At 65.5% G+C, this 111,127-nt stretch carries 108 protein-coding genes and 2 tRNA genes (2 of these 110 cut by a window edge); 63 read left to right on the top strand and 47 right to left on the bottom strand.

Annotation, left to right across the window (positions count from 1 at the left end; translation table 11 throughout):
* Positions 1 to 236, bottom strand: partial view of a DUF5778 family protein gene (locus tag ACSR87_RS04335; protein ID WP_498529639.1) — the 5' portion only. It extends 163 nt beyond the left edge of the window; the window shows 236 of its 399 coding nt (coding positions 1-236); its start codon is at positions 234 to 236; its stop codon lies off the left edge, out of view.
* A gap of 108 nt (positions 237 to 344) precedes the next feature.
* On the opposite strand from ACSR87_RS04335, the gene uppS reads away from it, so the two are divergent.
* Positions 345 to 1,274 carry a polyprenyl diphosphate synthase gene (gene uppS, locus ACSR87_RS04330; RefSeq protein ID WP_498529638.1) on the top strand — a complete coding sequence of 310 codons (930 nt, stop codon included), beginning with the start codon at positions 345 to 347 and terminating at the stop codon, positions 1,272 to 1,274.
* Positions 1,275 to 1,301: 27 nt separating this feature from the next.
* Here the strand turns inward: uppS and ACSR87_RS04325 are convergent, their stop codons facing one another.
* The 3 genes from ACSR87_RS04325 to ACSR87_RS04315 all read right to left on the bottom strand — a co-directional run bounded on the left by ACSR87_RS04325 (position 1,302) and on the right by ACSR87_RS04315 (position 3,817).
* The gene (locus ACSR87_RS04325; RefSeq protein WP_498529637.1) at positions 1,302 to 2,663 is read right to left on the bottom strand and encodes a serpin family protein; all 1,362 of its coding nucleotides are present in this window, start codon (positions 2,661 to 2,663) and stop codon (positions 1,302 to 1,304) included.
* Between the two features lie 70 nt (positions 2,664 to 2,733).
* Entirely contained in the window at positions 2,734 to 3,102 is a 369-nt protein-coding gene (locus ACSR87_RS04320) for an Rz1 protein precursor-related protein (protein ID WP_498529636.1), read from the bottom strand.
* Between the two features lie 106 nt (positions 3,103 to 3,208).
* Positions 3,209 to 3,817, bottom strand: coding sequence for an undecaprenyl diphosphate synthase family protein (locus ACSR87_RS04315; RefSeq protein WP_498529635.1), 609 nt, complete (start codon positions 3,815 to 3,817; stop codon positions 3,209 to 3,211).
* 148 nt (positions 3,818 to 3,965) lie between these two features.
* On the opposite strand from ACSR87_RS04315, the gene ACSR87_RS04310 reads away from it, so the two are divergent.
* Together ACSR87_RS04310 and ACSR87_RS04305 are read left to right on the top strand one after the other, a co-directional pair.
* The gene (locus ACSR87_RS04310) at positions 3,966 to 5,279 is read left to right on the top strand and encodes a DUF92 domain-containing protein (protein ID WP_498529634.1); all 1,314 of its coding nucleotides are present in this window, start codon (positions 3,966 to 3,968) and stop codon (positions 5,277 to 5,279) included.
* 35 nt (positions 5,280 to 5,314) lie between these two features.
* On the top strand, positions 5,315 to 5,731 hold the full coding sequence (locus tag ACSR87_RS04305) for a GNAT family N-acetyltransferase (protein ID WP_008575440.1): 417 nt from the start codon (positions 5,315 to 5,317) through the stop codon (positions 5,729 to 5,731).
* A 62-nt stretch (positions 5,732 to 5,793) separates the two neighbouring features.
* On the opposite strand, the gene dnaG is transcribed toward ACSR87_RS04305, so the two are convergent.
* Both dnaG and ACSR87_RS04295 read right to left on the bottom strand, forming a co-directional pair.
* The gene (gene dnaG, locus ACSR87_RS04300; protein WP_498529633.1) at positions 5,794 to 7,212 is read right to left on the bottom strand and encodes a DNA primase DnaG; all 1,419 of its coding nucleotides are present in this window, start codon (positions 7,210 to 7,212) and stop codon (positions 5,794 to 5,796) included.
* A gap of 213 nt (positions 7,213 to 7,425) precedes the next feature.
* Positions 7,426 to 8,175 (bottom strand): sugar phosphate isomerase/epimerase family protein, encoded by a 750-nt coding sequence (locus ACSR87_RS04295; protein ID WP_498531029.1) that lies wholly within the window; start codon positions 8,173 to 8,175, stop codon positions 7,426 to 7,428.
* 217 nt (positions 8,176 to 8,392) lie between these two features.
* Here ACSR87_RS04295 and ACSR87_RS04290 point away from each other — a divergent pair, with 217 nt between their 5' ends.
* From ACSR87_RS04290 to ACSR87_RS04245, 10 genes are all read left to right on the top strand, one after another.
* Complete coding sequence (locus ACSR87_RS04290; RefSeq protein WP_498529632.1) at positions 8,393 to 8,608, top strand: DUF3311 domain-containing protein; 216 nt, start codon at positions 8,393 to 8,395, stop codon at positions 8,606 to 8,608.
* Entirely contained in the window at positions 8,608 to 10,107 is a 1,500-nt protein-coding gene (locus ACSR87_RS04285; RefSeq protein WP_498529631.1) for a sodium:solute symporter family protein, read from the top strand. The genes ACSR87_RS04290 and ACSR87_RS04285 overlap by 1 nt, the downstream gene beginning before the upstream one ends.
* 70 nt (positions 10,108 to 10,177) lie before the next feature.
* Positions 10,178 to 10,462, top strand: a complete 285-nt coding sequence (locus ACSR87_RS04280) for an amphi-Trp domain-containing protein (protein WP_008575447.1) — start codon at positions 10,178 to 10,180, stop codon at positions 10,460 to 10,462.
* Positions 10,463 to 10,537: 75 nt separating this feature from the next.
* Positions 10,538 to 11,035, top strand: a complete 498-nt coding sequence (locus ACSR87_RS04275; RefSeq protein ID WP_498529630.1) for a GNAT family N-acetyltransferase — start codon at positions 10,538 to 10,540, stop codon at positions 11,033 to 11,035.
* 116 nt (positions 11,036 to 11,151) lie between these two features.
* Positions 11,152 to 11,949 carry a YqcI/YcgG family protein gene (locus tag ACSR87_RS04270; RefSeq protein WP_498529629.1) on the top strand — a complete coding sequence of 266 codons (798 nt, stop codon included), beginning with the start codon at positions 11,152 to 11,154 and terminating at the stop codon, positions 11,947 to 11,949.
* A 28-nt stretch (positions 11,950 to 11,977) separates the two neighbouring features.
* Positions 11,978 to 12,544: a cysteine hydrolase family protein gene (locus tag ACSR87_RS04265; protein ID WP_498529628.1), complete on the top strand. Its 567-nt coding sequence runs from the start codon at positions 11,978 to 11,980 to the stop codon at positions 12,542 to 12,544.
* An 84-nt stretch (positions 12,545 to 12,628) separates the two neighbouring features.
* On the top strand, positions 12,629 to 13,012 hold the full coding sequence (locus ACSR87_RS04260) for a DUF7994 family protein (protein WP_498529627.1): 384 nt from the start codon (positions 12,629 to 12,631) through the stop codon (positions 13,010 to 13,012).
* A gap of 114 nt (positions 13,013 to 13,126) precedes the next feature.
* Positions 13,127 to 14,251 (top strand): putative sulfate/molybdate transporter, encoded by a 1,125-nt coding sequence (locus tag ACSR87_RS04255; protein WP_498529626.1) that lies wholly within the window; start codon positions 13,127 to 13,129, stop codon positions 14,249 to 14,251.
* 51 nt (positions 14,252 to 14,302) lie between these two features.
* The gene (locus ACSR87_RS04250) at positions 14,303 to 15,247 is read left to right on the top strand and encodes an HFX_2341 family transcriptional regulator (RefSeq protein WP_498529625.1); all 945 of its coding nucleotides are present in this window, start codon (positions 14,303 to 14,305) and stop codon (positions 15,245 to 15,247) included.
* Positions 15,248 to 15,425: 178 nt separating this feature from the next.
* Positions 15,426 to 15,662: a DUF4242 domain-containing protein gene (locus tag ACSR87_RS04245; RefSeq protein WP_498529624.1), complete on the top strand. Its 237-nt coding sequence runs from the start codon at positions 15,426 to 15,428 to the stop codon at positions 15,660 to 15,662.
* A gap of 54 nt (positions 15,663 to 15,716) precedes the next feature.
* Here the strand turns inward: ACSR87_RS04245 and ACSR87_RS04240 are convergent, their stop codons facing one another.
* Both ACSR87_RS04240 and ACSR87_RS04235 read right to left on the bottom strand, forming a co-directional pair.
* On the bottom strand, positions 15,717 to 16,772 hold the full coding sequence (locus tag ACSR87_RS04240; RefSeq protein WP_498529623.1) for a hypothetical protein: 1,056 nt from the start codon (positions 16,770 to 16,772) through the stop codon (positions 15,717 to 15,719).
* A 69-nt stretch (positions 16,773 to 16,841) separates the two neighbouring features.
* A complete protein-coding gene (locus ACSR87_RS04235) occupies positions 16,842 to 17,561 on the bottom strand; it encodes a DUF1405 domain-containing protein (protein ID WP_498529622.1) in 720 nt (239 codons plus the stop codon).
* A 583-nt stretch (positions 17,562 to 18,144) separates the two neighbouring features.
* On the opposite strand from ACSR87_RS04235, the gene pdxS reads away from it, so the two are divergent.
* Positions 18,145 to 19,053, top strand: coding sequence for a pyridoxal 5'-phosphate synthase lyase subunit PdxS (gene pdxS, locus ACSR87_RS04230; protein WP_498529621.1), 909 nt, complete (start codon positions 18,145 to 18,147; stop codon positions 19,051 to 19,053).
* Between the two features lie 78 nt (positions 19,054 to 19,131).
* On the opposite strand, the gene ACSR87_RS04225 is transcribed toward pdxS, so the two are convergent.
* The 3 genes from ACSR87_RS04225 to ACSR87_RS04215 form a co-directional block, all read right to left on the bottom strand.
* On the bottom strand, positions 19,132 to 19,635 hold the full coding sequence (locus tag ACSR87_RS04225; protein ID WP_498529620.1) for a universal stress protein: 504 nt from the start codon (positions 19,633 to 19,635) through the stop codon (positions 19,132 to 19,134).
* Positions 19,636 to 19,768: 133 nt separating this feature from the next.
* The gene (locus tag ACSR87_RS04220; protein ID WP_498529619.1) at positions 19,769 to 20,650 is read right to left on the bottom strand and encodes a homoserine kinase; all 882 of its coding nucleotides are present in this window, start codon (positions 20,648 to 20,650) and stop codon (positions 19,769 to 19,771) included.
* 55 nt (positions 20,651 to 20,705) lie between these two features.
* Positions 20,706 to 22,571 carry a histidine kinase N-terminal 7TM domain-containing protein gene (locus ACSR87_RS04215; RefSeq protein ID WP_498529618.1) on the bottom strand — a complete coding sequence of 622 codons (1,866 nt, stop codon included), beginning with the start codon at positions 22,569 to 22,571 and terminating at the stop codon, positions 20,706 to 20,708.
* Between the two features lie 96 nt (positions 22,572 to 22,667).
* On the opposite strand from ACSR87_RS04215, the gene ACSR87_RS04210 reads away from it, so the two are divergent.
* The 3 genes from ACSR87_RS04210 to ACSR87_RS04200 all read left to right on the top strand — a co-directional run bounded on the left by ACSR87_RS04210 (position 22,668) and on the right by ACSR87_RS04200 (position 26,269).
* Positions 22,668 to 23,981, top strand: coding sequence for an NAD(P)/FAD-dependent oxidoreductase (locus ACSR87_RS04210; RefSeq protein WP_498529617.1), 1,314 nt, complete (start codon positions 22,668 to 22,670; stop codon positions 23,979 to 23,981).
* Positions 23,982 to 24,128: 147 nt separating this feature from the next.
* Positions 24,129 to 24,788, top strand: coding sequence for a TetR/AcrR family transcriptional regulator (locus ACSR87_RS04205; protein WP_498529616.1), 660 nt, complete (start codon positions 24,129 to 24,131; stop codon positions 24,786 to 24,788).
* Positions 24,785 to 26,269 carry an MATE family efflux transporter gene (locus ACSR87_RS04200; RefSeq protein WP_004062618.1) on the top strand — a complete coding sequence of 495 codons (1,485 nt, stop codon included), beginning with the start codon at positions 24,785 to 24,787 and terminating at the stop codon, positions 26,267 to 26,269. Before ACSR87_RS04205 ends, ACSR87_RS04200 begins: the two co-directional genes overlap by 4 nt.
* 27 nt (positions 26,270 to 26,296) lie before the next feature.
* On the opposite strand, the gene ACSR87_RS04195 is transcribed toward ACSR87_RS04200, so the two are convergent.
* Positions 26,297 to 26,938: a DUF6149 family protein gene (locus tag ACSR87_RS04195; protein ID WP_498529615.1), complete on the bottom strand. Its 642-nt coding sequence runs from the start codon at positions 26,936 to 26,938 to the stop codon at positions 26,297 to 26,299.
* 121 nt (positions 26,939 to 27,059) lie between these two features.
* Here ACSR87_RS04195 and ACSR87_RS04190 point away from each other — a divergent pair, with 121 nt between their 5' ends.
* The 6 genes from ACSR87_RS04190 to mptA all read left to right on the top strand — a co-directional run bounded on the left by ACSR87_RS04190 (position 27,060) and on the right by mptA (position 31,842).
* A complete protein-coding gene (locus tag ACSR87_RS04190; RefSeq protein ID WP_498529614.1) occupies positions 27,060 to 27,968 on the top strand; it encodes a DUF7351 domain-containing protein in 909 nt (302 codons plus the stop codon).
* An 88-nt stretch (positions 27,969 to 28,056) separates the two neighbouring features.
* On the top strand, positions 28,057 to 28,422 hold the full coding sequence (locus tag ACSR87_RS04185; protein ID WP_498529613.1) for a hypothetical protein: 366 nt from the start codon (positions 28,057 to 28,059) through the stop codon (positions 28,420 to 28,422).
* Between the two features lie 125 nt (positions 28,423 to 28,547).
* On the top strand, positions 28,548 to 29,789 hold the full coding sequence (locus tag ACSR87_RS04180; protein WP_498529612.1) for an NAD(P)/FAD-dependent oxidoreductase: 1,242 nt from the start codon (positions 28,548 to 28,550) through the stop codon (positions 29,787 to 29,789).
* Between the two features lie 256 nt (positions 29,790 to 30,045).
* Positions 30,046 to 30,285 carry a DUF7979 domain-containing protein gene (locus tag ACSR87_RS04175; protein WP_498529611.1) on the top strand — a complete coding sequence of 80 codons (240 nt, stop codon included), beginning with the start codon at positions 30,046 to 30,048 and terminating at the stop codon, positions 30,283 to 30,285.
* Between the two features lie 153 nt (positions 30,286 to 30,438).
* The gene (locus ACSR87_RS04170; protein ID WP_498531028.1) at positions 30,439 to 30,834 is read left to right on the top strand and encodes a DUF7124 domain-containing protein; all 396 of its coding nucleotides are present in this window, start codon (positions 30,439 to 30,441) and stop codon (positions 30,832 to 30,834) included.
* An 81-nt stretch (positions 30,835 to 30,915) separates the two neighbouring features.
* A complete protein-coding gene (gene mptA / locus ACSR87_RS04165; RefSeq protein WP_008575490.1) occupies positions 30,916 to 31,842 on the top strand; it encodes a GTP cyclohydrolase MptA in 927 nt (308 codons plus the stop codon).
* A gap of 60 nt (positions 31,843 to 31,902) precedes the next feature.
* On the opposite strand, the gene ACSR87_RS04160 is transcribed toward mptA, so the two are convergent.
* Positions 31,903 to 32,706: a TrmB family transcriptional regulator gene (locus ACSR87_RS04160; RefSeq protein ID WP_004062611.1), complete on the bottom strand. Its 804-nt coding sequence runs from the start codon at positions 32,704 to 32,706 to the stop codon at positions 31,903 to 31,905.
* A gap of 74 nt (positions 32,707 to 32,780) precedes the next feature.
* Entirely contained in the window at positions 32,781 to 34,439 is a 1,659-nt protein-coding gene (locus ACSR87_RS04155; RefSeq protein WP_498529610.1) for a DUF255 domain-containing protein, read from the bottom strand.
* Positions 34,440 to 34,610: 171 nt separating this feature from the next.
* On the opposite strand from ACSR87_RS04155, the gene ACSR87_RS04150 reads away from it, so the two are divergent.
* From ACSR87_RS04150 to ACSR87_RS04135, 4 genes are all read left to right on the top strand, one after another.
* Positions 34,611 to 35,183 carry an FxsA family protein gene (locus tag ACSR87_RS04150; protein ID WP_498529609.1) on the top strand — a complete coding sequence of 191 codons (573 nt, stop codon included), beginning with the start codon at positions 34,611 to 34,613 and terminating at the stop codon, positions 35,181 to 35,183.
* Between the two features lie 182 nt (positions 35,184 to 35,365).
* Positions 35,366 to 35,439: transfer RNA gene (locus tag ACSR87_RS04145), tRNA-Ile, on the top strand.
* A 323-nt stretch (positions 35,440 to 35,762) separates the two neighbouring features.
* Positions 35,763 to 35,951: a DUF1059 domain-containing protein gene (locus ACSR87_RS04140; RefSeq protein ID WP_498529608.1), complete on the top strand. Its 189-nt coding sequence runs from the start codon at positions 35,763 to 35,765 to the stop codon at positions 35,949 to 35,951.
* Between the two features lie 181 nt (positions 35,952 to 36,132).
* The gene (locus tag ACSR87_RS04135; protein WP_004042243.1) at positions 36,133 to 36,261 is read left to right on the top strand and encodes a DUF8556 family small protein; all 129 of its coding nucleotides are present in this window, start codon (positions 36,133 to 36,135) and stop codon (positions 36,259 to 36,261) included.
* A 126-nt stretch (positions 36,262 to 36,387) separates the two neighbouring features.
* Here ACSR87_RS04135 and ACSR87_RS04130 read toward each other — a convergent pair whose 3' ends face one another.
* Together ACSR87_RS04130 and ACSR87_RS04125 are read right to left on the bottom strand one after the other, a co-directional pair.
* On the bottom strand, positions 36,388 to 37,410 hold the full coding sequence (locus ACSR87_RS04130) for a sodium:calcium antiporter (RefSeq protein WP_008575496.1): 1,023 nt from the start codon (positions 37,408 to 37,410) through the stop codon (positions 36,388 to 36,390).
* Positions 37,411 to 37,479: 69 nt separating this feature from the next.
* Positions 37,480 to 38,703, bottom strand: a complete 1,224-nt coding sequence (locus tag ACSR87_RS04125; RefSeq protein WP_498529607.1) for a GNAT family N-acetyltransferase — start codon at positions 38,701 to 38,703, stop codon at positions 37,480 to 37,482.
* A gap of 139 nt (positions 38,704 to 38,842) precedes the next feature.
* Here ACSR87_RS04125 and ACSR87_RS04120 point away from each other — a divergent pair, with 139 nt between their 5' ends.
* The 3 genes from ACSR87_RS04120 (at position 38,843) to ACSR87_RS04110 (ending at position 40,168) form a co-directional block, all read left to right on the top strand.
* Entirely contained in the window at positions 38,843 to 39,064 is a 222-nt protein-coding gene (locus tag ACSR87_RS04120) for a DUF7996 family protein (RefSeq protein WP_004042246.1), read from the top strand.
* 165 nt (positions 39,065 to 39,229) lie between these two features.
* Positions 39,230 to 39,481 (top strand): DUF8006 family protein, encoded by a 252-nt coding sequence (locus ACSR87_RS04115; protein WP_008575502.1) that lies wholly within the window; start codon positions 39,230 to 39,232, stop codon positions 39,479 to 39,481.
* 156 nt (positions 39,482 to 39,637) lie between these two features.
* Positions 39,638 to 40,168: a DUF5815 family protein gene (locus ACSR87_RS04110; RefSeq protein ID WP_498529606.1), complete on the top strand. Its 531-nt coding sequence runs from the start codon at positions 39,638 to 39,640 to the stop codon at positions 40,166 to 40,168.
* A gap of 25 nt (positions 40,169 to 40,193) precedes the next feature.
* Here the strand turns inward: ACSR87_RS04110 and ACSR87_RS04105 are convergent, their stop codons facing one another.
* Positions 40,194 to 41,216 carry a S66 family peptidase gene (locus ACSR87_RS04105; protein ID WP_498529605.1) on the bottom strand — a complete coding sequence of 341 codons (1,023 nt, stop codon included), beginning with the start codon at positions 41,214 to 41,216 and terminating at the stop codon, positions 40,194 to 40,196.
* 144 nt (positions 41,217 to 41,360) lie between these two features.
* On the opposite strand from ACSR87_RS04105, the gene carB reads away from it, so the two are divergent.
* Both carB and ACSR87_RS04095 read left to right on the top strand, forming a co-directional pair.
* Positions 41,361 to 44,609: a carbamoyl-phosphate synthase large subunit gene (carB, locus tag ACSR87_RS04100; RefSeq protein WP_498529604.1), complete on the top strand. Its 3,249-nt coding sequence runs from the start codon at positions 41,361 to 41,363 to the stop codon at positions 44,607 to 44,609.
* Positions 44,610 to 44,761: 152 nt separating this feature from the next.
* Positions 44,762 to 45,526 carry an SDR family oxidoreductase gene (locus ACSR87_RS04095; RefSeq protein WP_282348136.1) on the top strand — a complete coding sequence of 255 codons (765 nt, stop codon included), beginning with the start codon at positions 44,762 to 44,764 and terminating at the stop codon, positions 45,524 to 45,526.
* A 15-nt stretch (positions 45,527 to 45,541) separates the two neighbouring features.
* Here ACSR87_RS04095 and ACSR87_RS04090 read toward each other — a convergent pair whose 3' ends face one another.
* Complete coding sequence (locus tag ACSR87_RS04090; protein WP_498529603.1) at positions 45,542 to 46,363, bottom strand: NAD(+)/NADH kinase; 822 nt, start codon at positions 46,361 to 46,363, stop codon at positions 45,542 to 45,544.
* A 210-nt stretch (positions 46,364 to 46,573) separates the two neighbouring features.
* On the opposite strand from ACSR87_RS04090, the gene ACSR87_RS04085 reads away from it, so the two are divergent.
* The gene (locus ACSR87_RS04085) at positions 46,574 to 47,776 is read left to right on the top strand and encodes a KaiC domain-containing protein (protein ID WP_498529602.1); all 1,203 of its coding nucleotides are present in this window, start codon (positions 46,574 to 46,576) and stop codon (positions 47,774 to 47,776) included.
* Between the two features lie 93 nt (positions 47,777 to 47,869).
* Here the strand turns inward: ACSR87_RS04085 and ACSR87_RS04080 are convergent, their stop codons facing one another.
* The 3 genes from ACSR87_RS04080 to ACSR87_RS04070 all read right to left on the bottom strand — a co-directional run bounded on the left by ACSR87_RS04080 (position 47,870) and on the right by ACSR87_RS04070 (position 51,169).
* Positions 47,870 to 48,541, bottom strand: a complete 672-nt coding sequence (locus ACSR87_RS04080) for a nitroreductase family protein (protein ID WP_498529601.1) — start codon at positions 48,539 to 48,541, stop codon at positions 47,870 to 47,872.
* 162 nt (positions 48,542 to 48,703) lie between these two features.
* On the bottom strand, positions 48,704 to 49,135 hold the full coding sequence (locus tag ACSR87_RS04075; protein WP_498529600.1) for a universal stress protein: 432 nt from the start codon (positions 49,133 to 49,135) through the stop codon (positions 48,704 to 48,706).
* Between the two features lie 57 nt (positions 49,136 to 49,192).
* Positions 49,193 to 51,169, bottom strand: a complete 1,977-nt coding sequence (locus ACSR87_RS04070; protein ID WP_498529599.1) for an ATP-binding protein — start codon at positions 51,167 to 51,169, stop codon at positions 49,193 to 49,195.
* A gap of 134 nt (positions 51,170 to 51,303) precedes the next feature.
* On the opposite strand from ACSR87_RS04070, the gene ACSR87_RS04065 reads away from it, so the two are divergent.
* On the top strand, positions 51,304 to 51,732 hold the full coding sequence (locus ACSR87_RS04065) for a DUF7113 family protein (RefSeq protein ID WP_498529598.1): 429 nt from the start codon (positions 51,304 to 51,306) through the stop codon (positions 51,730 to 51,732).
* Positions 51,733 to 51,760: 28 nt separating this feature from the next.
* Here ACSR87_RS04065 and ACSR87_RS04060 read toward each other — a convergent pair whose 3' ends face one another.
* Positions 51,761 to 53,035 (bottom strand): DNA double-strand break repair nuclease NurA, encoded by a 1,275-nt coding sequence (locus ACSR87_RS04060; RefSeq protein ID WP_498529597.1) that lies wholly within the window; start codon positions 53,033 to 53,035, stop codon positions 51,761 to 51,763.
* Positions 53,036 to 53,183: 148 nt separating this feature from the next.
* On the opposite strand from ACSR87_RS04060, the gene ACSR87_RS04055 reads away from it, so the two are divergent.
* Positions 53,184 to 53,843, top strand: a complete 660-nt coding sequence (locus tag ACSR87_RS04055; protein ID WP_498529596.1) for an HAD family hydrolase — start codon at positions 53,184 to 53,186, stop codon at positions 53,841 to 53,843.
* A gap of 19 nt (positions 53,844 to 53,862) precedes the next feature.
* On the opposite strand, the gene ACSR87_RS04050 is transcribed toward ACSR87_RS04055, so the two are convergent.
* A complete protein-coding gene (locus ACSR87_RS04050; RefSeq protein WP_498529595.1) occupies positions 53,863 to 54,267 on the bottom strand; it encodes a DUF7993 family protein in 405 nt (134 codons plus the stop codon).
* Between the two features lie 75 nt (positions 54,268 to 54,342).
* Positions 54,343 to 54,789: a DUF2240 family protein gene (locus tag ACSR87_RS04045; RefSeq protein ID WP_498529594.1), complete on the bottom strand. Its 447-nt coding sequence runs from the start codon at positions 54,787 to 54,789 to the stop codon at positions 54,343 to 54,345.
* A 129-nt stretch (positions 54,790 to 54,918) separates the two neighbouring features.
* Between ACSR87_RS04045 and ACSR87_RS04040 the strand changes: the two genes are divergently transcribed.
* Positions 54,919 to 55,296, top strand: coding sequence for a 30S ribosomal protein S8e (locus ACSR87_RS04040; RefSeq protein ID WP_004042262.1), 378 nt, complete (start codon positions 54,919 to 54,921; stop codon positions 55,294 to 55,296).
* A 154-nt stretch (positions 55,297 to 55,450) separates the two neighbouring features.
* On the opposite strand, the gene ACSR87_RS04035 is transcribed toward ACSR87_RS04040, so the two are convergent.
* Positions 55,451 to 56,452, bottom strand: coding sequence for a phosphate uptake regulator PhoU (locus tag ACSR87_RS04035; RefSeq protein WP_008575534.1), 1,002 nt, complete (start codon positions 56,450 to 56,452; stop codon positions 55,451 to 55,453).
* A 346-nt stretch (positions 56,453 to 56,798) separates the two neighbouring features.
* Between ACSR87_RS04035 and ACSR87_RS04030 the strand changes: the two genes are divergently transcribed.
* The 5 genes from ACSR87_RS04030 to phoU all read left to right on the top strand — a co-directional run bounded on the left by ACSR87_RS04030 (position 56,799) and on the right by phoU (position 62,265).
* A complete protein-coding gene (locus ACSR87_RS04030) occupies positions 56,799 to 57,842 on the top strand; it encodes a PstS family phosphate ABC transporter substrate-binding protein (protein ID WP_498529593.1) in 1,044 nt (347 codons plus the stop codon).
* Between the two features lie 63 nt (positions 57,843 to 57,905).
* Positions 57,906 to 58,865, top strand: a complete 960-nt coding sequence (gene pstC, locus ACSR87_RS04025) for a phosphate ABC transporter permease subunit PstC (RefSeq protein ID WP_498529592.1) — start codon at positions 57,906 to 57,908, stop codon at positions 58,863 to 58,865.
* Between the two features lies 1 nt (position 58,866).
* Positions 58,867 to 60,495: a phosphate ABC transporter permease PstA gene (gene pstA / locus ACSR87_RS04020; protein ID WP_498529591.1), complete on the top strand. Its 1,629-nt coding sequence runs from the start codon at positions 58,867 to 58,869 to the stop codon at positions 60,493 to 60,495.
* A gap of 51 nt (positions 60,496 to 60,546) precedes the next feature.
* Positions 60,547 to 61,395: a phosphate ABC transporter ATP-binding protein PstB gene (pstB, locus tag ACSR87_RS04015; protein ID WP_498529590.1), complete on the top strand. Its 849-nt coding sequence runs from the start codon at positions 60,547 to 60,549 to the stop codon at positions 61,393 to 61,395.
* Positions 61,396 to 61,584: 189 nt separating this feature from the next.
* Positions 61,585 to 62,265, top strand: coding sequence for a phosphate signaling complex protein PhoU (gene phoU, locus ACSR87_RS04010; RefSeq protein WP_004062587.1), 681 nt, complete (start codon positions 61,585 to 61,587; stop codon positions 62,263 to 62,265).
* Between the two features lie 91 nt (positions 62,266 to 62,356).
* Here the strand turns inward: phoU and ACSR87_RS04005 are convergent, their stop codons facing one another.
* The gene (locus tag ACSR87_RS04005) at positions 62,357 to 64,588 is read right to left on the bottom strand and encodes a CDC48 family AAA ATPase (RefSeq protein WP_004042269.1); all 2,232 of its coding nucleotides are present in this window, start codon (positions 64,586 to 64,588) and stop codon (positions 62,357 to 62,359) included.
* Between the two features lie 193 nt (positions 64,589 to 64,781).
* Between ACSR87_RS04005 and larC the strand changes: the two genes are divergently transcribed.
* Positions 64,782 to 66,398, top strand: a complete 1,617-nt coding sequence (gene larC, locus ACSR87_RS04000) for a nickel pincer cofactor biosynthesis protein LarC (RefSeq protein ID WP_498529589.1) — start codon at positions 64,782 to 64,784, stop codon at positions 66,396 to 66,398.
* 66 nt (positions 66,399 to 66,464) lie between these two features.
* On the opposite strand, the gene ACSR87_RS03995 is transcribed toward larC, so the two are convergent.
* Positions 66,465 to 67,004 (bottom strand): hypothetical protein, encoded by a 540-nt coding sequence (locus ACSR87_RS03995; RefSeq protein ID WP_498529588.1) that lies wholly within the window; start codon positions 67,002 to 67,004, stop codon positions 66,465 to 66,467.
* 185 nt (positions 67,005 to 67,189) lie between these two features.
* Positions 67,190 to 67,936, bottom strand: a complete 747-nt coding sequence (locus ACSR87_RS03990) for a hypothetical protein (RefSeq protein ID WP_498529587.1) — start codon at positions 67,934 to 67,936, stop codon at positions 67,190 to 67,192.
* 170 nt (positions 67,937 to 68,106) lie between these two features.
* Here ACSR87_RS03990 and radB point away from each other — a divergent pair, with 170 nt between their 5' ends.
* Complete coding sequence (gene radB, locus ACSR87_RS03985; protein WP_008575550.1) at positions 68,107 to 68,796, top strand: DNA repair and recombination protein RadB; 690 nt, start codon at positions 68,107 to 68,109, stop codon at positions 68,794 to 68,796.
* Between the two features lie 117 nt (positions 68,797 to 68,913).
* Here radB and ACSR87_RS03980 read toward each other — a convergent pair whose 3' ends face one another.
* Positions 68,914 to 70,056 carry a CBS domain-containing protein gene (locus ACSR87_RS03980; RefSeq protein ID WP_498529586.1) on the bottom strand — a complete coding sequence of 381 codons (1,143 nt, stop codon included), beginning with the start codon at positions 70,054 to 70,056 and terminating at the stop codon, positions 68,914 to 68,916.
* Between the two features lie 390 nt (positions 70,057 to 70,446).
* Between ACSR87_RS03980 and ACSR87_RS03975 the strand changes: the two genes are divergently transcribed.
* The 6 genes from ACSR87_RS03975 to ACSR87_RS03950 all read left to right on the top strand — a co-directional run bounded on the left by ACSR87_RS03975 (position 70,447) and on the right by ACSR87_RS03950 (position 80,097).
* The gene (locus ACSR87_RS03975) at positions 70,447 to 72,792 is read left to right on the top strand and encodes a type II/IV secretion system ATPase subunit (protein ID WP_498529585.1); all 2,346 of its coding nucleotides are present in this window, start codon (positions 70,447 to 70,449) and stop codon (positions 72,790 to 72,792) included.
* Positions 72,782 to 74,908: a type II secretion system F family protein gene (locus ACSR87_RS03970; protein WP_498529584.1), complete on the top strand. Its 2,127-nt coding sequence runs from the start codon at positions 72,782 to 72,784 to the stop codon at positions 74,906 to 74,908. The genes ACSR87_RS03975 and ACSR87_RS03970 overlap by 11 nt, the downstream gene beginning before the upstream one ends.
* A 4-nt stretch (positions 74,909 to 74,912) precedes the next feature.
* Positions 74,913 to 77,084 (top strand): hypothetical protein, encoded by a 2,172-nt coding sequence (locus ACSR87_RS03965; RefSeq protein WP_498529583.1) that lies wholly within the window; start codon positions 74,913 to 74,915, stop codon positions 77,082 to 77,084.
* 3 nt (positions 77,085 to 77,087) lie between these two features.
* The gene (locus tag ACSR87_RS03960; protein WP_498529582.1) at positions 77,088 to 78,818 is read left to right on the top strand and encodes an Ig-like domain-containing protein; all 1,731 of its coding nucleotides are present in this window, start codon (positions 77,088 to 77,090) and stop codon (positions 78,816 to 78,818) included.
* A gap of 121 nt (positions 78,819 to 78,939) precedes the next feature.
* The gene (locus ACSR87_RS03955) at positions 78,940 to 79,644 is read left to right on the top strand and encodes a haloacid dehalogenase type II (RefSeq protein WP_498529581.1); all 705 of its coding nucleotides are present in this window, start codon (positions 78,940 to 78,942) and stop codon (positions 79,642 to 79,644) included.
* Between the two features lie 81 nt (positions 79,645 to 79,725).
* Positions 79,726 to 80,097, top strand: coding sequence for a DUF7980 family protein (locus ACSR87_RS03950; RefSeq protein ID WP_008575563.1), 372 nt, complete (start codon positions 79,726 to 79,728; stop codon positions 80,095 to 80,097).
* A 92-nt stretch (positions 80,098 to 80,189) separates the two neighbouring features.
* On the opposite strand, the gene ACSR87_RS03945 is transcribed toward ACSR87_RS03950, so the two are convergent.
* Entirely contained in the window at positions 80,190 to 81,644 is a 1,455-nt protein-coding gene (locus tag ACSR87_RS03945) for a DUF7282 domain-containing protein (protein WP_498529580.1), read from the bottom strand.
* Positions 81,645 to 82,140: 496 nt separating this feature from the next.
* Between ACSR87_RS03945 and ACSR87_RS03940 the strand changes: the two genes are divergently transcribed.
* The 3 genes from ACSR87_RS03940 to ACSR87_RS03930 all read left to right on the top strand — a co-directional run bounded on the left by ACSR87_RS03940 (position 82,141) and on the right by ACSR87_RS03930 (position 84,776).
* Complete coding sequence (locus ACSR87_RS03940) at positions 82,141 to 82,290, top strand: hypothetical protein (RefSeq protein WP_171810347.1); 150 nt, start codon at positions 82,141 to 82,143, stop codon at positions 82,288 to 82,290.
* A complete protein-coding gene (locus tag ACSR87_RS03935; protein ID WP_049896763.1) occupies positions 82,290 to 82,478 on the top strand; it encodes a DUF7511 domain-containing protein in 189 nt (62 codons plus the stop codon). Before ACSR87_RS03940 ends, ACSR87_RS03935 begins: the two co-directional genes overlap by 1 nt.
* 390 nt (positions 82,479 to 82,868) lie before the next feature.
* Positions 82,869 to 84,776 (top strand): Eco57I restriction-modification methylase domain-containing protein, encoded by a 1,908-nt coding sequence (locus tag ACSR87_RS03930; RefSeq protein ID WP_498529579.1) that lies wholly within the window; start codon positions 82,869 to 82,871, stop codon positions 84,774 to 84,776.
* Here the strand turns inward: ACSR87_RS03930 and ACSR87_RS03925 are convergent.
* A complete protein-coding gene (locus tag ACSR87_RS03925; RefSeq protein ID WP_498529578.1) occupies positions 84,759 to 85,580 on the bottom strand; it encodes a hypothetical protein in 822 nt (273 codons plus the stop codon). The two genes, ACSR87_RS03930 and ACSR87_RS03925, sit on opposite strands and share 18 nt — an antisense overlap.
* 110 nt (positions 85,581 to 85,690) lie before the next feature.
* Between ACSR87_RS03925 and ACSR87_RS03920 the strand changes: the two genes are divergently transcribed.
* Both ACSR87_RS03920 and ACSR87_RS03915 read left to right on the top strand, forming a co-directional pair.
* A complete protein-coding gene (locus ACSR87_RS03920) occupies positions 85,691 to 85,978 on the top strand; it encodes a winged helix-turn-helix domain-containing protein (protein ID WP_498529577.1) in 288 nt (95 codons plus the stop codon).
* Positions 85,979 to 86,986: 1,008 nt separating this feature from the next.
* Positions 86,987 to 87,994, top strand: a complete 1,008-nt coding sequence (locus ACSR87_RS03915) for a tyrosine-type recombinase/integrase (protein WP_498529576.1) — start codon at positions 86,987 to 86,989, stop codon at positions 87,992 to 87,994.
* A 511-nt stretch (positions 87,995 to 88,505) separates the two neighbouring features.
* On the opposite strand, the gene ACSR87_RS03910 is transcribed toward ACSR87_RS03915, so the two are convergent.
* Positions 88,506 to 89,309 (bottom strand): hypothetical protein, encoded by an 804-nt coding sequence (locus ACSR87_RS03910; RefSeq protein WP_498529575.1) that lies wholly within the window; start codon positions 89,307 to 89,309, stop codon positions 88,506 to 88,508.
* Positions 89,310 to 89,708: 399 nt separating this feature from the next.
* On the bottom strand, positions 89,709 to 91,712 hold the full coding sequence (locus ACSR87_RS03905; protein ID WP_498529574.1) for a hypothetical protein: 2,004 nt from the start codon (positions 91,710 to 91,712) through the stop codon (positions 89,709 to 89,711).
* Positions 91,713 to 92,255: 543 nt separating this feature from the next.
* Between ACSR87_RS03905 and ACSR87_RS03900 the strand changes: the two genes are divergently transcribed.
* From ACSR87_RS03900 to ACSR87_RS03885, 4 genes are all read left to right on the top strand, one after another.
* Positions 92,256 to 92,522, top strand: a complete 267-nt coding sequence (locus ACSR87_RS03900) for a hypothetical protein (RefSeq protein ID WP_498529573.1) — start codon at positions 92,256 to 92,258, stop codon at positions 92,520 to 92,522.
* A gap of 307 nt (positions 92,523 to 92,829) precedes the next feature.
* Complete coding sequence (locus ACSR87_RS03895; RefSeq protein WP_498529572.1) at positions 92,830 to 93,159, top strand: hypothetical protein; 330 nt, start codon at positions 92,830 to 92,832, stop codon at positions 93,157 to 93,159.
* A gap of 139 nt (positions 93,160 to 93,298) precedes the next feature.
* Positions 93,299 to 93,679: a helix-turn-helix domain-containing protein gene (locus tag ACSR87_RS03890; RefSeq protein ID WP_498529571.1), complete on the top strand. Its 381-nt coding sequence runs from the start codon at positions 93,299 to 93,301 to the stop codon at positions 93,677 to 93,679.
* Positions 93,680 to 93,854: 175 nt separating this feature from the next.
* Positions 93,855 to 94,625 (top strand): hypothetical protein, encoded by a 771-nt coding sequence (locus tag ACSR87_RS03885; RefSeq protein WP_498529570.1) that lies wholly within the window; start codon positions 93,855 to 93,857, stop codon positions 94,623 to 94,625.
* 184 nt (positions 94,626 to 94,809) lie between these two features.
* On the opposite strand, the gene ACSR87_RS03880 is transcribed toward ACSR87_RS03885, so the two are convergent.
* The 4 genes from ACSR87_RS03880 to ACSR87_RS03865 all read right to left on the bottom strand — a co-directional run bounded on the left by ACSR87_RS03880 (position 94,810) and on the right by ACSR87_RS03865 (position 96,245).
* Positions 94,810 to 94,884, bottom strand: a tRNA-Val gene (locus ACSR87_RS03880).
* A 71-nt stretch (positions 94,885 to 94,955) separates the two neighbouring features.
* Complete coding sequence (locus tag ACSR87_RS03875; protein ID WP_498529569.1) at positions 94,956 to 95,207, bottom strand: hypothetical protein; 252 nt, start codon at positions 95,205 to 95,207, stop codon at positions 94,956 to 94,958.
* A gap of 268 nt (positions 95,208 to 95,475) precedes the next feature.
* Positions 95,476 to 96,009: a cob(I)yrinic acid a,c-diamide adenosyltransferase gene (locus ACSR87_RS03870; RefSeq protein ID WP_004062575.1), complete on the bottom strand. Its 534-nt coding sequence runs from the start codon at positions 96,007 to 96,009 to the stop codon at positions 95,476 to 95,478.
* The gene (locus tag ACSR87_RS03865) at positions 96,006 to 96,245 is read right to left on the bottom strand and encodes a glutaredoxin family protein (RefSeq protein ID WP_004969721.1); all 240 of its coding nucleotides are present in this window, start codon (positions 96,243 to 96,245) and stop codon (positions 96,006 to 96,008) included. Before ACSR87_RS03865 ends, ACSR87_RS03870 begins: the two co-directional genes overlap by 4 nt.
* A 188-nt stretch (positions 96,246 to 96,433) precedes the next feature.
* Between ACSR87_RS03865 and ACSR87_RS03860 the strand changes: the two genes are divergently transcribed.
* The 4 genes from ACSR87_RS03860 to ACSR87_RS03845 all read left to right on the top strand — a co-directional run bounded on the left by ACSR87_RS03860 (position 96,434) and on the right by ACSR87_RS03845 (position 99,717).
* Positions 96,434 to 97,540, top strand: a complete 1,107-nt coding sequence (locus ACSR87_RS03860; RefSeq protein ID WP_498529568.1) for a metal ABC transporter substrate-binding protein — start codon at positions 96,434 to 96,436, stop codon at positions 97,538 to 97,540.
* Complete coding sequence (locus ACSR87_RS03855; RefSeq protein ID WP_498529567.1) at positions 97,537 to 98,370, top strand: metal ABC transporter ATP-binding protein; 834 nt, start codon at positions 97,537 to 97,539, stop codon at positions 98,368 to 98,370. Before ACSR87_RS03860 ends, ACSR87_RS03855 begins: the two co-directional genes overlap by 4 nt.
* Positions 98,367 to 99,365 carry a metal ABC transporter permease gene (locus tag ACSR87_RS03850; protein ID WP_498529566.1) on the top strand — a complete coding sequence of 333 codons (999 nt, stop codon included), beginning with the start codon at positions 98,367 to 98,369 and terminating at the stop codon, positions 99,363 to 99,365. The genes ACSR87_RS03855 and ACSR87_RS03850 overlap by 4 nt, the downstream gene beginning before the upstream one ends.
* A gap of 175 nt (positions 99,366 to 99,540) precedes the next feature.
* Positions 99,541 to 99,717 carry a DUF7838 family putative zinc beta-ribbon protein gene (locus ACSR87_RS03845; RefSeq protein WP_004042289.1) on the top strand — a complete coding sequence of 59 codons (177 nt, stop codon included), beginning with the start codon at positions 99,541 to 99,543 and terminating at the stop codon, positions 99,715 to 99,717.
* A 21-nt stretch (positions 99,718 to 99,738) separates the two neighbouring features.
* On the opposite strand, the gene gcvPB is transcribed toward ACSR87_RS03845, so the two are convergent.
* From gcvPB to ACSR87_RS03805, 8 genes are all read right to left on the bottom strand, one after another.
* Positions 99,739 to 101,160, bottom strand: a complete 1,422-nt coding sequence (gene gcvPB, locus ACSR87_RS03840) for an aminomethyl-transferring glycine dehydrogenase subunit GcvPB (RefSeq protein ID WP_498529565.1) — start codon at positions 101,158 to 101,160, stop codon at positions 99,739 to 99,741.
* Complete coding sequence (gene gcvPA, locus ACSR87_RS03835; RefSeq protein ID WP_498529564.1) at positions 101,160 to 102,503, bottom strand: aminomethyl-transferring glycine dehydrogenase subunit GcvPA; 1,344 nt, start codon at positions 102,501 to 102,503, stop codon at positions 101,160 to 101,162. Before gcvPA ends, gcvPB begins: the two co-directional genes overlap by 1 nt.
* 1 nt (position 102,504) lies before the next feature.
* The gene (gene gcvH / locus ACSR87_RS03830) at positions 102,505 to 102,885 is read right to left on the bottom strand and encodes a glycine cleavage system protein GcvH (RefSeq protein ID WP_498529563.1); all 381 of its coding nucleotides are present in this window, start codon (positions 102,883 to 102,885) and stop codon (positions 102,505 to 102,507) included.
* Positions 102,886 to 102,887: 2 nt separating this feature from the next.
* The gene (gcvT, locus tag ACSR87_RS03825; protein ID WP_498529562.1) at positions 102,888 to 103,979 is read right to left on the bottom strand and encodes a glycine cleavage system aminomethyltransferase GcvT; all 1,092 of its coding nucleotides are present in this window, start codon (positions 103,977 to 103,979) and stop codon (positions 102,888 to 102,890) included.
* 230 nt (positions 103,980 to 104,209) lie between these two features.
* Positions 104,210 to 105,010, bottom strand: a complete 801-nt coding sequence (locus ACSR87_RS03820) for an energy-coupling factor ABC transporter ATP-binding protein (RefSeq protein ID WP_498529561.1) — start codon at positions 105,008 to 105,010, stop codon at positions 104,210 to 104,212.
* Complete coding sequence (gene cbiQ, locus ACSR87_RS03815; RefSeq protein ID WP_498529560.1) at positions 104,998 to 105,810, bottom strand: cobalt ECF transporter T component CbiQ; 813 nt, start codon at positions 105,808 to 105,810, stop codon at positions 104,998 to 105,000. Before cbiQ ends, ACSR87_RS03820 begins: the two co-directional genes overlap by 13 nt.
* Positions 105,807 to 106,106: a PDGLE domain-containing protein gene (locus ACSR87_RS03810; protein WP_004042296.1), complete on the bottom strand. Its 300-nt coding sequence runs from the start codon at positions 106,104 to 106,106 to the stop codon at positions 105,807 to 105,809. The genes cbiQ and ACSR87_RS03810 overlap by 4 nt, the downstream gene beginning before the upstream one ends.
* Positions 106,103 to 106,759 (bottom strand): energy-coupling factor ABC transporter permease, encoded by a 657-nt coding sequence (locus ACSR87_RS03805; protein ID WP_115802957.1) that lies wholly within the window; start codon positions 106,757 to 106,759, stop codon positions 106,103 to 106,105. The genes ACSR87_RS03810 and ACSR87_RS03805 overlap by 4 nt, the downstream gene beginning before the upstream one ends.
* A 126-nt stretch (positions 106,760 to 106,885) precedes the next feature.
* Here ACSR87_RS03805 and ACSR87_RS03800 point away from each other — a divergent pair, with 126 nt between their 5' ends.
* Complete coding sequence (locus ACSR87_RS03800) at positions 106,886 to 107,302, top strand: CopG family ribbon-helix-helix protein (RefSeq protein ID WP_008575606.1); 417 nt, start codon at positions 106,886 to 106,888, stop codon at positions 107,300 to 107,302.
* A 117-nt stretch (positions 107,303 to 107,419) separates the two neighbouring features.
* Here ACSR87_RS03800 and ACSR87_RS03795 read toward each other — a convergent pair whose 3' ends face one another.
* Together ACSR87_RS03795 and ACSR87_RS03790 are read right to left on the bottom strand one after the other, a co-directional pair.
* Positions 107,420 to 109,867: a DUF2309 domain-containing protein gene (locus tag ACSR87_RS03795; RefSeq protein WP_498529559.1), complete on the bottom strand. Its 2,448-nt coding sequence runs from the start codon at positions 109,865 to 109,867 to the stop codon at positions 107,420 to 107,422.
* A protein-coding gene (locus ACSR87_RS03790; protein WP_498529558.1) for a proton-conducting transporter transmembrane domain-containing protein crosses the window boundary here: on the bottom strand, positions 109,857 to 111,127 show its 3' portion. The gene runs 214 nt beyond the window's last position; the window shows 1,271 of its 1,485 coding nt (coding positions 215-1,485); its start codon lies beyond the right edge, outside the window — the gene reads right to left on this strand; its stop codon occupies positions 109,857 to 109,859. Before ACSR87_RS03790 ends, ACSR87_RS03795 begins: the two co-directional genes overlap by 11 nt.

Raw genomic sequence — 111,127 nt, 5'->3', positions numbered from 1 at the left:
CCCTGGAACTGGTTCGACGAGAAGTCGGTGTCGTCGTTGCCGGCGTAAATCCACGCGTCGCCCTTCCCCGCGTGCTCCGCGATGACATCGTTGATTTCGACGGTCAGCTCCTGCATCTCCAGGTCCTCGCGACTGGTGAGGTCGGTGTGGACGATGGCCCCGACGAGTTCGATATCGCCGGGTTCGAGCAGCGCGAGGGTCCGCTGGTAGAGGTCCTCGTCGATGGTCTCGCTCATGTCCGAGTCTTCTCGGGGAGATACAAACGGGTGGCGATTCGTCGCCCGCCGCACCGTGCGACGGTGTAACCCACAAGACACATTGCCCCGGGAGACGACCGGCGGTATATGTTCGGGTGGGTCCGACGCGGCTTTCGACGCGCCTACGAGCGGGTGCTCGACCGGGAGATAGACGACGGACCGACCCACGTCGCCATCATTCAGGACGGCAACCGCCGGTACGCTCGGAAGAACGGCGACGACGCCCCCGACGGCCACAAGGCCGGCGCGCAGACGACCGAGGACGTGTTGACGTGGTGCGAGGAACTCGGCATCGAGGAGCTGACGCTGTACACCTTCTCGACCGAGAACTTCGACCGCCCGGACCACGAGCGCGAACCCCTCTTCGACCTCATCGAGGACAAGCTCTACGAGTTCGCCGACGCCGACCGCGTCCACGAAAGTGAGGTCGCCGTCCGCGCCATCGGTGAGGTCCACCTGCTCCCCGACCGCGTCCGCGACGCCGTCGAGTACGCGGAGTCCCGGACCGCCGACTACGACGGCTTCACCCTCAACATCGCCCTCGCGTACGGCGGGCGGGCGGAACTCCTCGGGGCCGCCCGCGACGTCTGCCGGGCGGTCGAGCGCGGCGACCTCTCGCCCGACGAGGTGGACGTGTCGGCGGTCGACCGCCGCCTGTCCAGAAAGCCCGTCCGCGACGTGGACCTCATCATCCGCCCCGGCGGCGACGAGCGCACCTCGAACTTCCTGCCGTGGCACGCCAACGGCAACGAGGCCGCCGTCTACTTCTGTGCGCCCTACTGGCCGGAGTTCTCGAAGGTCGACTTCCTGCGCGGCATCCGCACCTACGAGTCCAGAGAGCAGTCGTGGCAGCGCACCCGGACCGAGCGCGCCGTCACGCTCGTTCGGGCCGTCGCGGAAGTCGAGTTGGAGGACGCCCGCACCGTCGCCGGTCGCCTCCGCGAGCAACTCCCCTCGTCGGGGGCCGACGAGGTGTCCGCCGAGTTGGCGAAGCGGACCGACGAGACGGCCGACTGAGTCGGTCGGCTCGGGCTGTTTTCACCGTTATTCGTCGCCCTGCGCAGCCCCGGCGTCGACGACGCGACCGTAGAACAGTATCGCGTCCGTCGGTCTGTCGCGGATGCAAAACAGGAACGGCCGGTCGAACCGGAGTTCGCCCCAACTCGGCGGGAGCGACGACTCGACGACGACGCCCGTCGCCGCCGCGGCCTCAGTCCCCTCCTCGTCCACGGAGACGAACGATTTGTGGAACACCTCGTCGATTTCGAGGCCCGAGCCGTCGCCCTCAGTCATTCCGCCGAAGTCGGCGTCCGAACCGAACGCGGCGGACATCCCGAGGTTCGACAGCGCCTCGGAGAGTCGGACCTCGGTCTCGAACTCGAACCGCGGAAGTACGATGTCCCCGATTCGCTCTCGCATCGCCTCGAAGACGCCGAACAGCCGGCTCGCGGTCAGACTTTGCTCGAACGACTCGAACTCGCCTTCGTCCGGGAGCAGCAACACCATCGACACGTCTCGCCCGACGTACGGCAGTTCGACGGCCTGCGCGTTCGGGAGGTCGACGTAGTTCGCCTTGAGTTCCTGCCGCATGAGCGGCACCGTCGACTCGGAGCCGTCCAGCGCGGTGAACGTCCCGTCTTCGGTGTCCTCGGGGTCGAACGTGTGGGCCCACTGCGCCATGAAATAGATGGCGTTGGTGAGCACGAGCGCCGTGTCGGGCGTGACGGAGCCCGCCGGAAGCAGGTCCTCGATTCGGCCCTCCGTCCGGTCGGCCACCCACCCGTTGATTCGCGCTCGCTCGCCGTCCGGGTCGCCGCCGAAGTCGGCCCGCCGGACCCCGGCCCCGTAGTTCGAGTCGAGGCGGTCGAGGAATGCTTCCGAGAACGCGAACCCTTCGCGCCCCCACAGGGCGTTCGCCACGGCCAATCGGAAGGCGTCGGCTTCGTCGCCGTCGACCGGGTCCTGAGCGGTCTCCCGCGCTTCGAGCGCCGCCCGTAGGTCCGCGAACGCCGGGTGAACGTCCTCCCCGAGCGTGTAGTGGAGCGTCGCTTCCATCTGTTCGCGGGTCGTTCCGCGAGCGCCCGCGTAGGTCATCGCCAGCGCGACGGAGATGCTGTACGGCGAGAGGAACTGGTTGCCGCCCTGTTCGGACGCGACCTGTCTGTGCAGGTCGAGGGCGAACTCGGCGTTGCCGGCCGCGAGCGCGGCGAGTCGCTCGTCGTCCACGCTCGGTTCGCCGGTCGGCGGTTCGTCGTTCGGGGTCTCTGTCGGCGTGTCCGTGGTCGCGGTTGCGGTGGCCGTCGTCCCGGTCTCGGTCTCCGCGGACGACTGCCCATCGCCCGTACAGCCGGCTATCGTCGCGGCGGCGAGCGCGCCCGACAGCGCCAGCATCTCGCGGCGGTTCATGCCGGAATGTTCAGCGGTCTAACAATATGTCTTCTGTAAGCACAAACGGCGGTTTGAGAGACCGCAGGGGTCACGCCGGCGGTCGAACCCGCCGTCGGAACGTCCGCCAGCAGAACCACGCCAGTAGCGTGGCGCTCTGCCCGAGCACGACGGCGACGAACTCGGCTTCCTGCCGGGGCCACAACACCAGCATCATCCCGATGTAGGCGACGGCCGGAACCCACGAGCGCCAGTCGTCGTAGTGCGATTCGAGGAACAGCCACGGCGGGACGATAGCGACGCCGACGAGCGCCCACGCCCAGTCCGGCGGGGCGGGCCGATTAAGCCAGAGAATGAGCAACAGCGAGAGCGCGAAGAGGACGTGCCCGTCTTCGAGCCACTCACTGGGCGGCGGTGGCGGCGGGAGGAGGTCGGTTCGCTCAGATGAGGTGGAGGGCATTGGGTTCGTGTTGATATTCAGTCACTATATCTGTGCGGGTGAGGAGGGTGTGTCGGCGATGTGGCCGCGTGCCAGAGCGGTCGGCAACGCCGCCACGCGATTCGCCCTACCGGCCGAATCTCCGCTGACGGTCCTGATAGTCCCGCAACGCCCGCAGGTAGTCCCGCTTCCTGAAGTCCCGCCAGTTCACGTCGGTGAAGTAGAGTTCGGCGTAGACGGACTGCCAAATCATGAAGTCCGACAGGCGCTCCGCGCCCGTCTTGACCACGAAGTCGGGTTCGTCGGGGAACACGAGTCGCCGTTCGATGTCCGCGGCGTCGATGTCGTCGGGGTCGAGCGCGCCCTCGTCGACCTCCCCGGCCAGCGACCGGACGACCGACGCGAACTCGCGTTTCCCGCCGAGGCCGATACTGACCTGTACGGGGGCGTCGGCGCGCTCGGTGTCGCCCGGTTCGCGGAGCTCGACCCGGTGCGGAACGTCGAGGTCGCGGAGTTCGCGGGCGAGCGTCGGGACGACCGCCTCGTCGAGGACGCTCACGGAGATGGTGACGCGGTCGCTTCCGAACTCGAACGCCCAGCCGACGAACGCTTCGAGCGTGTCGTACGCGCCCTGTTCCAGCAGGTCGCGCTCGGTGATGACGAGCGCGACGTGCTCGGGGGCGTCGGCGTCGTCGAGGCGGAACCGGAGGGCGAGATAGGAGTCGTACAGTCCCACGGGAGTCGTTCTCGCGGCGATTCTCCTAACGCTTCGGGTTCGGTGTCGACCCGAGATTCCGCTCCTCGGCACCGGCCCGCAGACCCGCGGTTGTGCGGTCGTCGGTGATGTCGGGAGGGTTAAGTGCGCGTCGGGGATACCGAATGGTGTGACTTCCACGGTACGGCGAGCGGGCGGGTTCGCGGTCGTCGGGACGTTGGCCCTCGCGGCCCCCGGTCTCGGCGCGGCCGCGTTCGCGCCCTTCGCCGCAGTCGCGCTCTTGGCGGCGTTCGTCGTCGACGACGGCCCGCTGTTCGAGCTGTTCGCGCGCCCCGGCGACCGGCAGGACGGCCGGCTCAACGGGCTCGCCGGGTTCGCGCTGGCCGCGACCGGCCTCGCCCTCTTGGCGACGGTCCCGCGCGTCACGATGCCGCTTTCGGTGTTCGCCGCCGCGGTGTTGATACTCGCCTACGGCAACCTCGGCGCGCGACTGGTGGATTCGAGAACGTCCGACGAGTCGCTTCGCGCGGCGGGCTTCGTCGCGGCCGCGGTCCTCGCCGGCACGGCGGGACAGGCGGCCATCGCGTCGCTGACGGGGGACGCGATGCTCTTCGCCCGATTCATCCTGCTCGCGGCCGTCGGCGGCCTCGTCGGCGCGGTGCTCCGGACGGTCCTCTACGAGCGCGACGACCCGCTCGTCATGCTCTCTATCGGGCTCGTCCTCTGGGGCGTCGAGGTGCTCGCGGGGCCGGTGTCACCGACGCAAACCGGCGTCGCGCTCGCTCTCACGGTCGCGCTCGGCTACGCGGCCTACGCCCTCGGGACGGCCTCCGTCGCCGGCATGATAACCGGCGTGCTCCTCCTCCTCTTCGCGGTCGTCTTCGGCGGCTTCGGCTGGGCGCTCGTGCTCGTCTCCTTCTTCGGCGTCGGCGCGCTCGCCACTAAGTTCCGGTACGACAGCAAGGCCGAACGCGGCGTCGCCGAGGACAACGACGGCGCTCGCGGCACCGGCAACGTCCTCGGCAACTCGGGCGTCTCGCTCGTCTCCGTCGTCGGTTACGCCGCGGCGCAAACCCTCGGCTACCCCTTCGTCAGCGACCTGCTCGTCCTCGCGTTCGCCGGGTCGGCCGCCGCCGCGATGAGCGACACCCTCTCCAGCGAAATCGGCGGGCTGTTCGACCAGCCGCGGCTCATCACCTCGCTCAAGCCCGTCCCGGCGGGGACCGACGGCGCGGTGACGTGGCAGGGCGAGGTCGCCGGCGCGGTGGGCGCTGCCTTCGTGGCCGGCGTGAGTGTGCTGGTGCTCCCCATTCCGGCTCAGACGGCCGCTATCGCGATTCTCGCCGGCGGCCTCGTCGGCATGACCGTCGATAGCCTCCTCGGCGCGACGGTCGAAGGGGCCGGCCTCGGCAATCAGGCGGTCAACTTCCTCGCCACGTTCGCCGGCGCGCTGGGCGCGGTCATCGTCTGGATTCCGCTGTGACGGGGGGACTCGGCCGTGACGGGGGCGGCGCCGACGTGACGGGCGTTCGACCCGCCCGCGACACCGACCTGCCGGCCGTCGAGTCGCTCCAGCGACTCGTCTCCCATCCGTCGCCCGACCTCTTGGACGCATGGCCCGCCGTCGGCACGCTGCTCGTCGCCGTCGACGCCGACGACCGGCCGGTCGGCTACTTGCTCGGCGTCGGCGCGCATCTGACCGAACTCGCCGTCTCGCCGGACCACCGGCGCGAAGGCCGCGCCACCGCGCTCGTGGAAGCCTTCCGCGATGCGCACCGCTCGGGCGCTGACGCGGCTGACGCGCCGCTCACGTTGCTGGTCCATCCGGAGAACGACGGCGCGCGCGCCTGCTACGAAGCACTCGGGTTCCGGCGGGACGCCCGAATTCCCGACGCGTTCGACGGCGACGACGGGCTTCGGCTCGTCCTCGACTGATTGCGGCCGGTCGCCTCGGTCGATGTCGCGGTGTGGCTTGTCCCGTCGGGTCTTCAGTCGCTTCAGTCGAGGAGCTGGTCCGCGGTTCTGACGCGGACGCTGACGGGCTTTTTGACGTACTCGCCGGCCGAGCGGGCCACGACGTGCCCGACGCCGCGCTGGGCCGCGATATCGACGAGTTTCTGACTCGCCTCGCCGTCGACGACGACGATTGCCGGGGCGGGGTCGGCGTACTCGACGGTGTCGTAGACCTTCTCGACCGCAACCTCGTCGTCGATGTCGAGGCCGTCGTTCAGGAGGCGTGCCATGCCGCTCTCGTCGGCGATGACCGCCTGCACGTGGTCGGTGAGCGAGGGTCGCTCGTCGGCGGGGTCGACCGCCTCGGCGACGGCTTCGACCTCGGACTCGGTGAACACCTCCGCGTCGGCGGCGTCGCCGTCGGCCGCCGCGTTCTCGCTCGCGGCGTCCGCGGGCCGCTCGACCGCGACAGCGCCACCGTTACCGCCCTCGGCGGTGGGGTCGGTGACCGTGTCGGCCGACCCGTTGATGGGGCCGTCTGCGGGTGGAGTCGACGACGCCTCAGTCGTCGGCGACTCCGTGTGAGGGTCCGTCGGGGCCTCCCCCGCCTCCGTCCCGTTGGCGGCGGCGACGGCGGCCCGGAAGTCCCCGTCGCCGTCGTCCGGAAGCGACGAGAGCGCGACCTTGTTCCGGAGGGCGCGGACGACCGACGCGCGGTCGAGGTCCTCGACCGACCGGCCGTCGGGCGCGAACGCGACGTAATCAACGTCGCCGACCTGCGAGAGTTCCCGCAGGATGAGTTCGCCGCCGCGGTCGCCGTCGAGGAACGCCGTGACGGTCCGCTCTTGGGTGAGGCCGGCGACCGCGTCGGGGACGTTCGTTCCCTCGACGGCGACGGCGTTTTTGATGCCGTAGCGGAGGAGGGTGAGCACGTCGGCGCGTCCCTCGACGACGATGATGGCGTCGGAATCGGCGACGCGGGGGCCTGCCGGGAGGCCCTGGTACTCGGTGATATCCTCGACGCGGACGCTCTCTTTGACCGCTTCGAGGATTTCCGTCGAAGACATCACGGTGTCGTCGAACGACTCCGCGAGGAGTTCCTTGGCGCGCTCGACGACCATCCGGCGCTTGGCCTCGCGCACGTCCTCGATGTTCGTGACCTCGATGACGGCCTGGCAGGGACCGACGCGGGTCAGCGTCTCCAGCGAGGCCGCGAGGATGGCCGTCTCGGCCTTGTCGAGGCTGCTGGCGATGGTCATCTGGCCGAACGAGTGGCCGTTTTCCGAGTCTATCTGTACGTCTATCCGACCGACCTTGGAGGACTGTTGGAGGTCGCGGAGGTCGAGTTCGTCGCCGAGGAGGCCCTCGGTCTGCCCGAAGACGGCCCCGACGACGTCGCTCCGTTCGACGACCCCGTCGGCGGAGATGGAAGCGTGAATGAGATATTTTGAAGTGTCGTCCATTGGTGAAGTCACCCCGCTGGGGGTGGTGATGTGATGATTGTGATGGCGTCATGGGCGGAACCCACGAACGTCATTATATAAGTTGCGCCCGAGGGAAATATCTATCGTGGCCGACGATTCGAACGTCAGTTAGTCGTTCGTCTCGTCCCCGAAATCCGCACCCTCGCCGGCGAATCCCCGCGTTCCGTCCGCCGCCGCCGACCGCCCGATTCGTTACGCCTCCTCCTCAGTTCGGTACGCCGCGACGAACTCGCCGGCGTCCCGGCAGAACGCCGCGGGCTCGTCGGGGAAGTCGTGTTCGACGACGGCCCACTCGACGGAGGTGTCGCCGGCGGCCGCGAGACAGCGGTCGATGTCCAGTTCGCCCTCGCCGAGCGATACGGGTCGCCCGCCGCGTTCCGCGTCGGCGTCGAGTACCACGTCTTTCAGGTGGACGACCGGGGTTCGGTCGGCGTAGCGGTCGATGTACGCGACGGGGTCGTAGCCGGCGGCGAGAATCCACGCGAGGTCGAGTTCGAAGCCGATTCCCGACTCCTCGGCGAGCCGGTCGAGCGCGGGTTCGCCCTCGACCGTGACGAGTTCGTGGTCGTGGTTGTGATAGAGCAGTCTGACGCCTCGGTCGTCGCACTTCGCGGTCAGGTCGTCCAGCCGGTGTGCGGTCTCGTCGACCGCGTCGGCGTCGGCGAACGCCTCCGGCGGCAGGAACGGCACCACGAGCGTCTCGACGCCGAGCGCGCCGTAGCGTTCACAGACCGCGTCGAGGTCGGCTTCGAGCTCCTCGATGGGGACGTGGGCGGCGGGTGCGCCGACCCCGGTGTCGTCGAGGGCCGCGCGGACCGCCGCCGCGTCGTCGACGCCCGCGAACTCCACGCCGTCGAAGCCGGCGTCCGCGGCGCGGCGCACGAGCGCCGCGGTCGACTCGTCGAGGTCTCGAAGCGAGTAGAGCTGGATGCCGAAGTTCATGTGCGTCCGCTCGTTCGCGCCGCTGGAAACTGTTTCGGCGCTCGGTCCGTCGTGGCCGACCGACGGGACCGCCGCTCCGCCACCCGCGACGCGACCGCGACACGGGGAGAACACTGTCGTTCGACACCCGGCGTTGAAGAAAATAGTTCTTCAATCAGGGGCAACGTAGGTCGATAGAGTAAGATTTACGCATCATTATCGATTATCGTTCCTACGAATGACGCGAGTGCGTACCGACTATCGGTGGATTGCCGTCTTCGCAATCCTCGTGACGTTCGCCGTTCCGTGGTTCCTCTGGGGCGACAGCAGGGTCTTCGCCGGTCTGCCGCTGTGGCTCTGGTGGCACATCGGTTGGATGGGGCTGACCGCCGTCGTCTTCCACCTGTTCACCCGGACGGCGTGGGACCGCGGCATCGTCGGGGAGGGTCGCTGATGGTCTCGGCGCTCGGTATCCAACTCGGCGTCGTCGGCGCGTACCTCGTGGTCGCGCTCGCGGTCGGCCTCCTCGCCTACCGCCTGACCAGTCGCGACGCGGAGGACTACTACCTCGCCGGTCGCTCCATCGGGACCGTCGTCCTCCTGTTTACGACGTTTGCGACGCTGCTCTCGGCCTTCACGTTCTTCGGCGGCCCCGACCTCGCCTACCGCGCCGGCCCCGAATGGATTCTCGTGATGGGTGCTATGGACGGCGTGCTGTTCGCCATCCTCTGGTACGTCGTCGGCTACAAGCAGTGGCTCGTCGGCCGCGCCCACGGCTACGTCACCCTCGGCGAGATGCTCGGTGACCGCTTCGGCTCGACCCGCCTGCGCGCCGTCGTCGCCGGCATCAGCCTGTTTTGGCTGTTCCCGTACGTGATGCTCCAGCAGATGGGCGCGGGCGAGGCCATCGTCGGCCTGACGAACGGGATGGTTCCCTACTGGGCCGGCGCGGCCGGCATCACCGTGTTCATGATTGCCTACGTCGTCATCGCGGGCCTCCGCGGGGTCGCGTGGACCGACACCCTCCAAGGGCTGTTCATGCTCGGCGTCGTCTGGATTGCGGTCGGCTGGGTCGCCGCCGCGGCCGGCGGCCCCACGGCGCTGTCGAACGCCCTCGCGACCAACAAACCCGAGTTCCTCGCGCTCGGCGGCGGCCTCTACTCGCCGCAGTTCATCATCTCGTCGGCCGTCACCATCGCCTTCGGCGTGGCGATGTTCCCGCAGATAAACCAGCGCTTCTTCGTCGCCAAGTCGGGCGCGGTCCTCAAGCGCTCGTTCGCCCTGTGGCCCGTCCTCGTCGTCCTGCTGTTCGTGCCCGCGTTCATCCTCGGTACGTGGGCCGCCGGCCTCGGCGTCGCCGTCCCCGAGGGCGCGAACGTCCTCCCGGTGCTCCTCAACGAGTACACGCCGGTGTGGTTCGCCGCGCTCGTCGTCGCCGGCGCGATGGCCGCGATGATGTCGTCGTCGGACTCGATGCTCCTCTCGGGGTCGTCGTACTTCACCCGCGACCTCTACCGGCCGTTCGTCAACCCCGACGCGAGCGACGCCCGCGAGGCGTGGCTGGCCCGCATCGGCGTCGCCCTGTTCGCTACGCTCACCTTCGTCGCCAGCCTGTTCCGGCCCGGCACGCTCGTCTCCGTCGGCGACACCGCCTTCGGCGGGTTCGCCCAGATGGCCCTGCCGGTCATCGTCGCGCTCTACTGGGCGAAGACGACCCGGACGGGCATGTTCGCCGGCATCCTCGGCTCGCAGGCGTTCTACCTCGCGCACGTGTTCGTCCCCGCGGTCGAAGTCGGCTCCGTGACGCTGTTCGGCGCGACCTACTTGACGTGGGACTACGCCCTCTGGGGGATGGCGCTGTCGGCGCTTCTGACCGTCGGCGTCTCCGCGATGACCGCCGCCGCGCCCGAGGAGAACCAGTCCCGGTTCACCGACGGCCTCCGGGCCGACTGACGCCGGGTCGCGCCGGTCCGCGCTGCTCCGCAACGAACCTTATCTTCCTGCGCGAGTAACACTCCACTCCATGCCCGAAGAAGTGCTGTTCGAGTCCGAGAACCGACAGGCCCGCGCCGAAATCGCGTCGTACCTCCGCACCGTCGCCGACAAACTCGACGCGGGCGAGCCGATTACGCTGAAAGCCGGCGACCAGACGGTCACGATGGAACCGCCCGCGTCGCCGACGTTCGAGGTGAAAGCCGAACGCGAGGGCCCCGCCGGCGGTCCCTACGAACTGAGCATCGAGTTCGAACTGGAGTGGGACGAGGGCGCGAGCGACGACGCCGACGTGGGCGGCCTCGAAATCGAGTGAGGCGGTCGACACCCGCCGCCGGCAACCGCCAAATATAGTTACTCTTTTGACACCGCCGCGAGTCGTCGGTGACTCATGGGAATTCGACCGCTTCAGGCCGACGAGGTGGACGCGCTGGTGGACGACCTGTGGCTCCCGTTCGCCGCGGAGATGGGCGAGGTCGACGACTACGACGCGCTGGCCGAGGACGTTGACGCCCGCGCCGAGGCGCTCGACTACCGGGCCGAGCAGGTGGATGACGAGGGCGTTCAGACGTTCGTCGCCGTCGCGGACGCGGGTGCGGAGGCCGACGCCATCGACGACCTCCGCGGCTACGTCACCGTCACCGCGTCCGAGTCGCCGCCGGTGTTCGCCCGCGGGTCGGTCGCCAAGGTGAAAGACCTCTACGTCGCGCCCGAGGCGCGGGGCGAGGGCGTCGGCACGGAACTCCTCGAACGGGCCCACGAGTGGGGCCGCGACCGCGGCTGCGAGCGCGCCGCGCTGAGCGTCCACGCCGACAACGACGCCGCCCGGTCGTGTTACGAGTCGATGGGGTACGAGACGCGATATCTGAAACTCGACCGCACGCTCTGAGGGCGGGACTGACGGCCGCGCCGCGAGCGGAGCGGCGGGTCGTCATCCGCCGCTCCGAGGGTCGTGTTCGCCCCGCGAACCCGAACCCTCAAAGCCGCCGAATCCAATTAGCGCGCATGAACGAGTCGGGTCACCAAGTGCTCATGGAGCAGGACGTGCTCCGCCGCCGCCTCGACGACGGCGACCTCCCCGACTGGGCGAGACAGCACTACGAGACGTTCCGCGAGACGATGCTCGGCGACCGCGACGGCGCGCCGTTCCCGTGTTACTTCGGCATCGAGTCGGAGCGAAACGGCGACGCCCTCTACACCTTCGTGGATTCGATGACCGACAAGGACGCGCTGTTGGCGCTCCGCGACACCCTCCTCGAATATCTCGACGTCTATCCGGACTACTCCGAGGCGTGTTCGCTCGTCACGTTCTTCAAGCCGCCGGCGGAGGACCTCACCGAGGCCGACTACCACGAACATCTCTGGCACATCCTCCAGTTCCTCCACGTCAACGACCCGGAGCCGTGGCCCGCGGACATCCCGACCGACCCCGACGACCCGACGTGGGAGTTCTCCTTCGGCGGCGAGCCGATGTTCCCGACCACCCGCGCGCCGTTCTACGACGAGCGAATCAGCCGCTACTGCCCGTGGGGCCTCGAAATCACCTTCCAGCCCCGCGCGCTGTTCGACGGTATCACCGCCGACACCGAGGCCGGACAGCAGGCCCGCGAGGTCATTCAGGGCCGCATCGAGGAGTACGACGGCGTCTGCCCCCACGCCGACCTCGGCGACTGGGGCGTCGAGGGCGACCGCGAGTGGCCGCAGTACATGTTCTCCGCCGACGAGTCGCAAGCGCCCGACGAGTGCCCGATTCGCATCACCCGCGAGCACCCGAAGGTGCCGACGGCCCCGGCGGACGACTGATGGCGGGGTCCGATTCGAAGGGCGAGCGATGACCGCCGCCGACCTCCCCGACGACGCCGTCCTCGTCTGCATCGACATGCAGGTCGGCTTCGACGACCCCGCGTGGGGCGACCGCAACAACCCCGAGATGGAGGCGCGCGTCGCCGACCTGCTGGCGTCGTGGCGCGCGGCCGACCGCCCGGTGGTCCACGTCCGCCACGACTCCGCCGAACCCGACTCGCCGCTCCGGAGCGACGGCGAGGGGTTCGCGTGGAAGCCCGAGGCCGAACCCGCCGACGGCGAACCGGTGTTCACGAAGCGCGTCAACAGCGGCTTCATCGGCACCGACCTCGAAGCGTGGCTCCGCGAGCGCGACCACGCGACGCTCGTCGTCTGCGGCCTCACAACAGACCACTGCGTCTCGACGACGATCCGGATGGCCGAGAACCTCGGCTTCGACGTGTACCTCCCCGCGGACGCGACCGCGACGTTCGACCGCGAGGGCCACGACGGCGAGCGCTTTTCGGCCGACGAGATGCACCGCACCGCGCTGGCGCACCTGAACCGGGAGTTCGCGACAGTCGTCGATTCGACCGACCTGTCGACGACGCGGTGAGTGGTCGGCGGCTCCGGCGGGTTTGCCGCCGGTCGGCCGCAGAGCTGTGGCTAGTTTTACATCTCCGCGCCGAGAGCGACGCACATGGACCGTCGATTCCTCGCCGTCGTCGGGGTGTTCGACCTCCTCATCGCGGTCGGCCTCGCGCTTCTCGGCGTGCTCGCGAACCCACTTTCGTTCGCCCAGTTCGCGCTGTTCGTGGCCGCCGGCGTGCTATTGGTCGTCTCGGGACTCCGCGAATCGGTCGCTCTCGGGTCGACGACCCTCGGATGGCACGTCGTCGCGGGCGCGGGCTACGTCTGCTTCGGGATGGCCATACTCGTGGACGGCCTCTCGTCCGTCCTCGACGCCCGCGGCGACGCCCTCTTCGGTGGACTGTCCGCGCTCCTGTTCGCTCCCGTGCTGCTGTTCATGGGCGTCGACTACCTCCGCGGCGGCGTCCACTTCGACCTCTCGACGTTCGAGTGAGCACAGGATTCGACCGCGGATGCGCGTAACTCAATTCGGTTTCTTCCACCGACGACAGTTCGGGCTGGCGATTACGCAAATACATTTCCCCGTCGACGCGGAATCCCCATCTCGATGGGCGTTTCCTTCCCGTACGGCGACGAACTCGCGGTGGACTTCGAGTGGCACGAGTTCACCGGCGCGGTAGGGGATTCGGTTACGGTCCTCCCCATCGTCGTCGCCGTCGCCCGCCTGACGGACCTTTCGCTGGCGGTCGTGCTCGTTTGGTTCGGCGTGTTTCAGGTCGTCTGGGGGCTGTACTACGCGGCCCCGCTGTCGGTCGAGCCGATGAAGGCGCTGGCCGCGCTCGTCCTCGCGGAGACGGTCACGACCGGCGAAGCGCTCCTCGCCGGGTTCGGCCTCGGCGTCGTTCTCCTCGCCATCGGTCGCACGCGCTCGCTCGGGCGCGTGAGTCGCTACATCGGCGCACCGGTCGTCCGCGGCGTCCAGTTCGGCGTCGCGCTCGTCCTCCTCTCGACCGGCCTCGAACTCGGCGCGGGCGACCTCCCGCTCGCCGGCCTCGCGGTCGCCGTCGCCGCCGTCGCCCTCCTCACCAGACGCTCGAACGTGAGCGCGCTCGCGGTCCTCGCGGTCGGCGGCGCGGTCGCTTTTTCCGACGTGGGCCACCTGTCGCTCGCCGTCCCGTCGGTCCGCGACGCCGGTTTGTTCTCGCTCGACAACCTCTCGTTTGCCGTCGCTGAGGCCGCGGTCGCCCAGTTGGCGATGACCGTCGGCAACGCCGCGCTCGCCACGTCGGTCCTGCTCGCGGACTACTTCGACCGCGACGTTTCGGCCGACGAACTCGCCACCAGCATGGGCGCGATGAACCTTCTTGCGGTCCCTCTCGGCGGCTTTCCGATGTGCCACGGCAGCGGCGGCGTCGCCGGCAAGTACGCCTTCGGCGCGCGGACCGCCGGCGCGAACGTGATTCTCGGCGTCGGCTACGTCGTCGTCGCCCTGTTCGCCGCGGACGTGGTCGCCGCCTACCCGGTCGCCATGCTCGGCGTCATCCTCGCGATTATCGGCCTGCAACTGGCGCGGACGAGTCTGACCAGTCTGTCCCGCGCGGACGGCTACCCCCTCGTGGTCGCCATCGGCGTCGTCGGCGTCGCGGTGAATCTGGGCGTCGCGTTCGTCGGCGGCGTGGTCGCGTGGCTGGCGTGGGAGCGGTGGGGTAGAGCGGTGTGGGACGGTGCGTGACGGTCGGGTCAGTTGGTCGGATTCATAACCAACCCCGCCCACGTACCACGTATGCAGACGCACATCGTTCCCGTCGGCTTCGACTACGACCGACTCATCGCGCCGCTCATCCGCGATCAGTTGGACGTGGACCGCGTCATCCTCCTCGAAGGGGCCGTCGGGAGCGAGGCGAACGTCGAGTACTCGCGGAACCTCTCGGGAAAGCTCGAAAAGGACTTCGAGAACCTCCTCGGCGCGGAGACCGAACGCGTCATCGTCGACGACGTGTACGACTACGACGCGGCGTTCGAGCAGGCGTACGACCTCATCAACGCCGAACTCGACGCCGACGACGAACTCCGCGGCGACGACGACGAACCCGGCGAGGTGTGGGTCAACGTGAGCGCGATGCCCCGGCCGGTCTCCTTCGCGTTCGCCACCGCCGCTCACTCCATCATGGTCGAGCGACAGGCCGACCGCGAGCGCATCCACACGTACTACACGGCCCCAGAGAAGTACCTCGAAACCGAACTCGCAGAGGAGTTGCGGACCGAGCGCGCCCTTCTCCAGGACCTCCTCGACTCCGGCGAAATCGACGCCGACCGCATCCGCGAGCGGCTCGACGCCACCTCCGACCTGCTGTCGGAGTTCGACGAGCGCGGGACGACCATCGGCGCGAAGCAGATAGACGGCCGCCACATCGTCGAACTCCCGGTGGCTTCCTTCTCCAACGTCAAGCCGTTCGAGGAGGTCATCCTGTTCAAACTCGGTGAACACGGCGAGTTCGGCTCGGTCTCCGAACTCGCGGAGGCGCTCGCCCGCGAGATGAACGAGGAGTACACCGACTCCTTCCGGTCGAAGGTCATCTACAACGTCGACCGCCTCGGCCCCGGCGGCAAGGGCTACATCGAACAGGAAGAACGCGGGAAGTCCTACCGGACGCGCCTCTCCCGCATCGGTGAACTGTGGGTCCGCGCCCACGCCGACAGCGACGAGTTCCGGACGAGCGAGGAGTGAGGTCGGCGGCGACGATAGTAGGCATCTGACGGCTATCTGATGGCGGTTTTGTGAGGTTCGAACCGGCGATACTCCAAGCTGGCTCGGGGCGTGACGGTTATATCAGAATATTCTGGTAACTATCGAAGAACGGTTATGAGCTCCGGAGTGCTATACACTATCACCCATGCCGCTATACATGGACGTACACCGGAACGTAGAGGGGAGTGCGAAAGACGTCGCCGAGGCCCACCGTGCAGACCTGGAGACGCAGGTCAAGTACGGGGTGAACTACAAGCACTACTGGGTCGACGAGACGGACGGCGCAGTCTTCTGCCTCTTCGAGGCACCGAACAAGGAGGCCGGGGCGAAAGTCCACGAAGAGGCCCACGGCCTCGTCGCCGACGAGATATTCGAAGTCCAGCAAGGCGAGTAAGCGCGGCCGGCGCACCCCTCGGCGCGTCCGTTTGAAGCGACTGTTTTTCGGTTCTCAGAACTCCAGCCCGGACGGGTCAGCCGACGGTACGAGCGGGCTCGTCGGCAGGTCCGCCGGCGGCTCGGGGAGGTTGTACTCGCGGGGGGCCACGTCGTTCGGGCCGTCGGGGTAGAACACCGACGCGAGCAGTTGGATGTGGTCGCGGCCCGCGTCGAGTTCGAACTGGCCGCCGCCGTACAGCGACATCCCGCGCTCGTCGGCGTACTCGATGGTGTCGAACAGCGACTCGACCGTGCCGAACCGCGAGGGTTTGACGTTCAGCCACGACGGCTCGAACGGGAGGCGCTCGACGGATTCGACGCCGGTAATCGGGGCGTCCCACGAGACGCGACCCTCGTGGCCGTCGAACAGCGGGCGCGTCTCGTCGGTGAACGCCGGGTCCTCGACGACCGCATCGGGGAACCCCGACAGGATGCGCTCGTACAGTTCCGAATCTGGTTCTTGGTCTACCTCGGTCCCCTCGTAGTAGCCTTTGAGGTCGAGGATGCGGACGCGGTCGTGGGCGGCGAGCGACGCCACAAGCTCATCGTCCCAGTCAGTTGTCGGGTCGAGTTTGAACTCGCAGTCGGGGTCGCGGTCGAGGAGCAGTTCGACGCGGTCGGCCGACGGCGGGTTCCCGAGACGGGTGCTGACGACGAACCGGAGCGGGTCGCGCTCGCGAGAGACGGCGTCCGCGAGGTCGGTGTCGGCCTGCCGGAGCGCGAGGTCGAGGCCGGCGGATTCGAGCGCCCAGCGCCGGTAGTGTTCGGCCGTCTCGCGCTCGGGGGCTTTCGTCGGAAACAGGTCCACGCCGTCGAGCGCCGCGGAGAAGGCGGCGAAGGAATCGTAGCTCCCGACGAGGTCGAAAGCGTCTTCGGGGGCGTCCGCGAGAGCGTCGTGGTCTTCCGTGTCGTAGGTCACGTCCTCGCCGCGGCCGACCGCGCCGTCGCCGGCGAGCGAGAACACCGTCGTCTTGCGGAGAAAGCCGCTCGACGTGTCGCTCTCGAAGCGGTCGCGGGAGACGGACTCGACGGTCACCGGCAGGTCGGCCACGCGGTCGAAGAGGCTCATGGCGTGTCGGTTGGGCGGGGCGAGGCAAAAGGCTACGTCCGAGTCAGTCGACGACGCGTCGGTTCCCGGTCAGTCGATGACGCCCCGTTCGAGCTTGGCGACACGCGTCGCGAGCGCGAGGAACGTCGCCGCGACGGTCAGGAGGACCGCGCCCGCCGCGGCGTACTCGTGGGCGGGCGAGACGTGCTGGACGACGCCGTCGACGACCGGCTCGGCCGGGATGAGCGTGTGGTGCGGCGTGCCCACGATGGGAACGAAGTAGTCCACGAGGTCGTTGAGGGCGTACCAGCCGACCGCGACGAGGACGGCGAGAGACGGGAACTCGGCGTACCGCTGGATGAGGAAGGCCTCGACGACCATGGCGAGGTGGCTCCAAAAGAGGAAGTTGTACATCGCCCAGTGGAGGTACGAGAAGTCGCTTTTGAAGGCGAGGAGGACGTACGGCGTCCACAGCCCGAGTTTGAGACAGCCGAAGAAGGCGAGGGCGTTGACGTACTCGTTCGAGCGCCCGAGTTTCCAGAGCGCGAGCGACAGCGCGATAAACAGCGTGGCGACGGGGCTGTCGGGGACGAGCGGCCACATCACGACCGGTTCGATGCTGAACTGGTAGCCGTAGTACCAGAAGCCGAAGGCGGTCCCGACGAGGTTGATGACGACCACGAGCCACGCGACGTTGAGACCGAAGTTCTCCAGCCACTCCGGCAGGGGTGCGAGCCACCGCGGCAGGTCGGTCCCCGCCGGCAGGTCGTCGTCATCGAGCAGTCGGCGCAGTCGGGTCGCCGCGTCCATACCCACGCCGAAGCGGGGGGATGCAAAAGTGATGCCGGTCTCGGTGACTGCGGCCGGTGTCGGCGGCCGGGGATTACGCCCGCGGCACTGTTGGAGTCCTCAGTCGCTGACGGTTTGTTGAGTCCGTGCTGAATACAGCGCGCGAGTCGGTCACGTCCACCGACGAGCGATCTCGTAAGCGATGGTCATGGGCAGGGTGATTCCCAAGACGACAAACAGAATCTCATCGACTGTCAGGCCGGTTTGCACGAGGGAACTGTAGAACACGAGAGCGCCCGTAGCGAGGACACCAACAACGGTTGCGACGTATTCCGGACTTGTCCAGCTGGCCTGCGAATCGGGGGAGGGCATGCGATATAGTGCCGACGTTGTGGTGGTATAGTTTGGGGATTTTCATGTGAATACGTGGTCTCCGGATGCTGCATACAGCCTCTGAGTGTTGCACGCAACATCTGTCAAAAGACCGAGCCGTTCAACAGAATCACCACAACTCGACCCGAGCGCGAAACACGACCTGTGCGGAATGCGAACGGTTGGCGGGCGGAAGCGACCGCTTAAGTGAACCCAGTCGCAAGCGACCGATATGCCAGAGGAGACCGACCTGGAGGAGCTTCGGCGCGGGACCGAACTCGTCAAGCGCGGGTTCGCCCAGATGCAGAAGGGCGGCGTCATCATGGACGTCGTGAACGCAGAGCAAGCGAAAATCGCGGAGGAAGCCGGCGCGGTCGCCGTCATGGCGCTCGAAGCCGTCCCGGCGGACATCCGCAAGCGCGGCGGGGTCTCCCGGATGGCCGACCCCGAGACGGTCAAAGAGATTATCGACGCCGTCTCCATCCCGGTGATGGGGAAGGCCCGCATCGGCCACCACACCGAGGCGCAGATTCTCGAATCCATCGGCGTCGACATGATAGACGAAAGCGAGGTGCTCACCCCGGCGGACAACGACTACCACATCGACAAGCGCGAGTTCACCTCGCCGTTCGTCTGCGGCGCGCGCAACCTCCCCGAGGCGCTCCGCCGCATCAACGAGGGCGCGGCGATGATTCGCACCAAGGGTGAGGCCGGCACGGGCGACGTGAACCAGGCCGTCACCCACCAGCGCACCATCAAACACCAGATTCGCAGCCTGACCGGCCTCAACTTCGACGAGCGCGAGAAGTGGGCCCGCGAGCACGAAGCGCCCGCCGAACTCGTCCACGAGACGGCCGAGATGGGCCGCCTGCCGGTCGTCAACTTCGCGGCCGGCGGCATCGCCACGCCCGCGGACGCCGCGCTCATGATGTACCACGAGTGCGACGGCATCTTCGTCGGCTCCGGCATCTTCGGCGCGGAGGACCCCGAACAGATGGGCGAGGCCATCGTCGAGGCCGTCAACAACTGGGACGACCCGGACACGCTCGCCGACATCGCCGCCGGCATCGGCAAGGGCATGAAGGGCGAGGCGAACGTCGGCATGGCCGACGAGGACAAACTTCAGGGCCGCGGCGTCTAACGCGGCGATATCCGACGGCCGCCGATTGACTCACCGTCTCGGTTTTCGATTCGACTTTGTCTCGGTACGCCGTCCGCTTCAGGCGAGGAGTCCCGACTTCCCCGTTTCGTTCCCCTTCGCGTCGTCGGACGACCCCTCGCCGAGGAGGACGGTGACCGGGCCGTCGAAGTTGAGCATGACCGACTGCGTCATGTCCCGGGAGATGAGCTTTCCGGCGGGCGAGCGGCGGCGACCGGCGATAAAGAGGTGGTCACAGCCTTCCCAGCGGGCCGTCTCTAAGATGGTGTCGGCCTCGGGGCCGATGTCCGCGACGATGCGGTAGTCGAGGTCCAGCCCCTCGAACGCCTCGCGGGCGACGCGCTTGGCGCGGCGGGTGGCCGACTCGATAGCCTGGTCGATGCCGTAGACGACGTCCGAGGAGCCGACGCTGGCGAGCGCCGAGCGGGTCCGCTCGAACTCCTCGTCCGGGAGAACCGTGAGGACGACGAGTTCCGCGCCGCTGCCGGCGGCGAGTTCGCCTGCCTCGCGGAGGATTCGCTGCGACCGTTCTTCGGGGGAGACGACGACGAGTACTCGTTCCATGATTCACATATATCGTGATACTGAGAAAAGCCTTCTCGGAATCGTGTTACCACCGGCCGCGACAACGCGTTACAATGACTCATACGCGAGAAAAAGCGAGATACGAGTGTGCGAGTGGTTCTCTCTGTACCACTCAGGATTCGAATACTTCGGCCCCGCGACCGACCCGCGTCTTGTAGGCGCGGGCGGCCACGTCCGCCTCGTCGAATGCTTCGAGCATCGCCCCGGCGACGCGGGTGCGGTCGGCGGCTTGGCAGACGCCGAGGACAGACGGGCCGGCACCGGAGACGGTGACGCCGGACGCGCCCGCGTCGAGGGCGGCCTCGCGGACTTCGTGGTAGCCGTTGATGAGTTCCGCCCGCGCGGGCGTGACGACGCGGTCGTCCATCCCCGCGCCGACGAGGTCGGCGTCGCGGCGGCACATCCCGACCGCGAGGGTCGCCGCCCGGCCGACCGTGTGGACCATGTCCTCGATGCTGGCGTCGCTCGGGACGACGCGGCGGGCGTCGCGGGTCGAGACGGCGATTTCGGGGAGGCAGGCGACGAGCGGGATGTCGGCGTCGACGGTCGTGACGCCCTCGTCGGTCGCGACGGTGAAGCCGCCGAGGAGCGCGGGCGCGACGTTGTCGGCGTGGGCCTCGCCGGAGACGACGGCCTCGCCCTCGGCGGCGACGGGGACGAGTTCCTCCCGGGAGAGGCCGCGGTCGTACAGCTCGTTCAGCGCGACCGCGGCGGCGGCCGAGCTCGCCGCCGACGACCCGAGGCCGGACGACGGGCGGACGCCCTTGTCGATGCGGATGTGCGCGGGGGCGTCGAGCGCCTCCGCGACCGCGCCGACGACGTTCCGGTCGGGGTCGGTCGGGATGTACTGGCTGCCGACGCCGGTCACTTCGATTGTCGTCCGGTCCGCCCGTTCGACGTGCACGATGTCGGCGGGGCGGTCGAGAGCCACGCCGAAGACATCGAACCCACTTCCGAGGTTGGCGCTCGTGGCGGGTGCGCGGACCGTAACCATGCCCCGCTGTTGCCTTATCGCAGATAAAAATGTGGCGAACGTCGCAACCGACCCCTCAGTCGTTTGTCGACTGTTCCGCGTTCGCGGGCTCGGGTTCGGTCTCGACGCCGGTGAACTCGAACCGCGCGCCGCCGGCGTCCGACTCGGTGAGTTCGACCGACCAGCCGTGGGCGTCCGCGACCGTCTTGACGATGGGCAGGCCGAAGCCCGTTCCGTTTTCGTGGGTCGTGTACCCCCGCTCGAACACGTCGGCGCGCTCCGCCTCGGAGATGCCGGAGCCGTCGTCTGCCACGGAGAAGCCGCCGTCGACTCCCGCGACGACGACGGTGAGCGAGCCGCCGTCGGAGCCGTGCTCGACGGCGTCACCGGACACAGTCCGGTTGCCTGTAGAACCGTGTTCTACAGCGTCGTCGGATGGAATCCGACTGCCCGTGGAACCGTGTTCGACAGCGTCACCAGACGCAGTCTGGTTGCCCGGAGAACCGTGTTCGACAGCGTTCCGAAACAGGTTTTCGAGCAGTTGTCGGAGGCGGCCGCGGTCGGCGGCGATGGTCCGGTCGACCCGAACGTCGAGGGTCGCGTCGCCGACGACGGTGCCGTCCCACGCCTCCTGTGCGACGGTTCGGAGGGCGACCGGCGTCACGTTCGTGAGCGTCTCGCCCTGCCGCGCCAGCGTGAGGAGGTCCTCGATGATGGTCTCCATCCGGTCGTGGGCGTTCTCGATTCGCTCGAAGTACTCCTCGTCGCCGGTCTCGGCCGCCAGTTCGAGATAGCCGCGGGCGACGGTAAGCGGGTTCCGCAGGTCGTGGGAGACGACCGACGCGAACTCGTCGAGCCGCTCGTTCTGGCGTTCGAGTCGTCGCTCGCGTTCGACCTGTTCGGTCACGTCGCGGACGAGCACGAGCGACCCCGACATGTCGGACTCGTCGCCCAGCGGCGTCGTCTCGACGAGGAGGGTGCGCTCGCCGTCCTCCGTCGCGACGGTCGCCTCCGCCTCCGACCCAGCGGTCGGAACGCCGCCCAACGCGTCGACCAGTTCCGTGGGGAGGACGCGCGCGACGGACTGCCCGTAAGCGTCCGAGAGGGGGAGCGAGAGGAACCGCTCGCCCGCGGGGTTGACGTCGATGACGCGCCCCGCGCCGTCGAGGACGAGCGCGGCGTCGTGCATCGACTCGACGGCCGATTCCCACGCGACGGGGACGAGCGTGAACAGCCGGTGGTGGAAGACGCTCCACGCGACGGCGGCCGAGGTGACGGAGAAGGCCAACACGGGGAGGTCGAGACCGGGGACCGGACTCAGTCCGGCGACGCAGACGACGCCGCCGACGGCCGGGACCAGACCGCCGCCGAGGAGCGCGAGCGTCTGCTTCCGGTAGATGCCGTCGGCCCGCAGGAGCGTTCGACCGAGGACGCCGCACCCGAGCAGGATGAGCGCGTAGGCGTAGGCGATGAAGCCGTCGAACGCGACGCCGTGTTCGTTGACGAGGACGGCGTAGCCGTGGTCGGCGTCGACCCAGAGGTCGGTCCAGATGAGCCCGTGCCACGGGTTCGTCAGCACGAGCGCGACGACGGCGACCGGCACGGACCCGAGTGCGGCCCACGCGACCCGCGAGCGCAGGTCCACGCCGGCGTGGCGCGTCACGTACGCGAACCACAGGAGGGGCAGCGGCGCGATGCCGACGTAGCCGAGCTGGTTCAACAGCACCTTCGTCGAGAAGTCGGTCACGGAGAGTTCGAGCGCGTACGTCCCCATCCAGAGCCCGGACGCGACCAACAGGAGCGCGCCGAGGGTCGCGCCGGGCACGAGGCGGCGCTCCGTCCGGCGGCGGAAGAGGTAGGCGGCGAGGACGACAAAGAGGAGCGCACCGATTCCGATGGGAATCGTGTACGGCGTCGTTTGCCAGTACGGAGCGCCGTGCATGCCCCGCTTTCTATCGACAAGGGTTAAAACACCCACCGTCGGCCCCGGAACCGGCCAATCAGAAAGGACTTTCCACCCCACGCCGAACCTCGGGGCATGATAGGCATCGTCGGCGGCGGCATCGCGGGCCTCGCCGCGGCGTACCGACTCCAGAACCGGGGTCACGACGTTCGAGTCTTCGAGGCGGCCGACTCCCTCGGCGGCCTCGCAGCGACCTACGAGACGAACGGCGACGACATCGAGAAGTTCTACCACCACCTCTCGAAGTCCGAAGAAACCATCGTCGAACTCGCCGCGGAACTCGGCCTCGAAGACGACTTGGAGTGGCGCATCGGCAAGAACGCCTACTACGTCGACGGCGTCGTCCACCCGCTGGACACCGCGTGGCAGATCGCCGCGTACCCCCACATGAGCCTCTACGACAAGTTCCGCCTCGGCATGCTCACTCTCGGCGTCGACGTGCGCGGGGGTATCCCCGACTTCGACGCTTACGAGGAACTCGCGGAGTACGAACACACCCCAATCGAGGAGTTCGTCGTCGAGCACACGACCCGCGGCGTCTACGACAACTTCGTCGACCCGCTTTTGGACGGTAAGTTCGGTGAGCGCAAACACGACGTGTCGGCGTCGTGGTTCCTCGGGCGCGTGCGCTTCCGCGGCGAGCGCGACCTACTGCGCGGCGAGAAACTCGGCTACTTCGACGGCGGCTTCGCGCCCTTCATCGACGCGCTGGTCGAGGCGGTCGGCCGCGAGCACATCGAGACCGGCGCGCGCGTGACGGAACTCGACACCGACGGCGAGGCGGTCTCGACGCTGACCGTCGAGACGGACGACGGGACCGAGACCCACGAGGTCGAGTCGGTCGTCGTGGCGACGATGCCGAACGTGCTCGAAGAGCTCACGGGCTTCCCCTGCGACATCGACTTCCAAGGGGCGGTCTGCGGGCTGGCGACCATGTCGGAGTCGCTGATGGACACCTACTGGCTCAACATCGCCCACGACGCGCCGTTCGGGTCGCTCATCGAGCACACGAACTTCGTGCCGAAAGAGCGCTACGGCGGCGACCACCTGCTGTACGTCGCGAGCTACGTGCAGGGACCGCACGAAGAGCTCTGGCAGATGAGCGACGAGGAGGTCGAAGACGCGTGGTTCGACGAAATCGAGGAGATGTTCCCCAACTTCGACCGGTCGGCGGTCGAGGAGTTCAAAATCGCCCGTAACCCCCGCGCCGGCCCGGTGTACGAACGCGGCTATCTCGACCTCGTGGTCCCGTACGACCTCGGCGACGACGTGGCCGAGGGCGTCTACTACGCGGGGATGGCGTCGGAGGCGCAGTACCCCGAGCGGTCGCTGAACGGCGGTATCGTCGCTGGCTACGAGGTCGCAGACCGCATCGACCGCAGCCAGTAGCCGTCACAGCGCCGTTTTCGAAGCCGTTTCAGCGCGGTTTGTCGCCGTGACGTGCGACGGTGTCTCGTGCCGCTTAGTCGCACGCTTACCGGCAATCCGTTTCCCGTTCGCAACTGCTTTTTAAGCTGCTGACTGACTAGTCAGTTAGTGAGTGCAGACGAAACGCCGGACCAGTCGGTCCCCGACGAGGTCCACGAGGAACTGATGGCCGCGACCTACCGGGCGCTGTGCGCCCACGGCTACGCGGACCTGACGATGCAACGAATCGCAGACGAGGCCGGAAAGAGCAAGTCCCTCCTCCACTACCACTACGGGACGAAACAGGAACTGCTCGTCGCCTTTCTCGACTACCTGTTCGCCCGCTTCGAGGAGCGGGTCGCCGCGACGGAGGGCGACGCCCCCGAGACGCGGCTCCGGGTCCTCCTCGATAAGATGGTCCCGGACGGCGACTACGACGGCGACTACGACCGCTTCGGACTGGCCCTCAACGAACTGCGGACGCAGGCCCCCTACGTCGAGCCCTACCGCGAGCGGGTCGCCCGCAACGAGGCGGTCATCCGCCGCCGCCTCGCCGACATCATCCGCGAGGGCGTCGAGAAGGGGGATTTCCGCGAGGTCGACGCCGACCGAACGGCGTCGCTCCTCTTCGCCGCGCTCGACGGCGCGCGCCTCCAGCGCGTCGCCGTGACCGACCCCTCGGGAACCGAGACGGCGAGTCAGTCCGCCTTCGACGCGCCGACCGAGGTCCGCGCCGCGCTCGACGAGTTCGTCGTCGAGAACCTCGTTCGCGAGGGAGGTGACGAATGAGCGCGAAGGCCAAGGACGTCAACCTCGTCGACGGCGACCTCGTCAAGCCGATGTTGGTGCTGTCGCTCCCGCTCGTCTTCTCGCAGATTATGCAGGTCGCGTACAACCTCGCCGACACCTTCTGGGTCGGGCGCGTCGGCTCCGAGGCCGTCTCGGCGCTGTCGTTTTCGTGGCCGCTCGTCTTCCTCATGATTTCGTTCGGCGGCGGGTTCACCGTCGCCGGGACGGTCCTCGTCGCCCAGAACAAGGGCGCGGGCAACCACGACGAAGTCGACCACGCCGCCGGCCAGACCCTCGGGTTCGTCATCCTGCTTTCGGCCGGGTTCGCGGTCATCGGCTATCTGTTGACGCCGATACTGCTCCCGCTCATCGGGACGACGCCCGGCACCGAAGTCCACCAGTTGGCGGTCGAGTACACGCGCACCATCTTCCTCGGCGTCGCGTTCATGTTCGGCTTCTTCATCTTCCAGGCGCTGCTCCGCGGGTGGGGCGACACCAAGACGCCGATGTACCTGATGGGGCTCGGCGTCGTCATCAACGTCTTTCTCGACCCGTTTCTCATCCTCGGGTTCAACGCGAACCCGATATTCGGCCTCCTCGGGCTCGAAAGCCTCGGACAGTCGCTGTTCGCCGCGACCGGCTTCACCGGCTTCGGCGTGCAGGGCGCGGCCATCGCCACGGTGTTCTCCCGCGGCGTCGGCGCGCTCGTCGGCTTCTGGCTCCTGCTGTCGGGCCGGGTCGGCATCAGCCTCTCCCCGCGCGACCTGATTCCGGAGCGCGAGATGGTCGAGCGCATCGTCCGCATCGGCGCGCCGTCGAGCATCGAACAGTCGACCCGCGCGCTCGGCGTGACCGCCCTCACGGCGCTCGTCGCCTACGCCGCGGTCAACGCCGGCGGAGCCAGCACCGAGACCGCGGTCGCCGCGTTCGGTATCGGCAACCGCCTCAACTCGCTGGTGTTCCTGCCGGCAATCGGCCTCGCGCAGGGGACCTCGACGGTCGTCGGCCAGAACCTCGGCGCTGACCAGGCCGAGCGCGCCGAACACGCCGTGTTCTGGGGCGTCGGCATCATCGTCACCGCGCTGGTGTTCGTCTCCGCCGCCGCCTACCTGTTCGCCGAACCCATCGTCGCGGTGTTCATCCCCGGCGAGCCGGCGGTCATCGCCATCGGCGTGGACTACCTGCGAATCATCGGCCCGACGTTCCTGTTCCTCGGGGCGTTCAACGTCGTCAACGGCGGGTTCCGCGGCAGCGGCTCGACCCGGACGGCGATGGTGTTCTCGCTCATCTCGCTGTGGGTGCTTCGCATCCCCGCGGCGTTCGTCCTCGTGGAGTTCTTCTCGATGGGCCCGACCGGCATCTGGTACGGCATCGCCTTCTCGAACGTCGGGGTGGCGCTGCTCGCCTTCGCGTGGTTCACCCGCGGCACGTGGAAAAACAGCGTCGTCGACGTCGGCCCCGCCGTGCCGACCGACGACTAAGCGAGAAACGACTCCGCGCGGTCCCTTTTAAGCGGTCCTCTCGTCGGTGCGGTCGACGTCCTGCATCCCCGGCGCGGCCGACACGTCCACGTCCTCGGGCTCGTCGGCCCCGCCGACTCCGACCTCGCCCGAGTCGTCTTCGACGTACACGTCGTCGGCGAAGCCGCCCTCAGCGTGGGGGTGGTCGGGGTCGTCGAGTTTGTCCAGCGTCGCGGGCGCGTCGGGGATATCGATGGTGCGGAACTCGCCGAGCGGCTCCGCGATGTCGATGCCGTGGCGCTCGAAGAACTCCTCGTAGCGCTCGTAGTGGGCCTCGATTTCGTCGACCGGAATCTCCATCATCTCGGTCCAGCCGTGGTTGTAGAAGTCGAAGTTGGCCTGGACGTGGGTTATCTCGCGGGCCTCGGCCTCGGGGAAGCCGGCGTCGAGCGCCGCGAGGTAGGTGTCGAAGGTGCACTCGAAGAACGCCGCCATGTGGTCCTCGCGCTCGTCTCGGCGGTCGGGGTCCGCGCGCTCGCTGAAGATGCGAACGTGGAGGTCCACCATCTTCTCGGTGGCGATGTCGCCGATGACCGGCATGGTGAGCGCCTTTTTCGTCGCGAAGTGGCGGATGTTCTGGCGAATCTTCATTTCGTCGTTCGCTTCGGGTCGAATACACGTAAAGACCACGTCTCCGGGGACGACGGCGCGTTCGCCCCGAGCGAGACGGACCGACCCCGTCGCGGCCCGCGACGCTCCCGAACGAGATTTGACGAGGTGATTTAATGCGACTCGCCCGAATGAGAGGGGTATGAGCGACTCCGTATCCGCCCGCGAGGACTCGGTCCTCGACTGCGACGACTGCATCTCGCCGGCCGAAGCGTTCGGCATCGTCGCCGACGAGACTCGACTCACCATCCTCGAAGCGCTCTGGGAGTCACCCGACCGCCCCATCACCTTCTCCGAGCTCCGCCGACGGGTCGGCGTCGACGACAGCGCGCGGTTCAACTACCACCTCGGAAAGCTCCGCGGCCAGTTCGTCCGCAAGACCGACGACGGCTACGACTTCCGGCACGCCGGCGAGAAGGTCGTCCGCGCCGTGCTCGCGGGGACGTTCAACGAGGACCCCGTCCTCCCCGCCTTTCCGGCCCCCGGCTCCTGTGTCGCCTGCGGCGGCTCGCTCGAAGCCGACTACGGCGACGAGAAACTCACCATCTCCTGTGCCGACTGCGCTCGGGTCCACGCCCACGAGGAGTTCCCGCCCGGCGGTCTCGAAGGCCGCTCGTCGGAGGCGCTCCTGTCGGCGTTCGACCAGCGCGTGCGACACCTCCACTGCCTCGCCGCCGACGGCGTCTGCCCCGAGTGCGGCGGAACGACGAGCACCGCGCTGTCCCGCGACGCCGACCCGTTCGACCTCGAGGTGGTCGTCACTCACCGCTGCGCCCAGTGCGGCTACGAAGCCGTCTCGCCCGTCGGGCTGGTGCTGCTCGACGAGTCGACGGTCCTCGGCTTCCTCTCCTCGCGGGGCAGAGACGTGTGCGGGACGCCGTTCTGGCGGTTCCCGTGGGTCGTCGGAGACGAGGCGCTCACCGTCGTCTCCGAGGAGCCGTGGCGCATCCGCGTCCGCATCGACGCGGACGACGAGCATCTCGTCGTCGAACTCGACGGCGACCTGTCGGTCGTCGACTCCGCGGTCGAGCCTGTCGAGCGAATTTCATAAGTGCGCTACGGTAAACCCGCTTACAGAAATGTAATCCAGATTACTGTTTTGGTGTCGACGGTCGTCTCTCCACACGAGGAGAACGACCATGTTCGACGATACTCATCTCGGCCGCGACGACGTGCGAGAGACGGTCCCGCGGCGGTTCAGAACGCTCTCAGAGACGGCGCTCGTCGCGGTCGCGGCGGTCGTCGGCGTCTTCGCGGCCACTGCCGTCGCGACGCTCGTCGCCCCGCTCGCACCCGGTCTCGGTCTCGTGGCGCTGTTCTTGGGCTGGCCGCTCGGCTTCGCGGTCGGCATCGCCGTCGTTCGCGGGGCCGTCGGTGTCGTCGCTGCCAGCGGCGTTCCCGGTCGCGTCCGCGGCTTTGCCCGCGCCGCGTTCGCTCGCGGCGACGACGCGGCATCGACACCCTCGGAGTGTCCCGCTGCCGCCGACGGCGGCTTCACCGAGTGACTCGGTGAGTCGCAGCAACGCCCGCGATTCGGCTCCCGTCTCGCCATCTCGCCCCGAGTTCCGCCTGCAAAACAATCATGAGGGAGATAGCAATCCACATTAACCCCGAATACAAACGTCGGGTCATGAGCCAATCGTACGTGATCGTCGGCGACGGTATCGCCGGGGCCTCAGCGGCTGAGACACTCCGCGAAGAGGAACCCGACGCCGACATCACCATCATCACGGACGAGGGCGAACCGCTGTACAACCGCATTCTCATCAAGGAATTCGCCAAGGGCAAACTGCCCGAGGCCCCCATCTCCATCCACGACGAGTCGTGGTACGACGACCGCGACGTGGACCTCGAACTCGACACGCTCGTCACGGACATCGACCCCGAAGGCCACACCGTCACCGCCCACGACGGCACCGAGTACGACTACGACAAACTCCTCCTCGCCGTCGGCGGCACGCCGACCCAGCTCCCCGTCGAGAACTCCGACGCGGAGGGCATCCACCACTTCTGGACGTTCCAGGACGCCCGGGACATCAAAGAGCATATCGAGGGCGCGGACAACTCCGTCGTCATCGGTGCGGGCCTGCTCGGCATCGACCTCGCGGCCATCACGGCCGCCCAAGAGGTCGAGGGCAAGTACCTCATGCGTGGCAAGGCGTGGTGGCGCTACGCCCTCTCCGAGGAGGGCGCAGAAATCATCCACGAGGCGCTCCGCGAGCGCAACGTCGAACCCGTCTTCGACTCCGGCGTCGACCACTTCGAGGTCGACGAGAACGACCGCGTCACGACCGCCGTCGACCCCAACGGCGACCGCTACGACGCCGACTTCGTCGGTATCGCCATCGGCCTGAACTTCAACACGGAGATTCTCGGCGGCACCGACATCGAGTACGACAACGGCATCTACACGGACGAGTTCATGCGGACGAACCACGATGACATCTTCGCGGCCGGTGACATCACCGAGTTCCACGACCTCATCCTCGGTGACCGCGCCCAGAACGGCGCGTGGGGCTCCGCCAAGGAACAGGGCACCATCGCGGCCAAGAACATGGTCGACTACGGCTCCGAGGAGTTCCGCTGGGTCTCGTCGTACTCCATCACCCACTTCGACTTCCCGTTCCTCTCGTTCGGCCACCCGACGCTCGGCGACGACCACGTCGAGGCCAAGTACTCCGACACCGAGTGGCGGCGGCTCGCCATCAAGGACGGCAAAATCGTCGGCGGCGTCCTCATCGGCGACCTCTCGCCGCAGACGAAGTACAAGAAGCTCATGCGCGAGCAGGTCGACGTGAGCGGCCAGAAGGACGTCCTCGTCAAACAGGAGTTCCAGCTCGACGACCTCGAAGGCGCGGCGGCCGAACAGTAACCCGGGACACCGCTCCCGCTGTTTTCACCCGGCCAGCCGCGTCTGCGCGTGTCCCGCCGGTCCGGGCTCGCGCGCCGCCCGCGGTTCGCGGTTCGCTCGCTCCCGTTTTGGCTCTCTTTCGTCCGGCGCACTCACCGCCGCCAGTTCGTCCTCGTCTGTCCCGTCCCGTCCCGTCCCGTCCCGTCCCGTCCCGTCCCTCGTCGTCCGACGCCCCAACGGCCAAACATTTATCTCCGTATATGATGTGTGTTACCATATGTCATCTAAAGACGGACAGCCGCCGTCTTCTCCAGACGCCACCGCACCGCCGACCGTCGCACCCGTCTCTGACGTACCGCCCGGCGTGCGCGTCCATCACTTCGACGAGCTGAGCGAGCGGACCCAGCGCGCGCTCGCGACCGCGACCCCCGCCGGCACGCTCGACATCGACACGACCACCTCGCGGCTCTCGCGGGGCGACATCGTCGTGTTCACCGACTACGTCCGCGTTCAGTAATCTCGCTGCGCCCGTCCCGTCGCTCGCGTTCTCCGACTGACCCGGTCGCCGCCGAGCCGGCGGTCCCCCGCTCGCGGACGGCCGGGACCGAAGTCGTTTTCCACGCGTCGCCGCCTATCGCCGGGTATGGCAACAGGTGGCGGCCAAGGAACGATGACGCTCGCGTTCGAACTCTCCGCGCTCAAACAGCTCGGCGACCCGAACGCGGCGTTTTCGGACGCCCGGACGTGGACGAAGTACATCGGCGTGGTGAGCGAGAAACCCACGTACGTCGTGACGAACTTCACCCGGAAAGAGCGAATCCGGCAGGACTTCTTCTCCGGACCGCGCGGCGTCAAGGAGAGTCTCGAAAACGTGATGCGCCAGTTCGACACCGACCGGCACGTCTTCATCGGCACGTCCGACGAGGACCGCGCGGTGGCCGAAGAAACCGGCTGGGAGTACCTCCCGGTCGAGGACGCCGCCGAGGCCGCCGAATGGGTGCTCGCCGGCGACGACGACGCCCCCGCCGACCCCTTCGAGGCCGAGGGGCGCGACGACTGGCCCTAGTCGGAACACAGCGGCGCGTTCGGCCGCGATTCCGTTCCCCTATCGAAAGCACTAATCAGCAACGGCACTTTTTATTCCTCGATGAGTCACCAGTTGCCTGACGTACAGGCCTCCCAGCCGGACGTGACCGTCGGGCTGAGCCAGGTCGGCGTCACGGGCGTCGAGAAGCTCGTCAAGATCGCCCGCGACGGGAAGCGACCCCTCGTCTTGATGGCGGAGTTCGAAGTGTTCGTCGACCTCCCCGGCGGCCGCAAGGGCATCGACATGAGCCGAAATATGCAGGTCATCGACGAGGTCCTCGAAGCCGCCGTCTCCGAGCCGGCCTACCGCGTCGAGGACATGTGCGGCGACGCCGCCGAGCGCCTCCTCGCCAAACACGAGTACACGACGACCGCCGAGGTCAGCATGACCGCCGAACTCGTCGTCCGCGAGGACACCCCCGCCAGCGGGCTGTCTACCCAGAGTACCGCCCAGATAATCGCCAGCGCCACCGCGACCGACGAGGGCACCCGCGAGGAAATCGGCGCGGAAGTGGTCGGCATGACCGTCTGTCCCTGCTCGCAGGGCATGTCCGCCTCCCGCGCCCGCGACGTATTACAGGACCTCGCCGTCGACGACGACACCATCGAGGAGTTCCTCGACAAGGTCCCCCAGCCGGGTCACTCCCAGCGCGGCCACGCCACGCTCACCGTCGAGACCGAGGGCTCGCCGGAGGTCGACCTCATGGACCTCATCGACATCGCCCGCGACTCGATGTCGGCGCGCATCTACAACCTCGCAAAGCGCCCCGACGAGGACCACATGACCTACCACGCCCACGCCAACGCGAAGTTCGTCGAGGACTGCGTCCGCTCGATGGCCGAGCTGTCCATCGACGCGCTCGACCACCTCGGGGACGACGCGGTGGTCCACATGAAACAGTCGAACGACGAGTCGATTCACCAGCACAACGCCCACGCCGAGCGCGAGGTGACGCTGGGACAGCTCCGCGACGAACTCGACGCCTGAACGCCCTCGACGCCCGAGACGCTCGTTTTTCGAGCCTCGATTCTGTACCGCCGCGAGCCGCTACAACGGGAGCGGTGCCGCTTCCTCCCAGCGCGGGTCGAACGTCGCTCGGAGGTCGGCGGCGAACTCGGGGTCTTTCAGGTCTATCATGGCGAACGCCTGTCCGGGGTTGAGGGGGTTCGGCACCTCGATACAGACCTCCACGTCGTCGATGAGGTTGAACACGCCCGTGACGTTCTCCGCGGTGCGCGCGCGGAAGTTCGACCTGCTCGACAGCCGGTCCATGTAGCTCTGGCCGACGCTCTCGGGCAGGCTGTCGACGAGCCCCGGCGACATGAGCATCGACACGTCGACCCCGCGGTCGAGCGCGGCCTCCAGTTCGTCCACGACGAGGTCGCCGACGGCGTCGAGGTCGAACTGCGGCGAGGGCGTCCCGGCGACCATCACGAGCGAGTCGTCGGCCGCCGCGAGTCGCTCCACGAGCAGGTCGATTGTCTCGTCCGCACCGACCGCGGCCGTCCAGAACTGGTCGTGAACCGGCTCGGCGGCGTCGAGTTCGTCGGTCAGCTCGGCGACGACGTTCTCGTACTGCTCGGCCTTCTCGGCCAGCTCTTGGCGCTTCGATTCGAGCAGGCGGTCCAGCGCCGTGTCGGGTTCGACGGCGACGTACTTCTTCGGCCGGCTGGCCGCCTGACTCCGGATGAGGTGGTACTGTTCGAGGCTGTTCAGCACGTCGTAGACGCGGCCCATCGGCACGTCGCTGGCGCGGGATAACTCCTTGGCCGTCGTCGCGCCCGTCCGCAGGAGGGCGCGATAGGCTCGGGCCTCGTACTCGGACAGCCCGAGGTCTCGCAGACTGGTCATGCACCGTCCGTCACGTTTCTCCTTGATAAACAAACCGGATGTTTACACCTGCTTCCGGTTGCCGCGGGTCGCGGTCAGGCGTCGGGCGTCACCGTGGAGACCGCCTCCATCAACTCCTCGGGAGTGGTTGCCTCCACCGCCGTCTCGCCGGCGCTGACGCGCGCGGTCCCCGCCGAGAGACCGTCGGCGTCGGCATCCGGGACCACGAGCGCCTCGTGGTCCGCGACGCGGAGCGCCGCCCGGTGGAGGTCGGAGCCGACGCCGTCGTTGAGTTCGACCACGAGCGGGTCGCGGAGCAGCCGCGCCGCCGCGGTTCCGTAGGCGGCGACCTGCACGCCGATGCGGTCCCACGCGCCCGCGAACGCGGCGATGGTCTCCTGTGCCACCTCGCGGTAGCGCTCGTCGTCCGTGAGCGCCGCGAGGTCGACGAGCGCGTTCGCCATCTCCACGTTCCCGTCGAGCGGGCGTAGCGGCGACGACAGGAGCGCCTCGCCGCTCGCGGGGCCGTCGAGGAACGACCCCTCGTCGAACAGTTCGTCGATGGCGGCGTCGGCAACCTCGGCGGCGAAGTCGAGGAACGGTTCGCCCGCCACCGTTTCGTCGCCGAGCACCTGCCGGGCGCGGCAGGCCGCGGCGACCACCCGCGCTTGGTCTTCGAGCAGGAGGTCCTCGCCCGCGTCGCCGCCGGACCGGAAGTGCGTCACGACGCCGTCGCCGACGAGGTCCTCTGCGACCCGCGAGAGCGCGCGCGAGCCGAACTCGCGGGCCCGCTCGTCGTCGGTGAGCCCCGCCAGCACCAACAGCGCGTCCGCGGCGAGGGCGTTGCCGCCGGCGTATACTGTGAGGTCGGTCCGCGGGCCGGGTGCGTTGTCGCGGCCCTCCTTCCCGAGGAGGTAGTAGTCCGTCCCCGCGGCGGGGCCCATGCTCCCCGCGAAGCCGGTTCCCGTCCACAGCGAGTCGACGAGGAAGTCGGCGGTCCCCGCGGCGGGGTCGAGGTAGGCGTCCTCGCCGGTGTAGCGGTAACCGTTCGCGAACGCCCGCAGGAGCGCGGCGTTCGATTCGAGCGTCTTCTCGCGGTTCGGCTTCGACCACGCGGCGTCGTCGGCGTAGCGGAAGAAGCCGCCCTCGACGGGGTCGTACAGGCCGTCGCGAATCGCGTCGAGGGACCGGAGCGCCCGGCTTCGGTCGCGCTTCAGCGCGAACTCGACGGTCCGCGGGAGCGGGAACTTCGCGGCGTCGCCCCAGCCGCCGTGGGCCTCGTCGAAGGCGACTTCCAACTGGCCGGCGAGGTGCGATTCGATCTGCGGCGATACCTCGCCCGCGGGCGGGAGGTCGCCCCTGAGCGCCCGCGGGAGGCGGCCGGCCTCTGCGCCCTTCTTGTCCCACACTTCGCGCACGCGGTCGATGACCTGCCGCATCCCGTCGGGGCCGATGAACGTCGCGCCCGTGATGGGGTGGCCGTCGGGCGCGAGGAAGACGGTCGAGGGAAAGCCGCCCATGTTGTACCGCTCGCGGATTCGCGGCTGACGGTCCACGTTCACCCGAATCGGGACGAAGCCGTCGTTGAGGTTCGCCGCGATGCGCGGTTCGGCGTACGTCTCGGCGTCCATCTCGTGACAGTCCTCGCACCACGTCGCCGACAGCGAAAGCAAGATCGGCTTGTCCGCCGCTCGCGCCTCGGCGAACGCGTCGGGACCCCACTCTCGCCATTCGACGCGCGTCTCGTCGGTCATGTCCACCCATCCGCGGTGGACGCGGGTAAGCGCTTCGAGCCCTCGTGGCACGACCGGTCGCCGTCCGCGGGTCGCGCGAACTCCTTGACGACCGTCGCGGACGGATTCGAGAACCCGGCGCGTCGCGGGCGGGACAAAAGGGCTATGGGCCGCGACCCGGTAGTGTCGCCCATGCGAACGCGCACGCTGATGGCGCTCTTGCTCCTCATCCCCCTCTCCGACGCGTTGCTGCTCGTGGTCGTCGCGCAGTACATCGACCTCGTGCCGACCGTCGCGCTCGTCGTCCTGACCGGGCTCGTCGGGATGCTCATCGTCCGCGCCGAGGGGCGACACACCCTCAGAAGCCTCCAGTCGAAGTTCGCCGGCGGCGACCTCCCGACGAACGAGGTCATGGACGGCGGCCTGCTCATCGCCGCGGGCGCGTTCCTCCTCACGCCGGGGCTCGTCACCGACACCATCGGCTTCCTGCTCGCCATCCCCGTGACCCGGTACCCCATCCGCGAGGTGCTCAAGCGCTTCGTCGTCAAGCCGTACCTCGACAAGCGCGCCGACGGCTTCGTCACCGGCAACGTCTGGACGACCGGCTTCCCGCAGGGCGACTTCGGCCCCGGCGGCCCCGGTGGCTCGCCCGGTCCGAGCGGGGGGAACGGTTCCGGCGGAGGCGGCAGTAGCGGCGGTGACGGCGTCTACGACGCCGATCCCGACTCCTACCGGTTCGACCGCGACGGCAACGACTCGACGTAACGGTCGGCTCTCTTCTCGTATCCGTTCTCGTCTGCGGGTTGCATGCGCGTAGCCACGCGATTGGCTCGCGTTTCGAGTCCCGCAATCGACCGACGGCGACGACATTCACTAACACGCACCAACGCGCCTCCGAAAAGAAAGTCTTAAAATCAACAGCGCACAACGAGTGAATGCGCTTACCTGGGCCAATAGCTCAGTCAGGTTGAGCGCTCGGCTGATAACCGGGAGGCCCGCGGTTCAAATCCGCGTTGGCCCACTCCCATCGATAACGTTTCGTTGCCGATGCGAGTCAGGGGCTGAAACTCCCCGGCCACCCAACTTCTGCGAATATCACCGACCGAGAGAACGCTCGGTCCGTCGTTCGTGCCGTCGGGACGAATCAGCGACGAAGCCTCGGCTCCCCCGAACGACGACCGTTCAAATACATAGAATCACGAATGTTTGACGCAACTATTCAATTATTTCGTACAAATCAGCTCCTATTTACACAGATTCGTCCGCATTTACCGACACATAGTTGGTCGAACGGACGAATACAGAGAAAGCTATATCACGCAATAGATTGTGGTACTGAATAACATGGAATACGAACTCACCTGTCTGTGCGGGTGCGGCCACACCTCCACGGCCGACTCCCGCGAGAGCGTCGGCGTCCTCGCGATGGAACACATGGACGACGAACACGACACGCCCGTCGACCCGCTCGAAGCGGGCGAACTCGCGTTGAAGCGCTTCGACGGCGCGTCGCTCCGGCAGGCGCGGCAGTAGCGAACACTCTGGCTTCTGTCACGTCTTCCACTCCGAGTTTTGCTCGGTACCAACCGTGTCACACCTCCGAGCGGCGGCGCAGTCGCCCGGTTTCGTGGCTACGCATCCGTCCGCCCCGAACAAATTTACTCAGTTCTGTATCCCAGTAGTATTAAATCCGTACACGCCATACGTGTTGGTGATGCCAACCATCGACGTCTCCGAACACCTGTACCGCCAGATTGAGTCCGCCGCCGACGGCGAGGACCTCGACGCGGCGATGTGGAAGATGGTCGGCCGGTACCAGCGCGGTAACACGCCCGGCGACTAACAGGATTCGGACCGACCCTCGACCCCCGACTGCGCGTGCAGTCATCATCAACCTCGCTCGCCGCGACTGCCCTTCCCGCGGCGAGTCCGTTTTCCGTTTTCTGAGTGAGTACTCCCGAGCGTCGCCTCAGCCGAGAACGCCCGTCACGCCGAGGCTCTCTGCGACCAGCCACGCGACGAACAGCGCGTAGGTTCCGAGGAGGACGTACGCCTCGCCGCGCGTCAGCGCCATCTCGGTCCGGAGGACGGCGAAGAAGACGACCGACGCGCCCGTGAGGAAGCTCATCATCGGAACGACCTCCTCGAACGCGATGACCGCGCCCCCGGCGACGAGGATACCGACGGGGAGGGCGACGAGGAGCGCGAAGACGTTGCTCCCGAAGACGTTGGCGAGGCTCATCGGCGCGTTGCCCTGCCGAGCGGCTCCGACGCTGACGAAGGTGTCCGGCAGGCTCGTGCCGGCGGCGACGACCGTCAGCCCCCAGAGGAACGGCGACGTGCCGAAGGCGTCGCCGAGGCCGACCGCCGCGCGGACGAGCAGTTCGGCTCCGACGAGGATGACCGCGAGCGACCCGCCGAGCGCGAGCCACTCGCGTTTCGGGTTCACGCCGTTGACGACGGCGGTGAGTCCGGCGCGGTGCTCCAGCGTGTCGTGGTACTGCATGAACAGATACAGCCCGTACAGCCCGAGCGGGATGCACGCCAGCGGGCGCGTGACGAACCCGTCGAGGCCCGCGGTGTCGGCGGCGGGGCGGTAGATGACCGCAAGCGAGAACGTGAGCACGAGGACGGCGATAGAAAGCAGGTAGAACTGCGCTTCCTTGTAGACTAAGTCGCGGTTCGAGGCGAGCCGCTGGCCCTCACCAACCAGCGCCGACACGGCCGGGATGATGAGGATGTTGTAGACGGCCGACCCGACGACCGCACCGACCCCGATGTCGAACGACTGGTACCGGAGCGTGGCGATGACGATACTCGATAGCTCGGGAAAGCTCGACCCCACGGCGGCGATGATAGCCCCCTGCACGATGGCGGGGAGTCCGTAGTACGCGCCCAACCGGTCCGAGGCCTGCACGAGCATGTCGCCGCCCTTCCACGCGAGAATCGCCCCGACGACTGTGAACCCGACGAGAATCGGAACTGATGCCACGCCCGGACTTCGGCGGCCGGTGAGAAAAAACCCGACCCGGCCGGGTGTCGGATTCGACGCTCCGCTCGCTCAGAACCCCTCGCGCAGGTAGCGGTCCCGCTCTGTGAACACCGAGGCGAGGGCGTCGGCCGCCTCCGCATCAGCGACCGAGAGGCGGTCGGTGCGAGCGAGCGCCTCGACGGCCCGCGCGCCGACGAGGAGTTGCGAGAGCGCCCCGATTTCGACGGTCGCGTCGGGGTCGGCGTCGCGGCCAACCGATTCGACGCTCGCCGCGCCGTCGGCGACGACGAGGCTGAACGAGCCGTCGTTCCAGTCGCACCGGCCGTCTTCGACCGCGAGGACGAGGTCGCAGGCGGCGTCGGCGGGGAACGAGACGGCTTCGAGGGCGGCCGGCACGTCCACGATGCGGACCATCGGGCCGGGCTTGAGTTCGACCGTCGCCGCCCGCGGGTCGGACAGGTCGTCGATGAGCCGGGTGGATTCGTGCTCCGACGAGAGGACGATTTCATCGACCTGCGAGTCGTGGTCTCGCAGGAACCGAAACAGGTGGGCGCGGGCCTCGGCGTCGACGGCGGCGAGTTCGTTCACGGACAGCGTCCGCGACTCCCAGTCGCCGGTCACGTCGTAGACGACGTAGCCGCGGAGGTCGCCGTCTCGCTCCCAGCCGTAGACGAACGGATCGTCGTCCCACCCGCGGAACAGCCGGTGGCGAATCCAGCCCTCGCTTCGGTCCACCGCGAGGTCTTCGGTCGCCGCGGCCGCGGATACGTCTTTGACCCGCTCCCAGTCGTCGGCGTCGAGTCGGACGAACTCCCCGGACGGGTCGGCGGCGACCGCTCCGAGTTCGTCGGGCGGGACCGTCGTCTTCGCGTAGTTGTTCGCCGTCGCCCAGCCGAATCGGCGGTAGAAGGCGTACTCGAACGGCCAGAGCGCCGAGAGATACCTGCCGGTGTCGCGGAACTCCGCGAGGAGGGCGTCGAGCATCGCGGCGACGTGACCCTGCCGGCGCGCTTCGGGGGGCGACGCGACCGCCGAGATGCCGGGGAGCGGGTGCCACTCGCCGCGGACGCGGGCCGTGAAGTCGTAGAAGGCGCACACCGTCCGCAGGTCGGCCGCGTCGAGGTCCTCGATGGGCGCGTCGGGCGAGGCGTCGTAGAACCCTCGCGGGCGGTAGCTCTCCGGGTCGGGCAGTCGCTCGTCCGACCAGTCGGGACCGTTCTCGGGCCGGAAGGCGTAGTTGAGGAACTCGCGGTACGTCTCGCGGTGCTCCTCGGGGAGGGGACGGAGGTGCATACCCGCGGTGCGTCGGGGGACGATATAGGTTTTCGGTGCCGGGGGCGCGCAGTCCAGCGATTCGGGCGCGTCGGGACGGGGGTTCGGGGTCGCTCTCGGAACCGTGCGATTCACGTCGCCTCGGTCCCGAGTCCCGCTCATGAGCGAGACGAAGCAGTCGTTTCTGTCGCGGGGGAACCTCCTCCTCGCGGCGGTCGTGACGCTCGGCATCGTCCTCCCGGGCGTGGCGCGACGCCTCCTCGGCGAGGCCGGTTACAACGACCTCGGGATGGTCGTGTTCACGCTCGGCTACGCGGGCATGGTCGTTATCGTCTGGTACGGGTGGATTCGCCCGCTCGACATCACCGGTCCGGCCGAGTAGCGCGCCCCCGTCAGTCGGGCGTCACCCGCACCGACAGCGGTGTTCACCGACTCCCGGGACCGCACCGACCGCCCGGTCGCCCCAATATCGGGGGGTTCGACCGCCGGTTTCCAACGAGAATAACGGAACTTTGATAGTCGATTCGAACCGACCGAGAAAACAAGAATGCTTCCCCTTCAGCTCGTAGACACCTTCCTGCTCGACTACAACATCGGGCAGGCGCTGTTGCTCGTGTTCGTCCTGTCGACGGTCGGAACGCTGCCGCTGAAGTCCCGGCACGTCCTCGGCATCAACGCCACGCTGTTCGGGCTCATCTTCCTTCTGACCCCGGTGACGCTGGCCAAGCCCCACTACATGTTCCTCGGCATCACGCTCCTCGTCGTCGGCCCCATCGTCTACGTCTCGGGCCGTCGCTGAGGGGATGCCGACGGGCGGGGTCGCCCGACTCACCGCCGTTTTTCGCGACAGTCCGACGGACCGACCGACCGCAACCGACGGTCCGCGACTCGTTTTTCGCTCGCGCCGATTCCGAAGAACGCGACGTTTAAACGGCGAGAACCGCAACCCACGGGTATGTCTGAACCGAGCGTTCCCGGCGGCCGCGGGGCCGTCTTGGACCTCCCCTGCGGCGAGACGAAGCGCGTCCGGGAACTCGACTTGGGCAAACGGGAGTTCGACTGTCCGTGCGGCGACAGCCACGCCGTCGTCATGGACGTCCACCCGCCCGACCGCTTCCTCCCGGAGTTCCTCGTCGACATCCTTCAGGAGACCATCGAGACCACGAGCGACGACATGCCCGAGTTCGGGACGGCCCACCTCATGGGCATCGTCTTAGAGGAGTTCCCCGAGGCCGTCGTCTCCGAGGACGTCTCGGAGGACGGCGAACTCGGCGCGGGCATCGTCTGGGTAACCGATTTCGATTCTCGAAGGCTCCACGAGATCATCGTCGAACTCGTCGTGGAACTGATGGAACACGCCGTCAGCCACGCCGACGACGACGACGTCGTCTCGGAGTTCGAGTCGAAGATGCTCCAGTTCGACGTGGGCGAGTTCGTCGACCAGTACCGCGCCCAGCGCGACCTCGACCCCGAGCCGTACGTGTAGCGCTCGGGCGGGGACGCCCCGCTTTTCAGTCGATTCGAAGCCGCTCGACCGCCGGGTCCAGCGTCGCCTTCGCGCCGAGCGGGAGCGGCACCGTCGGGTCGGCGTGGCCGAACTCCACGTCGAACACCGCCGTGGCGTCGGGGTTGTACGCGTCGAGGACCGACAGCAGCTCCGCGCGGAGTTGCGCGCCGTAGTCGGCCGGCGGTTCCCACTCCAGTTCGGGCGAGTACGTCCGCGGCCGACCGACCACGACGCCGTCGAACCGTTCTAACAAGCCGCGTTCGCCCATCGACCGCAACGTGTACCGGACCTCGCGGGGGAGCGGCACGTCCTCCGAGGTTTCGAGCGCGAGCACCGCCCCGTCGAGTTCGTCGGGGTTCGGGAGGTACCGGCCGGTCTGGAGATGCCACTTCACGACGCTGAAGTTCCCGCCCCAGAGTCGCCCGGTCACGCGTTCGTCGCCCCGCCACGTCCGACCCGGGTTGTCGCGCCACTCCCGCGGTTCTTCGGTGTCGAAGTCGAACCAGTCGTCGGTCCACTCCGGGGCGGGCTCGACGACGCCGATGGAGCGCTCGAAGAACGCGCACCGCAGGTAGCGTTCGACGTACGGGTGTAGCTCGGGGTCCACGGTGAGCGTCGGGTGGAGCGTCGCGCCGTAGCTCACGACGCCGTGGGTCCAGAGGAACAGCCGGAGATTGTCGTTGTCGCTGAAGCCGAAAAACCGCGTCGGCGACGCGGTCAGTCTGCTCGGGTCGAGATGCGGGAGGATTCGAAGCTGGTCGTCGCCGCCGGTGACCGCGATGACGCCGCGTATCGACGGGTCCTCGAAGGCCGCCATCACGTCCTCCGCGCGCGCCGCCGGGTTGTCCCGGAGCCACTCCCAGTCGCGTCGGGCCGACTCGAAGACGACGGGGTCCAGCGAGAACACGTCGCGGAGTCGCGCGCACGCACGGTCCAACTGTGACTCGTCGATGGGGCGCGACGGCGCGACGACCGCGACCCGGTCTCCGGCGTCGAGCGGCGGCGGCGTCGTGAATACCGCGGGCATGCGTAGCCGCTACTCGGATTCCCCTCAAAAGCCTTCCCCGGCCGCGATACGGTCGTTCGACGAGCTTTTCGAAATTCGCAATCGAGTTTCGGACCTCGTAATTTTTCGCCGGACTTATTACGATGTGCGGATTGGATTCCGACGATGACTGACGAGGACACCTCGACCGGCCCTCAGGAAGGCACGGAGGACCGGACGATTTTGCTCATCGGAAGCGGCCCAATCCAGATCGGACAGGCGGCGGAATTCGACTACTCCGGCGCGCAGGCCTGCCGCGCGCTCCGAGAGGAAGGCGCGCGAGTTGTCCTCGTCAACTCGAACCCCGCGACCATCATGACCGACCCCGAGATGGCCGACAAGGTCTACATCGAACCCATCACGACCGAGGCCATCTCCGAGATTATCGAACGCGAGCGCCCCGACGGCGTCATCGCCGGACTGGGCGGGCAGACCGGACTCAACGTCACGGCCGAACTCGCGGAGGAAGGCGTCTTAGAGGAGTTCGACGTGGACATCATGGGCACGCCGCTCGACACCATCTACGCGACGGAGGACCGCGACCTGTTCCGCCAGCGCATGGAGAAAATCGGCCAGCCCGTCCCGAAGTCGACGACCATCTCGCTGGAGGAAGACGAGGCGGTCGAAAACATCACCGAAGAAGCCCTCGAAGAGCGCGTCGAAGCCTCCGTCGATGCCGTCGGCGGCCTCCCGGTCATCTCGCGGACGACCTACACGCTCGGCGGCTCCGGCTCCGGCGTCGTCCACGAGATGGACGAACTCGTCTCCCGGGTCCGTAAGGGCCTCCGCCTCTCGCGCAACAGCGAAGTCCTCATCACGGAGTCCATCTCCGGGTGGGTCGAACTCGAATACGAGGTGATGCGCGACGCCGACGACTCGTGTATCATCATCTGCAACATGGAGAACATCGACCCGATGGGGATTCACACCGGCGAGTCCACCGTCGTCACGCCCTCGCAGGTCATCCCCGACGAGGGCCACCAGGAGATGCGCGACGCCGCGCTCCAGGTCATCCGCGAACTCGGGATTCAGGGCGGCTGTAACATCCAGTTCGCGTGGCACGACGACGGCACGCCCGGCGGCGAGTACCGCGTCGTCGAGGTGAACCCGCGCGTCTCGCGGTCGTCCGCGCTCGCTTCGAAGGCGACCGGCTACCCCATCGCCCGCGTCACGGCGAAGGTCGCCCTCGGCAAGCGCCTCCACGAGATTACCAACGAAATCACCGGCGAGACCACCGCCGCCTTCGAGCCCGCAATCGACTACGTGGTCACGAAGGTGCCGCGGTGGCCCAAGGACAAGTTCACCGACGTGGACTTCGAGCTCTCGACGGCCATGAAGTCCACCGGCGAGGCGATGTCCATCGGGCGCACCTTCGAGGAGTCGCTTTTGAAGGCGCTGCGGTCGTCCGAGTACGACCCCGCCGCCGACTGGGACGAGGTGTCCGACGAGGAACTCGAAGCCGACTACCTCGAAACGCCAACGCCCGACCGCCCGTACGCCATCTTCGAGGCGTTCGAGCGCGGCTACACCACCGAGGACGTGGTCGAACTGACCGACATCCACGAGTGGTACGTCGAGCGCTTCGGCCGCGTCGTCGAGGCGGTCGAGGCCGCCGCCGAGGGCGACTTCGCCGCCGCCGCCTCCGCCGGCCACACCAACGCCAGCATCGCCGCGGCGACCGGCACGAGCGTCGGCGAGGTCGAACAGAACGTCCCCGGTCGCACCTACAAGCAGGTCGACACCTGCGCCGGCGAGTTCGCCGCGCAGACGCCGTACTACTACTCCGCTCGCAAGCCCGAGTTCTTCCGCGGCCCCTTCGAGGGCGACGCGGCGGGTAACGAACTCCGCGTCGACCGCGACATGGAGAGCGTCGTCGTCGTCGGCGGCGGCCCCATCCGCATCGGGCAGGGCGTCGAGTTCGACTACTGTTCGGTCCACGCGGTGCAGGCGCTCCGCGACATGGGCATCGACGCGCACGTCGTCAACAACAACCCCGAGACGGTGTCGACCGACTACGACACCTCCGACGGCCTGTTCTTCGAGCCCATCACGGCCGAGGAGGTCGCCGATGTCATCGAGGCCATCGACGCCGACGGCGTCATGCTCCAGTTCGGCGGGCAGACCTCGGTCAACATCGGCCACCCGCTCGAATCCGAACTCGACCGCCGCGGCGTCGATTGTGAGATTCTCGGCACGACCATCGACGCGATGGACCTCGCCGAGGACCGCGACCGCTTCAACCGCCTGATGGACGACCTCGGAATCCTCCAGCCCGAAGGCGGCTCCGCGACCAGCGAGGAAGAGGCGCTCGACCTCGCCAACGACCTCGGCTATCCCGTGTTGGTTCGCCCGTCGTACGTCCTCGGCGGCCGCGCGATGGAAATCGTCCACTCCGACGCGGACCTCAAGGAGTACATCGAGGAGGCCGTTCGCGTCTCCCCCGACAAGCCCATCCTCATCGACGAGTTCCTCGCCGACGGCGTCGAACTCGACGTGGACGCCGTCTCCGACGGCGAAGACGTCCTCATCGGCGGCGTGATGGAACACGTCGAGGCCGCCGGCGTCCACTCCGGCGACTCCGCCTGTATGATTCCGCCGCGCTCGCTCGACGACGAGACGATGGCCCGCGTCCGCGAGGTCACGGAGGACATCGCCAGCGCGCTCGACACGGTCGGCCTGATGAACGTCCAACTCGCGGTCAAGCAGAACGAGGACGGCTCGAACGACGTGTACGTCCTCGAAGCCAACCCCCGTTCCTCGCGCACCGTCCCGTTCGTCTCGAAGGCGACGGGCGTCCCGATTGCAAAGCTCGCGGCGAAGGTCATGGCCGGCAACTCGATTGCCGACCTCAACGTGAGCGAGCAGATTCCCGAGCAGGTGTCGGTCAAGGAGGTCGTCCTCCCGTTCGACCGCCTGCCGGGTTCGGACCCGCGTCTCGGCCCGGAGATGAAGTCCACGGGCGAGGTCATGGGCACCGCCACCTCGTTCGGCAAGGCCTACGAGAAGGCCCAGTCGGCGGCCAACGACCCGGTTCCGGCCGACGGCACCGTCTACGTGGACCTCGCTGACCCCGAGTTCCCCGACGCCGACAGCGAGGCCGGACAGGAACTGCTCGACGCCTTCAACGAGTACTACGAGGTGCTCACGCCCGGGGACGTCGACGACTTCCTGACGATGCTCCGCGAGGGCGACTTCGACTTCGTCGTCTCCCGCGACCGCGACACGCTCATCGACTGCGTCGAAGAGGAGGTCAGCTACTTCTCGACGTACGCCTCCGCGAAGGCGGCGCTCGAAGCCCGCGGCGCGGCCGACGAGGACATCGACGTGCTCCCGGTCGGCGAGCGCCCGCGCGTCGTCGCCAACTGGGGCCAGTAAGAGCCAGTACGGCGCGCGACCCGCGACCCACCCGACTCGATTCCTCGACTCGCCGCCGACTCGACCGTGTTTTCTCGCGGTCGCTGACCGCCGCCGACCCGGACTTTTGACGCGTTCCCGAAGGTTATTGAGCCGCGCCACCATGCGCGGGTATGGCACGCAATCGCGGTCGCGTCCTCCTCGCCGGTGCGACGGGTCGGACGGGCCGACACGTCCTCGACGCGCTGGCCGAGACGCCCCTCGTCGTCAGGGCGCTGACCCGCGACGCCGACGCCGAGTCCGAGCTCAGAGCGCGCGGCGCGGACGAAGTCGTCGTCGGAGACCTGCTCGACCCCGACGACGCCCGTCAGGCGGTCCTCGACGCCGACGCCGTCGTCTCCGCGGTCGGCGTCTCGGCGGGGCTCGAAACCATCCGCGGTGACCTCGTCGACGGCGCGGGCGTGGTGAACCTCGTGGACGCCGCGACCGCCTCCGGCGCACAGCGGTTCGTCCTCACGTCCTCTATCGGCGTCGGCGACTCGAAGGGCGGCCTCCCGCTGTCGCTCCGCGCGCTTCTCACGGCGGCGGGCGTCCTCTCGGCGAAGGAACGAAGCGAGAACCGGCTTCGAGACGCGCCGCTCGACCACACGATTGTCAGGCCCGGCGCGCTCACCGACGGCCCCGCGACCGGCGACGTGGTCGTCGGGGAGGGCGGCGACTCCGTCCGCGGGAGCATCCCCCGCGCCGACGTGGCGAACGTCCTCGCGCACTCGCTTTTCACCCGCGAGACGGAAAACCGGACGTTCGAGGTCGTCTCCCGCCCCGGACTCCGCAAGCGGGCCGACAACGTGGTCGATATCGATTGGACGCCGCTGCCCCGGGCCGAGGCGGCGGGCGACGAGAGCGAACGAGAACGAGAGCGAGAACTCGCGGAGTAGTCGGCGGCGGCGCAGTCAGTCGAGCTTGCCGAGCGCTTCGAAGAAGTCGGAGGTCGGCCCGGCGAGTCGCACCGGCGAGTCGGACCGCTCGATACGAATCTCCGTCGGCGGCGATACCGTCCGCCGGGTCCGCCCGTCGCCGACGACGACCGCCGACGCCGCGCCGGTGACGGTGACGCTCACGGCGGCTCCCTGAGGGACGACCAGCGGCGGCATCCCCTCGTCGGCCGCCATCTCGGTGACGACGAGTCCCTCGACGCCGGGGTGGACGAGCGGGCCGCCCTCGCTGAGGTTGTAGGCGGAACTCCCCGCGGGCGTCGTGACGAGCACGCCGTCGGCGTGGCTCCCGGAGTACAGCGAGCCGTCCACGCGGACTTCCAGGTCCGCGCCGCCGCCGTGACCCCGCCGAGGGCCGTGGACGACGACCTCGTTCATCGACGGGTCCATCTCCCAGCCGTCGCCGCTGGCGACGATTCGAGGGACCTCTCGAACCGACTGGCCCCCCTCACGGAACGCGGCGACTTCGGCCAGCACCTCGTCGATGGCGTCGGCGGGCGAGACGGCGTTCAGGAAGCCGACCTCGCCGAGGTTGACGCCGAGAATGGGAACGCCGTCGGCACCGCGGGCGGCGTAGAGAAACGTTCCGTCGCCGCCGATGCTCACCACGAGGTCGCAGTCGTCGAACGACTCGACGGGCGTGCCCTCGACGCCTAACTCCTCGGCGGTCGCCGCGTCGACGACGGCCTCGGCGTCGACCTTGGCGAGCGCCTCGCTCGTCTCCGCGGCGAGGTACGCGGCCCGGCTGTTGCCCTTCTGTGCGACGATGCCGACCTTCATGCCCCGCGGTTTGACGCCCCCGGGCAAAAGCCCACCGTCACGTCGTCCGGTCTCGGCTCGCTCGGTTCATCCCGACGCCTCTCGGCTCGCCGCCCTCGGTGACGCCGCGTGGTAGCTCCGCGCACGGGAAACGTTCATCACGACGCCGACACACCATGTGATGATGGCAGGCACGGACGCCGGCCGCGCTGTCGTTCGGTGGTGGCTCCCGTGAGTGACGACGACGACTGGTTCGAACGGGCACTCCGCGAGACCGACGACGGCGAGACCGACGCAGACGACGCGGACCCCGAGGAAAGCGAGCAGCGTGACGACGACAAAACCGACGACGGCGAGACCGACGTAGGCGACGCGGACAGCGGTTCGGCCGTGGAGTCGGACGCGCCGGACTCGTCGGTGACGGGGGGAGCCGAGTTCGAGACCGAAAGCGAGGGGGCCGACGCCGCCGACGAGCGCGACGAGCCGCTGTCGTTCGGTGACGGCCCGTTCGGGGACAGTACGGGCGACGACTCACGCGACGACGACCCACTCGACGGCGACGACGACCCGTTTTCGACCGACTTCGCCACGGCGTTCAACAACGCGCCGATGCCCGACGCGGGCGGCGGGTTCGGCGGCGCCTCGTCCGACGACGATTTCGGATTCGGTCCCGCTCCCGGCTCCGGTCCCGAGGGGTCTGACTCCCCGACGTTCGACGACGAGGAGTTCGACTCCGACATCGACCGCATCGATATCGGAATCGAGGGGCTCGACGACATGATTCTCGGCGGCGTCCCCAAACGGTCGCTGATGGTGGCCATCGGGAGCGCCGGGACCGGCAAGACGACGTTCGGGCTACAATTCCTCCGGAAAGCCCTCGAAGACGGCGGCAGCGGCGTCTACATCACGCTCGAAGAGAGCCGCGAGCGCATCCTCGATACGGCCGACGAGAAGGGCTGGGAGTTCTCGACGTACGAGGCCGACGGCCGACTGGCCGTCGTCGACCTCGACCCCGTGGAGATGGCCAACAGCCTGTCGAGCATCCGCAACGACCTCCCGCGGCTGGTCGAGGAGTTCGGCGCAGACCGACTCGTCCTCGACTCCGTCTCGCTTCTGGAGATGATGTACGACCACCCCTCGAAGCGCCGCAGCGAGGTGTTCAACTTCACGCGGTCGCTGAAGGACGCCGGCGTGACGACGATGCTCACCTCCGAGGCGGACCAATCGACGCCGTACGTCTCCCGCCACGGCATCGTCGAGTACCTCTCGGACGCCGTGTTCGTCCTCCAGTACGTCCGCGGCGACGACTTCCGGGAGACGCGACTCGCAATCGAGATTCAGAAGATACGCGACGCCAACCACTCCCGGGAGACTAAACCCTACGAACTCACGAACGAGGGAATCAGCGTCTACCAGCAGGCAAATATTTTCTAAGTCCGCGGTCGGCGTTCTGCGTTCCGACGGCGTCGGCCTCGGAAGCGCGCTCCGCGGCACAAAAGCGTCCCCGGGAGCGGCGGCGTCGAGACCTCAGTCGTCGGCGGTCGCAGGGTCGGACGACTGTTCGGACCCGAAGCTCTCGAAGTGGACGACCTCGTCGACCGGGCGGCGGTACTTGCGTTCCGCTTGCAGTTCGTCGGCGTCCTCGGCGGGGTACCCCATCGTCAGGAGCATTACGGGTTCGTAGCGCTCGCCGTCGATGTCGAACGCGTCGAGGACGGCGTCGGCGTCGAAGCCGCCGATGGGACAGGAGGCGACGCCCTCGTCCCACGCGGCGTACATGAGCGACATCGCGACGAGCGACGTCGAGCGGACGGTCCAGACGCGGCGCTCCTGTTCGGGGAGGTCGGCCATGCCGGCGATGTTGTCGAGGATGCCGTCGCGGACCTCCTCGCTCGGCAGATAGCCTTTCTCCAGCATGTCGTCGGTGACGGTCTCGGCGTGCGCTTCGGGGTCCTTGTTGCCGAGCACGATGACCGACGCGGCGGCACCGGTGACGTGGTCTTGGTCGTAGGCCGCCTCGCGGAGCAGCTGCTGTGTCTCGTCTTCGCGCAGTACGACGAACTCCCACGGCTGGAGGTTGTAGCTCGACGGGGCCTGCACGGCGTTTTCGAATATCGTCCGGAGCGTCTCGTCATCGAGCGACTCGTCGGCGTACTCGTGGATAGAGCGGCGGGTCGTCACGACCTCTGTGAATTCCATCGGTTGCCGCCAGGGACGGCACGGAAATAGGGCGTTGCAATCCGGTCGAACCGGCCGATTCCGGTGTGCTCGCAGGACTCATATCATCGCCTCACTAGGTGACGCCGGTGTTACCGAGGGGTCGGATACGCGGTCCCGTTTCGGCGTGTCGCGCGCCGTGACTCACCGCACGATAGTCACGGGCACCGGCGACCGCCGGAGGACCTCCTCGGCGACGCTGCCGAGCAGGATGCGCGAGACTCCCGTCCGACCGTGGCTGCCCATCACGACGTGGTCGTAGCCGGCGTCGTCGTCGAGCACCTCGACGATGAGCTTCTGGGGGCTGCCGACCTCGATGCGGTCGGTGATCGGCCTGTCGGCGTCGACGAGTCCCACTTCGGCTTTCACCTCGGCGAACGTCTCTCTCGCCTTTCGTTTCTCCGCTTGGAACCACTCCTCGGAGCCGCTGAGCGCCCGCTCTTTGTAATCGGCGTCGGCGGGGTTGATGACGTTCAACAGCGTGAGTTCGGCGTCGGGCCACTCCGAGGCGGCAAAGCGGACCGCGGCGACTGACTGCGGCGACCCGTCGATTGGGACGAGCACGTGTTCGGCCATGTCGCGGCCTACTCGGGCGCGGGCTAAAAATCCGCCCGCCGCGCCGCGTTGGGGCGCTCAGTCGCCGTGTCGCGTCACGCAGGTCGAAAGCCCCGTCAGTTCGACGGGTTCGGAGTTGTCGGGCGAGTAGACGACCATCTGGCCTTTCTCCATGTACGGCACCTTGTCTTCGAGGTTCGGCGGGATGTTGACGCTCTTGATGGCGTCCTCGTCGCCGAGGTTGAGCACGATTTTCGTGTTCACCTGCTTGAACACCGGGTCGGCGATGTCCTGCGGGTCCTGCGTGATGAGGAACAGCCCGAGCCGTTCCTTGCGGCCCTGCTTGGCCGCCTCGGTGAACTTCTGGATGACCTTCCGCGCCTGCACCGAGTCGGCGTCGGTGAGGAAGTTGTGCGCCTCGTCCATCCCGAGGACGACCGGCGTCTCCTTGATGCGGTCGCTCGACGGGTCGTTCGAGAGCTTGTCGTCGATGAGCAGCGCCGACACCGCGAGGACGAACAGCTCCTTCGCCCGACTCGACGAGAGGTGGTAGGTCGGCACGACCGTCAGCCCGCCGGGGCGGACGAGCTGGTGGTCGAGGTCGGTTATCGGCCGGGCATCTTGGTCGAAGACGCCGCTCGGCACGCCGCGAACTCGGCGTTTCACCGCGTCGAAGGTGGCCTCGTGGACCCGTCCCGACTCGTGGAGTTCTTCTTTCAGCGCCGGGTCGTCGAGGAACGTCAGGAACTCCTTGTACGTCCCCGAATCGCCGTAGTTCCGGAAGAAGCGGTTCAGGAGTTCGGTGAGCGCCGGATACTGGTTGTCGTTGAGGCTGCTGCCGGCGACGAGCCACGGGAGGTCACGCACCATCGAGAAGGGGATGGTGAACTCCAACTGCTCGGCGCGGTGGTTCGCGCCGGGGTACGACGACCCGGCCATCTTGGGGACGAGCGCGACCGTATCCTCGTGGCCGCCGTGAGCGACGCCCTCGCGCTCGTAGCGACGGGCCGTCTCGGCGTCCATGTCGGGGTTGTCGTCGTGCATCTGGGCGTACTCGTCCTGCGGGTCGAACTGGACGACCGCGGTCTGCACCTCGCGGCCGTCGTCCATCTCGTAGCTCCGTTCCTCCGAGAGGTACTGCCGCAGGATGTTCTTCGAGGCGTGGGTCTTTCCCGACCCGGTGCCGCCGGCGACGAGCGTGTGGCGGAACACGAGCGGGTCGCCGTCGGTGTAGTCGTCGTTCAGCCGGTAGTCGATAGTCGGCGGCCGGGCCGCGGTCCGGACCTTCTCGCCGCCGACCGAGAGGTGTCCGAGGAAGACGCCCGCCTCGGGAATCTTCAGGCCGGTCTTAATCTGGGTCGCGTCGGTGGCCTCACCGACCGTCGCCTGCGGTTTCGGCACGCGGTCGACCATCCGGCGCTTGAGGTCGCCGCCGTCGGAAAACAGGACGGCGATGGGTTCGAGTTCGGCCATGAACTTGAAATCGCGCTCCTCGAACTCGTCGGCGGGGCGGCGCATCGCCCGGCGGGCGTGAATCTCCGTCGCGTCGTCGGCCTGGAACTCCTGGGCGTACTCCAGGCCGACGATGCGGCAGAACAGCAGTTCGTCGTCGGGGTAGGGGACGACGAGGTACTTTCCGAGGCGGACGCGCTCGCGGTTACCCGTGGTCACGAACGCCCGGAGCGCCGTCCGGTCTGAGTCCTCCGACACGCGCAGGCCCTGCGAGACCGCAATCGCGCCGACGCCCCGCTCGTCTCCGACGGGGTCGGCGTCGTAGTCGTCAAACCGCAGGTCGTCCGCGTCGTCGGTCGCGCCTGCCGAAGCGGTCGCATCTGTCGAGCCGTCGTTGTCGCGGTGGCCGGGGTCGGTTTCGACGCCGTCGCCACCGACGCCGTCCCCGCCGGCCGCGCTCGCGTCGGCCGCGTTCCCACCCTCCGAGGCGGGTTCGGAGCGCCCGCTTTCGGCGGCTTCCGCTCCTCGGTCCGCTTGACTCGGGTCGGACGAGTCGTCGGGGTCGTCGCCGGCGAAGTCGCTAAAATCCCCCAGGTCGGTCATGTTCGAACGCTTGCGGGCGGCGAGTAAAAAGCCACGCGTCGGCGGCGGCTCTCGGTCCCGTGTCTGATGGTCCCGTATCCCGCGGTCTCGGGGCGTCGCGTACGACTTTTCCGTGTCGCGCACCTAGCCCGGCTATGTTATTGGTCCGCGGCCACGGCGGCGGCACGGCACTCACCGGGACGATATTCGAACGGGGGGAGCAAGCGCCGACCTACCGCGGCGCGCCGGACGAGGACGCGCCCTACGTCTGGGTCTGCGACGAGTTCTACGAGGTCGAAAGCGGCGGGTCGGAGACCGAAATCGACGGGCGGACGATTCGCGTCGCCTTCGACACGCCGCTCCCCCGCGGCTTCGACACCCGCGAGCAGGCGCTGTCGGCGGCGAAAGAACACGTCAAGACGCAGTTCGCCCGAGTCGGCGTCCCCGCCGACGACGTGCGGGTCGAGGTCGTCAGGCCCGAAGAGGAGGGGACGCCGGAGGCCGAACAGCCGGTCCCGACGGACCGCTCAGCCGACGAGGGGTCCGCCGACGAAGGCTCTCCCGAGGGCGACGCGTCGCGCTAAGTCGCGCTGAGCCGCGCGCCCCCGAGACTCACTCGTCGGCGTCGACCCAGCGGATGTTGTCGTAGCTTTTCATCTGGTCCGAGTCGAGCTTATCGGAGAGTTTGCGCCTGAGCGCCGCCTTCTCGCCGACGCTCACCCGCGCGAGTTCGTCGGCCTTCTCGACCGCAAGCGGCGGCCCGCGCGTGGCGGCCACGTCGCGGACGACGTGGTGCATCAGGTCGGCGCGGAGGTCGGGGTCCTTCGTGAACGCGTAGGGCGCTTCGACTCGGTAGCACACGTCGGTTCGGGGGTCGTACAGCACGAAGAACGTCACCGTGTACGCCTCGGGGTCGAGCTTCCGCTCGATGCCGAACGCCTCGCCCTCGGCGCTCAGTTGGCGGTCCGACCCGCCGCGCGAGACGAACCAGCTCGTGAACGTGAGCTCGTCGGTGCGGCGCTCGTCGCCGTCGGCCCCCTCGCGGCGTTCGAGCAGGCTGACGAAGAAGGCGGCGTCGTCCACCCACGGCCGCCTGCCGGCGTCGCTTCCGTCGAGCTGTTTCCTGACCGTGCGGACGACGTGTTTCGCGCCGGGGTTCTTCACGAAGCCGGCGAGGGGGACGCCGCGCTCGACGAAGCGCTCGACGAGTCGGACGTAGTTCTCCAGGACGGCCTTCGGCTTCGCGTCGCGCGCGAGGTCCTTCAGTTCGGCGTCGCGGTCGCGCCAGTTCAGGAGTTCCTTCGGGTACACCGGCCCGTCGAGGATGAGCAGGTCGGAGACGGCGTCGGCGTGTTCGAGCGCGTGGGCGCTCTCGGCGAGGTAGAGCGCGAGCGCGTGGACGACCCCCTCGGCGTAGCGGTTGACCCGCGGGACGCTCAGGACGCGGCGGCGGCCGTAGCCCTCGTCGGAGTGGAGCCACTCGTCGGTGTCGAAAAACTGGACCGGGTCGTGGGTGTGCGCCGCCATGACGATAGAGCGGTGGCGGTGGAGGTCGAGGTCCGACGGCTCGGCGGCCATCGCGGCGTGGGCCACGTCGAGGACGAGTCCGTTTTTGAACGTCGTCGGGTTGATGGTCCCCGAGTCGAGGCCGTGGACGGTCGGAAACGGCGACTCCGTGAGCGCCACGTCGTCGATATCCGCGGCGTGGAGCCGTTTTTCGCCGAGCGGCTCGACGATTGGGAGTCCCCCGTCGGGCGATTCGAGGGGGTCGAGCCAGGATTCCCAGACCGTCCGCGCGAGGTCGTCGTAGTCGGCGTCGTCGACCGAGTCAGCGATGGAACTCGCCATGGACGCGATGTCGTCCACGTGGACGGGGTCGAGGGTCATATCTCGGCGTCGTCGCCGACGAGTATAGTGGTTGTCGTCGGCGGCGGGAGTCACCCCGACGGGACCGGGAGAGCCGGCGTGCGACGGGTCGCCCCCTCGACAGGTCCCGGCACGCTCATACCGCTCCGTTGCCAACGCTTCACCGACGATGTCTGTCAGCGCGGTCGGGTTCGACCTCGACTACACACTCGCGGTGCCGACGCGGGACCGCGAGACGATTCTCTCGGAGGCGGCGGCGGCGGCGGGCGCCCCCCCGCTGACCCGAGAGGCGTATCTCCGGGCACACCAAGAGAACCTCACGCGCGAGACCCGCGCGCCCATCTTCGAGACGCTCCTCGACGAGCACGGCTCTCCCGTCGACCCGGAGCGCGTCGCCACGGCGTACAGAGAACGAATCACCGACGCGGTCGTCCCCGTCGAGGGCGTCGAGGCGATGCTCACCGGCCTGCGGACGACCTACCGCGTCGGCCTCCTCACAAACGGCCCGGTCGTCGCCCAGGAAGCGAAAATCGACAAACTCGGGTGGCGCGACCACTTCGACACGGCCCTCGTGACGGGCGCGCTCCCCGCCGGCAAGCCGGACGAGCGGGCGTTCGAAGCCCTGCTCGACGACCTCGGAACCGCCCCCGAAGAGACCGTCTACGTCGGTGACAGCGTCCACCACGACATCGCCGGCGCGCACGACGCCGGGCTGCTTCCGGTGCAGGTGCTCGGCGACGGCTGTGACGACCCCGACCCGCGAGCAATCGCACACATCCACCACGACGACTTGCCGGCCGAGCTTCCGAAGCTCCTCGCGGACCTCTGAACCGGTCCCGCGAGAGCGTCTATTCTTCGTCTTCCTCTCGCTCCCCGGCGTCGAGCGCCGCGACCAGCGCGCGGAACGCCGGGAGCGTCCACTTCACCTGCGCGCCGTCCTCGACGAACACGAGCGTTCGCGGCGGGCGGACCGCCTTCGGGCGCACGCGAAGCCCCGCCTCGGAGGCGGCCTCGGCGGTCACGTCGGGATGGGCGAGGAACTCGACGCGGGCGCGGTCCGGTTGGACGTACACCTCGGCGACGCGTTCGCCGTCGGCGGCGACCGCGTAGGCGAGCGCGCCGTCGTCGGTCGGTTCCACGTCGGCGTCGGCGTCGACGACGGAGAGAACCGAGAAGGCGTCCTCGTGGCCCGTGACCTCCGAGGCGAGCAGTTGGGCGATGCGTGTCCCGTCGGAGAGCGAATCGACGACCATGCCGGCCGTTCGCGCCCGGACGGTTTCGGGGTGTCGCTTCGCGGCGGGCGGAGAGAAGAGAACGACTGGCCGGCGCTACTCGGCCAGCGACCGCTTTGCTTTCTCGGCCGCGTCGTCCACGTTCACGTCGTTCGCGCGCGCGAACAGCACCGCGGCGGCCTCGGCGGTGACGCCGAGGCGAGACTGTCGTTCGTTGATGCCGGCGACGGCGGCCTGTTTTTCGACGCCGGCGGCGACGCAGGCGTCGAGAATCTGCTCGAACGCCGACTGCTCGCGGAGGACGGCGGCGTCGGGTTCGAACTCCTCGGGAATCTGTACGTCGGCGGGGTCGAACGTCGCGACGACCTCGCCGTCGTCGCGTTCGACGAGGCCGCGGCCCGCCGCGAGGTCGATGAGGCGCTTAGCCTGGTCCGGGGAGAACCAGTCGCGGTCGAGCGACAGGGCGACGACGAACTCGCCCTCGCCGAGGCGGGTCGAGCCGTGTTGCCGGAAGGGGACGGCGACGGTGACGTCGAGACTCATCGCTTCGACGGCGGGCGCGGGCGAACTAAACGGTTTGTGTTGCCTCCGCCCCCGAGCGACGTGGTGCCACCCGTCTCCGCCGAGCACCGATTCGAGCGATTCAAGTAGTCACCGAGGTTTTTACCCCGTATGAAGGACCAAGGACGCTCCAAGCGGAAGCGGACCGGCGGTCGGCGCAAGCCGTCCCGAAACAAGAAGCGATACCAGCTGGGCCGCGAACCCGCCGCCACGACGGTCGGCGAGCCCCGGTTCCAGATTATCGACTCCCGCGGCAACAACGAGAAGCTCCGCGCCCTCTCGACGAACGTCGCGCAGGTCGCAGACGGTGCCGACGTGACGCAGGCCGACATCGAAGGCGTCGTCGACAACCCGTCGAACGTCAACTACGCCCGCCGGAACATCATCACGAAGGGCTCCATCATCGACACGAGCGCCGGTCGCGCCCGCGTCACCTCCCGCCCCGGTCAGGACGGACAGGTCAACGCCGTCGTCGTCGACGACGAGTAACTCTCTTTCCCCGCGTCGTCGTTTCGGCGCGGCTCGACTGTTTTACTCCCGCGAGCCGCGCGGCCGTCGCTCACGGGCGCGATTGGTCGAAGTCGAAAACGGAACTGGACGGTGCTGAATCGAATCGTGCGACCCGACGCGGCGGGTCGGCCGGTCAGGGCGTCGGCGCGGCCTTCTGGAGCGCCGTTTCGGCGATGTTGCCGCCGTAGTCGGCGCTCCGCGAGACGGAGTCGACGATGAGGCCGAGCAGTTGCGCGCGCGCCGGGTCGAGGTCCCGGAGGAGTTCGTCGATGCCGCGGGCGCTGGCGTCGATGGCCTGAACGGCCTCGCGAGACTCGTTGGCGAGGCGGCTCGCCTCGTCGCTTTCCTCGGCGAACAGCGCGTCCATCCCGCCGTTGACGACGCTTTCGGTTTCCTTGAACAGCTCCTGAATCGCCTCGACGATTTCACCGTCGACGGGCTCCTCGAAGTTCAACGAGAGGTGGGCAATCTTGGTCGCGTGGTCGCCGATGCGCTCCAGTTGCCGGGCGGCGGACTGGTAGTCGAAGCAGATTTCGCGGGGGAGGCCGAGCTCTTCTGCGGCCTTCGGGGTCCGGAGCGTCGCCCGGAAGATGCGGGAGACGACCATCCAGAGGCGGTCGACGTCGTCGTCGCGCTGGATGACGTCGCGGGCCATGTCGTCGTCCTGCTCGGCGATGGCCGCGATGGCGTCTTCGAGCATCGAAAGCGCGATGAGTCGCATCCGAGTGACCGCGTTGTGGATGGAAAGCTCGGAGGAGTCGAGCAGGTCGCGGATGACGACCCGGTCGCGCGTCTCTTCGAGCACTTCGAGACCGACGAGACTCTGGGTCGCCTCGCGGATGGTCCGGCGCTGGTCGGTCGTGATGCGCGAACTCTCCAGCGCGATGATGTCGAACCCGCTCACGTACATCGTCATGACGGCGCGCGTGAGTTCGTCGCCTTCGAGGGTCGCGATGTCGAGGGTGCCCTCGGTGCGTTCCTCCTCGGAACGGGGCGTCAAGAACAGCGAGTCGCCCTCCGGATAGAACTCGACTTCGCTCCCCGCCGAGACGCCGTTGTCCGTCGCCCAGTCTTTGGGAATCGAGACGGTGTAGGTGGAACCGCCCGTCACCTGCACCTTTCGGGTTTCGACCATGTCCGTGGGTGGTTCTCAATCCACAATAAAACTGTCTATATCTATATATTGGAGTCCGCTTTTATGTGATAAGTGCGACCGAACGTGATTCGTGCCGATTCGAGCCCGAACTGCCGCCCACTCAGTAGTCATTTTGCGCCGCGTCCGTCGCCCCGAGCGCCCCGCGTTTTCTGACACGTCGGAGAAAGTTCGCGCACGAGACGGCCATGAATGGGACAATCGGCTGTTTCCGTCGATTTCACCTCGCTCTTGTTACACGCTAGCATCCCTTGGGGACATACCAGAATGTATCACTATATAGTCGTCATAGCAGGGTATTTACGGAAAAATCGGCTCCTCAAAATCGATGACGCGTAACTCGGACAGCGTTCTTTCGCGGCGTAAGTTCCTGATTGCCTCGGGCGCGACCGGTCTCGCGGGACTCGCCGGGTGTACCGAGAACAACACCGGCGGCGAGGGCGGGAGCTCCGGCGGCGACTCCGAGGGAACGGACTCGTCGGGCGACGGGAGCAACGAGCTCTCGGGAACCATCGATATCGCCGGTTCCTCGACGGTGTTCCCGCTCGCAACCGCGGTGGGCGAGCGCTTCCAGAGTGAGCATTCGGAGGTCAACATCAACCTCCAGTCCACCGGCTCCGGTGGCGGCTTCGCGAACTACTTCTGTACGGGACAGACCGACTTCAACAACGCCTCGCGCCCCATCAAGGGCGAAGAAGAGACGCAGTGCGAGGACAACGACGTGACGCCCGTCGAACTCAAGGTCGCAACCGACGCGCTGACCGTCATCGTCAACAACGACAACGACTTCATCGGCGAGGGGCTCACCGTCGAACAGCTCCGGACCATCTTCTCGGCCGAGTCGACTCCGACGACGTGGTCGGACGTCAACTCCGAGTGGCCCGACGAGGAAATCGAGATTTACGGTCCCACCGACGCCTCCGGTACCTACGACTACTTCATCGAGGCCATCATCGGGGAGGAGGGCCCGGGCCACCGTCAGGACTACTCCGCGACCGAGCAGGACCGCACTATCATCCAGGGCGTCGAAGGCTCCGAATACGCGATTGGCTACCTCGGCTTCGCGTATTACAGCGAGAACACCGACGCCGTGCAGGCGGTCGCCATCGAGAACGACGCCGGCGAGTTCGTCGAGCCGTCGCTCGACACGGCGCTGTCCGGCGAGTACAACCCCCTCTCCCGCCCGCTGTTTACCTACCCCGCCCGCGAGTCGCTCGCGGAGGACCACGTCGCGGCGTTCGCCCGCTACTGGATGGAGAACTCCACCAGCCGCGAAATCGTCGCCGACGAGGTCGGCTACGTCCCGCTGGGCGAAGACGAGCAACAGGAGATGCTCGACACCCTCAACGCGGCCATCGAGGAAGCCAACTAGCCGCTTTCTCGACAGAATCAGCTAACGAAGCGCTTTTTCATACACCACGATTCAATCCAACCAATGAGCACAGATGACCTCGAAACCGACCTCACGCGGAACACGGAGAACGCGCCGCGTGAGTTACTGACGCGGTCGTTCTTCTTCCTGTGCGCGGCGTTGTCCGTCGTGACGACCCTCAGTATCGTCGGACTCCTCATCACGGAGGCGGCCAAGTTCTTCACGCTGACGGCCCCGCTGATGGGTGTCGCGGGGGAGACGGCCTCTATCGTCGACTTCCTCACCGGAACCACGTGGCAGATACACAGCCAAGAGTTCGGCGTGCTGGCGCTCGTGTCTTCGACGCTGATGGTCACTATCGGGTCGGCCATCATCGCGCTCCCGCTCGGCGTCGCCACCGCCATCTACCTCAGCGAGTACGCGAGCGCGCAGGCTCGGTCGGTTCTCAAGCCCGCGCTGGAAATCCTCGCCGGCGTCCCGACCGTCGTCTACGGCTTCTTCGCGCTCATCTACATCACCCCGGCGCTGGAAGTCGTCTTCCCCGGCATCGGAACGTTCAACATGCTGTCTGCGAGCATCGTCGTCGGCATCATGATTATCCCGATGGTCGCCTCTATCAGCGAGGACGCGATGTCCGCCGTCCCCGACGAACTCCGGCAGGCGGGCTACGGCATGGGCGCGACGAAGTTCGACGTGTCCACCGGCATCGTCGTCCCCGCCGCGCTGTCCGGCATCTTCTCCTCGTTCATCCTCGCGCTCTCTCGCGCCATCGGCGAGACGATGGCCGTCACCGTCGCCGCGGGCGCGCAGGCGAAGTTCCTCAACCCGCTCAACCCCGCGTCGTACCTCGAAGGCGCGCTGCCGATGACCGCCGCCATGGTCCAGCTTCTCACCGGTGACATCACCGGCGGCGGGCTGGCCTACCGCAGCCTGTTCGCCATCGGCCTCGTGCTGTTCGTCATCACGCTCGTCATGAACGTCATCAGCGACTACGTCTCGCGGCGCTACCGGGAGGCATACTGAGATGGCGACCGACACCGACTCCGGCTACATCGACGGCTTCGGACAGGTCAGCCGAACCACCGGGACCGTCTTCCGGTATCTGCTGTTGGCCGCGACGATGTTCGGCATCGTCACGCTCGCGGTCCTCCTCGTCTACGTCGCCAACGACGCGATTCGCCCGCTCACCGCCGACCTCGGCTGGCATCTCACCTTCTTCCTGACGCTCGTCGTCCCCACCGCGGTCGTCGGCGGCTCTCTCGCGCGCCGGAACGTGCCGGCGCTCAAACTCGGCGGCATGGTCGTCGGGATGCTCGCGGTGTTCCTGATGTTCAGCGGGGGCGTCGCCATCGTCTTCGTCGACATCGTTCCGCCGCTGACCGGCCTCTCGTACGTCGTCGGCCTCCTCGTCCCGGCGGCGCTCGTCGTCGTCCTGACGAAGTACGAACAGCGGATTTCCTTCACCCTCCGCGTCGCCGCGACCGGGGCCGCGTTCGTCCTCTCGCTCGTCGGCGTGCCGGGCTACTTCCACAGCATTCCCGAAATCGTCCGCCAGCTTCCCGTGGTCCCCGCCGACTGGGTGATTCTGACGCTCGTCCTCGGCGGCGTGGCCGCGGTCGCCGTCGGCCAGTACGTCGCCCGCATCCGTGAGGACACCACCGCGGGCCTCGCCGCGGGCGCGTCCGCGCTCCTCTTGACCGGCCTCGCGGCCGTCGTCGGCCCGACGCTCGGCGTCGACGCCAACGCCGCCGCCGTCGTCACGTCGGTCGCGTTCGTTCCCACGCTGGCGTACGCCGGCGGCGCGGCGGTCACCCGCGAACGGGAGCGAATCGGCCTCCTGCTCGCGGCCGTCGTCATCGGCGGCTCGCTCGTCGGCGCGGTCGCGGTCGACGTGCTCGGCTTCGCCGGCCCGCAGTCGTGGGTCGACTGGCAGTTCCTCACGAGCGCCCACAGCGGAACCGCCGAGAACGCCGGTCTCTATCCGGCCATCGGCGGCTCCATCCTGTTGATGGCGACGGTTGCCGCCCTCTCGTTCCCGCTCGGTGTCGGCGCGGCGGTGTACCTCGAAGAGTACGCCCCGGACAACGCCTTCACCCGATTCATCGACGTGAACATCTCGAACCTCGCCGGCGTCCCCTCGGTCGTCTACGGCCTGCTCGGGCTCGGCGTGTTCGTCACCTATCTCGGCCAGCCCACGGGGACGGTCCTCATCGGCGGCGCGACGCTCGCGCTCCTCATCCTGCCCATCGTCATCATCTCCTCGCGCGAGGCGATTCGCGCGGTCCCCAGCGATATGCGGCAGGCGTCCTACGGCATGGGCGCGACGCGCTGGCAGACCGTGAAGAACGTCGTCCTCCCGGAGGCGTTCCCCGGCATCCTGACCGGGACCATCCTCGCGCTCGGCCGAGCCATCGGCGAGACCGCGCCGCTCATCATGATCGGCGCGCCGAACGTGCTTTTCAACCTGCCGACGGAGCTCACCTCGAAGGTGAGCGCGATGCCCCTGCAGGTGTACGCGTGGTCCAGCCTGTTCGCCAGCGAGGACTTCTACACGAAAGCCGTCCCGGCGGGCGTCGTGGTCCTCTTGGCGGTCCTCCTCGCCATGAACTCCATCGCCATCGTCCTGCGCAACAAGTTCGAAAGTGAATCCTGAACATCACCAATGAGCCAAAGAGACAAAGCACCCGAGGGAGAACAGCAAGCCATGAACGGAACAGAGGACCCGACGAACGACGAGATGCTCGTCGAAACCGACGTGAGCGACGGGCTCTCTGCGTCGGGGAACTCGGTGAGCCAAGGGGTCGAGACGGTCATCAGCTCCGAGGACATCAACGTCTGGTACGGCGACGACCACGCGCTCACCGACATCACGATGGACATCCCCGAAAACAGCGTGACCGCCATGATCGGGCCCTCCGGCTGCGGGAAGTCCACGTTCCTCCGCTGTATCAACCGCATGAACGACCTCATCGACGTCGCCCGCGTCGAGGGCCGACTCACGCTCCGCGGGAAGAACGTCTACGACGACGACGTCGACCCCGTCGCCCTCCGCCGCCGCGTCGGCATGGTGTTCCAGAAGCCGAACCCGTTCCCCAAGAGCATCTACGAGAACGTCGTCTACGGCCTGAAGATTCAGGGCATCGACGCCGACTACGACGCGGTCGTCAAGGAGTCGCTCAAGCGCGCCGCCCTCTGGGACGAGGTGAAAGACCGCCTCCACGAGTCCGGGCTCGACCTCTCCGGCGGCCAACAACAGCGTCTCTGTATCGCCCGCGCCATCGCGACCGACCCCGAGGTGCTGCTCATGGACGAGCCGGCTTCGGCGCTCGACCCCGTGGCGACCTCGCAAATCGAAGACCTCGTCGAGGAACTCGCCGAGGACTACACGGTCGTTATCGTCACCCACAACATGCAGCAGGCGGCGCGCATCTCGGACCAGACCGCCGTCTTCCTCACCGGCGGCGAACTCGTCGAGTTCGACGACACCCAGAAAATCTTCGAGAACCCCGAGAGCCAGCGCGTCGAAGACTACATCACCGGCAAGTTCGGATAACTCCGCCGCCCGCGCTCACCGGCGCTCGTCCGACCCTCGGGTCGCTTCTGTGCGACGTTCGATTCGCACCCGCGGAGCGACGGCCGCGTCCCGCCGTCACGCATCCGACACGGTCGTTCGGGTGGTATCGGCGGCGCGGCCACCGAAACCATCACAAGGAATTTCACTTCGCCTGTCGGAACGTCACGTATGGCCAGAAACACGTACCAATCTCGCCTCAATCAGCTCGAAGAGGACGTGTTGTACCTCAGCGAACTCGCCGCCGAACGGGTCCGGTACGCCCTCGACGCGCTCGAAGACAAAGACGAGCGGAAGGCACAGGAAGTCATCGAGGGCGACCACGAAATCAACCGTATCTACCTCGACTTGGAACAGGACTGCATCGACCTGCTCGCGCTCCAACAGCCGGTCGCGGGCGACCTGCGGTTCATCGCGGCGTCGTTCAAAATCATCACCGACCTCGAACGCATCGGGGACCTCGCGACCAACCTCGCGCAGTACGCCATCGACGCCGAAAACGACGTGTACGCGGAAGTCGACATCCGCCGCATCGGTGACGCCGCCCTCGACATGGTCGACCAAGCGCTGGACGCCTACGAGTCCGAGGACACCGACCTCTGTCGCTCCGTGGCGGAGCGCGACGACGACCTCGACGCGATGTGCGACACCGCCTCCCAGAGCATCGTCCGCGACCTCATGAGCGGCGACGACTTCGAGGGTGACGGCGACCTCGACCCCGAGACCGCCCTCGTCGACGTGCGCCGACTCCTGCTGACGGTGCGCGACCTCGAACGCATCGGCGACCACGCCGTCAACGTGGCGGCGCGGACGCTCTACATGATAGACAACGACGACTCGCTGCTGTTCTGAGCGGGCGTCTCGAACCGACGCGTACCGACGCGTCGCTCTCTTCTTCGAAAATTGCGAGAACAACACGACCGCAGAGCGCCGGCCGTCGGGCTTACTGGAAGCCGATGCGGCCGCCGTCGCGGGTGTCGGGCGACAGCCCCTCGCGGGAGCCGCCTTTGAACTGGTCTTGGATGTCCTCGTAGTAGCGCATCAGTTCCTCGGTGATGGTCGGTCGGACCGACTCCATTGCCTTGCGGAAGTGGCGCATCTCGATTTCCTCGGCGTCGGAGTCCTCGCGGAGCGCCTCGATGGCCGCCTCGCGGCAGATGGATTCGAGGTCGGAGCCGACGTAGCCGTCGGTTATCTCCGCGATTTCGCGGAGGCTCACATCCGGCGCGAGCGGACTCTGCTGCGTGTGGATGTCGAGAATCTGCTCGCGGCCCTCCTCTTCGGGCTGGCCGATGAGCACGAGGCGGTCGAACCGGCCCGAGCGGATGAGCGCGGGGTCGATCATGTCCGGGCGGTTCGTCGCCGCGATGACCATGACGTTCCCCGCGTCTTCGAGGCCGTCTAACTCCGTCAGGAGCTGGTTGACGACGCGCTCGGAGACGTTGTTGCCCATGTCGTTGCCGCGGGCCGGGGCGAGCGCGTCGAGCTCGTCGAAGAAGATGATGGTCGGGGAGACCTGCCGCGCCTTGCGGAACGTCTGCCGAATCGCCTTCTCCGACTCACCGACCCACTTCGACAGCAGCTGCGGGCCGCGCACCGAGATGAAGTTCGCGTTCGTCTCGTTGGCGACGGCCTTCGCAATGAGCGTCTTCCCCGTCCCGGGCGGCCCGTAGAGGAGCACGCCCTTCGGAGCCTCGATGCCCATCCGCTGGAACTTCTCGGGGGTCGTCAGCGGCCACTCGACGCTCTCTTGGACCTTCTGTTTGGGCCCTTCGAGCCCGCCCACGTCGTTCCACGTCACCTTCGGAATCTCGACGAGCACCTCGCGCATCGCCGAGGGTTCGACCTCGCCGAGCGCGCCGCCGAAGTCGTCGTTCTTGACGACCATGCGGTCGATGAGGCTCGGCGGGATGTCCTCCCTGTCGAGGTCGATCTCGGGGAGGTAGCGCCGCAGCGCCTTCATCGCGGCCTCCTTGGTCAGCGCCTCGATGTCCGCGCCGACGAAGCCGTGGGTGTCGTCGGCGAGGTCGTCGAGATCCACGTCGTCCGAAAGCGGCATCCCGCGGGTGTGAATCTGGAGGATTTCCTTGCGGCCCTCCTCGTCCGGCACGCCGATTTCGATTTCGCGGTCGAACCGACCGGGCCGGCGGAGCGCGGGATCCACCGAATCGACGCGGTTCGTCGCCGCGATGACGATAACCTGACCGCGGGCTTCGAGCCCGTCCATCATCGTCAAGAGTTGGGCGACGACCCGGCGTTCGACCTCGCCGGTCACGTCCTCGCGCTTGGGCGCGATGGAGTCGAGTTCGTCGATGAAGATGATGCTCGGGGACTCTTCTTTGGCGTCCTCGAATATCTCGCGGAGCTGTTGTTCGGACTCGCCGTAGTACTTCGAGATGATTTCCGGCCCTGCGATAGAGAAGAAACTCGCCGAGGTCTCGTTGGCGACCGCGCGGGCGAGAAGCGTCTTCCCGGTGCCCGGCGGACCGTGGAGCAACACCCCCTGCGGGGGCTCGATGCCCAGTTTCTTGAATATCTGGGGGTGCTTCATCGGCAGTTCGACCATCTCGCGGACGCGCTGAATCTCGTTGGTCAGGCCGCCGATGTCCTCGTAGGTGATGCCGCCGCCGGCCTTTTCGAAGCCCGAGATTGGCTCCTCGCGGAGCTCCACGTCGGTGTCCTCGGTGACGAGGACGACGCCCTCGGGCTTCGTCTCGACGGCGATGAGCGGAATCGCCTGTCCGGGCGACCGCATAAACGGATGGTTCGTACTCGACATCACCGGGACGATGTCGCGTTCGACCACGGGCCGTTTGAGAATCTGCCGTTTGACCATGCCGGCCGCGTCGGACCCGAACTGCACGCTCGCCTCCTCCGGCGGCGCAAGCACGAGTTTGTCGGCCTTCGTGGCCTCTGCTTTGCGGATGGTGACCCGCTCTCCGATGCCCACGTCGGCGTTCTGCCGCGTGAACCCGTCGATTCGGACCGTATCCGTGTTCCAGTCCTGCCGGTCTGCCCGCCACACCTTCGCGGCGGTCGTTTTTCCTCCCTCGATCTCGATGATGTCTCCCGGCGAGAGCTTGAGATGGAGCAAGGTGTCCGGATCAAGACGGGCGATACCGCGCCCCGAGTCGTTCGGGTACGCTTTCGCCACTTCGAGTTGGACTTCGTTCATGATTACCTCGCGGGGATGCTGATACCTGTGAGAGGCCATCGGATAAGTCCTTCCCCGGTCGGCCCGAGGCACCGTCCTCTCGTGGTTACAGCCTAGCACACCGTAGGGCGGGCGGCTACTAATCCCTGCCGACTGGACAGGGAACGGCGCGTCGATGGCTGGCGTTTTTACGCTCGAACACCACGGTTTACGCATGCGACTCCTCGCGTTCGACGGCCGGATGGGTGCCAGCGGCGATATGCTCCTCGGCGCGCTCGTCGCCGCCGGCGCTGACCCGTCGGTCCTCTCGCCCGTCGAAGACGCCCTCGACGTGACCTATCGCGTCCACGAGGTCGACAAAAACGGTATCCTCGCGACCAAGGTGGACGTGCTCCTCGCGGAGGCCGACGGGGGCGACCCCCGCGGCGAGGGTCACGGCGACGACCACCGACGCCTGCGCGCCGACGGCGACGACGGAGCCGACTCCGACGACGGTGGCGACAGCGACGACGCCGAACACAGCCATCAGCACCAGTACCACCACCACGACCACGCTCACGACGAGGAGCAGACTCACCACGACGGCGACGACAGCCACGAACATTCGCACGGCCACGACCACAGTCACTCGCACTCTCACGACGACCACGACCACAGCCACCCGCACTCTCACGACGACCACGACCACAGCCACTCGCACTCTCACGACAACCACGACCACAGCCACCCGCACTCTCACGACGACCACGACCACAGTCACCCGCACTCCCACGACGACCACGACCACAGCCACTCGCACTCCCACGACGACCACACCCACGCCGAGGGTCACGGTCCGCACCGGACCTACCCCGAGGTCGTCGACCTCGTCGAGTCGATGAATCTCCCGTCGGGCGTCGTCGCGGACGCGACGGCCATTTTCCGCGTGCTCGGCGAGGCCGAGGCCGAGGTCCACGGCACGGACCTCGACGCGACGCACTTCCACGAGGTCGGCGCGGACGACGCCATCGCCGACGTGGTCGGGGTCTGTCTCCTCCTCGACGACCTCGACGTGGACCGCGTCGTCACCGGCCCGGTCGCCGTCGGCGGCGGCGAGGCCGAGATGAGCCACGGAACCTACCCGGTCCCCGCACCCGCCGTGCTCAACATCACCGCGGCGGCCGACTGGTCGGTCCGCGGCGGCCCCGTCGAGGCCGAACTGCTCACTCCCACGGGCGCGGCCATCCTCGCGCACCTCGCCGAGGGCGTCGAGACGCTCCCGTCGATGTCGGTCGAGTCGTCCGGCTACGGGGCCGGCGGCTGGGAGTTCCCCGACCACCCGAACGTCCTCCGCGCGGTCGTCGGCGACGGCGGCTCGCGGCTCGTCCGCGACGAGATTACCGTCCTCGAAACGAACCTCGACGACGCGCCGCCCGAAGTCCTCGGCAGCCTCCAAGCGACCCTGAAAGACGCCGGCGCGCGCGACGTGACCATCGTCCCGACGACGATGAAGAAGTCCCGCCCCGGCCACCTCGTCAAGGTCGTCGTCAAGCCGGAAGACGCCGAGCGCGTCGCTTACCGCCTCGCGGTCGAGACCGGCACGCTCGGCATCCGCGAGCACGGCGCGGGCCACCGCTGGACCGCCCGCCGCGAGTTCGAGACGGCGACGCTCGACATCGACGGCGACGACTACGAGGTAAGCGTGAAGGTCGCCAGCGACGCCGACGGCGTCGTCTACGACCGAAGCGCCGAGTACGACGACGCGCTCGCGGTGGCGAACGAGACCGGGGTTCCCGTCCGTGAAATCATGCGCCGCGCCGTCGACGCGGTGGCGTCAGACGCCGGCGAGTGAGCGATTCGCGGGGCTCCCCGCCCGAGACGCGCCGCCGAAAAAACCGTTCGCGACCGACCCGTCAGGTCACTTCTCGTTGAACTGCGGTCGGGAGTTGAACGGCGCGAACGTCCCCGCGGAGTTGTTCACGTGTATCCACGCGTGGAGACCCCAGTGCCCCGCCGCGAACCCCCATGTGCCGTCGTCACCGTCGCCGTGGAACAGGTCCGGGAACGGGCCGGTGTACGTCTCCTCCTCGTCGAACAGGTACTCCACCGCGCCGAGAATGAGTTCCTCCTTGCCGTTGCCCTCGTTTTTCCCGTAGACGAGCGCGGCGGGCTTCGTGATATCGACCTCGTCGTCGTAGTTCTCGATGATGTAGTGGTGGTTCACGTAGTGGTAGCCCATACCCGGCACGAACGGACTGCCGAGGGCGTAGCCGTCCGCGATTGCCTTCCGAACGTCCGCGTACTTCGAGGTGGTCGCCCGAACCGACGCGAGTTCGCGCTGGAGCGCCCCGCGGTGCGCCGCCGCGGGCGCGGCGAACGCGCCGACCGAGAGCGCGCCGACGCCGAGGGCCTTCAGGTACGTTCGTCGCCCGAGTCCGGGGGTGTGTGATGTGCTCATGCGACACAGAATACGCGTCGGTAGAACGTAGGTATGAATCGGTGAGGGTTCGTCCCGCTGCGCGAGAGCCGCGTTAGCAGGGGATTTCGAGACTCAGCACTCGCCTTCCACTCGGGTCGCGTTCGGCCGCGACGACACCCGTTAGGCGGCCGTTAACGACCCTGAAACCGCTCTCGTTCGGTCTCTCACTCCTCGCGCGAGCGGTGTTCGTCCAACGCCTCGTCGATGCTCAGTTCGCCGCCGGCGACGCGCCGCGCGAGGCCATCGTCGATGGTGCGGTTGTCGGCCGACGCCTCCCGGGAGCGCGCCTTGATGCGCGTCAGTTCGCCCTCGGTCGGCTCTATCTCGCGGGACTCGATGCGCTCGCCGTCCCGGCGGGCGATGTTCACCGCGGCGAGCACGTCGCCCATGCCGCGCGCGCCGCTACCGAGGTACGGCGTCGTCCCGGTCTCGTCGACGAGTTCGACCGCGACGCCGTCGAGTTCGTTGATGAGCTTCGCGCCCTGTAAGCGCGCGCCGTCGCCGATGCGAACCACGGGGTCGACCGCGTCGTCGGTCTCCTCTCGGATGACCTTGACGGCGTCCGCAAGCGGGACGTGGAACGCGGCGACGACCGTCTCGCCCGAGAGGACCGCGATTCCCGGTCTCGTTCCGGGGTCGACGCCGACGACGGTCTGTCCGCCGTCGCCGCGAAGGCTCGCGAGCGCCTCGTCGACGGCCCGGCGCACGTCGTCGCCCGTGGCGGTCACGCGAGTCACGGTTCCGTCGGAGCCCGTGCCGTCGAGGTCGTCGTCCGGGCCGGTGAGGAGGACGCGCGCCCGCTCGGGAAGCGAGTCGCCCGGCTCGACGGTCGTAAACGTGACACCTCGGCTCCGGAGTTCGGACACGGCCTCGTGGTAGAGGTCGAAGTCCGCGGTGGCGACGACTATCACGGGAGCCTCTTGGCGACGGCGACGAATAAAGCGTTGTGCGCGAGGCGCTCGCGGCGGTCGGTAGCCGGCGTCGGCTCGGTGACGCGCGATGCCGAAGCGCGCCGGCGGCGGCCCGGCGACGACTGGGGTGGACCGGGGTCTTTTTCGGCCGGTGGCACTCACCTCCTGACGTGACAGAGTCAGTCTCCACCGGCTGTGACGCGCTCGACGACCTCCTCGACGGCGGGTTCGAACGCGGCACCGTCACGCAGGTGTACGGTCCCTCCGCGGCCGGCAAGACCAACGTCGCGCTCTCGGCGGCGGTCCGGGTCGCCGCCGCGGGCGGCACCGTCGTCTACATCGACACCGAGGGTCTGTCGGTCGACCGCTTCCAACAGCTCGCGGAGGCGGTCGCCCCCGAGGACGTGGAGTCTGTGACCTCGCGGCTGATGATAAGCGAGGCGTACGACTTCGAGGACCAAGCGCAGGCCGTCCGCGACGCCGAGGAGTTCGCCGCCAGCGCCGACCTCATCGTCCTCGACTCCGCGACCGGCTTCTACCGGCTCGAACGGACCGCCGAGGGCGACGGCGGCGAGGCGCTGCGCCGGGTCGCCCGGCAGGTCACCCACCTGCTGTCGCTCGCGCGCAAACATGACCTCGCGGTCGTCCTGACGAACCAGGTGTACGCCGACCCCGACTCCGACCGGACGCGCGCGCTCGGCGGCCACACCCTCGAACACTGGACCGGGACCGTCGTCCGCCTCGACCGCTTCCGCGGCGGCAACCGCCGGGCGACGCTGGAGAAACACCGCGCGAAACCCGCCGGGGAGACGGCGACGTTCAAGATAACCGACCGCGGACTCTCAGCGACTGACGTGTAGAAAAGGGGTCGACGCGGCCGGGGAGATGACCCGGCCGAATCCCGCTCCTGTCTCCGATTTCCGTTCCCGTTCTCGTTCCCGTTCGGGCGCGCCGGTGAGTGCCGGCGAGGCTACGACTTACAGCTCGTTGAGCTTGCGGAGCAGCTGGCCGCGGTAGCGCTCGTCGGCCTCGAAGCCCTTGACTTCGAGCACGTTGCGTTCGAGCTTGTCGAGCGCGACGTGGAACGCGTGTTCCGCGCCGTAGCCCTCGCCGCTGCCCGCCAGTTGGCCGTGGCTCGTGCGGAGCCGAATCTGGCACTGGATGAGCGGCGTGCCGCGGAGTTTCTCTTTGTGCTCGTGGAAGCGGACGTGGGCGTGGAGCACGCTCATCCGCTGGTACTTGTCCGCGACCTCGGTGATAGCCGAGTTGATGTCGGCGCGGCTCAGCGTCTCGATGAGGCCGATGTTCGTGACCTGCACGTCCATCTGCTCCTCTTCGGTGTAGGTGAGCGCGCGGAGCACGTCGGTCTTCGTCACCACGCCGAGCACCTCGCCGTCGTCGTCGGCGGGCGTGACGACGAGGCCGGCGATGTCGTTTTCCAGCATGCGCGCGACCGCGTCGCGGACGCTCTCTTCGGGCGTCGCCGTGCGCGCCGGACTGGTCATCAGGTCGTAGACCGGGAGGTCGAGCATCCGGTCGGTGTCGCCGCGGCGGTCCTGCTTGCCCTGCCGACCCTCGTCGCGCACCATGAACTCGACGAGGTCGTAGGTGGTCAGGATACCCTCGAGGCGGCCCTCGTCGTTGACGACCGGCAGCCGCGAGACGCCGTGTTCGCGGAGGCGGTTGATGGCCTGCCCGAGGTGGTCGCGCTCGCCGACGGTGACCACGTCGTCGGTGTAAATCTGCTCGACGGTCAGCGCGTCGAGATTGTCGAGGACGGCTTCGAGGATGGCGTCCTGCGTGATGATGCCGTACTGTTTTTCGCCCTCGTAGACCGGCGCGACCTTCGTGTCGCCCTCGACGAGCATCCGCGCGACCTCGCGCACGTTCTCGTGGCGGTCTATCTTGGGAACGGCCTTCGTCAGCGCGGCCGCTTTGGTGTTGTCTTCGACGTGCGAGTTGATGAGCTGCTTCTCACCGATGACGCCCGCGTACTCGCCGTCGTCCTGAACGATGATTCCCTTAGGGTTTTCCCGCTCGAAGATGGAGCGGACTTTGCCTAATCGCTCGTTAACGTCGACCTCGATGAAATCAGGAGTGGCGATATCAGCAATATCCATAATACATCCTTACATACAACGCCTCGTCTCTTGAAGGTTCGTCCCGTTTCCATCCGCTAGGAAGGACCGAAATCGCAAGGCCACGACGGGGCTGAAGGCGCGAATTCCGACGGCAGACGGTCTATGACCATTGGTAACACTCCTGTTTCGATGAATATCACCGTTTCTTGCCGACGCGTCGGCCGGTGCTGTCGGCCGCGAGGGGCAGTACTGTCATTCGATTGCCAGCCGTTGTCGGGTCATCTCGGGGGCGACAGCCGGTCTCGCCCCCGCCGAAAGCGAACCAGTTAGTTCCCCGAATTCGGCGGTAGTCCCGGCCTAACCGGCCGAATTCGGATATCTAGTCGCTCCATACTTACAGCCGTTCCTACCGTTCAGTATTTCCAGAGAATGGCGTCTCCTGACAAGAACTCCCAAACTGACCGCCTCGATGGCGAAGAATCGTTCCGAGCAGACGGTGCCGGCACCGCCGAACTGGTCCCCACGACCGGGCCGGAGGCGATGGCCGCCCGCGCGAGTGAACTCCCGGTCCCCGCGTCGGACCGCATCGAATACGGCCCCGCCGACCCCGTCGCCGACGACGGCGCGGACGACGACCGCCCGGAGACGCTCCGGGAGGCCGTCCTCCGCGAAGTGAAGGCGTTCTTCGCTGAAGTCGACGACGAGACGGCGTTCGCGCCGGCTCCCTCCGAAGCGTTCATCGAAGACCAGTTCTTCGACTTCTCGTTCCTCGAAGGCGTCGAGACCGTCGAACACTACTGGGTGAACAAGCCCTTCGCGTTCGTCTCCATCCTGTACGACCACGAGAAGCGCGAACACCGGTACCACGTGAGCGAGCCGCGGCTCGACGACTTCGAGGACTTCGTGCGCGACGACCTGACGAAGATTCTGCGCAACAGCCTCTTGTACCGCGACCTCGACGCCGACGGCGACCGCGAGGACGTGTTCGACGACGAGGCCCGCGACATCATCTCCGAACACGCCGCGACGGTCGAAGACGGGTCGCTCTGGAAGCTGTTTTACTTCCTGCTGCGCGACTTCATCCACTTCGGCCGCATCGACCCCGTGATGCGCGACCCCGGCATCGAAGACATCTCCTGTGACGGCGACGACGTGCCCGTCTACGTCTTCCACAGCGTCTACCGGGACGTGCCGACGAACGTCGTCTTCGACGACGGCGACCTCTCGTCGTTCACAATCCGCCTCGCGCAACGCGCGGGCAAGCAAGTGACCGTCTCCGACCCGCTCGTGGACGCGAGCCTCCCGGACGGCTCCCGCGTCCAGTTGACCCTCGGCTCTGACGTGGCCACCCGCGGGTCGAACTTCACCATCCGGAAGTTCTCGGACGTGCCGCTGTCGCCGGTCGACCTCGTGCGCTGGAACACCTTCAGCGTCGAGCAGATGGCGTACTTCTGGCTCGCCATCGAGAACAACCGCTCGCTCATCTTCGCCGGCGGCACGGGCTCCGGGAAGACCACCTCGATGAACGCGGTGTCCTTTTTCGTCCCCGGCCACGCGAAGGTCGTCTCCATCGAGGACACGCGCGAAATCACCCTCCCGCACGACAACTGGATTCAGTCCGTCACCCGCGACACGTTCACGGCGGACGGCCGCGGCGAGGTGTCGATGTACGCGCTCTTGCAGGCCGCGCTCCGACAGCGTCCCGAGTACCTGCTGGTCGGTGAGATTCGCACGGAAGAGCGCGTCGCCCTGACGTTCTTCCACTCCATCGCCACGGGCCACACCGCGTACACGACGTTCCACGCCGACTCCTCGGAGGGCGTGGTCCACCGCATGCGCAACGAGCCCCTCGGCGTGCCCGCCCAGATGCTCTCTGACCTCGACATCATCTCGGTCCAAAAGCAGATTCACCTCGACGGCGACCGGACCCGCCGGAACATCGCCGTCACCGAAATCGCCGGCGTCGACGACGACGGCGAGGTCCAACTCCGCGACGTGTTCAAGCGCAACCCCGAGAACGACGCCCACGAGCGCGTCGGTGACTCGGTCGTCCTCGACGAAATCGCCGCCGAGCGCGGCTGGACGAAGGCCGACCTCAACTACGAACTCGACGTTCGCGCCGATGTGCTCCGGTACATCGCCGCCTCGGGCGTCGACGACTACCTGACCGTCTCGGCGGTGATTCGCCGCTTCGAGCGCGACCGCGAGGGCCTCCTCGCGAACGTCTACGCCGAGACCTCGCTGGTCTCCGTCGACGAGGCCGACGAGAGCGACGCCGATGACGCGGCCGCAGCCGACGGAAACGACGCCGCGGCCGACGAGAGCGACGACGAAATCGAGGTCTCGCCCGAGACCGAACGCCTGCTCGCGGACCTGTTCGATATCGAGTTAGCTGTCGATGCGGACGACGATGCCGACGACGGTGAGGTGGCTGACGCCGCCGAGGCGGAGGCCGCCCCCGCCCCCGACGCCGACGAACGCGAAGCCGCTACCCCCGACGCCGCCGACGAATCCGATGACCCCGACGATGTCGGGACCGACTGGGAAATCGTCGGTGACGACGCCGACGCCGGCGCAGACGACGCGGAAGCCGATTCCGCTGTCGTCGCGGACGCCGTCGAGTTCGACGAAATCGCGGCGGCCGGCCCCGCGCCGGCCGATGACGCTTCGGACGCATCGGATGCTTCGGACGCATCGGACGCGTCGGCCGACGACCCCGACGAAGCCGACGAGACCGCGACCGACGACGACCGGGAGGCCGACGATGCCCGCTGACTCGTCGACCTCGGTGCCCCTGCCCGACTACGAGGTCGAGCAGTACTTCCCGCGCGAACACTTCGACGAGTCGCCCGAGGAGGTCAAGCGGCTCCGCCAGCGCTACGGCTACGTCCGCACGTACTTCAAGCGCCACCCGGCGGGCCACCGCGACCTCCAGCGCTGGCTGAACCAGACCCGCGTGGGCACGACCTACGACCTGTATCTCACCCAGTCGATGAGGCTGGCGCTCGTCACCGCGGCGTTCGGCTCGCTCGTCGGTCTCGCGCTCACGTTCGTCCTCGCGCGCACGGGCGTGCTGGCAAACGCGTCGAGCCCCGTGAGCCTCGGCGTCGCGGCGGGGTACGTCGCCCCGCTTGCCCCCTACAAGGTGCCCATCCTCGGCGCGGCCCTCGTCGCCCTCGTCGGCGGATTAGCGGCCGCCGGGACCTACTACGCCCGGTACTACCTCCCCAAGAGCCGCGCCGAGATGCGCGGCCGCAGCATCGACATCCTGCTCCCGCACGCCATCGTCTACATGTACGCGCTCAGCCACGGCGGGATGAGCTTCCTCGAAGTCATCCGCTCCGTCGCCGACGCGCCCGACTACGGCGAGGTGTCCAGCGAGTTCGAGATGATCGCCCGCGATATGGACCTGTTCGGCAACGACCTGTTCACGGCGCTCCGCAACTCGCGGAACCTGACGCCCTCGATTAACTTCGAGCAGTTCCTCGACGACCTGCTTTCGGTCCTCGACTCCGGCGGCGACGTGGCCGCCTTCCTCGACCGCGAGTCCGCGACGTACCTCGAAGAGGCCCGCGACGAACAGGAGGACTTCATCGAGACGCTGTCGATGCTCTCGGAGGTGTTCGTCGCCGCGTTCGTCGCCGCGCCGCTCCTACTCATCGTCACGCTGATGGTCATCAGCTTCCTCGGCGGCGACACGCTCGTCCAACTGTACGCGCTGAACTACCTCATCTTCCCGCTGGGGATGGGGCTGTTCCTGCTCCTCGTGGACGTGCTCTCCTCGCCGTACACGCAGGACACGGTCCGGACGAAACACGACGTGACCGTCCTCGAAGAGATTCGGACGGTCGCGGTCGACTTCCTCGGCGCGATTCGCCGCGAAATCCAGCGCGCCCGCGAAGCCCGCTGGGGGAGCGACGACATCGCCTCCGACGGCGGCTTCGTCGACGAGCGACTCGACGACTACCGCCTCGAAAACGCGGTGTACGAGCTTCGGACGCTCATCGGTGACCCGCTGGACATCATGCGCCGCCAGCCGTACCTCTCGACGGTCGCCACGGTTCCCCTCGCGCTCCTGTCGGTCGTCGCCGTCTACGCGCTCGGCCTCGCGACGCCGACCCTCGACGCCATGCTCGCGAACCCGTACAACACGACGGTCTGGTACGTCGTCCTCCCGTTCGCCATCGTGGCGGTCCCGCTGACGGTGTTCCACGAGCTACGGACCCGCCGCGAGCGCACGCTCGAACGGCGCTTCCCCGACACGCTGAACCTGCTGTCGAGCGCCAATCAGATGGGTATCTCGCTGGTCGAGTCGCTCGCGCTCGTCTCCCGCTGGTCGACCGGCGCGCTCGCGGACGAACTCCGCGCGCTCCGCAACGACATCCGCTGGAACCACGACGCCCACGCGGCGCTCATGGCGTTCGCCACCCGGCTCAACGTCCCGCAGCTCTCGCGGGTCATCCGACTCATCGCCAGCGGCGGCCGCACCAGCGGCGACCTCTCGCGCGTCCTCAGCGTCGCCGCGGAGGACACCCGCAACCGCTACAAACTGGAGAAGTCCCGCCGTCGCGCGATGGGCTCGTACATCGCCATCGTCGTCATCGGGTACTTCGTCTACCTGTTCGTCATCCTGATGCTCGGCGCGAGCTACCTCGGCCCCCTCGCCGAGATGTCCGCGCCCGCGACGGCGTCGAACGGACAGTCGCTCCCCATCGGCATCTCGTCGGTGCCGCTGGCGAACTTCCACGTGGTGTTCTTCCACTCCGCGCTGATTCAGGCGGTCGGCAGCGGGCTCCTCGCCGGCAAACTGGCCGACAACAGCGCCCTCAGCGGGCTGAAGTACGCCCTCGGACTGTCCGCGCTGGCGCTCGTCGCCTTCGCACTGGTGTAAGGCCATGACTCACAACACTCCCCCCAAACACACGGAATCACCCCGCAGGCACGCACTGCGCGGGTTCGTCGCGGGCGCGGCCCGCCGCGGCTCGCACCTCCGCGGTGACCGCCGCGGGGCCTCGGCCATCCTCGGCACGATGCTCGCGTTCGCGCTCGTCGTCTCGCTCGTTGCGATGGTGCAGGTCTCGGCGGTCCCCGCGTGGAACCAACAGACCGAGTTCGAACACCTCACGGCCGCCGAGACCGACTTCGCCGCGTTCGACGAGAGCGTCTCGAAGGCGGTCGACGGCCGGCAGACCCGCGCGACCCTCGACGCCGGCGTCGACTACCCGACCCGCGCGCTGTTCGTCTCGCCCGCCGCCGGCTCCGGCAGCCTCCGGACGACCGACCCCGCGACGGCCCGCATCTCCGGCGCGGTCGCGACCGGCGAGACCGGCAGCTACTGGGACGGCTCCGAACACGCGTTCGACACCCAGCAGTTCGTCTACCGCCCCGACTACCGGTACCTCCAGAGCGAACCGTCGCTCGTCCACGAGGGGACCGCGCAGTACACCGCCTACGCGGGTAGCGAGGTCGGCGCGACCCAGTCGCTCGTCGACGGCACCAAGGTGTCGCTCGTCTTCCTCGAAGGCGACATCGACACCGCGACGAGCGAGGCGACCACCTTCGGCGTCGTCCCCCTGAGCGCCGGCACCGACTACATCACCGTCACCGACGCGGGCGCGCCAATCACCATCTCGGTCCCCACTCGGCTCTCCGAAGACGCGTGGCGCGACCTGCTGGCGGACGAGCCGAACGTCCGCTCTATCGCCTACGCGACCGGCACCGATTCCAACACCCTGACGGTCGAACTCGAACCCGGCAAGACCTACGACCTGCGGCTCTCGCGGGTCGGCATCGACACCCCCGGCGCGCTCCAAGCACCCGCCTACATCGTCGACGTCGAGGGCGACAACGCCGTCGTCCCGCCGGGTGCGAGCCACCGGGCCGTCGTCGAGGTCCGCGACGCGCAGAACAATCCCGTCCCCAACGCGGTCGTCACGGCCAGTCCCGGCCTGACCGCCGAAAGCGGGCGCATCGTCGCACGTGACACCGGCACCGTCTCGACCGTCACCGATTCGGACGGCCGCGCGACGTTCGTCTACACCGCGACCGGAAGCGTCGACGGCGTCGTCAACGACGCGTTCGACGTGGTCGTCAAGGACGCCGCGGGCGCGACCGTCGACCGCGTGACCTTCGACGTGCAGCTCCGCGAAGGCGGCGTCACCGACCCGCTCCGCGGGCTCGTGGCCGCCGTCGACGACCCCGACTTCGTCTACGCGGACGTCGACGGCAACGGCGAGTTCGACGGCGCGGACTACCGCGTCAACGACACCGGCACGGGCGGCGACGTGAAATACGACGCCGGAACCGACCGGCTCGTCGTCCCGCCGAGCACCGGGACCATCGTCTCCGACCGCGACATCACCCTCGCGGGCGACGGGGTCTCGCTCCACGTCGACACCGTCGCCACCGGCTCGCACAGCCGGGTCGACATCGACGCCGGAAGCGGCTCGCTGGCCGCGGTCGGCGTGAGCGTCACCTCGGTGTCGGGCCAGGACATCACCGTAACTGCGGGCGACGAAATCGACCTCTCCGGCGCGTCGGTCACGCAGGGAAGCAAAGCCAGCCTCTCCATCGAGGCCGGCGGCGACATCGACCTCGACAACGCCGGGGTGACGGTCGCACAGGACAGCAACAGCCTCCGTATCGTCTCGACGAACGGCTTCGTCAGCGCCCGGAGCGCCGACATAAGCGGGAAGGGCGACATCCGAATCGACGGCGCGGACGGCGTCGATCTCGCCGGGGCCGGCCTCTCGGGGGTCAAGGACAACGGCGCGCTCGACGTCGTCTCCGCGCGCGGCGGGGTCAACCTCAACGGCGTGGTCATGCTCGGCGACGGCGACATCGTCGTCGACGCCGAGGGCAACGTCTTCGTCGTCGGCGCGAACATCGCCTCGACCAAGACGGACGTGGTGATAACCTCCGACGGCGGGATGGTCAGCGGACGCGAGGCCGCCATCTCCGCCGAGGACGACGTGGTCATCACCGCGGCGGTCCGCATCTACCTGCCCGACTCCTCCATCGAAGACGAGGACACGCCAGAACTGAACGCGCCCGAAGTGGAGGTCTGAGCCATGTCTCGCCTCTCTCTCGACTCCCGCGGCGTCTCGGAAATCCTCGGGCTGGTCTTCGCGTTCGGGCTGGTCGTGTCGGTCATCGCGGTGGTCCAACTCGCGGGCACCCCCGTCTGGACCGCCGGCGATGAAGCCGACCACAGCGCCAGCGTCTCGACGGACCTCGCGTCGCTCGACTCGCAGGTGTTCCGCGCCTCCGGCGTCGAGTCCGGCAGCCGCGTCGCGGTCGACTCGGACGTGTCGTACCCCGAGCGGTATCTCGTGGTCTCGCCGCCCGACAGCGTCGGGACGTTCCGGGTCGACGGCGCGGACACCGTGACGGTCACGGGCGTCTCCGCGGTCGGTCCCGAAGCGGTGTTCTGGGACGGCACGACCCGCACCTACGAGACCGGAGCCATCGTCTACGAGGCCGACTACGCCGAGCGCGACGAGGCGCGGATGGTGCTCGAAAGCGGCGTCTCGTACCTCGAAACCGACGGGACCCCCGTCGTTCACCGCCAGTCGCTCGTCCGCGGCACGACCGTCACGCTCGTGTTCTTCGAGGGCGACCTCGACGGCCACACGACCGCCGGCGACACCGTGGCTCTCGCGCCCGTCTCCGTGCGCTCCGAGTCGCTGCCGGTGTACAGCGCCACCGACCCGGTGCGCATCTCGGTGCCGACCTACCTCTCGGAGGACGCGTGGGTCGAGCTCATGGCCGAGGAACCCCACGCGCAGGTCGTCTCCTACGCCGCCAGCGGCGACCACGCGGTCGTCACTATCGAACTCGACGCGGGCGTCCGCTACGACTTCCGCGTCGCCCGTCTCGGCGTCGGCGAGGCCGTCGAACCCGACCCCGCCGCCTACGCGGTCGCGGTCGAAGGCGAGGACGCCGCGGTCCCCTCGGGCGGCCGCGAGACGCTCACTGTCCGCGCGTTCGACCGTTACGGCGCGCCCGCGGCGGGCGCGACGCTGACCGTCAGCCCGTCGACCCCGCTCGGCGGCACCGTCGCCCCGACCGCCGGGGCGACCGCCGTCACCGACGAGTCCGGCCGCGCGAGCTTCACGTACACCGCGCCCGACGACGTGACCGAAATCGAAGGCGACACCGTCACCGTCACCCTCGACGGGGCGTCCGGCCCCGGCGCGACGGTCACCATCCCGCTGGAAGTCCGCGGGACGGGCGAGAGCTACGAGGTCCGAAACACCACCGCGTCGACGCCGGAGCCCGAAGACGACTTCGACATCGACGACGGCGAGGTCGTCCCGTCGGACGCCTTCACGGGCGAGTTCAAACTGCTCGGCAGCGCTATCACGGACGGGTGGCACGACGTGCCCGTCTCCGTCACCTTCGTCGTCGACGGCGAGCCGCACCACTCGGCGGACTGGGACAACGTGAACGACCGCCGGTCGCACTCGTTCAGCGTGGCCGGCGACGCCGGTGACTCGCTCGCCATCATCGCCGCCACCGACGGCTACGTCACCGCCGACTCGTCGGTCGACCACCGACAGGTCGCGGTCCTCCGCGACGGCGACCGGGTCCCGAAGATACGGGGCTACAACGGACAGGACGACGCCGCCGAGTTCGTCGCACCCTACATCAGCGACGACGGGAAGACGATGGAGCTCGACAGCAACCAGGCCATCTTCCTGTTCGAACTCGGAACGACTGACACGCACAGTCCCGCGTTCGATATGCAGGACGTGGTCATCCTCGTGACCCTCTGGGAGGACGGGGAGGGAGGCGACTGAGTCGGCCGCCACCAACACCACTCGCGCTCGTCAGGAGCGCCGACCCATTCTTTGGTCTTTTTTCCCGCCGCGTCCGCACGGCCGCCGTATCGTTAACATCCGCGTCGCCGTAGGGTCGCGCATGTCGTTCGACCCCGACCGCGTCTCGACGGTCACGTTCGACTCGTACAGCACGCTCGTGGACGTCGACGCCGCCGAGAAGGCGCTCGCCGCGCGCGTCGACGACCCCGAACCCGTCTCGAAGCTGTGGCGGGCGCGGTCGCTCGAATACACCTTCGTCGGCAACCACGTCGACGAGTACGAACCCTTCTACGAGGTCAACCGCGCGGCGCTCCAGTACGCGCTGGAGGCCCACGACGTGTCCGTCTCCGCGAGCGAGCGCGACGCGATTCTCTCGGTGTACCACGAACTCGACGTGTTCGACGACGTGCGCGACGCGGTCGGTCGCCTCCGCGACGCCGGCTACGACTGCTACGTCGTCTCCAACGGGAACCCCGAAATGCTCGATTCGATGGTCGACCACGCCGACATCCGCGACCTCCTCGACGGCGTCGTCAGCGCCGACGAGGTCGGAGTGTTCAAACCCGACGCGGAGATTTACCGCCACGCGGCCGCCCGGACCGGGACGCCCATCGACGAGATCGCCCACGCGACCGCCGGCTGGTTCGACGTGATGGGTGCGCAACACGCCGGAATGCAGGGCGTCTGGGTCGACCGGAAAGCGTCGCCGTGGGAACCGTTCGGCCCCGAGCCAGACATCACCGTTCCCGACCTCACGACGCTCGTCGAGGCGCTCGCCGGCGGCGGCCCGAGCGCGGCGGACTGACGCTCGCGGCTCCCGCCGCGCCCGAGACGGAGCGTGGCATATACTCACAATACTATTACTGCTGGCCGCACATCTATCCGGATGGAACGGCGGCGCGTGAAAGGCGGGATTCTGGCCGCTATCGGGTTCGTTCTATCTCCGCTTTCGTGGTGGAACGACCTCGTGGTCAACCTCCCGCTGGCCTACGCGTTCGGCGTCGCGGTGAGCCTCATCTCCAGAAGCTGGTTCCTTCCGGGCGTCGTCGCGGGCTACTGGCTGACGAACGTCATCGGGTTCGTCCTGCTTCACAAGGGCGCGGTCGACGCAGTCTCGGCCGAGTCACATCCGTACACCGCCCGACGGTTCACCAAGGATTTCGCTATCTCGGTCGGCTACACCGTGCTCGTGGTGCTGTTGGTCTGGTTCGGGTTCCTCAGCGTTCCCGACGGCCTGCTCGCGGCGCTCGGTCGCTGACTTCGGTCGGGTCGGTCGGGCCGGCGCTCGCCGTGAAAAAATAGCTCCGAGCCGACCCGGTGGTGGGTCCGAGTCGGCCGGTAGTCGGCGGTTCAGTTCTCCGTTTCGTTATGGATGGGTGTCTCGGTCGGCGGTGCTGTTTCCGTGTCGTCGTCAGTGGTTGTCGTTCCGTCGTCAGTAGTCGTCGTTTCGTCGTCAGTGGTCGTTGGTTCCGGTTCGTCAGTGGTCGTCGTTTCGTTGTCAGTGGTTGTCGTCTCCGGTTCGTCAGTAGTCGTCGTCTCCGGTTCGTCAGTGGTCGTCGTCTCCGGTTCGTCAGTGGTCGTCGTCTCCGGTTCGTCAGTGGTCGTTGGTTCCTCCGTCGTCGGTTCCTCACCGACGGTCACGACTGCGTCGTCGGTGACGGGCGTGCCGTTGACCGTGTACGGGCCGTCTTCAGTTCCGTTGGAGGTGAGGAAGTCGAGCGTCTGGTTGTCGTTGGTGTCGAGGTGCGCCTGCGCCGTGAGGTTCACGCTCTCGTTCTCGCTCAGCGGTTCGAGGAGCGGCACGGTGACGTTCTCCTGCGGGCCGGAGTCGAGGTAGTCGGTCGCGCCGACCACGGAACCGTTCTCGTCGAGGATGGCGATGTAGCCACCGTCGGAGAGGTTCGCGCTCGCGACGGTCACGTTCGTGCCGTCGGACTCCTGGTCATCGAACTGGAGCGTCGCGGTCGGCTCGTCGGTTCCGTTTGTCGGCTCCTCGCTGACGGTCACGACTGCGTCGTCGGTGACGGGCGTGCCGTTCATCGTGTACGGACCGTCCTCGGTCCCGTTGGAGGTGAGGAAGTCGAGCGTCTGGTCGTCGTTGGTGTCGAGGTGTGCCTGCGCGGTCAGGTTGGCACTCTCGTTCAGCGGTTCGAGGAGGGGTACGGTGACGTTCTCCTGCGGGCCGGAGTCGAGGTAGTCGGTCGCGCCGACCACGGAACCGTTCTCGTTGAGGATGGCGATGTAGCCGCCGTCGGAGAGGTTCGCGCTCGCGACGGTCACGTTCGTGCCGTCGGACTCCTGGTCGTCGAACTGGAGCGTCGCGGTCGGCTCCTCGGGTTCGGGTTCGGGCTGTTCGCCCACGGTGAGCGTCGCCAGCTCGCCGAAGTCGCGCGTCTCGACCCCGTGGATGTACGTCCCGTCTTCGAGGTCCGTCGTGTTGACGTCGAACTCGATGGTCTCGGTCTCGTTCGGGTTCAGCGCCCAGCCGGTCCGTTCGACCACGTCGCCTTCGAGCCGGAACTCGACGCACTGAATCATCGGCACGTCGTTCGGATTGGTGATATCGGCCGACACCGTCACCGGCTCACCGGCTTCGACGCCGGACGGCGCGGAGAGATTGCTCACTCCGAACGACTCGTAAGTTCCGTTGCTCGGGTACGTGCAGTACTGTGTCTGCGTCTGTGTCTGCGTCTGTTCTTGTACCTGTGCCTGCTGTGTATCGACCGCCGCCAGACCGGTCCCCGACGCCGCCGCGACGAGGGCGACGACGACGAGGACGCTGGCGATACGTGTTCGTGTGCTCATGTGTCTGCGATGACAATCTACCGACGCCGCCGGCAAAAGCTGACGAGATAGTTTCAATAGTTTCGCGCGTTGGCTGTCAACTTACCTGACGGTGTAGACGGTTAGTCTGTCTCTGATTCCGATACTGGTGGCCTCTCGGCCGATTTTTCTGCAACAGTTCACCAAACACGATGTTTCACGCGAGACGCTACGCGTTAACTGTCAGAAAATCGAGTTTGTCGCCAATGCTAACGGGGTAGCTTCTCGTTTATTCGAACGTCCTGACAGTTTGAGTGACGCGGCCGACTGAGCGTTTCGAAACCGGGACGGTGTCGAATCGCTGGCTGTCTCCGCATCCCCGGAGACGAAATATCCGATTTCCGAACCGGATTCTGATTGGCTCGTTACGTTGAGTAGTATGTCCTAATATCGGTATTATCGTTACATTCGAGTACGTATTCGGGGAATGACACACTATATCCAAAACTTCATGTATCTGTGCCGTATTGGGCTGTGTATGAGCGAATCCACCGAGAATTCGCGGATTGCACCGTACACGGAGTACTCGCGCACCCGTTCGCGGTGCCCTCGATGCGGGACCTCGGTCCCGAAGGAGGCGGTCGGCGACGCGCTGTGTGCGAGCTGCAAGACGGACGTCTCCATCTGATGAGCACGGCCGCACCACACAGTTCCGACGAATTGGCGGATGCGCCCGTGTTCGACCTCGAATGCATCTATGACGACCCGGAGAACCCGAGCGAACTGACGGTGTTCTCCCCGAAATCCGAGGAGTTGACCACGTCGTGGATTACGGTCGACCGCGGGAGCGCCGTCTCGCTCGACGAAATCGCGTAGGCGTCGGCGGGCGGGTTCTTTTGTTTTTGAGGTGTGACTTCCTCCCTCAGTTCCACGGATGTCTCGCTCGCTAAGCATGCGAGATGTGAGACGGTCAGTGGGCGGATTCGAACATACACCCGCCCGCGCAGTCCAGTGATTATAGCCCACAATGGGTCGGAAGACGGTGCGGCACGAAGTGGTGAAGCGTGACCCTCCTCGGCAGTACCTCCTGACGTGAGTCCGCTTCAGAGGCAATCGATGAGCCGACAAATGAAACCCGAACGCGCCGTCGAACAGTATCTCAAAGAACGGAAACTAACGAGTGTGGGCGTTTGGCATCTGCTGACCGCTTTCGACCAGAGGGTTAATACGATTACTTCGTAAATCATAGCCAAGGAACCTTTGTCTATGTCGGCAGAAGCTCAAAATGTGAATTCGATGGATAAGGATGATGTGTTGAGGGTTTTGGAGCAGTATGCGCTTGAAGAGCTGGAGGCAAATTTGGTGACGTTTTATCTTGATACTGTTGGAGTGGATTATTCCGGCTCAGACTTCCTCAATAATGTCACATCTCTGGCTACTGACCAAGATATCTCCAAGATCGTTCAGACTCTGTTCGGTAGGACGCCCGAGAGTATTTCGCTCAATTCGGTATTGAGAGTATTCGAACTAGCTGTTGAGGAGGAAGAACGCGAGATTAACGGTGTGTATTACACACCTGAGAAGGTTATAAACTATATCCTTGAGCAAACAATTCATGGTGACGATACAGTCTGTGATTGTGCCTGTGGTGCAGGCGCATTCTTGGTTCAGGTTACCACTCATCTTCACCAGATAACCGATAAGTCAATTAAAACCATCATCCGTGAGAACGTGTATGGCTCCGATATTCTGGAGAATAACGTTCGAGAAACTAAAATTGCGTTATCGCTCTTAGCAGCAGAAAACGGGGAACTTGTGGATAATAATGACTTCAATATTATCCAAGCCGATGCGCTCCGACAGGATTGGAATGATGCCTTCCCTGAGATTGCTAATGATGGCGGATTTGATGTTATAGTTGGAAACCCACCATATGTTAATATCCAGACGATGGATGAAGAAATAAAGAAACATGTTTTAGACCAATATGACACAGTTCAATCAGGGAATTTCAACACATATATTCCCTTCATCGAGTTAGGCATTGAGCTGATTAATGAAGGAGGAAAAGTCGGATATATACTTCCACTGAATTACTTTACAACACTGACGGGAGAGGACCTCCGAGAGTATTTACAAAATGGCAAGTATGTGTCCGAAATAGTCGATTTCGGGGACACATTGTTATTTGACGACGCATTAACGTACACTGCGATTTCCATATTCTCCAAAAGCAGCAAAAGTAGCTTTGATTATATTAAGGTTGACTCCGTTGATGACCTCAACAGTCTCCCCGACCGAGATTTCATCGATATAAAATATTCCTCTATTGATTCGGAAAAGTGGAGGTTGCTAGATGAAGATGAGTTTGGCAATATTCGGAAGATAGAGTCCTTCCGGCCTCTGGATGAAGTCTCTGGAATCCATACGGGAATTGCAACGCTCAAAGATAGCGTGTACATCGTAGATGCGGTCGACCTCGATAACGAGTATTTCACGATAACATACGAAGGAGAAACATATAGAATCGAGAAAGAGATCACAGAAGAACTTGTGAAGATCTCTGCAATTGAGGCTTCCTCTGACTTGAAAAACAACGCAAAACGGATTATCGTCCCCTATAAAAAGCAGATTCAACGGACACTCACTGGGGACGGCAAGCAGGTGGAGACGATTATAATCCCTGAAGATGAATTGAAAGAGGAATTCCCGGGGACGTACGAGTATCTTGAGGCAGCCCGCGACGAACTCGCAACTCGTGAGAAAGGCGATGGTGCCGATTACGAGCCATGGTATAGATATGGTCGGGAACAGGGGTTAGAGTATATCGGTGAGAGGCTTTATACACCAACATATAGCAGTGGACCGAAGTTCCTCCATCATGAGACGGAGTATTCGTTGTTCGCGAATGGCTATGCTGTTTTCCCAAAAACGGTTGATATTGAGATACTTGAGCGAATTCTGAATTCGAAAGTGATGGATTACTATATCCGCAACACGAGTAAAGAGATTCAAGGCGATTTTCAATGTTATCAAAAGAATTTCATTAGGAAGTTTTCTGTTCCCGAATTCTCCTCATCGGAGAAAGATGAACTGATATCCCTATCGGACCAAAAAGAGATTGATCAGTACCTTATCAAAAAATATGGTCTGAGTTTAGAAGTCAGTAATTGAAGATTCCGAGTCGTCTGTCTCGGCTTTCTTGTCAAAGTCGTGAATTTGCGAGTACCGTCTTTTATAATCGCTTAGTAGCTTCTCGAAGAAATTCTCGACAGAGATTACATTAGAACCGTATATTTCAGCAAATTCCGGCGTGACGAGTCCCTGTTCAACACACTCATCAATATCGTCCATGATTCGGGGAGGAGATTGCTCGAAATCAACAATAAGTAGACACATAGCTTCGTATTTCCACTTTTCATCCTCTGGAGTTTCACGACCGCTAAGAGACGAGTAACTGCTTATGAATTTTTGAATATCAAAATTCTCTGAACGCTCGACAATATTTTTCTGTTTTGCTGATGAGTCGTACCCCCTTTTTGGGAGTAGGAAAAAGTACCCGAGGGGGAGATATGGGAATCGGTTATGGAGATTAAGTGACTCGGCATAGATTCGCTCAAAAATCGTATCAAAATTTTTGCCAATTGAGCTCAGTTGGCTACGAACGTTAATTGCCATTCGCGGACCAACAACAGGGCCATCCTCCTCATAGCTATGAACTAGTATATCCTGGCTTTTTGTCTTAGGAAATCCATATACCGTGGCAGATGTGTCACTAGGATGGGAATCTTCGTGGATATATTGTGGATTCACTCCGTTATCCACCAGCTGGTCAACTATGTACGAGTGAATACGTCCAATAAGCTTTTCACTCCGTATCAAAGAATAGCTTGGATTCTCGTCCGGATCTTCGATAGCAGACTCAAAGTCAGTTTTTATACCCTCAAGAATACTGCCAAGCTCATCTCGGTCGTACATTCCTTTGTTCGTTCCCACCCTTGGTTGAAACGGGTATGTTTCTAACTTTGGAAACTAGTTGCACAGATGAGCAACGAACATATTTTCCCGTTAAACGCAACCACCCGGTTGTGAACATCGAGGACGTTTGTTCTGCTCTCTCCAACCCAACCCGACGACGGCTTATGTCATTAGTAATTGCAAGAGGGCCGATGAGTAGTAAACAGGCGCACGAGATATACCAACGGAAGTTTGAGACGTACCGGCGTGAGTCGATATACAAATCGTTAGAGACGTTAGTATCGGCAAACCTCCTTGAGAAAACGTATGATGAAGATGACGGACTTCGATATTCTGCCCGGATCACTCAGCTCCAATTGAATCTTGAGGGCATGGAGGTTGAATCAGTAACTGAATGAATAGTGATATGTGATAGTATTGTATATATCGTCTGTTCTGGGGGAAGGTAAATGGGACGCGGCAGTCTGTTCAGGATTACAAGAAAAAGGTGTTACTGCTGACTTCAACAAAGACGCCGTGTACGTTGTTCATCACTTTGTGTCTATATCGACCGACTTAGTCCGCTACAATCTTCAGTCTGCTCCGTCGGCAGCATCTTGTCTCGGTTCACCTCCATACCTCGTAATGATTGAGAAGCGAAACTTTTGGCCGTATTTTACTCTGCTGTGTCGCTCTCTGCGCTTTACTGCATCACGTTTCTGTCCTCTCTGTCTCACTCGGTTGTGTTCCAGCCCCTTGATGCGGTAAACCGCTTACAGTCGAACTCGATGTGTATCACGGAGTATCTCACCGGGTAGCCCCGCTACATATTATAGTACGAGATACCGTCTATTCCCCTCCCGACTTTAAGCCAGTCTTCGATGTCGTCGGTGTCGAGGCATTTCCGGAGTCGGGACAGAACCATCTGGTGGCAAGAAATGAAACCGTCCTCGGTGAATCCCATCTGGTTGGCAACGTGCTCAATGACGCAGTGGCCGTCTCCGTCGTCACTCGTCTCCTGAGCGCGGAGTCTGGCGCGAGGACACCGATACCGTTTCGACTCACACGGATCGTTCGCTGTGGTCGGGCAGCACCTCGACTTCTCGTATCGTTGAGGCAAGTCGGACAGCACCGACCGCTTGCTTGGTGTGTTGGGAACAAGGGAGAACACCACGATACCGCCGCCTGGGGGTTAACTACTCGGTACGAACACAGTGAGTGATCGGTCAGGGCGGATTCGAACCTCGGTCGCTCACTTCGTTCGCTCCCTGCTTCGAATCCGCCGTGACTATTTTCGATTCCACGGACGCCTCGCTGTCGCTCGTCGTTGCGAGGAATCAGAAAATGGGTTGGGGCGGATTCGAACCGCCGGCCTGTGTCCGAAATAAACTCACAAAATCGGCTAGAGCGCGATTCGGAGACCAAAGATGCTCGAATCGATAACACCGGATGAAGCGGTCAGCCTGTACCTCAAAGACCGCGAACCAGACGTGACAGAATCGACCTTCAGAAATCACCGATATCACCTCAAGCGCTTCCGTGAGTGGTGCGATGACGTTGGATTCGATGATATGAGCGAGATGACCGGCAAGCGAATCTACGAATACAAGATATACCGCCGCGAGGTTGGCGACGTAAACCAGGTCACACTCTCAAATCAGCTCTCAACCTTCCGAGTCTTCTTGCGCTTCTGTGAGAACCTAGACTTCGTCGAGAAGGGAACAGCTGAGAGTGTGATGATGCCGGATATTAAGCCGGGAGAGGATGCGCGCGATATCGCACTTGACTCAGACACCGCAAACCAGATTCTCGACTATCTTCAGAAATTCGAATACGGGACCTTTCGACACGCACTCTTCTACCTGCTCTGGCATACTGGGATGAGGACTGGAAGCGTTCGCTCGCTCGACCTTGACGACTACCATCCTGACGAGTACTACCTCGAAGTCAGACACCGACCAGATACTGGGACTCGACTGAAGAACAAGCATGCAGGAGAGCGTGAAGTCAACCTGAAGCCCGAAGTCTGCGAAGTGCTGGATGACTATATCCAGATTCATCGCCACGAGGTCACGGATGAGTACGGCCGAAGGCCACTTCTCACTACAAAGAGCGGGAGAGCCTATAATTCCCTCATCCAGAAGAACATCTACACGATAACTCGCCCCTGTCACTACACAGGGAATTGCCCGCATGGTCGAGACATCGAAGACTGCGAAGCAAATTCGTTCGACTACGCAAGTAAGTGCCCGTCGAGTGTGAGTCCTCACCCAATCAGACGAAGCGCCATCACAGCCCATCTAAACGCAGACGTTCCGAAGGAAATCACCGCAGACAGAGTCAATGTCAGCGTCAACGTTCTTGAGAAGCACTACGATGCTCGGAGCGAGAGCGAAAAGCGCGAACTTCGCCGCGGCTATCTCGGCAACATCTAACTGACTCTACCCTCCTTTCTCGTGAGAGCGCAGAGATTCCATTCTGAGCGACTTGAAGGGCTTGACTGTGGGATTCATCTGTGAGCCCTTGAAACGGCAGGGACGGCTCGTGAGATGGATATATGTTCTGTGGTAACGTTGTTCAATCATGCTGTTTCGTTGCGAGGACCACACAAAAAGTTGGCCGGTGAGCCGCTCAGATGACTACGAATACGTTGCACTAATCGAGCCTGTAGGATATCCAGAGACTGCAGCAGTCTGCGGGCGCGAAGATTGCACAAAACCTGCCCTGGTTGTGCTTGACGACCGAGAGTACTGGCGATATCAGTATAGTGATGAGCGTGTCTTTGGCCTGCGGAATCGCGCAGATGCAGCAGTCAGGGTTACAGATACTGTTGAGCGTGAACGTTCTGACTTGGTGAGACTAGAAAGGCAAGAGCCTAGTGGCGATATAAATTGGCTCAACCGTCCAAAAAGCAAGAGTGCTGCCGACTATTAGAACAGCAGCCCTCTATTCGCTCTCATCATGAATCATGCCTCTTGTTAGAGTGGTTAACGCATCGTAAACGCGCTCTGCTTGTGTTTCGAGGTCTGCGTCAGCAGGGTGGGAAAGGGAATACCTCCCACTTCGATTTGCCTCGTTGATTTGGCCTTCAGAATCACGCATTCGAATGTAGTTCAGGTCGGACATTCGAGCAAACCCATCGATAATTGTGGGTGCCTTCAGGTCGTTATCCTTCTGTCCTGTACTGACTTCCATTCGGACTACGTTATTTCCGGCTCTCTCAACGTAGTCTTTAGCACTTTCCTCAACTACTCCAGGTTCTGCTTCGTGTTCAGAGATGTCCTCTAATTTAAGTCCGCGAACACGAAAAGCATCTGAATAAAATTCGTTCATCTGTTCACGCGTGAATCGGTTGTATCGGTCGCACTCAAACCCAATCTCAAAAGGTGACTCCTCACCAATAAGATACTCAACCGCATCATTATCGTAGACTCCTGACTTTGATTCATATGCGTAACTCCCATCTCGTGTAAGCAGGAATCTCATGACGCGAGCGATGTCGTTCTCTCCAGTAACTACAGCACCTTCGTCAATCTGCTGTCGCTCTTCGGTCACTTCTTTGACATACCTGACAAAGATATAGTCATCTCCAATGTGATATTCTTCTCCACTAGAGACGATTGAGACCCCTCTCCGGTCACCAGTTTCTCCGTAGATTCCAGTACTATCGATATGGTCTCTAATCGTTTCCATAGGTGGGATACTCTCAGTAGTATCCAGTTCACCAAATCGAAGTTTCAGCTTAGGCATATTGTTCGATATGTATTACAATTACAAATACCTTCCTGACAAGTCTATTCTCAGAACATAATTCATTTTCACCATTTGAGTTCCGAATTTGCCTAAATCGGGCGACTCAAACCCTTAAGATAGTGGAGACTGTAGGTTGAAAACCAAATATATCAGGTGCCATTATCTATAAGACCAGGACTCCAATCTACCTTCTCCCAACGAGTTATGGGCTTGAGGTCGTCGTCGAGTTCCATATGTCTATGCTGGGTGTCATTGCTGTTGAGGACATGACTCCGAAGCGGACCTGTTCCGAAGACCATTGCTCCACAAATCGGACAGGGAAAAACCTCAGGCGAATCTGACGCGCTCTGCTGGCCGCTCTTTGCCCGCCTAATCTGGCTCACTTTTCGAGTGTTCTTATTCATTGAATTCCATCCTCTTCTTCATCTGCTCATCTTCCCAACGCTCGCGAGCACGTCGCCAAGTCTTCGGAACCCAGTCAGGATACCTCTGCAATTTCTCGAATACGTCTTCGAATTGGTTGTGGCGATTGTTTATCGCTGAACTTCCCTTATAGAATCTATTATAGGGGGTTTCAGCGATAAAATTGAGGTTGACATCTCCGGCGAGATTCAACTCACTAAGCCCTCTATCATAGTATCTGGAGCCTCTACGCTTACCAACTTTTCCGACTAACCCTCGCTTTTGTAGGTTCCGACGAATATCCCCTATTGTCTTCTTGTTGACTCCAGATTTTTCAGCCAGTTCGCTAGCAGAGATTCCTTTCGCGCCACTCAGGACCTCAATTACTTTTTTCTCATTCGCACTTCGTGTATTGAGACAGGCATCAAAGGTTCCATCGGGGTTCTCTCGACCCAGTCTCTGAGTTTCGAGCCAGTCCGGAACCATCCCTGTAGCGATGTAGACTGTAGCCTCTGTATTTTCTGCTCTACCTGCTCTCATCGCCGCCTGAAATACCTCACCTCGACGTGTTGTGTCGAGGATGTCATTCGCAATCTCGTTCTGATAGTCCAAATCAAAGCCGTTGAGGCGTTCTCCTTCTTCGTCAGTAGCAGGCTTCGCGGATTCGCCGTGAAAGGCAGTCTGATATTGGATATCTTTGTCACTTCGTCCAGGTGAGCCAAGCACCACGAGTAGTTCTGATTGCTTGAGGTCGTTCTTTCCCCGAAGGTCGCCGTAATGTAGGTCTTCCCGCCAGAGATGTTCGAGATTCGCGTCTCTGAGTTTGTTGAGGAGTGTCTTACTCGTGATTAAATCCGGACGCTCGTCGTGCTTTCGGTAGACTTCTCGAAGATATGCCTCACACTTTGGAAGGCTGACTTTGCCGTTGGAGACTGGCCAAACGTAGCCGTTGAGTTGATAGAATTCGTATCCTCTCCCTGCGAGGTAACGGTTCCTCTGGTCTACATCGAACAACGGATACCGCTTGAGATTCGGTCCGAGAAGGCGCTTCCAATTCGAAATACAGGGAGTCGCATCAAGCGCGATGACTGCCTCGGCACTTTCGAATTCAGGAGGGTCGAATAGCCAGAGTGAGTTTTGCTGAGGGTTATCGATGACTCCAGTTCGTCTTTTCGGAAGTTCTGCGACGCAGAGACCGTTGCTCATCCTTTCAGCCGCAATAATAGTGTAGGCCACAAGCGGAGCCTTCGCGTTGAACTTTGCGATTGAGTTACAGTGGTCCTGTGGGTCTAGCCCCGCCCTCTCAAGAATCTGCAATGCTTCCTCTCGCTTGTCATCTTCCCCAACCTCTGGTCTTCTGGCGTTGTCAAACGGGAAATCATCCTGCGCAGCTATGAAATCGTCCGCTTTCTCGATTGGTTTCTTTATCTGTTGGATATATGCGTCAAAGCATTGTTCGTCGATGACAACGACCCTTCCGTTGATGTATTTCGGGTTGTACCCCTGAGTATAGTGACCCACCAGTAACTCAGGGGTATCAGCGTCAATCTGAGCCACTTTCTCTCTGTAAGGGCAGGTTTGGTTTCCGCGCTCACAAGGACAGTCGAATTCTCGATGAATTGCGCTTATAGGCCATCCCATATCTCGGGCTTTCCGTGCCTGCTGAGCGGCAGGGTCATTGATGTATGCTGGGTCTTCGGTCCTTAGTGTTGGACAGAGTGTTCGAGTTGGCAACTTACGAACAGGGATTCCCTCATTTTGGCCCCACTGTTTGTACTGCTCATAGTTTTCTCTCAGGTTAGTCAAAACAGTAATTGGGAACCCAGTTCCCTGTGCAAGCTTGGGAATACATCGGGACTTTCCAACCCCTGGTAGCACGTCAAATAGTGCTCTCTCGCTGTCTAACGCGGCTTTTGTAATTCCCGCGAGCAAGATATCACGAGCTAATTCTGTGGAATCCGCGAGAGGTTTATCCGGTCTTAGCTCGGATTTACTCATGTCGTTGGGTCCTCTTCGGCTCCTTCGGCATTCCGTCAGGAATAATCGTCTTCTGGCATAGTCGGGGACCAAATCCACCCTTCCCCGGACTGCCCTCAACCTCACTCATCGCTTAGTTCTCCGTATCTGGGTCGAGAGTGTCTGCTGCGTGGTCAATGAACTCAGACCACGTCATACCCAACTTCGCCTTCGTGACTCGGGCTTTGTTACGCGCTTCTTCCGTAGTTGAAATGACTCTATACTCGGTTTCTGTCATATGATATCATGGAGGTTGAGCAATATAACGCTTATTTGCATATTTTTTGCCTACTAGCCTTCTAACTGCGATTTGCAACGGTTCTACCTCTCGGCATCTCATGAGAACGCCTGAGATGAGCGGAGATTCAAGTTTAGATTCTGACAGGGGAATTCATCAGTCGACAGCTGAAATCGCGTGAGTGGCTAGTGACGGCTGATGATTGGATGCTCGATATAGAGGTGATTTTGTCATCATTTCTGTTGTCTCTGCGACAACTTGAATGGGGGCTCAGCCGAATTCTCTCTATGCCTAACCAGCAAAGAGATTCGCAAAATTACACCATCGACGAACTGCGCGACAAGCTTCCTGAAGACATCTTTCAGGCAGTCATGTCTCACCTGTCGGTGAATGCTGAGATTGTAAATGATATGTCGAAGTCGGTCGTGTTTGAGAACCTTCGGGCGTCCGCTGACTCTGAAGAGACTGTCCATGTCTCGAAGTACCGACTCGACGACTCACCTGAAGAGAAGGTCCTTGATACGACCCTATACGAGGGGGAGGATTTTGAATGAGATTTCCGCGCTCCAGTTCTAGGAGTCGTCAAAAGCAGGTGAATACTCGGGTTAGATACACTTCGTTTAGTACTCCTGAGCGCCGTAAGGGCCTCACGTCGCGTTCACTCAAGTCAAAGATAGTCACGGGTCCGTCTGGAAATATCTACAGTTTCCGCCAACAGGGCCGTCCAACAAATCCGAATTCCCAATGGCTGCCTGTCCGCGTCTCGTCTGACGTAGAGCTGTTCGAAGAACGTGACGGATTCGAAGTTCGTAGGTAGCCATGAGTCGACCTCAGAATCTCCAAACGCTATCGGGGATTCAGATGACTGCTTCCGGTGAGGTACATCGACAACAAGGATATCCGAATGTGTCGTTGGTCGTAGTCGCATCGAATTTGGACGCGGCAAACGACGCGTTAACTGTTGTATTGGAACATTCTGCTCGCGGCGAGAAGTGGGAGTCTCTTGCTTCAGTCGGCGAATCAGATTTCGACGGCGAAGTTGGCTCAATTCGTCTGAGTGGTGTTGCCCTTGAGTATCTCCGTGCTAGCATCACGAGCTTCGATGATGTCTCAGGTAGTGACCTCTCAGTTGATGCCTATCTCTTGTTGAATGGGAATCCTGGTGCTGCAATGGCTGGGAGGTTCGTCTGAGATAGTGTATATGAATCTCAAAAAGATGGCCCGCAATGTGGGTTCCAATTTCGACTAACCAATGACCCGTAAATCAGGCTCAACAGAGAACAGTAAGACAGAGTGCTGGAGTGATTTGGAAACCCCCACCCCCCAGTACATGACACCAGTAGACCGCCGCCTGTTTGCCTTTCGGCGATATCATGGGATTGGTCCAGAAGGTCGTCACATGGATGAGTGGACTCAACAAGAGATTGCGGACTATCTCGATGTCTCTCGGCAAGCAGTTAACAGATGGCTGAATCGGGAGACGTTTCCTCTTGCTCAAGAATTGAGCTACCGTGAGCGGATTACGTTGTATTCGATTGCTGTGACTGGCTCCGCCGAAGACCTTCAAGAATATTTCATCCTGCGAGCGATGACCGAGCGCACTCAAAGCGAATCCCCAAATCAAGAGCAATCGCTCTATCGTATATCTCTCGCAGAGTCCGAGACACAGGATTTCGACCCCACCCTTGGTAAAGAGTACAGCCCGTGGTGAATCTCTCCACGGCGCAGAGAGCCAGTAGAATCGGTTTGATATCTGCTTAGACGTATCCCGTTGTAATGCTCTAGAAGTGCCGTAGAGTCGAATCTCGATTGTCTCCGTGGGAGTCTAGGGGTTAGCCTGTCAGTCGATGCCAATCACTATTTGATTTGCCTCTGACGTGTGGATGATGAGCGCTCCAATAGACGCGATAGAACAAGAGGTTGAGCGTCTTGAGCAGGATGCTACAGAGATTGAGGATAGATTTACTGAGTTTTTCCGAAAGTGTAGCACGCGAAGTAGTGGAATGGGTACTATCTGGAACACACCCACAGAAGAGGCATCAAGAATTCAGAGAGAAGTGCTACGTGACTACGAGATATGGTACAATTCTGCTCACCCATTGGTCTCTGAATACATCCCTAGCCGACTGGACGATTTTGAAAAACAGCAGAAAAAATTCAAACAACGCCTTCTACTCAAAAAGGGTGCACGTAGCAATATTGAGGACGTGATTCACCGTCAAAATGGATATTTCGGCACACAAAGAGGAATTGTGCAATCGGTACCTGCGAGAGTGAGAGTAGAAGAGTTAAAAATTAGAAATCGAGTCTCTAAGGATGTCTCTCAGAGCGAGTTGGACAAGGCAAGAGACCTATTTGATAATGGCGAGGTCCGGGCAAGTGGTGTAATCGCTGGTATCGCGCTTGAGCGGTATCTCTTGATGCTGTGTCAGAATTCGGATTCAGATATCGATTACAACTACAATGATGGAATCTCGGCGTTAGCGCAGAAGTTGTATGAAGCTGATGTGATTGATTCGTCGCCTCATAGCCATCTCAAGCATTTAGCCACAATTCGAGCGGATTGCGCTCACGCGAATGAGGTAGAGCCAGATGAGAGTGATGTGCGCCGTCTTCTTGAGGATGCTGAGGACTATATTCGCGGTCGAAAGATTTAGCGCGCCTATCTCCGCGATGTCTGGTTCAAGTAATTTCTTATCGAGTCCGGCCCATCATTGAGATGAATCGCGTGATAGCGATAGGGTGGATTCGGAAACATGGTCAAATCGACCCTCAGAGGCCTGAGGTATTATATAACGACCTCTACGCGGTCGCGTAATTTGGCTTCAGTAGAATTTCGAATGGGTTGGGGCGGATTCGAACCGCCGGCCTGCTCCGTGTGAAGGAGCCGTCATAACCTGGCTAGACCACCAACCCGGCTACGATTCTGCTTTCCCGCGCCGCCAATTAAGACTTACGTTGTGCCCCGATTCGGGGCACAAACGCACCTACTCGGGTCGCCGCACGCGACGCCGAACCCGCCCGGCGACCCGCCGACTCCGCGTCGCCGCCCGGCGTGCCCCGTACTCGACGCGTTCCCGCCGCGTCTGCGGCGCAGGTTCTTCCTCGTCTTCGACTTCGCGCCCGAGCGCCGCTATGAGGCGGCGACGGAGCGGTGCCGTCTCCTCGTCGAGTCCGGCGTACAGGTGCTCGAACCCCCGTCGGAAGTAGTACCGCGCGTCGGTGAAATGTCGGTTCATACCTCCGGATAGTCCCGGGGACGAGAAAACGGTTATGTCAGGCGGTACCGAATCTCATATGTCTGAGAAAGAGCGATACACTTTAGTGATTCTTAGGCATACCTAAAACTGGGAACGCAGGCCACGCTTCGTGGTCGGTCCCAGTTAGCGTCTGGCCCCTTCCGGGACGGCGATACCGTGGGCACGATTCGTCCGTCCTGGTCCCATTATCCTCGTGAGCGACTGCACCGCCCGCGCCGACCCCGGCCGGTGCGGCGGCCGCTCGGACTCAGTACGTCGGTGACTCCTCGGGTACCCCGTCGCGCTTGTTGACCAGTCGCGCGAAGACGAACAGCGCGTCGGAGAGGCGGTTGAGGTACGCGACGACCTCCTCGTTGACGGGTTCTTCGGCCGCGAGCGAGACGGCGCGGCGCTCGGCCCGCCGCGACACCGCGCGGGCGTGGTGGAGTTTGGCCCCCGTCTCGCTCCCGCCGGGAAGGATAAACGACGTGAGCGGGTCCAGTTCCTCGTCGGCCTCGTCTATCCACGCTTCGAGTTCGTCCACGTGGTCGGCGGCTATCTGCGGGTCGCCCTCGTCGGGGTCGGGGTTCGCGAGGTCGGCCTGCACGATGTGGAGGTGGTTCTGGACGGCTTCGAGTACGTCGTCCACGTCGTCGTGGCCGGTCGGACGGACCGTCCCGATGAGGGCGTTCACCTCGTCGACCGTCCCGTAGGCCTCGATTCGGTGGCTCGTCTTCGACACGCGGGTCATGTCCCGCAGGTCGGTCATCCCCTCGTCGCCGCGGCCGGTGTATATCTTCATGCCAGCGTCTGGTCGACGTACCGGAGGATGTTCTCGCTCTCGGACATCGTCACGCCGCGGTCGCCGTCAACGAGAACGGGAACGCCGCGCTGACCGCTCACGCGCTTGACTTCGTTGCGGTCCGAGTGCAGCGCGTCGACCCACTGCGTCTCGTAGTCGACGCCCGCCTCCGAGAGCGCGTCGTGGACTTTCTCGCAGTACGGACAGCCGTCGAGCGCGTAGAGTTCGATTCCCATGTCTCGCCGTTGGACGCGCCGACCCAAAGAGATTTGCACGCCGGTCGGTCCGACCGCCGCGCCTCGACCGTCGTGCCGTCGGTGCCCCGTGCGCTGTCGCGGCTCGTCACCCGCCAGTTTTAGACACATCAAAATTCAGACTTAGAGCAACAAATCTATATGGTAGCTTGTATCTATTTCACATAGTGATGAACACGAACGCAGATTCGTCCGCCCCCAAACTCTCTCGGCGGTCGGTCGTCGCGGCCGGTTCCGGTCTGTTGACGGCCGGTCTCGCGGGCTGTCTCGGCGGCGGTGGCGGCGCGGGAAGCGGAAGCGACGGTTCGAACACCGGTTCGAACGACGCCTCCGGCGGGTCCGAGTCCGAAGACGGCCCTGTCGTGGTCGCGTCGTTCTTCAGCTTCTACGACTTCGCGCGCAAGGTCGCGGCCGACACCCCGGTGACGCTGAAGAACCTCATCCCGACGGGGCTCCACGGCCACGGCTGGGAACCGGACGCGAGCGTCACGCGCGACATCATCGAAGCCGACGCGTTCGTCCACGTCGGGAAGGACTTCCAGCCGTGGGCCGACCGCGCCATCCAGACGCTGAAAGACGACGGCGTGGACACCCAGCTCATCAACGTCCGCGAGGGCGTCGAACTCGTGGAACTCGCGGCGAGTCTCGACCGCGACGAGGAGGGCGTCGGTGAGGGTCGCGGGAGGGACCCCCACTTCTGGCTCGACCCGCGGCGCGCCAAGACCGCCGTCGACAACATCACCGAAGGGCTGGTCGAACTCGCCCCCGAGTACGAGGAGACGTTCCGCGACAACGCCGACGCGTACAAGGTCGACGTGCTCGACCGCATCGACCGCGACTACCGGGACATCTTCGACCGGGCGTCGCGCAAGGTCGTCCAGTTGGCGGCCCACAACGCCTTCCAGTACATCGGCGTCCGCTACGGCGTCGAGATGCGCCCGCTCGTCGTCAACCTCGCCGCCAGCGGCGACGTGAAGCCCTCGGACATCACCGAGGCCAAGCGCGTCATCGAGGACAACGACATCCGGTACATCGGCGCGGGCGTCTTCGAGACGCGCCGCCCCGCGAAACAGCTCATCGCCGAGACGCCCGTCGAGGCGTACTTCCCCGTCACCCCCTACGCGGGCGTCCGCGAGGACTGGGTCGCAAACGACTGGGGCTACGAGGAAATCGCGTACAACATCAATATGCCCACCTTTGAGGTCGTCCTCGGCAACAAGTCGCCCGAGGAGGTCGGTCCCGACGGCTGGGCGGACGAGTGGAGGAACTTCGAATGAGCGCACTGAGAAACGGCGCGTCCGCGGAATCCACCGACACCGGCGTCTCCGACGACGCGAGCCGAGACGCCGGCGGCTCGTCCGACCCCCTCGTCGAACTCACAGATGTCGAGTTCGGCTACACCGCGACGCCGGTCGTCGAAGACATCTCGCTCCGCATCGACCCCGGCGAGTACGTCGCCATCGTCGGGCCGAACGGGTCGGGGAAATCGACGCTGATGAAGCTCATCCTCGGTCTGCTCCGGCCCGACGAGGGGACCGCACGGCTGTTCGGCGAGCCCGCCCACGCCTTCGACGACGGCGCGCGCATCGGCTACGTCGCCCAGCACGCCAGCGCCTCCAAGGAGATGCCCATCACCGTCCACGAGGTCGTGAAGATGGGTCGGTTCCCCCACGTCGGCTTCGGCCGACTCTCCGCGGAGGACCACCGCATCGTCGACGAGGCGCTCGCCACGGTCGGGATGTCCGACTTCGCGGACCGCCGGGTGACGAAGCTCTCGGGCGGCCAGCGCCAGCGCGCCTTCATCGCCCGCGCGCTCGCCGGCGAGGCCGACCTGCTCGTCTTGGACGAGCCGACCGTCGGCGTCGACGCCGAGTCGGTCGACGCCTTCTACGACCTGCTCGAATCGCTCAACGAGGAGGGCATCACGATTCTCCTCATCGAACACGACCTCGGCGCGGTCACAGACCACGCCCGGCGCGTCGTCTGTCTCAACCGCGAGGTCTACTTCGACGGCCCGACCGACGAGTTCGTCGACAGCGACGCGCTCGCGCGGGCGTTCGGGACGGCGGCCTCGTTCGCGGGCGGTTCGGGCGGTGGTCGCCCGTGATACCCGTCGAACTGGTCGCCGCGTTGCAGGCGGGGCCGTTAGACGCCGTCCTCGCGCCTCTCTACTGGCTTCTCGCGCTGTGGTCCGACCTGCTTTTCGCCGTCGGTGACGCGACCGGCCTCGGCTTCCTCGACTACCGGTTCATGCACCGCGCCATTCTCGTCGGCCTCTGTATCGGCGTGATGGCCCCCCTCATCGGGACGTTTCTCGTCCACAGACAGCTCGCGCTCATCGGCGACGCGCTCGCCCACACCGCCTTCGCCGGGGTCGCCGTCGGCCTCTTTCTCAACGGCGTGTTCAGCCTCGGCGTCTCGCCGTACCTGACCGCCGTCGTCGTCGCGGTTATCGCGGCGCTCCTCATCGAACTCATCTCGGAGGCGACCGACGCCTACAACGACGTGTCGATGGCTATCGTGCTCTCGACGGGGTTCGCGCTGGGGACCGTCCTCATCAGCCTCAACGCGGGCGGCCTCGCGGTCGGCATCAACCAGTATCTCTTCGGCAACCTCTCGACCGTCTCCGCGGAGAACGCGGCCATCCTGCTCGTGCTATTCGCCGTCATCGTCGGCACCGTCGCGCTCACGCGCAACCAACTGCTCTACGTGACGTTCGACGAGACGGCCGCCGCGGTCTCGGGTATCTCGGTCACGTGGTACAACCGCGTGATGGTCATGCTGACCGCGCTGGTCGTCGTCGGCGCGATGCAAATCATGGGCGTCATCCTCGTCGCCGCCATGCTCGTCGTCCCCGTCGCGGGCGCGGCGCAGGTCTCCCGAAGCTTCTCGGAGTCGCTTCTCGTCTCCGTCGTGCTGGCCGAACTCGCCGTGCTCCTCGGCATCGGCGCGTCCTACTACGGCGAGGCGACCGCGGGCGGCGTCATCGTCCTCGTCGCGGTCGGCATCTACGTCGTCGCCGTCGCCATCGGCAAGGTACAGGCGCGCGCCGGCGAGGACGCGACGCCCGAACTGGGGAGCATCGACTCCCGCGAGGCGTAGCCGCGGGACTCGACTGCACTCTCTCCTGTCTGCGCTCGGTAGACGGTCGCCGCACGCGGACTGACGTGGAATCCGACCGCAACCCCGATTTGCTATCGCGATATTTGGTTTATTTTCTCTTCCACAGCGTCCGCGAACCAATATCTTCAACAACGACTACCACGGATTCGACCCCATGAGCGACCTCGAAATCGAACGCGAGTGCCCGGCCTGCGGCAACGACACGTTCTACCTCGCCGCCAGCATGGAGATTCACCTCGGCACGAAGACGAAGTGGCACTGCACGGAGTGCGACTACGGCTACATCCACATCACGGACGACATCGAGACGTACGCGAAGGCCGAAGCGTAACCGCGAAAAAGGGTTTTCTCGTTATTCGTCGTCGCCGAGCGCCCGCCACGAGAGCCGCGGGTTCCGCGCGGCCGACACCTGGTCGATGCGGCGGGCGCTGGTCTTCGAGGGCGCGGTTTCGAGCGCCTCGTCGGAGTCGGCGTACGCCGCGTTGAAGGCGTGTGCGAGGTCGTCGAGCGACGCCTTGTCTTCGACTTCCGTCGGCTCCGTGAGCATCGCCTGCGAGACGAGTTCGGGCCACTTCGTCGTCGGCGGGTGGACGCCGTAGTCGAGCATGCGCTTCGCCACGTCGGCGGCGTCGCGGTCGCCCGAGGTCGCCGCGAACTCGTGGTGGAACGGCCCGTACGGCACATCGAGGTCTAGCTGTGAGGCGAGGTAGTTGGCGTTGAGGACGGCCTTCGCGCTGGCGTCCGCGAGGCCCGCGTCACCGAGGCGGGCGATGTAGGCGTACGCCTTCACGAGCACGAGCCAGTTGCCGGCGAAGCCGTGGACCTTGCCGATAGAGGACTCGGGTTCGTACTGTTCGTAGCCGGCGGCCGTCTCGCGGACCATCGGGCTCGGGAGGAACTCCGCGAGCTCTTCGACTACGCCGACCGGGCCGGCACCGGGGCCGCCGCCGCCGTGCGGCGTGGCGAACGTCTTGTGGACGTTGTAGTGCATGATGTCGAAGCCCATGTCGCCGGGGCGGGCGCGGCCGAGCAGCGCGTTGAGGTTCGCGCCGTCGTAGTACAGCAGGCCGCCGGCGTCGTGGACCAGCTCAGCGATATCGACGATGTCGCGCTCGAACAGCCCCAGCGTGTTGGGGTTGGTAAGCATGAGCGCGGCCGTCTCCTCGGAGACGGCGGCGTCTAACGCCTCCATGTCGACGCGGCCGTCGTCGTCGGAGGGGAGTTCGACCACGTCGTAGCCGGCCATCGCGGCCGACGCGAAGTTCGTCCCGTGGGCCGACGAGGGGATGATAATCTCCGAGCGGTCGTCGCCGCGCGACTCGTGGTACGCCTTGGCGACGAGGATGCCCGTGAACTCGCCCGCGGCACCCGCCGGGGGCTGGAGCGTCACGGCGTCCATCCCGCCGATATCCGCGAGATACTCCTGCAGGCCGTGCAGGAGGCCGAGCGTCCCCTGAACCGTCCGGTCGGAGCGGTCGGGGTGGACCCCGGCGTTGGGGTCCGCGGCCACGTCCTCCGTGAACGAGGGGTTGTACTTCATCGTACACGACCCGAGCGGGTACGGCCCGAGTTCGACGCTGTAGTTCATCTGCGACAGGCGCGTGTAGTGCCGCGCCAGTTGCGGCTCCGACAGCGCCGGGAGCGTCAGTTCGTCGCGGGTCAGATCGTCGGGGAGGACGCCCTCGGAATCGACCTCGACGGTGGTGCTGTCCTTTTCGGACAGGAGCGGTTCGTACTCGTTGTCGCGGCTGAATCGGGCTTGGTCGAAGTTCATCAGATGACCTCCTCGAAGGCCGCGACCAGTCCGTCCGCGGCGTCGGCGTTCGCGTCGGTGATACAGACCTGTAAGTGGTGGTCGTCGAGGGCGTGGACCGCGAAGCCGCGGCCCGCGAGATCGTTCGTGATGGCGGGCGCGGGCTGGTCCGTCCGGACGACGAACTCGCGGAAGTGGTGGCGGTCGTACAGCGGCGCTTTGACGCCCGAGAGGTCGTCCAGCCGGGCGGCGAGGTCGCGCGCGTCGGTGACGGCCTGCGTCGCGAGGTCGACGAGGCGGTCGGGGCCGAGCCACGCCATGTGCATGGCCGTTCGGAGCGCGACCCACGCCTGATTCGTACAGATGTTCGAGGTCGCGCGCTCCTTGCGGATGTGCTGTTCGCGGGTCTGGAGCGTCAGCGTGAACGCCCGCATATCCGCGCTGTCCTCGGAGACGCCGACGAGGCGACCGGGGACCTGCCGGAGGTACTCTTCGCGGGTGGCGAAGATGCCGAGACCCATGCCGTAGGCCGTGCCGATGCCGAGCGCGCCGGCCTCGCCGACGACCACGTCAGCGCCGACGCTCGCGGGCTCTTCGAGCAGCGCGAGCGCCACGAGGTCGCTGCCGAGACAGAACAGCGCGTCGTTGTCGTGAGCGAGGTCACCGATGTCGGTGAGTCGCTCCTCGATGACGCCCCGGACCGTCGGGGTCTCGGCGTACACCATCACGGTCTCGTCGTCGACGAGGTCCGCGAGGGCCTCGACGTCGACCGCGCCGTCGTCCATCGGGTACTCGCCGATTTCCATCTCCGCGCCGTCGAGGTAGTTCTCCAAGACGCCGAGGCGGCCCTCGTGGAGGTGTTCGGGGACGAGCACGCGGTGGCCGCTCGCGCCGCGGCGGAGGCGGTTCGCGAGGAGCGCGGCCTCGGCGAGCGCCGTCGCGGCGTCGTACATCGAGCAGTTGGCGACCGGAAGCCCGGTCAGTTCGACCAGCATCGACTGGTACTCGAACAGCACCTGCAGGAAGCCCTGCGCGATTTCGGGCTGGTACTGCGTGTACGAGGTGAGGAACTCAGAGCGCCGCGAGAGGTCGTCGACCAGCGCCGGCACGTAGTGGGCGTGGTGGCCGCGGCCGAGGAACTCCGTCAGCTCCTCGTTGCGCGAAAACAGGTCGGCCATGGCGTTCCTGAGCTCCTGTTCGTCGGTGCCGGAGACGCCGAACTCGCCGTCGAATCGGACCTCCTCGGGGATGTCGAAGAGCGCTTCGACGCTGTCGACGCCGACGGCGTTCAGCATCGCTTCCTCGTCGGCGTCGGTGTGTGGGGCGTACGGGCTTCCGGCCCGCCGTCCGTTTCCAGCCGTCATCTCACTCCGTCTGCTCGCGGTACTCCTCGGGGGAGAGGAGGTCGTCGAACTCGCTTTCGTCGGCCGGATCGACTTCGAGCATCCAGCCGTCGCCGTAGGGGTTGTCGTTGAGGAGTTCCGGGGCGTCGAACAGCTCCTCGTTGACGGCCGTGACCGTGCCCGAGACGGGGGCGTAGAGGTCCGAGACGGCCTTGATGCTCTCGACCACGCCGAACTCCTCGCCGGCGGCGAGTTCGTCGCCCTCGGCGGGGAGTTCGACGAAGACGACATCGCCCAGTTCGTCCTGTGCGAAGTCGGAAATGCCGATACGGACGGTGTCGCCCTCGGTGGTGGTCCATTCGTGCGATTCCAGATACTTCCGGTCGTCAGGGATTTCGAACATTGTCAGTTGATGAAGGGGGGTGTCACGATTACTGCGCGCTTCTCGCGGCCGCGGACGAGCACCGAAACCTCGGTCTCGTCGTCGGCGTACTCGACGGGGACGTAGCCGAGACCGATGGGCTCCGACAGCGTCGGGCTCATCGTCCCGCTCGTCACGACGCCGATGACCCCGCCGTCCGCACCGGCGATGTCGTAGCCGTGCCGGGGAACGCCGCGGTCGAGGAGGGCGAAGCCGACGAAGGTCTCGTCGACGCCGACCTCGCGCTGTCGTTCGAGGGCGTCGCGCCCCACGAACTCGGTGTCGAGGTCGACGACGAAGCCGATGCCGGCCTCGTAGGGGGTCCGGGGCTCCGTCTCGGGGTCGAAGTCCTGTCCCGAGAGCAGGTAGCCCATCTCCAGTCGGAGCGTGTCGCGGGAGCCGAGCCCGCAGGGGGTCGCCTCGAGCGCCGCCCAGACGGTCTCGGCGTCGGCCCACGGACAGAGGAGCTCGAAGCCGTCCTCGCCGGTGTAGCCCGTCCGGGCCACCCAGCACTCGACGCCCGCCACGTCGGCGAACGTCGCCTGAAACTTCGAGAGGTCCCCGAGGGCCGCGCCGGGCGCGGCGTCGGTGACCGAATCGAGGGCGTCGGGCCCCTGTACCGCGAACATCGCCCAGTCCTCGGTCACGTCCTCGACGGTGGCGTCGAGGCCCCAGTCGTCGCGGAACGAGGTCCATCGGTCGTACATCTCCTCGTCGTGGCCGGCGTTCGGGACGAAGAGATAGACCCGCTCGTCGCGGTCGGGGAGTCGGTAGACGACGGTGTCGTCGAGGATGACGCCCTCGTCGTTCACGATGGCCGAGTACTGCGAGTCACCCGGTTCGAGGGCCGTCACGTCGTTCGTCGTCAGGCGTTGCATCAGCGCGGTCGCGTCCGGGCCGGACACCTCGATTTCGCTCATGTGCGAAACGTCGAAGATGCCGACCGACTCGCGGACGGCCGCGTGTTCGGCCTTGATGGAGTCGTACTCCACAGGCATGTCCCATCCGCCGAACTCGGTGAACGTCGCCCCGGCGTCCGCGTGGACGTCGTACAACGGCGGCTTGCGAAGGCCCATACAGGCCCCTGCGAACTGCGATAAGTAATGCTTTGGTATCTGTTCGCTCGGTCTGTTCAGTATCTTGCATGAATGCGGGGGGAGAAGCGGAGTAAAACACCACGAATCCGCAACCACATGGCGAAATCTGCCGTCCGAACGCGACGCTGACCGGGGCCGCGGTGGACGTGATAAACCGATTATTGCGATATCGAATTCGGCGCGCTGCGCGTGCGTCGAGGGACAGTTCGCTACTGCGTTTGGTCCAGCAGATGGGCTCGTGCGTCCGAGACGGTCAGCGGAACGTCGTCAACGTCGAGTATCCCCTCGAACAACCGCACCGTCGTCGGCGGCCGGAGACCGTTGTCTCTCAGCAGGGAGGTGTCTGTCAAAACGTCTCGAACGGGGCCGTCCGCCGCTATCGACCCCTCCTTCCCGACGACGAGTACTCGGTCGGCAATCTCGGGCACGGCGTCCACGGACGGCGTGAACAACACCGCGGTCCCCTCGTGGCCGGTCACCAGTTTCAAGATGCGTTCTCGGTAGCCGGCGTCGACAGCGCCGAACGGCTCGTCAAGCAGGAGCACCTCCGGCTCGAACGCGAGGACGCTCGCGACCGCCGCCCGCTGTTTCTCGCCCCCCGACAGACGGAACGGGGGGCGGTCCAGCAGGCTCTCTAACCCGAGTTCGGCCGCGAGGTGCGCGACTCGCTGTGTCGCTGCCTGCCGTGACATCCCGAGCTGGGCCGGCCCGTATTCGATGTCCTCGCGGACGGTCGTATTGAACAGGTAGTCGTCGGGGTCTTGCAGGAGCACGCCGAGGCGGTCCCTGACGGCTTCGGCATCCGCCGTCTCACCGAAGTACTCGACCGTTCCGGCCGTCGGCTCGACGAGGCCGCCGAGCACGAGTTGCAGCGTGCTCTTTCCCGACCCGTTCGCACCGATGACGGCAACTCGCTCTCCCGCCTCGATTGTGACCGTCACGTCTCGGAGCGCCGTCGTTCCGTCCGGGTATTCGTGTGTCAGTCCCCGGGCTTCGATTACAGGCCCCATCGAATCACCCCCGAGCCGGCGACGGCCACGACGGCGAGCGCGACCAGCGCGTAGTCGCCCTTGTCGACGGCCCGCGACCGGCTGTACGGTGACGGCGGTCGGGACCCGCCGCGGGCCCGCATCCCGCGGCCGACCCGTTCGCCGCGGTCGAGCGTCCGCAACAGGAACGTCCCGACGAGCCGTTTCGCATCGCGCCACCCGTCGCGGAGGGTAGACCGCCCGGTCGTGCGACTGTTCCGTGCGAGAACGAGTCGCTGTAACTCGTCGAAAAACAGGAACAGGTAGCGATAGGTGACGGCGACGACCCACACGAGCGCGACCGGGACGCGCAGTTCCCGCATGGCCGCGACCACCGACGAGAACGGCGTCGTCATCACGGTGAGCGACAGCAGCGCGACGCCGACGCCGACGCGGAGTGTGAACAGCACGACGTACGCGACGCCGGCGTCAGTGACGGCGAACCCGAACGCCCGCACGAGCGCGTCCCCGGGGAGCAGTACGGCTTGGGGAACGACGATACCGGCGGAGACGAGCGGCACGACCGCCGAGCGTGCGAGCAACTGTCGGAGCGGAACCGCCGACAGCCGCGCCAAGAGGACGGTCACGACGCCGAAACAGAGGGTGACAGCGACGGTTCGCGTAATCATCACCGCCAGCGCGAGGCCAGCGACCGAACACAGGGAGACGCGAGGGTCCCGTCGCTGGAGGAACCCGTCGGACGAGGCCACCTGCTCGGCCGTGAACACGGACCGAAGCGCCCCCGTGATGGATTCGACCGAGCGGCCGACGACGCCGGTCACTGTTCGAGGAGGCGACCGACTCCGACTCCGACCGCCAGCGTGAGCCCCGTCCCGACGACCGCCGAGACGAGCGTTCCGAGCGGCGAACTGAGCCCCGGGACGGAGTAGTCCGGTAGCAGTCCGGGACTGACGGGGTCGGCCGCGTCGGCCGCTCCGGTCTCTTCGGCGGCGTTTTCGAGCGGTTCGGCGTACCCGACTGCGCCGGACGCCCAGCCGAACACGGGAGCCAAGACGACGAGCACGAGCAGCCCGATGAGCGCCCGCCGTCCCCAGGAGTCAGACACGAGCGCGTTCACAGGCCCACCTCCGGGGAAAGCGAGTCGTCGTCGAGTCGCCCGAGCACGAGGTCCGGCCGAGCGTCCGCGACGTAGCCGTAGACCGCGGCCGTAATCGCGCCCTCGACGAGCCCCAAGAGCGCGTGGCCGACGACCATTATCAGCACGGTCACGCTCAGCTCGTAAGCGAACGCCGACGAGAGGCCGATGCCGACGCCGACGACCAGCGCCGAGACGGTAATCGCTCCCCACCCGGCGACGAACGCAGCGCCGGTTTCGTGAACCCCTCGGAGCGCCCGGAAGAGGGCGTACCCGACGAGGACGTCGACGACGGCCATCGCAAAGAGGTTCGCACCGAGCGCGATGATGCCGCCGTCACCGAACACGAGCGCCTGTATCGTCACGACGGCACTCATCGCGAGGACGCCGAGATACGGTCCGAGGAGGATACCCGCGAACGCCCCGCCGACGAAATGAGCGCTCGTCCCGCCCGGAATCGGCCAGTTCAGCATCTGCGCGGCGAAGATACCTGCTGCAACGACGCCGAGAAGCGGCGTCCGTTCGTCACCGAGTTCGCCGCGGGCGCGTCTGACTGCGATACCGATTACGATGCCGGAGCCGAGCCAGAAGAGACCCGCCACCCAGGGGTCGAGGAAGCCGTCCGGAATGTGCATTCGTATCACACGTGTGATTCGGTCAAGCAATAATACTTTTCTTCCAAATCGTAATACTGGCCATATGGTGTCGATTCGAAAGCGTTACTGCCAACGACTAAACGGCTGCTGGGAAAAGTCGAGATTATGAGCCAGGACGTCGACCGGATGAGCGTCACGCTCCCGCCGAGTCTGCTCTCCGAACTCGACGACGTGGTCGCCGCCGGGGAGTACGACAGCCGCTCGGAGGCGACCAGAGACGCGCTTCGCGCGTTCGTCACGGAGTTCAATCAGCAGACGGGGCTTTCCGGGAGTCTCAGCGGAACCGTAGTCGTCCTCTACGAGCACGACCACAGCGGCGTGAGCGACGAGATGACCGAACTGCAACACGACTTCACCGAGACCATCATCGCGGTCCATCACGTCCACCTCGACGACCACCTCTGTCTGGAGTCCATCGCCGTCGACGGCACGGGCGAGCGCATCGAGGAGTTGCTCTCCCGAATTCGGCCGCTGAAGGGCGTCCATCAGGTCAAACTCGCCGTCGTCGAAGCGGACCGGTAGCGGAGAACCGTGAGCGGGTTGTGACGCGTTGTGAACGGGTTGTGACGACCGACCGGGAGTTCTTGGTTGGGACCCGCTGACCCGGGCGAGAACGAAACGTGTTCGGCCCCGAAACGGTTAATCGTCCGCGACGGCGGTCGCCGCCGGCGTGTCCGGCGCCTCCGGTTCGGGGTTCGCTTCGACCCGTTCGGACGCCGGCGTCCACGTCAGTTCCTCCTCGTAGTGGAACGCGCGGTGGTCCTGCGTCGGGTCGACGACCGTCAGCGAGAGCCAGTCGTTGTCGAGCAGTTCGGTCAGTTCCGCGTGGTCGGCAAGCACGTCGGTGACGCGGTCGACCGGCGCGTGGATAATCGTCGAGAGGCGGAGCGGCTGGTGGTACGGCCTGTCGTCGGCGGCCATCAGCGACTGGAGCGGGAGGCCGGTCATCAGGTCGCCGCCGTTGCCCTGATAGACGCCGACGTTGCCGACGGGGTTCTGGGTCACCTTCGACCCGCTGCCGTAGACGGCGTTGTCGACCGTCGAGAAGTAGTACTGCGCGTTAATCCACTGGGTGACGACCATCGGCCCCGTGAGGATGGCTTCGAGCGCGTCGCCGTCGGGGTCCGTCGCGTGGTCGTACGAGTGGAGGAACGCGCGGCCGTCGAGGTCGAGGCCGCTCGTCAGTTCGCGGGGACCGATGACGAAGCCGGCGTTGCCGGCCAGCCCCCATTCGGGACGCGTCTCGGCCCAGTCGGCCGCGCGGCGCTCCGTCTCGCTGACGGCCGCGGAGCCGCCGGCACCCATCGTCTCGGCGCGTTCGGCGGCCGCGCGCTCGCGGGCGACTGCGAGGTCCGCGCGCAACCGGTCGAGGTCGTCCGCGTGGCTCTCCGGCACGTCGCCGTCGTACAGTTCGATTTCGTCGGTCGTCGTGTTGTGCTCGCCGGCGACGAACACCGTGTCCTCGGGGATGTCGAACCCGCGGTCGCGGAGTTCGACTTTGACCGTCTCGTCGTTGCAGATGGCCGCGAGGACGCGGGCGTTCGGGCCGCCGGGGTGGCCGGCGCAGGCCCCGCAGTCCAGACTCGAATCGTAGGGGTTGTTGGCCGTCTCGCTGGCGTGACCGGTGAACACGACGAGGCGGCCGAACTCCTCCCAGCCCATCAGTTCGAAGGCGTTCGCCGCGTACTCGACTTTCTCCTCGTCGGTCAGGCCCACCGGGAGGTCGCCCGCGTACGAGTGCTGGTGGTGGATGACTTGGTCGCAGAACTCGCGGTTGTCGGGGACCGCGTCGTCGGCGGTTCCGAGCAGGTCGGAGACGCGACCGGGGACGAGCGTGCGGGCCGCGAGAGATAGCCCGTATCCGCTCCCCGCGCTCTCGACGAAGCCGAATGCGGTCGCGGGGTTGGTCTTCAGCGACTCGATGGCCTCACCCGCGGCCTCGCGGAGGCGCGACCAACGGTCGCGGGTCGCCTCGGTGTCCCTGTCGGTCGGAACCTCGGTGACGCGGTGCTGCGGGTCGACGATCGGCGGGCAGGCGTCGACCGCTACCTCGGCGTCGTACCCCCGATACTCCATCGGGATGCCGAAGAAGCCGGCGTAGCCGTGGGTCTCGTAGTCGCCGGTCGCCTCGATGTGCCGGCGGATGACCTCCGAGCGCGTGTCGATACAGAACACCAGTTGCGCGTCCGGGCGGCCCGTGGTATCGCTGGTGTCGAGCGCCTCGCTCTCGGCGGCGACGCGGTCGACCACCTCGTCGCGGTAGCTCGCCTCCCACGCGCTCAGGAACGCCTCGGCGAGTTCGTCGGCCGCCTCGGCCTCGCCGCTTTTCGACCCGGTCGACGGCGCGATGTCGACGCCGAACGCGTCGAGGAGCGCGAGACGGGCCGCGAGATAGCCGTCGAGCGAAATCGGGTACGCGGACTGCCACTCGCCGCCGTCGACGGCGCGTTGCTTGATGAAGCCGGTCCAGCCGGGGAGCGCGGCGAGCTGCTCCTCGAATATCGGCACCCACTGGCTTTCGGGGTACGACGCGACCGCGGCCTCGATGGTCTCGACCGGCGACTCGGGCAGGTCGGAGACAATGCCGTCGTCGGGGATTCGGCCGTCGTACGCGGCCATCGACCGGAAGGCGTTGTAGAACCCGTCTTCGCGGTCCGGCATCGGCCAGTGGGCTTGACCCTCGTCGAGGAACGCCGACAGCCACTTCGTCAGCACGCGGTCGACCCGCGCGGCGTCCGTGTCGGCGGCGTCAGTCTCGGCGTCGTCGCCCGCGCCCGCGGACTCGACGCCGGCGTCCATGCGCTCCAGCAGGGTCTCGGGGTCGCCGTCGTAGCCGCGGTCGGCCAGTTCCGCGTCGAGCACCGCGGGGTCGATTTGCCCCCCTTCGAGGGCCGCTTCGAACGTCTCGGGACTCGGGTAGCCCCGGCCGCCGACGAGGTCCGCGGCCTGCGTGACCGCCTCGCTGAACGGCATATCTTCGAACCCCGAAAGCGGGTTGGCCGTGACGAACGAGTGAACCGGCCAGACCGAGCCGACGGTCGTCGCCGCTTTGTCGATACTGTCTTCGATGGCGTGTTCAGTACTCATTGTAGTCCTCCGTGGCGGTCAGCATGGTGCTGGACGCGGGCTGGCTCGTGTTCAACAGCGCGACGTAGAGACGCCGGCTGCGTTCGTGGACGCCGAGTTCTATCGCGACGTAAGTCACGAGGAAGACGCCGGCGACGAGCGCGTGGAGCGTGCTCAGCTCGGCGGGTGCCTCGACGACCGGCAGCCCGGACAGCACGCTCGAAATTCCCTGATAGACGAGGGCGTACACGGCGATGGCGGGGAGGAAGACCAGCGGCACCGCGCCGTAGCGGGCCGTCGCCGGGAGCGCGGCGTGTGAGACGACGCTGCGAGCCGCGTGCAGCGTGGTGAGCACGACGAACGCCACGAGCAGGAGCCCGCTGTCGAGGTGCGTTCCCTTCCCCGTGAGCGCCGCGAACACCGCGCCGCCGGCCAGTCCGGTCGCCACGATGACCGCGGAACCAACGGCCCCGGTCTCGTGGTCGTCGTGGTCAGTCGGGGCGGTCCGTTCGACCGCGCCGCCCGCGCTGAGGAAGTGGTACGCCTTGTAGAAGCCGTGTAGGATGAGGTGGGTGATGGCGGCCCCGAAGAAGCCGAGCCCGGCCTGCATAATCATGAAGCCCATCTGGCCGATGGTCGAGCAGCCGAGTTCGCTCTTGACGTCCGACTGGACGTTCTTGAGCAGTTTTCCGACGAGGGCGCTCGTCGCGCCGACAGTCACGATACCGAGCATGAGCGTGGCGTCGAGGGTCACGACCGGCGCGAACCGGAGCAGCAGGATGCCGCCAGCGTTGACGAACCCGGCGTGCATCAGCGCCGAGGCGGGCGTCGGCGCGGTCATCGACGAGAGGAGCCAGCCGTGGAACGGGACGAGCGCGGACTGCATCATCGCCGCGAGGACGAGCGCCACACAGGCGAGAAGCCACACCGGGCCACCGAGCCCGTTGGCGCTCGCGGCGATGCCGGAGACCGTCGTCGCGCCGGTCGACCACCAGAGGGCCGCGAGCGCGACGCCGAGGAACGCGCTGCTTGCGAGGAAGTACCTGCGAGCGACGCTCGCGGCGGCCCGCGCCTGCGGCCAGCCGTCGATGATGCCGATGAGTTTCGCCATCGCGAGCCCCATCGCCAGCCAGCACAACCAGAACAGCGCGACGTGGTCGGCCGCGACGAGGGCCATCACGGCGACCGTGAAGCCGAACACGGTGGCGAAGAACTTCGTCTCGTGGACGGAGCCTGCCATGTAGCGGCGCGAGTAGCTGTGGACGATACCGCTGAAGAACG

Source organism: Haloferax sp. SDI50 (assembly GCF_059802635.1).
This window is presented reverse-complemented; position numbering and strand designations above follow the sequence as displayed.

Bases quoted from the DNA above. Each gene is read 5' to 3' on its own strand.
- uppS (WP_498529638.1), top strand. From the start codon at position 345: ATGTTCGGGTGGGTCCGACGCGGCTTTCGACGCGCCTACGAGCGGGTG.
- ACSR87_RS04325 (WP_498529637.1), bottom strand. From the start codon at position 2,663: ATGAACCGCCGCGAGATGCTGGCGCTGTCGGGCGCGCTCGCCGCCGCG.
- ACSR87_RS04320 (WP_498529636.1), bottom strand. From the start codon at position 3,102: ATGCCCTCCACCTCATCTGAGCGAACCGACCTCCTCCCGCCGCCACCG.
- dnaG (WP_498529633.1), bottom strand. From the start codon at position 7,212: ATGGACGACACTTCAAAATATCTCATTCACGCTTCCATCTCCGCCGAC.
- ACSR87_RS04295 (WP_498531029.1), bottom strand. From the start codon at position 8,175: ATGAACTTCGGCATCCAGCTCTACTCGCTTCGAGACCTCGACGAGTCG.
- ACSR87_RS04290 (WP_498529632.1), top strand. From the start codon at position 8,393: ATGACGCGAGTGCGTACCGACTATCGGTGGATTGCCGTCTTCGCAATC.
- ACSR87_RS04285 (WP_498529631.1), top strand. From the start codon at position 8,608: ATGGTCTCGGCGCTCGGTATCCAACTCGGCGTCGTCGGCGCGTACCTC.
- ACSR87_RS04280 (WP_008575447.1), top strand. From the start codon at position 10,178: ATGCCCGAAGAAGTGCTGTTCGAGTCCGAGAACCGACAGGCCCGCGCC.
- ACSR87_RS04275 (WP_498529630.1), top strand. From the start codon at position 10,538: ATGGGAATTCGACCGCTTCAGGCCGACGAGGTGGACGCGCTGGTGGAC.
- ACSR87_RS04270 (WP_498529629.1), top strand. From the start codon at position 11,152: ATGAACGAGTCGGGTCACCAAGTGCTCATGGAGCAGGACGTGCTCCGC.
- ACSR87_RS04265 (WP_498529628.1), top strand. From the start codon at position 11,978: ATGACCGCCGCCGACCTCCCCGACGACGCCGTCCTCGTCTGCATCGAC.
- ACSR87_RS04260 (WP_498529627.1), top strand. From the start codon at position 12,629: ATGGACCGTCGATTCCTCGCCGTCGTCGGGGTGTTCGACCTCCTCATC.
- ACSR87_RS04255 (WP_498529626.1), top strand. From the start codon at position 13,127: ATGGGCGTTTCCTTCCCGTACGGCGACGAACTCGCGGTGGACTTCGAG.
- ACSR87_RS04250 (WP_498529625.1), top strand. From the start codon at position 14,303: ATGCAGACGCACATCGTTCCCGTCGGCTTCGACTACGACCGACTCATC.
- ACSR87_RS04245 (WP_498529624.1), top strand. From the start codon at position 15,426: ATGGACGTACACCGGAACGTAGAGGGGAGTGCGAAAGACGTCGCCGAG.
- ACSR87_RS04240 (WP_498529623.1), bottom strand. From the start codon at position 16,772: ATGAGCCTCTTCGACCGCGTGGCCGACCTGCCGGTGACCGTCGAGTCC.
- ACSR87_RS04235 (WP_498529622.1), bottom strand. From the start codon at position 17,561: ATGGACGCGGCGACCCGACTGCGCCGACTGCTCGATGACGACGACCTG.
- pdxS (WP_498529621.1), top strand. From the start codon at position 18,145: ATGCCAGAGGAGACCGACCTGGAGGAGCTTCGGCGCGGGACCGAACTC.
- ACSR87_RS04225 (WP_498529620.1), bottom strand. From the start codon at position 19,635: ATGGAACGAGTACTCGTCGTCGTCTCCCCCGAAGAACGGTCGCAGCGA.
- ACSR87_RS04220 (WP_498529619.1), bottom strand. From the start codon at position 20,650: ATGGTTACGGTCCGCGCACCCGCCACGAGCGCCAACCTCGGAAGTGGG.
- ACSR87_RS04215 (WP_498529618.1), bottom strand. From the start codon at position 22,571: ATGCACGGCGCTCCGTACTGGCAAACGACGCCGTACACGATTCCCATC.
- ACSR87_RS04210 (WP_498529617.1), top strand. From the start codon at position 22,668: ATGATAGGCATCGTCGGCGGCGGCATCGCGGGCCTCGCCGCGGCGTAC.
- ACSR87_RS04200 (WP_004062618.1), top strand. From the start codon at position 24,785: ATGAGCGCGAAGGCCAAGGACGTCAACCTCGTCGACGGCGACCTCGTC.
- ACSR87_RS04190 (WP_498529614.1), top strand. From the start codon at position 27,060: ATGAGCGACTCCGTATCCGCCCGCGAGGACTCGGTCCTCGACTGCGAC.
- ACSR87_RS04185 (WP_498529613.1), top strand. From the start codon at position 28,057: ATGTTCGACGATACTCATCTCGGCCGCGACGACGTGCGAGAGACGGTC.
- ACSR87_RS04180 (WP_498529612.1), top strand. From the start codon at position 28,548: ATGAGCCAATCGTACGTGATCGTCGGCGACGGTATCGCCGGGGCCTCA.
- ACSR87_RS04175 (WP_498529611.1), top strand. From the start codon at position 30,046: ATGTCATCTAAAGACGGACAGCCGCCGTCTTCTCCAGACGCCACCGCA.
- ACSR87_RS04170 (WP_498531028.1), top strand. From the start codon at position 30,439: ATGACGCTCGCGTTCGAACTCTCCGCGCTCAAACAGCTCGGCGACCCG.
- mptA (WP_008575490.1), top strand. From the start codon at position 30,916: ATGAGTCACCAGTTGCCTGACGTACAGGCCTCCCAGCCGGACGTGACC.
- ACSR87_RS04160 (WP_004062611.1), bottom strand. From the start codon at position 32,706: ATGACCAGTCTGCGAGACCTCGGGCTGTCCGAGTACGAGGCCCGAGCC.
- ACSR87_RS04155 (WP_498529610.1), bottom strand. From the start codon at position 34,439: ATGACCGACGAGACGCGCGTCGAATGGCGAGAGTGGGGTCCCGACGCG.
- ACSR87_RS04150 (WP_498529609.1), top strand. From the start codon at position 34,611: ATGCGAACGCGCACGCTGATGGCGCTCTTGCTCCTCATCCCCCTCTCC.
- ACSR87_RS04140 (WP_498529608.1), top strand. From the start codon at position 35,763: ATGGAATACGAACTCACCTGTCTGTGCGGGTGCGGCCACACCTCCACG.
- ACSR87_RS04135 (WP_004042243.1), top strand. From the start codon at position 36,133: ATGCCAACCATCGACGTCTCCGAACACCTGTACCGCCAGATTGAGTCC.
- ACSR87_RS04125 (WP_498529607.1), bottom strand. From the start codon at position 38,703: ATGCACCTCCGTCCCCTCCCCGAGGAGCACCGCGAGACGTACCGCGAG.
- ACSR87_RS04120 (WP_004042246.1), top strand. From the start codon at position 38,843: ATGAGCGAGACGAAGCAGTCGTTTCTGTCGCGGGGGAACCTCCTCCTC.
- ACSR87_RS04115 (WP_008575502.1), top strand. From the start codon at position 39,230: ATGCTTCCCCTTCAGCTCGTAGACACCTTCCTGCTCGACTACAACATC.
- ACSR87_RS04110 (WP_498529606.1), top strand. From the start codon at position 39,638: ATGTCTGAACCGAGCGTTCCCGGCGGCCGCGGGGCCGTCTTGGACCTC.
- ACSR87_RS04105 (WP_498529605.1), bottom strand. From the start codon at position 41,216: ATGCCCGCGGTATTCACGACGCCGCCGCCGCTCGACGCCGGAGACCGG.
- carB (WP_498529604.1), top strand. From the start codon at position 41,361: ATGACTGACGAGGACACCTCGACCGGCCCTCAGGAAGGCACGGAGGAC.
- ACSR87_RS04095 (WP_282348136.1), top strand. From the start codon at position 44,762: ATGGCACGCAATCGCGGTCGCGTCCTCCTCGCCGGTGCGACGGGTCGG.
- ACSR87_RS04090 (WP_498529603.1), bottom strand. From the start codon at position 46,363: ATGAAGGTCGGCATCGTCGCACAGAAGGGCAACAGCCGGGCCGCGTAC.
- ACSR87_RS04080 (WP_498529601.1), bottom strand. From the start codon at position 48,541: ATGGAATTCACAGAGGTCGTGACGACCCGCCGCTCTATCCACGAGTAC.
- ACSR87_RS04075 (WP_498529600.1), bottom strand. From the start codon at position 49,135: ATGGCCGAACACGTGCTCGTCCCAATCGACGGGTCGCCGCAGTCAGTC.
- ACSR87_RS04070 (WP_498529599.1), bottom strand. From the start codon at position 51,169: ATGACCGACCTGGGGGATTTTAGCGACTTCGCCGGCGACGACCCCGAC.
- ACSR87_RS04065 (WP_498529598.1), top strand. From the start codon at position 51,304: ATGTTATTGGTCCGCGGCCACGGCGGCGGCACGGCACTCACCGGGACG.
- ACSR87_RS04060 (WP_498529597.1), bottom strand. From the start codon at position 53,035: ATGACCCTCGACCCCGTCCACGTGGACGACATCGCGTCCATGGCGAGT.
- ACSR87_RS04055 (WP_498529596.1), top strand. From the start codon at position 53,184: ATGTCTGTCAGCGCGGTCGGGTTCGACCTCGACTACACACTCGCGGTG.
- ACSR87_RS04050 (WP_498529595.1), bottom strand. From the start codon at position 54,267: ATGGTCGTCGATTCGCTCTCCGACGGGACACGCATCGCCCAACTGCTC.
- ACSR87_RS04045 (WP_498529594.1), bottom strand. From the start codon at position 54,789: ATGAGTCTCGACGTCACCGTCGCCGTCCCCTTCCGGCAACACGGCTCG.
- ACSR87_RS04040 (WP_004042262.1), top strand. From the start codon at position 54,919: ATGAAGGACCAAGGACGCTCCAAGCGGAAGCGGACCGGCGGTCGGCGC.
- ACSR87_RS04035 (WP_008575534.1), bottom strand. From the start codon at position 56,452: ATGGTCGAAACCCGAAAGGTGCAGGTGACGGGCGGTTCCACCTACACC.
- ACSR87_RS04030 (WP_498529593.1), top strand. From the start codon at position 56,799: ATGACGCGTAACTCGGACAGCGTTCTTTCGCGGCGTAAGTTCCTGATT.
- pstC (WP_498529592.1), top strand. From the start codon at position 57,906: ATGAGCACAGATGACCTCGAAACCGACCTCACGCGGAACACGGAGAAC.
- pstA (WP_498529591.1), top strand. From the start codon at position 58,867: ATGGCGACCGACACCGACTCCGGCTACATCGACGGCTTCGGACAGGTC.
- pstB (WP_498529590.1), top strand. From the start codon at position 60,547: ATGAACGGAACAGAGGACCCGACGAACGACGAGATGCTCGTCGAAACC.
- phoU (WP_004062587.1), top strand. From the start codon at position 61,585: ATGGCCAGAAACACGTACCAATCTCGCCTCAATCAGCTCGAAGAGGAC.
- ACSR87_RS04005 (WP_004042269.1), bottom strand. From the start codon at position 64,588: ATGAACGAAGTCCAACTCGAAGTGGCGAAAGCGTACCCGAACGACTCG.
- larC (WP_498529589.1), top strand. From the start codon at position 64,782: ATGCGACTCCTCGCGTTCGACGGCCGGATGGGTGCCAGCGGCGATATG.
- ACSR87_RS03995 (WP_498529588.1), bottom strand. From the start codon at position 67,004: ATGAGCACATCACACACCCCCGGACTCGGGCGACGAACGTACCTGAAG.
- ACSR87_RS03980 (WP_498529586.1), bottom strand. From the start codon at position 70,056: ATGGATATTGCTGATATCGCCACTCCTGATTTCATCGAGGTCGACGTT.
- ACSR87_RS03975 (WP_498529585.1), top strand. From the start codon at position 70,447: ATGGCGTCTCCTGACAAGAACTCCCAAACTGACCGCCTCGATGGCGAA.
- ACSR87_RS03970 (WP_498529584.1), top strand. From the start codon at position 72,782: ATGCCCGCTGACTCGTCGACCTCGGTGCCCCTGCCCGACTACGAGGTC.
- ACSR87_RS03965 (WP_498529583.1), top strand. From the start codon at position 74,913: ATGACTCACAACACTCCCCCCAAACACACGGAATCACCCCGCAGGCAC.
- ACSR87_RS03960 (WP_498529582.1), top strand. From the start codon at position 77,088: ATGTCTCGCCTCTCTCTCGACTCCCGCGGCGTCTCGGAAATCCTCGGG.
- ACSR87_RS03955 (WP_498529581.1), top strand. From the start codon at position 78,940: ATGTCGTTCGACCCCGACCGCGTCTCGACGGTCACGTTCGACTCGTAC.
- ACSR87_RS03950 (WP_008575563.1), top strand. From the start codon at position 79,726: ATGGAACGGCGGCGCGTGAAAGGCGGGATTCTGGCCGCTATCGGGTTC.
- ACSR87_RS03945 (WP_498529580.1), bottom strand. From the start codon at position 81,644: ATGAGCACACGAACACGTATCGCCAGCGTCCTCGTCGTCGTCGCCCTC.
- ACSR87_RS03940 (WP_171810347.1), top strand. From the start codon at position 82,141: ATGAGCGAATCCACCGAGAATTCGCGGATTGCACCGTACACGGAGTAC.
- ACSR87_RS03935 (WP_049896763.1), top strand. From the start codon at position 82,290: ATGAGCACGGCCGCACCACACAGTTCCGACGAATTGGCGGATGCGCCC.
- ACSR87_RS03930 (WP_498529579.1), top strand. From the start codon at position 82,869: ATGTCGGCAGAAGCTCAAAATGTGAATTCGATGGATAAGGATGATGTG.
- ACSR87_RS03925 (WP_498529578.1), bottom strand. From the start codon at position 85,580: ATGTACGACCGAGATGAGCTTGGCAGTATTCTTGAGGGTATAAAAACT.
- ACSR87_RS03915 (WP_498529576.1), top strand. From the start codon at position 86,987: ATGCTCGAATCGATAACACCGGATGAAGCGGTCAGCCTGTACCTCAAA.
- ACSR87_RS03910 (WP_498529575.1), bottom strand. From the start codon at position 89,309: ATGCCTAAGCTGAAACTTCGATTTGGTGAACTGGATACTACTGAGAGT.
- ACSR87_RS03905 (WP_498529574.1), bottom strand. From the start codon at position 91,712: ATGAGTAAATCCGAGCTAAGACCGGATAAACCTCTCGCGGATTCCACA.
- ACSR87_RS03900 (WP_498529573.1), top strand. From the start codon at position 92,256: ATGCCTAACCAGCAAAGAGATTCGCAAAATTACACCATCGACGAACTG.
- ACSR87_RS03895 (WP_498529572.1), top strand. From the start codon at position 92,830: ATGACTGCTTCCGGTGAGGTACATCGACAACAAGGATATCCGAATGTG.
- ACSR87_RS03890 (WP_498529571.1), top strand. From the start codon at position 93,299: ATGACACCAGTAGACCGCCGCCTGTTTGCCTTTCGGCGATATCATGGG.
- ACSR87_RS03885 (WP_498529570.1), top strand. From the start codon at position 93,855: ATGAGCGCTCCAATAGACGCGATAGAACAAGAGGTTGAGCGTCTTGAG.
- ACSR87_RS03875 (WP_498529569.1), bottom strand. From the start codon at position 95,207: ATGAACCGACATTTCACCGACGCGCGGTACTACTTCCGACGGGGGTTC.
- ACSR87_RS03870 (WP_004062575.1), bottom strand. From the start codon at position 96,009: ATGAAGATATACACCGGCCGCGGCGACGAGGGGATGACCGACCTGCGG.
- ACSR87_RS03865 (WP_004969721.1), bottom strand. From the start codon at position 96,245: ATGGGAATCGAACTCTACGCGCTCGACGGCTGTCCGTACTGCGAGAAA.
- ACSR87_RS03860 (WP_498529568.1), top strand. From the start codon at position 96,434: ATGAACACGAACGCAGATTCGTCCGCCCCCAAACTCTCTCGGCGGTCG.
- ACSR87_RS03855 (WP_498529567.1), top strand. From the start codon at position 97,537: ATGAGCGCACTGAGAAACGGCGCGTCCGCGGAATCCACCGACACCGGC.
- ACSR87_RS03845 (WP_004042289.1), top strand. From the start codon at position 99,541: ATGAGCGACCTCGAAATCGAACGCGAGTGCCCGGCCTGCGGCAACGAC.
- gcvPB (WP_498529565.1), bottom strand. From the start codon at position 101,160: ATGAACTTCGACCAAGCCCGATTCAGCCGCGACAACGAGTACGAACCG.
- gcvPA (WP_498529564.1), bottom strand. From the start codon at position 102,503: ATGACGGCTGGAAACGGACGGCGGGCCGGAAGCCCGTACGCCCCACAC.
- gcvH (WP_498529563.1), bottom strand. From the start codon at position 102,885: ATGTTCGAAATCCCTGACGACCGGAAGTATCTGGAATCGCACGAATGG.
- gcvT (WP_498529562.1), bottom strand. From the start codon at position 103,979: ATGGGCCTTCGCAAGCCGCCGTTGTACGACGTCCACGCGGACGCCGGG.
- ACSR87_RS03820 (WP_498529561.1), bottom strand. From the start codon at position 105,010: ATGGGGCCTGTAATCGAAGCCCGGGGACTGACACACGAATACCCGGAC.
- ACSR87_RS03805 (WP_115802957.1), bottom strand. From the start codon at position 106,759: ATGCACATTCCGGACGGCTTCCTCGACCCCTGGGTGGCGGGTCTCTTC.
- ACSR87_RS03800 (WP_008575606.1), top strand. From the start codon at position 106,886: ATGAGCCAGGACGTCGACCGGATGAGCGTCACGCTCCCGCCGAGTCTG.
- ACSR87_RS03795 (WP_498529559.1), bottom strand. From the start codon at position 109,867: ATGAGTACTGAACACGCCATCGAAGACAGTATCGACAAAGCGGCGACG.